The sequence below is a fragment of the Streptomyces sp. NPDC028331 genome (genome assembly GCF_055565775.1).
This window is the reverse complement of record NZ_JBVHTR010000007.1, coordinates 301,172-399,411: the sequence shown is the minus strand read 5'-3', so window position 1 is coordinate 399,411 and position 98,240 is coordinate 301,172. Positions and strand designations below refer to the sequence as shown.

General features: G+C 68.6%; 81 protein-coding genes and 15 pseudogenes (1 of these 96 cut by a window edge). 53 read left to right on the top strand and 43 right to left on the bottom strand.

Annotated elements, in window-relative coordinates:
* Positions 1–620 (top strand): IS5 family transposase (locus ACZ4SW_RS13805; protein WP_468241989.1); only part of this gene is annotated, 620 nt, incomplete at its 5' end.
* A gap of 57 nt (positions 621–677) precedes the next feature.
* On the opposite strand, the gene ACZ4SW_RS13800 is transcribed toward ACZ4SW_RS13805, so the two are convergent.
* Entirely contained in the window at positions 678–1,373 is a 696-nt protein-coding gene (locus ACZ4SW_RS13800) for a type 1 glutamine amidotransferase domain-containing protein (protein WP_468241987.1), read from the bottom strand.
* A gap of 550 nt (positions 1,374–1,923) precedes the next feature.
* Between ACZ4SW_RS13800 and ACZ4SW_RS13795 the strand changes: the two genes are divergently transcribed.
* The 3 genes from ACZ4SW_RS13795 (at position 1,924) to ACZ4SW_RS13785 (ending at position 6,634) form a co-directional block, all read left to right on the top strand.
* Complete coding sequence (locus ACZ4SW_RS13795; RefSeq protein ID WP_468241985.1) at positions 1,924–2,973, top strand: LLM class flavin-dependent oxidoreductase; 1,050 nt, start codon at positions 1,924–1,926, stop codon at positions 2,971–2,973.
* 459 nt (positions 2,974–3,432) lie between these two features.
* Positions 3,433–5,817: a SpoIIE family protein phosphatase gene (locus ACZ4SW_RS13790; RefSeq protein WP_468241983.1), complete on the top strand. Its 2,385-nt coding sequence runs from the start codon at positions 3,433–3,435 to the stop codon at positions 5,815–5,817.
* A gap of 208 nt (positions 5,818–6,025) precedes the next feature.
* On the top strand, positions 6,026–6,634 hold the full coding sequence (locus ACZ4SW_RS13785; protein ID WP_468241981.1) for a TetR/AcrR family transcriptional regulator: 609 nt from the start codon (positions 6,026–6,028) through the stop codon (positions 6,632–6,634).
* A gap of 136 nt (positions 6,635–6,770) precedes the next feature.
* Here the strand turns inward: ACZ4SW_RS13785 and ACZ4SW_RS13780 are convergent, their stop codons facing one another.
* The 3 genes and pseudogenes from ACZ4SW_RS13780 to ACZ4SW_RS13770 all read right to left on the bottom strand — a co-directional run bounded on the left by ACZ4SW_RS13780 (position 6,771) and on the right by ACZ4SW_RS13770 (position 8,660).
* Positions 6,771–7,391 carry a CGNR zinc finger domain-containing protein gene (locus tag ACZ4SW_RS13780; protein WP_468241979.1) on the bottom strand — a complete coding sequence of 207 codons (621 nt, stop codon included), beginning with the start codon at positions 7,389–7,391 and terminating at the stop codon, positions 6,771–6,773.
* 188 nt (positions 7,392–7,579) lie between these two features.
* Positions 7,580–7,752, bottom strand: a pseudogene (locus ACZ4SW_RS13775) (peptide-methionine (S)-S-oxide reductase); the annotation flags it as partial.
* A 422-nt stretch (positions 7,753–8,174) separates the two neighbouring features.
* Positions 8,175–8,660 carry a MarR family winged helix-turn-helix transcriptional regulator gene (locus ACZ4SW_RS13770; protein WP_468241977.1) on the bottom strand — a complete coding sequence of 162 codons (486 nt, stop codon included), beginning with the start codon at positions 8,658–8,660 and terminating at the stop codon, positions 8,175–8,177.
* A 500-nt stretch (positions 8,661–9,160) separates the two neighbouring features.
* Here ACZ4SW_RS13770 and ACZ4SW_RS13765 point away from each other — a divergent pair, with 500 nt between their 5' ends.
* Both ACZ4SW_RS13765 and ACZ4SW_RS13760 read left to right on the top strand, forming a co-directional pair.
* On the top strand, positions 9,161–9,805 hold the full coding sequence (locus tag ACZ4SW_RS13765) for a DsbA family oxidoreductase (RefSeq protein ID WP_445416372.1): 645 nt from the start codon (positions 9,161–9,163) through the stop codon (positions 9,803–9,805).
* Positions 9,806–10,245: 440 nt separating this feature from the next.
* The gene (locus ACZ4SW_RS13760; protein WP_468241975.1) at positions 10,246–10,689 is read left to right on the top strand and encodes a VOC family protein; all 444 of its coding nucleotides are present in this window, start codon (positions 10,246–10,248) and stop codon (positions 10,687–10,689) included.
* A gap of 737 nt (positions 10,690–11,426) precedes the next feature.
* Here the strand turns inward: ACZ4SW_RS13760 and ACZ4SW_RS13755 are convergent.
* Entirely contained in the window at positions 11,427–11,825 is a 399-nt protein-coding gene (locus ACZ4SW_RS13755) for a 6-pyruvoyl trahydropterin synthase family protein (RefSeq protein ID WP_468241972.1), read from the bottom strand.
* 277 nt (positions 11,826–12,102) lie between these two features.
* The gene (locus ACZ4SW_RS13750; RefSeq protein ID WP_445416369.1) at positions 12,103–12,663 is read right to left on the bottom strand and encodes an NADPH-dependent FMN reductase; all 561 of its coding nucleotides are present in this window, start codon (positions 12,661–12,663) and stop codon (positions 12,103–12,105) included.
* Between the two features lie 577 nt (positions 12,664–13,240).
* Between ACZ4SW_RS13750 and ACZ4SW_RS13745 the strand changes: the two genes are divergently transcribed.
* From ACZ4SW_RS13745 to ACZ4SW_RS13735, 3 genes and pseudogenes are all read left to right on the top strand, one after another.
* Positions 13,241–14,302, top strand: coding sequence for an alpha/beta fold hydrolase (locus ACZ4SW_RS13745; protein ID WP_468241969.1), 1,062 nt, complete (start codon positions 13,241–13,243; stop codon positions 14,300–14,302).
* A gap of 374 nt (positions 14,303–14,676) precedes the next feature.
* Positions 14,677–15,612, top strand: a pseudogene (locus tag ACZ4SW_RS13740) (IS481 family transposase); the annotation flags it as partial.
* Between the two features lie 284 nt (positions 15,613–15,896).
* Positions 15,897–16,139: a hypothetical protein gene (locus ACZ4SW_RS13735; protein WP_468241967.1), complete on the top strand. Its 243-nt coding sequence runs from the start codon at positions 15,897–15,899 to the stop codon at positions 16,137–16,139.
* Positions 16,140–16,707: 568 nt separating this feature from the next.
* Here ACZ4SW_RS13735 and ACZ4SW_RS13730 read toward each other — a convergent pair.
* The 4 genes from ACZ4SW_RS13730 to ACZ4SW_RS13715 all read right to left on the bottom strand — a co-directional run bounded on the left by ACZ4SW_RS13730 (position 16,708) and on the right by ACZ4SW_RS13715 (position 19,087).
* Complete coding sequence (locus ACZ4SW_RS13730) at positions 16,708–17,079, bottom strand: YybH family protein (protein ID WP_468241964.1); 372 nt, start codon at positions 17,077–17,079, stop codon at positions 16,708–16,710.
* Between the two features lie 34 nt (positions 17,080–17,113).
* On the bottom strand, positions 17,114–17,407 hold the full coding sequence (locus ACZ4SW_RS13725; protein ID WP_468241962.1) for a muconolactone Delta-isomerase family protein: 294 nt from the start codon (positions 17,405–17,407) through the stop codon (positions 17,114–17,116).
* A 239-nt stretch (positions 17,408–17,646) separates the two neighbouring features.
* Positions 17,647–18,258: an NAD(P)H:quinone oxidoreductase gene (gene wrbA, locus ACZ4SW_RS13720; protein WP_468241960.1), complete on the bottom strand. Its 612-nt coding sequence runs from the start codon at positions 18,256–18,258 to the stop codon at positions 17,647–17,649.
* A gap of 256 nt (positions 18,259–18,514) precedes the next feature.
* The gene (locus ACZ4SW_RS13715) at positions 18,515–19,087 is read right to left on the bottom strand and encodes a TetR/AcrR family transcriptional regulator (protein ID WP_468241957.1); all 573 of its coding nucleotides are present in this window, start codon (positions 19,085–19,087) and stop codon (positions 18,515–18,517) included.
* A 324-nt stretch (positions 19,088–19,411) separates the two neighbouring features.
* Here ACZ4SW_RS13715 and ACZ4SW_RS13710 point away from each other — a divergent pair, with 324 nt between their 5' ends.
* The 4 genes from ACZ4SW_RS13710 (at position 19,412) to ACZ4SW_RS13695 (ending at position 23,861) form a co-directional block, all read left to right on the top strand.
* The gene (locus ACZ4SW_RS13710; protein WP_468241955.1) at positions 19,412–20,428 is read left to right on the top strand and encodes an alcohol dehydrogenase; all 1,017 of its coding nucleotides are present in this window, start codon (positions 19,412–19,414) and stop codon (positions 20,426–20,428) included.
* Positions 20,429–20,604: 176 nt separating this feature from the next.
* Positions 20,605–21,615 carry an SLAC1 family transporter gene (locus tag ACZ4SW_RS13705; protein ID WP_468241953.1) on the top strand — a complete coding sequence of 337 codons (1,011 nt, stop codon included), beginning with the start codon at positions 20,605–20,607 and terminating at the stop codon, positions 21,613–21,615.
* 571 nt (positions 21,616–22,186) lie between these two features.
* Positions 22,187–23,035: an alpha/beta fold hydrolase gene (locus ACZ4SW_RS13700; protein WP_468241950.1), complete on the top strand. Its 849-nt coding sequence runs from the start codon at positions 22,187–22,189 to the stop codon at positions 23,033–23,035.
* 109 nt (positions 23,036–23,144) lie between these two features.
* A complete protein-coding gene (locus tag ACZ4SW_RS13695; protein WP_468241948.1) occupies positions 23,145–23,861 on the top strand; it encodes an alpha/beta fold hydrolase in 717 nt (238 codons plus the stop codon).
* Between the two features lie 87 nt (positions 23,862–23,948).
* On the opposite strand, the gene trxB is transcribed toward ACZ4SW_RS13695, so the two are convergent.
* From trxB to ACZ4SW_RS13675, 4 genes are all read right to left on the bottom strand, one after another.
* Positions 23,949–24,944: a thioredoxin-disulfide reductase gene (gene trxB / locus ACZ4SW_RS13690; protein ID WP_468242028.1), complete on the bottom strand. Its 996-nt coding sequence runs from the start codon at positions 24,942–24,944 to the stop codon at positions 23,949–23,951.
* Between the two features lie 1,068 nt (positions 24,945–26,012).
* Positions 26,013–26,588, bottom strand: a complete 576-nt coding sequence (locus ACZ4SW_RS13685) for an ester cyclase (protein ID WP_468241946.1) — start codon at positions 26,586–26,588, stop codon at positions 26,013–26,015.
* 128 nt (positions 26,589–26,716) lie between these two features.
* Complete coding sequence (locus ACZ4SW_RS13680; protein WP_468241943.1) at positions 26,717–26,911, bottom strand: hypothetical protein; 195 nt, start codon at positions 26,909–26,911, stop codon at positions 26,717–26,719.
* 683 nt (positions 26,912–27,594) lie between these two features.
* Positions 27,595–28,302, bottom strand: coding sequence for an SDR family NAD(P)-dependent oxidoreductase (locus ACZ4SW_RS13675; protein WP_468241941.1), 708 nt, complete (start codon positions 28,300–28,302; stop codon positions 27,595–27,597).
* Positions 28,303–28,398: 96 nt separating this feature from the next.
* On the opposite strand from ACZ4SW_RS13675, the pseudogene ACZ4SW_RS13670 reads away from it, so the two are divergent.
* From ACZ4SW_RS13670 to ACZ4SW_RS13650, 5 genes and pseudogenes are all read left to right on the top strand, one after another.
* A pseudogene (locus ACZ4SW_RS13670) lies at positions 28,399–29,085 on the top strand (ABC transporter ATP-binding protein); the annotation flags it as partial.
* 252 nt (positions 29,086–29,337) lie between these two features.
* Entirely contained in the window at positions 29,338–29,697 is a 360-nt protein-coding gene (locus tag ACZ4SW_RS13665; protein ID WP_313884354.1) for a SpoIIE family protein phosphatase, read from the top strand.
* A gap of 162 nt (positions 29,698–29,859) precedes the next feature.
* Entirely contained in the window at positions 29,860–32,127 is a 2,268-nt protein-coding gene (locus tag ACZ4SW_RS13660; RefSeq protein WP_079173191.1) for an APC family permease, read from the top strand.
* Positions 32,128–32,380: 253 nt separating this feature from the next.
* Positions 32,381–33,628 carry a magnesium transporter MgtE N-terminal domain-containing protein gene (locus tag ACZ4SW_RS13655; protein WP_468241939.1) on the top strand — a complete coding sequence of 416 codons (1,248 nt, stop codon included), beginning with the start codon at positions 32,381–32,383 and terminating at the stop codon, positions 33,626–33,628.
* 55 nt (positions 33,629–33,683) lie between these two features.
* Positions 33,684–34,991 (top strand): NRAMP family divalent metal transporter, encoded by a 1,308-nt coding sequence (locus tag ACZ4SW_RS13650; protein ID WP_468241937.1) that lies wholly within the window; start codon positions 33,684–33,686, stop codon positions 34,989–34,991.
* Positions 34,992–35,188: 197 nt separating this feature from the next.
* On the opposite strand, the pseudogene groEL reads toward ACZ4SW_RS13650, so the two are convergent.
* Together groEL and ACZ4SW_RS13640 are read right to left on the bottom strand one after the other, a co-directional pair.
* Positions 35,189–35,460 (bottom strand): annotated as a pseudogene (groEL, locus tag ACZ4SW_RS13645) (chaperonin GroEL); the annotation flags it as partial.
* Positions 35,461–36,336: 876 nt separating this feature from the next.
* The gene (locus tag ACZ4SW_RS13640) at positions 36,337–37,755 is read right to left on the bottom strand and encodes a sugar porter family MFS transporter (protein ID WP_453134656.1); all 1,419 of its coding nucleotides are present in this window, start codon (positions 37,753–37,755) and stop codon (positions 36,337–36,339) included.
* A gap of 310 nt (positions 37,756–38,065) precedes the next feature.
* On the opposite strand from ACZ4SW_RS13640, the pseudogene ACZ4SW_RS13635 reads away from it, so the two are divergent.
* Positions 38,066–38,179, top strand: a pseudogene (locus tag ACZ4SW_RS13635) (IS982 family transposase); the annotation flags it as partial.
* A 99-nt stretch (positions 38,180–38,278) separates the two neighbouring features.
* Here ACZ4SW_RS13635 and ACZ4SW_RS13630 read toward each other — a convergent pair.
* Positions 38,279–38,356 (bottom strand): annotated as a pseudogene (locus tag ACZ4SW_RS13630) (hypothetical protein); the annotation flags it as partial.
* 365 nt (positions 38,357–38,721) lie between these two features.
* Positions 38,722–40,503 (bottom strand): PucR family transcriptional regulator, encoded by a 1,782-nt coding sequence (locus ACZ4SW_RS13625; protein WP_468241935.1) that lies wholly within the window; start codon positions 40,501–40,503, stop codon positions 38,722–38,724.
* Between the two features lie 220 nt (positions 40,504–40,723).
* Here ACZ4SW_RS13625 and ACZ4SW_RS13620 point away from each other — a divergent pair.
* The 4 genes and pseudogenes from ACZ4SW_RS13620 to ACZ4SW_RS13605 form a co-directional block, all read left to right on the top strand.
* Positions 40,724–40,997, top strand: a pseudogene (locus tag ACZ4SW_RS13620) (thioredoxin family protein); the annotation flags it as partial.
* A 142-nt stretch (positions 40,998–41,139) separates the two neighbouring features.
* A pseudogene (locus ACZ4SW_RS13615) lies at positions 41,140–41,241 on the top strand (Hsp20 family protein); the annotation flags it as partial.
* Positions 41,242–41,489: 248 nt separating this feature from the next.
* Positions 41,490–41,918, top strand: a complete 429-nt coding sequence (locus tag ACZ4SW_RS13610; RefSeq protein ID WP_263233541.1) for a DUF2267 domain-containing protein — start codon at positions 41,490–41,492, stop codon at positions 41,916–41,918.
* Positions 41,919–42,273: 355 nt separating this feature from the next.
* Positions 42,274–42,672 carry a cyclic nucleotide-binding domain-containing protein gene (locus ACZ4SW_RS13605; protein ID WP_263233542.1) on the top strand — a complete coding sequence of 133 codons (399 nt, stop codon included), beginning with the start codon at positions 42,274–42,276 and terminating at the stop codon, positions 42,670–42,672.
* 1,290 nt (positions 42,673–43,962) lie between these two features.
* On the opposite strand, the gene ACZ4SW_RS13600 is transcribed toward ACZ4SW_RS13605, so the two are convergent.
* On the bottom strand, positions 43,963–44,115 hold the full coding sequence (locus tag ACZ4SW_RS13600; protein WP_355330965.1) for a DUF2267 domain-containing protein: 153 nt from the start codon (positions 44,113–44,115) through the stop codon (positions 43,963–43,965).
* Between the two features lie 174 nt (positions 44,116–44,289).
* Complete coding sequence (locus tag ACZ4SW_RS13595) at positions 44,290–44,769, bottom strand: hypothetical protein (RefSeq protein WP_263235075.1); 480 nt, start codon at positions 44,767–44,769, stop codon at positions 44,290–44,292.
* On the opposite strand from ACZ4SW_RS13595, the gene ACZ4SW_RS13590 reads away from it, so the two are divergent.
* On the top strand, positions 44,665–44,916 hold the full coding sequence (locus tag ACZ4SW_RS13590) for a DUF2795 domain-containing protein (protein ID WP_263234989.1): 252 nt from the start codon (positions 44,665–44,667) through the stop codon (positions 44,914–44,916). The genes ACZ4SW_RS13595 and ACZ4SW_RS13590 overlap by 105 nt on opposite strands.
* 155 nt (positions 44,917–45,071) lie before the next feature.
* On the opposite strand, the gene ACZ4SW_RS13585 is transcribed toward ACZ4SW_RS13590, so the two are convergent.
* Both ACZ4SW_RS13585 and ACZ4SW_RS13580 read right to left on the bottom strand, forming a co-directional pair.
* Positions 45,072–45,770: an HAD family hydrolase gene (locus ACZ4SW_RS13585; RefSeq protein ID WP_263233545.1), complete on the bottom strand. Its 699-nt coding sequence runs from the start codon at positions 45,768–45,770 to the stop codon at positions 45,072–45,074.
* 17 nt (positions 45,771–45,787) lie between these two features.
* Entirely contained in the window at positions 45,788–46,042 is a 255-nt protein-coding gene (locus tag ACZ4SW_RS13580) for a hypothetical protein (RefSeq protein ID WP_263233546.1), read from the bottom strand.
* A 397-nt stretch (positions 46,043–46,439) separates the two neighbouring features.
* Between ACZ4SW_RS13580 and ACZ4SW_RS13575 the strand changes: the two genes are divergently transcribed.
* Complete coding sequence (locus ACZ4SW_RS13575; protein WP_263233547.1) at positions 46,440–47,048, top strand: hypothetical protein; 609 nt, start codon at positions 46,440–46,442, stop codon at positions 47,046–47,048.
* An 85-nt stretch (positions 47,049–47,133) separates the two neighbouring features.
* Positions 47,134–47,496: a hypothetical protein gene (locus tag ACZ4SW_RS13570; protein ID WP_263233548.1), complete on the top strand. Its 363-nt coding sequence runs from the start codon at positions 47,134–47,136 to the stop codon at positions 47,494–47,496.
* A gap of 57 nt (positions 47,497–47,553) precedes the next feature.
* On the opposite strand, the gene ACZ4SW_RS13565 is transcribed toward ACZ4SW_RS13570, so the two are convergent.
* Entirely contained in the window at positions 47,554–47,718 is a 165-nt protein-coding gene (locus ACZ4SW_RS13565; protein ID WP_176986079.1) for a hypothetical protein, read from the bottom strand.
* Positions 47,719–48,114: 396 nt separating this feature from the next.
* Here ACZ4SW_RS13565 and ACZ4SW_RS13560 point away from each other — a divergent pair.
* Positions 48,115–48,952, top strand: a pseudogene (locus ACZ4SW_RS13560) (IS5 family transposase).
* Positions 48,953–49,026: 74 nt separating this feature from the next.
* On the opposite strand, the gene ACZ4SW_RS13555 reads toward ACZ4SW_RS13560, so the two are convergent.
* On the bottom strand, positions 49,027–49,275 hold the full coding sequence (locus ACZ4SW_RS13555; protein ID WP_468241931.1) for a hypothetical protein: 249 nt from the start codon (positions 49,273–49,275) through the stop codon (positions 49,027–49,029).
* A gap of 675 nt (positions 49,276–49,950) precedes the next feature.
* On the opposite strand from ACZ4SW_RS13555, the gene ACZ4SW_RS13550 reads away from it, so the two are divergent.
* The 12 genes from ACZ4SW_RS13550 to ACZ4SW_RS13495 all read left to right on the top strand — a co-directional run bounded on the left by ACZ4SW_RS13550 (position 49,951) and on the right by ACZ4SW_RS13495 (position 62,947).
* Positions 49,951–50,478: a YflT domain-containing protein gene (locus ACZ4SW_RS13550; RefSeq protein ID WP_468241929.1), complete on the top strand. Its 528-nt coding sequence runs from the start codon at positions 49,951–49,953 to the stop codon at positions 50,476–50,478.
* An 81-nt stretch (positions 50,479–50,559) separates the two neighbouring features.
* Positions 50,560–52,464 (top strand): molecular chaperone DnaK, encoded by a 1,905-nt coding sequence (gene dnaK / locus ACZ4SW_RS13545; protein ID WP_468241927.1) that lies wholly within the window; start codon positions 50,560–50,562, stop codon positions 52,462–52,464.
* 8 nt (positions 52,465–52,472) lie between these two features.
* Complete coding sequence (locus ACZ4SW_RS13540; RefSeq protein ID WP_263233553.1) at positions 52,473–53,084, top strand: nucleotide exchange factor GrpE; 612 nt, start codon at positions 52,473–52,475, stop codon at positions 53,082–53,084.
* A 6-nt stretch (positions 53,085–53,090) separates the two neighbouring features.
* The gene (locus tag ACZ4SW_RS13535) at positions 53,091–54,044 is read left to right on the top strand and encodes a J domain-containing protein (protein WP_263233554.1); all 954 of its coding nucleotides are present in this window, start codon (positions 53,091–53,093) and stop codon (positions 54,042–54,044) included.
* Entirely contained in the window at positions 54,041–54,448 is a 408-nt protein-coding gene (locus tag ACZ4SW_RS13530; RefSeq protein WP_351548999.1) for a chaperone modulator CbpM, read from the top strand. The genes ACZ4SW_RS13535 and ACZ4SW_RS13530 overlap by 4 nt, the downstream gene beginning before the upstream one ends.
* Positions 54,439–57,078 carry an ATP-dependent chaperone ClpB gene (gene clpB, locus ACZ4SW_RS13525; RefSeq protein WP_468241924.1) on the top strand — a complete coding sequence of 880 codons (2,640 nt, stop codon included), beginning with the start codon at positions 54,439–54,441 and terminating at the stop codon, positions 57,076–57,078. The genes ACZ4SW_RS13530 and clpB overlap by 10 nt, the downstream gene beginning before the upstream one ends.
* Positions 57,075–57,533 (top strand): thioredoxin, encoded by a 459-nt coding sequence (gene trxA, locus ACZ4SW_RS13520; protein WP_263233557.1) that lies wholly within the window; start codon positions 57,075–57,077, stop codon positions 57,531–57,533. Before clpB ends, trxA begins: the two co-directional genes overlap by 4 nt.
* A gap of 6 nt (positions 57,534–57,539) precedes the next feature.
* Positions 57,540–57,800, top strand: a complete 261-nt coding sequence (locus tag ACZ4SW_RS13515) for a UBP-type zinc finger domain-containing protein (RefSeq protein WP_263233558.1) — start codon at positions 57,540–57,542, stop codon at positions 57,798–57,800.
* Positions 57,800–59,581, top strand: coding sequence for an FAD-dependent oxidoreductase (locus ACZ4SW_RS13510; RefSeq protein WP_263233559.1), 1,782 nt, complete (start codon positions 57,800–57,802; stop codon positions 59,579–59,581). The genes ACZ4SW_RS13515 and ACZ4SW_RS13510 overlap by 1 nt, the downstream gene beginning before the upstream one ends.
* Before the next feature lie 47 nt (positions 59,582–59,628).
* Positions 59,629–60,126 (top strand): Hsp20/alpha crystallin family protein, encoded by a 498-nt coding sequence (locus ACZ4SW_RS13505; RefSeq protein ID WP_263233560.1) that lies wholly within the window; start codon positions 59,629–59,631, stop codon positions 60,124–60,126.
* Between the two features lie 475 nt (positions 60,127–60,601).
* Positions 60,602–62,533 (top strand): MFS transporter, encoded by a 1,932-nt coding sequence (locus tag ACZ4SW_RS13500; protein ID WP_263233561.1) that lies wholly within the window; start codon positions 60,602–60,604, stop codon positions 62,531–62,533.
* Positions 62,534–62,554: 21 nt separating this feature from the next.
* A complete protein-coding gene (locus tag ACZ4SW_RS13495; RefSeq protein WP_263233562.1) occupies positions 62,555–62,947 on the top strand; it encodes a DUF2267 domain-containing protein in 393 nt (130 codons plus the stop codon).
* A 331-nt stretch (positions 62,948–63,278) separates the two neighbouring features.
* On the opposite strand, the gene ACZ4SW_RS13490 is transcribed toward ACZ4SW_RS13495, so the two are convergent.
* From ACZ4SW_RS13490 to ACZ4SW_RS13475, 4 genes and pseudogenes are all read right to left on the bottom strand, one after another.
* The gene (locus ACZ4SW_RS13490; RefSeq protein WP_263233563.1) at positions 63,279–64,472 is read right to left on the bottom strand and encodes a PP2C family protein-serine/threonine phosphatase; all 1,194 of its coding nucleotides are present in this window, start codon (positions 64,470–64,472) and stop codon (positions 63,279–63,281) included.
* Positions 64,473–64,547: 75 nt separating this feature from the next.
* Positions 64,548–64,709, bottom strand: a pseudogene (locus ACZ4SW_RS13485) (ISNCY family transposase); the annotation flags it as partial.
* 87 nt (positions 64,710–64,796) lie between these two features.
* Complete coding sequence (locus tag ACZ4SW_RS13480) at positions 64,797–65,246, bottom strand: DUF1931 family protein (protein ID WP_263233564.1); 450 nt, start codon at positions 65,244–65,246, stop codon at positions 64,797–64,799.
* Positions 65,247–65,486: 240 nt separating this feature from the next.
* On the bottom strand, positions 65,487–65,723 hold the full coding sequence (locus ACZ4SW_RS13475) for a hypothetical protein (protein ID WP_468241919.1): 237 nt from the start codon (positions 65,721–65,723) through the stop codon (positions 65,487–65,489).
* Positions 65,724–65,970: 247 nt separating this feature from the next.
* Here ACZ4SW_RS13475 and ACZ4SW_RS13470 point away from each other — a divergent pair, with 247 nt between their 5' ends.
* A complete protein-coding gene (locus ACZ4SW_RS13470; RefSeq protein ID WP_468241916.1) occupies positions 65,971–68,145 on the top strand; it encodes an FUSC family protein in 2,175 nt (724 codons plus the stop codon).
* Here the strand turns inward: ACZ4SW_RS13470 and ACZ4SW_RS13465 are convergent.
* Positions 68,119–68,655, bottom strand: a complete 537-nt coding sequence (locus ACZ4SW_RS13465; RefSeq protein ID WP_468241914.1) for a phosphate-starvation-inducible PsiE family protein — start codon at positions 68,653–68,655, stop codon at positions 68,119–68,121. The genes ACZ4SW_RS13470 and ACZ4SW_RS13465 overlap by 27 nt on opposite strands.
* 471 nt (positions 68,656–69,126) lie before the next feature.
* Between ACZ4SW_RS13465 and ACZ4SW_RS13460 the strand changes: the two genes are divergently transcribed.
* Positions 69,127–70,320, top strand: coding sequence for an acetate/propionate family kinase (locus ACZ4SW_RS13460; protein WP_468241912.1), 1,194 nt, complete (start codon positions 69,127–69,129; stop codon positions 70,318–70,320).
* A gap of 514 nt (positions 70,321–70,834) precedes the next feature.
* Positions 70,835–71,017: a universal stress protein gene (locus ACZ4SW_RS13455; RefSeq protein WP_071381389.1), complete on the top strand. Its 183-nt coding sequence runs from the start codon at positions 70,835–70,837 to the stop codon at positions 71,015–71,017.
* Between the two features lie 560 nt (positions 71,018–71,577).
* On the opposite strand, the gene ACZ4SW_RS13450 is transcribed toward ACZ4SW_RS13455, so the two are convergent.
* Complete coding sequence (locus ACZ4SW_RS13450) at positions 71,578–72,129, bottom strand: hypothetical protein (RefSeq protein ID WP_263233569.1); 552 nt, start codon at positions 72,127–72,129, stop codon at positions 71,578–71,580.
* Positions 72,130–72,753: 624 nt separating this feature from the next.
* On the opposite strand from ACZ4SW_RS13450, the gene ACZ4SW_RS13445 reads away from it, so the two are divergent.
* From ACZ4SW_RS13445 to ACZ4SW_RS13435, 3 genes are all read left to right on the top strand, one after another.
* Entirely contained in the window at positions 72,754–73,017 is a 264-nt protein-coding gene (locus ACZ4SW_RS13445) for a helix-turn-helix transcriptional regulator (RefSeq protein ID WP_071381387.1), read from the top strand.
* Positions 73,018–73,176: 159 nt separating this feature from the next.
* Positions 73,177–74,058, top strand: coding sequence for a DUF6083 domain-containing protein (locus tag ACZ4SW_RS13440; RefSeq protein WP_079173190.1), 882 nt, complete (start codon positions 73,177–73,179; stop codon positions 74,056–74,058).
* 503 nt (positions 74,059–74,561) lie between these two features.
* Positions 74,562–76,019 carry a UvrD-helicase domain-containing protein gene (locus ACZ4SW_RS13435; RefSeq protein ID WP_468241908.1) on the top strand — a complete coding sequence of 486 codons (1,458 nt, stop codon included), beginning with the start codon at positions 74,562–74,564 and terminating at the stop codon, positions 76,017–76,019.
* 222 nt (positions 76,020–76,241) lie between these two features.
* Here ACZ4SW_RS13435 and ACZ4SW_RS13430 read toward each other — a convergent pair.
* From ACZ4SW_RS13430 to ACZ4SW_RS13410, 5 genes and pseudogenes are all read right to left on the bottom strand, one after another.
* Positions 76,242–76,908: pseudogene (locus ACZ4SW_RS13430) on the bottom strand (alpha/beta hydrolase); the annotation flags it as partial.
* Between the two features lie 321 nt (positions 76,909–77,229).
* A complete protein-coding gene (locus ACZ4SW_RS13425; protein ID WP_468241906.1) occupies positions 77,230–80,508 on the bottom strand; it encodes a TniQ family protein in 3,279 nt (1,092 codons plus the stop codon).
* Positions 80,505–81,626, bottom strand: coding sequence for an ATP-binding protein (locus ACZ4SW_RS13420; RefSeq protein ID WP_468241903.1), 1,122 nt, complete (start codon positions 81,624–81,626; stop codon positions 80,505–80,507). The genes ACZ4SW_RS13425 and ACZ4SW_RS13420 overlap by 4 nt, the downstream gene beginning before the upstream one ends.
* The gene (locus ACZ4SW_RS13415; protein WP_468241901.1) at positions 81,623–83,791 is read right to left on the bottom strand and encodes an integrase; all 2,169 of its coding nucleotides are present in this window, start codon (positions 83,789–83,791) and stop codon (positions 81,623–81,625) included. The genes ACZ4SW_RS13420 and ACZ4SW_RS13415 overlap by 4 nt, the downstream gene beginning before the upstream one ends.
* An 8-nt stretch (positions 83,792–83,799) precedes the next feature.
* Positions 83,800–84,588: a TnsA-like heteromeric transposase endonuclease subunit gene (locus ACZ4SW_RS13410; RefSeq protein WP_468241899.1), complete on the bottom strand. Its 789-nt coding sequence runs from the start codon at positions 84,586–84,588 to the stop codon at positions 83,800–83,802.
* Positions 84,589–84,792: 204 nt separating this feature from the next.
* Between ACZ4SW_RS13410 and ACZ4SW_RS13405 the strand changes: the two genes are divergently transcribed.
* From ACZ4SW_RS13405 to ACZ4SW_RS13385, 5 genes and pseudogenes are all read left to right on the top strand, one after another.
* Positions 84,793–84,963 (top strand): ATP-binding cassette domain-containing protein, encoded by a 171-nt coding sequence (locus ACZ4SW_RS13405; RefSeq protein ID WP_468241896.1) that lies wholly within the window; start codon positions 84,793–84,795, stop codon positions 84,961–84,963.
* Positions 84,964–84,981: 18 nt separating this feature from the next.
* Positions 84,982–85,527 carry a hypothetical protein gene (locus ACZ4SW_RS13400; protein ID WP_468241894.1) on the top strand — a complete coding sequence of 182 codons (546 nt, stop codon included), beginning with the start codon at positions 84,982–84,984 and terminating at the stop codon, positions 85,525–85,527.
* A pseudogene (locus ACZ4SW_RS13395) lies at positions 85,524–85,946 on the top strand (methyltransferase, FxLD system); the annotation flags it as partial. The gene ACZ4SW_RS13400 and the pseudogene ACZ4SW_RS13395, both read left to right, overlap by 4 nt.
* 284 nt (positions 85,947–86,230) lie before the next feature.
* Complete coding sequence (locus ACZ4SW_RS13390; protein ID WP_468241892.1) at positions 86,231–86,539, top strand: class I SAM-dependent methyltransferase; 309 nt, start codon at positions 86,231–86,233, stop codon at positions 86,537–86,539.
* A gap of 549 nt (positions 86,540–87,088) precedes the next feature.
* A protein-coding gene (locus ACZ4SW_RS13385) for an IS5 family transposase (protein WP_468242022.1) occupies positions 87,089–87,903 on the top strand; the annotation gives its coding sequence in 2 pieces (ribosomal slippage) (positions 87,089–87,431 and positions 87,431–87,903; 816 coding nt in all).
* 131 nt (positions 87,904–88,034) lie between these two features.
* On the opposite strand, the pseudogene ACZ4SW_RS13380 reads toward ACZ4SW_RS13385, so the two are convergent.
* Together ACZ4SW_RS13380 and ACZ4SW_RS13375 are read right to left on the bottom strand one after the other, a co-directional pair.
* Positions 88,035–88,292 (bottom strand): annotated as a pseudogene (locus ACZ4SW_RS13380) (TetR/AcrR family transcriptional regulator); the annotation flags it as partial.
* 81 nt (positions 88,293–88,373) lie between these two features.
* Positions 88,374–88,442: pseudogene (locus ACZ4SW_RS13375) on the bottom strand (SDR family oxidoreductase); the annotation flags it as partial.
* Positions 88,443–88,449: 7 nt separating this feature from the next.
* Between ACZ4SW_RS13375 and ACZ4SW_RS13370 the strand changes: the two are divergent.
* Positions 88,450–88,604 (top strand): annotated as a pseudogene (locus ACZ4SW_RS13370) (MFS transporter); the annotation flags it as partial.
* 108 nt (positions 88,605–88,712) lie between these two features.
* On the opposite strand, the gene ACZ4SW_RS13365 reads toward ACZ4SW_RS13370, so the two are convergent.
* Positions 88,713–89,408 (bottom strand): type 1 glutamine amidotransferase domain-containing protein, encoded by a 696-nt coding sequence (locus tag ACZ4SW_RS13365; RefSeq protein ID WP_468241889.1) that lies wholly within the window; start codon positions 89,406–89,408, stop codon positions 88,713–88,715.
* 325 nt (positions 89,409–89,733) lie between these two features.
* On the opposite strand from ACZ4SW_RS13365, the gene ACZ4SW_RS13360 reads away from it, so the two are divergent.
* Positions 89,734–90,036, top strand: coding sequence for a muconolactone Delta-isomerase family protein (locus ACZ4SW_RS13360; RefSeq protein ID WP_468241887.1), 303 nt, complete (start codon positions 89,734–89,736; stop codon positions 90,034–90,036).
* A gap of 375 nt (positions 90,037–90,411) precedes the next feature.
* Here the strand turns inward: ACZ4SW_RS13360 and ACZ4SW_RS13355 are convergent, their stop codons facing one another.
* The gene (locus ACZ4SW_RS13355) at positions 90,412–91,278 is read right to left on the bottom strand and encodes an endo alpha-1,4 polygalactosaminidase (protein ID WP_468241885.1); all 867 of its coding nucleotides are present in this window, start codon (positions 91,276–91,278) and stop codon (positions 90,412–90,414) included.
* A gap of 467 nt (positions 91,279–91,745) precedes the next feature.
* On the opposite strand from ACZ4SW_RS13355, the gene ACZ4SW_RS13350 reads away from it, so the two are divergent.
* A complete protein-coding gene (locus ACZ4SW_RS13350; RefSeq protein WP_468242019.1) occupies positions 91,746–92,492 on the top strand; it encodes an IclR family transcriptional regulator in 747 nt (248 codons plus the stop codon).
* Between the two features lie 176 nt (positions 92,493–92,668).
* Here ACZ4SW_RS13350 and ACZ4SW_RS13345 read toward each other — a convergent pair whose 3' ends face one another.
* From ACZ4SW_RS13345 to ACZ4SW_RS13330, 4 genes are all read right to left on the bottom strand, one after another.
* Positions 92,669–93,529, bottom strand: a complete 861-nt coding sequence (locus ACZ4SW_RS13345) for a bifunctional methylenetetrahydrofolate dehydrogenase/methenyltetrahydrofolate cyclohydrolase (protein ID WP_468241882.1) — start codon at positions 93,527–93,529, stop codon at positions 92,669–92,671.
* A 36-nt stretch (positions 93,530–93,565) separates the two neighbouring features.
* The gene (locus tag ACZ4SW_RS13340) at positions 93,566–96,004 is read right to left on the bottom strand and encodes a GcvT family protein (RefSeq protein ID WP_468241880.1); all 2,439 of its coding nucleotides are present in this window, start codon (positions 96,002–96,004) and stop codon (positions 93,566–93,568) included.
* A 215-nt stretch (positions 96,005–96,219) separates the two neighbouring features.
* On the bottom strand, positions 96,220–97,188 hold the full coding sequence (locus ACZ4SW_RS13335; RefSeq protein WP_468241878.1) for an ABC transporter substrate-binding protein: 969 nt from the start codon (positions 97,186–97,188) through the stop codon (positions 96,220–96,222).
* Positions 97,189–97,202: 14 nt separating this feature from the next.
* Positions 97,203–98,240, bottom strand: the 3' portion of a protein-coding gene (locus tag ACZ4SW_RS13330; RefSeq protein ID WP_468242017.1) for an ABC transporter permease. The gene runs 963 nt beyond the window's last position; the window shows 1,038 of its 2,001 coding nt (coding positions 964–2,001); the start codon falls outside the window, past its right edge; it ends in the stop codon at positions 97,203–97,205.

Below are 98,240 nucleotides of genomic sequence, written 5' to 3'. Positions count from 1 at the left end.
CCGTCTACGGCTACTTCGCCCACTGGGAAGCCGACGGCATCTTCGAGCAACTCACCGGCCTGTTACGCGGCAAAGTCCGCCAGTCCGAAGGCCGCGCCAGCGAGCCCAGCGCCTGCCTGATCGACAGCCAGAGCATCAAAACCTCTGCCACCGTCCCCCTGACCAGCCAAGGTGTCGACCCGGCCAAGAAAATCATCGGCCGCAAGCGGCACATCATCACCGACACCCTCGGCCTGCTCCTGGCCGTCACCGTCACCGCCGCCAGCATCCACGACTCCGCCGCCGGCACCCAGCTCCTCGCCCACGTCGCCGCACGCCACCCCACCATCACCAAAGCCTGGGCCGACAACGGCTACAAGACCAAAGCCGTCGAACACGCAGCCCACCTCGGCATCGACCTCGAAATCGTCCGACGCGACCCCACCACCCGCGGCTTCCACGTCCAACCCCGCCGCTGGGTCATCGAACGCACCCTCGGCTGGCTCATGCACCACCGCCGCCTGGCCCGCGACTACGAAACCCACCCACACCGATCAGCCGCCATGATCCAGCTCGCCGCCATCAACCTCATGACCCGCCGCCTCACCCACGAAGCCACCACCAACTGGCGTGACAGCTAAGCCAAATGAAACAGACAACCGAGAACCAAACGCTCACTTACAGACGCCCCTGGACGGTCATTTCAGGAGTTCAAGCAATCGGTCGGCGAGGATCGCGGCCGAGTGGGGGTTCTGCCCGGTGATGAGGTTGCGGTCCTCCACCATGTACGGCTGCCAGATGGGGCCGCGGCTGAAGTCGACACCGATCTTGTCCTTCAGCTCCGTCTCCAGCAGCCACGGTGCCCTGGAGGCAAGTCCCACGGCCTCTTCCTCCTCGTCGGTGAAGCACGTGACCCGGAAGCCCTTGAAGGGAGATTCACCGTGGATCCTGGTGGCCAGCATCGCGGCTGGGGCGTGGCACACGATGGCGAGGGGCTTGCCCGAGGCCAGCTGTGCCGTCAGCAGCCGGCCGATGTCGGCGTCGAACGCCAAGTCGGACATCGGACCGTGCCCACCAGGGAGGTACACCGCGTTGTAGTCCTCGAGGCGGACATCCGACAGCTTGAGCGGCCGCCGCATCACCTCGGCGGAACGAATGATTTCTTCCGACTCGAGGGCGCCTTCCTCACCACCCGCCATCGAAGGCCGAAGACTCATCATGTCGACGTTTGGGATCGCACCACCGGGTGTCGCGACCGCGACGTCATGCCCGGCGTCCGTGATCTTCTTGTACGGCATGGCGAACTCTTCGGCCCAGTAACCCGTCGCATACCTGGTGCCGTCCTTGAGCACCCAGTACGTCGCTCCGCTCACTATGAAGAGGACTGTAGCCATGGCACCTGACCTCCTAGCCCCCTGAGCTGCCCGAACATGGTGGAGGTGGATGGAACGGCTCGGACACATACTCGGCCAGGCATGCGCGAGCTTCTCCCCCATTGGACGCCCGGCACCACAGCCCGGCAAGTCAGCAACGGCATGCGGCCACCCTGATCCGGATCGACTGCTCAATTCCCCCTGATCCTGCGGTGGTTGTGTGATCGGCGAGGCGGGTGACGGCGTCGCGGCACGAACGAGCAATGACGGCGACGCAGCGATCACTGCCAGGACGCGGACGCGACGTGACGACGTTCGCCTTGGCATCCTCCATGAAACCGGCGCCCCGTGATCCGTTTCCTACGCGTCGACGCCCGCCTTTCACTGACAGAAGACCACACCGCACCGCTGGGTTCCGCTCCCGCGAACCTGCGGTCACTCGGCGCGACCGCGGGCCGGGCAGAGTCCACCACGCCAACAGTAGTTGACATGTCAACTAAAGTCTGCAGATACTTGACCAGTCAAGCATACTTTCCGCGGCCGTCAGTCCGCGCTCCATGAGGAGGAGACCATGAAGGCCGGTGCCTTCGAAATCGGGCTCGACTCGTTCGGCGAGGTCGCTACGGACGACCGTCGTGTCCTCAGCGACGCCGAGACCGTACGGCTGCTGGTCGAGGAGGCCAAACTGGCCGAAGCCTCGGGAATCGACGTGTTCAGCATCGGCGAGCATTACCGGGCAGGACACGTCGACAGCGCCACCCCTGTGCTGCTCTCGGCCATCGCATCGGTCACCGAGCGGATCCGCCTCGGCACGTCGGTAACCGTCCTGAGCACCAACGATCCCGTGCGCCTGTACCACGACTTCTCCACCCTGGACGCCGTGTCGAACGGCCGGGCCCAGGTCGTACTGGGGCGTGCCTCCTCCACGGAGTCCTTCTCGCTTTTCGGATACGACCTTGCCGACTATGAGCGGCTCTTCGAGGAGAAGCTCGACCTCTTCTTGCGTCTGCAGCAAGACGAGGCGGTGACATGGTCCGGCACAGTCCGGACACCGCTCAGCGACCAGAAGCTCCGTCCCATGATGCGGGACGGTGGCATCCCCACGTGGATCGGTGTGGGGGGCAACCCCGACTCCGTCGTCCGAGCCGCCCGTCACGGCCTGCCCTTGATGCTGGCCGTCATCGGCGGACGTCCCCAGCGCTTCGCCGGTCACATCGATCTCTACCACCGGGCGCTCGAGCAGTTCGGCCACCAGCCGAAACCGGTCGGCCAGCACTCCCTCGGCCTTGTCGCCGACACGGACGAGGAGGCAGCCGAGACCTGGTGGCAGTACTGGGAACCGGTGATGAACCAACTAGCCGAGGAACGTGGCTTCCCCAAGCCCACCCCCAGGCGTTACGCGGAGGAGATCCATAGCGGGGCGCTGTTCATCGGATCCCCGGAAACCGTGGCCAGAAAGATCGCCAGGACGGCCCATGAGCTGAGCTTGAGCCGCTTCGACCTCAAGTACGACATCATGCACCTGCCTCGCCGGGCCCGCGCCCGCACGATCGAATTGCTGGGCCGCGAAGTCGCCCCCCGTGTGCGGGAACTACTCGAAAAGGAACCCGCCGCTTTCTGAACTCGCGCTGGGTCTCGACGCCTTCGGTGGCGTCCCCGAGTCCCCGGAGTCACCACCACGTCATTCGGCGCCTCCGCGAGTCCGACTCCACGTCCGGCGCTCGTCGGCGTCGCCGTTTGTCATCACATCCGGCTGCCCTCCGGCACCGAGGTCCTGAGCTGCGACGATCCCGTCCGGGCGTTCCAGCGCTTCGCCACGCGGTCGACGCCCTCCGGCGATCTGGCCGAGGTCATCCTCGGGCATGGCTCCTGCACCGGAGCGTCTCCCTCGTTGGTTACGACCTGAACGACCGCGGCACATGACCATCTGGGTGCAGGCCGGCAGGTTACCGCACGCAGTCGTGCGCACCGCCCGGCCACAAACGTCCGCTGGTGCTCATAGGCGGCTCCCCCGACCGCTGCGCCCCACGTCGTCCTCCCTCGCCGCGCCCATGCTCGGTTCGGCACCGCCGTCCGTCCGGTGGGTAAGCACGGCTCCGACCAGCAGGAATGGCGCGACACCGGACAAACGAAAAATAATGAATATCGCCCGAATGCGCCAGGTATGGAAGGTGCTCCCCGACACCCACGTCTTCGCGCTGGAGGGAGTCGTCTCGTGGCCGACACCGAACCAGTGACAGGCCGACAGCACGTCGACGGCCCTGTGATCAACGGTGCGGATCTCGCGAAGGTGCTCCACAGCGCCGTCCGGGAAGCCATGCACCGGCTGCACGCCGCCACGGCGGCGGTCTATCTGCTCGACGAGCACCACGGCGAACTCCGACTGGCCCTGGCCGGCGGAAGTCCGCCGTCGCTGTTCACCTTCGCCGGAAAGATGAGGCTGGACGCGCCCCGTGCCACGGCCCGCGCCGTACAGTCGGGCACCACGGCCGTTCTCATCGATCCGAATCCCTCCGGCCCGGACCAGGAACACGCCCAGCCCTATCCGTACGCGGCGCTGTCCGCTCCGGTAACCGCCGCGGACCAGCGCTTCGGGGCCCTGACCGTGCTACGCGCGGAGGACTGCGGCGCCTTCTCGGCCGCCGAGCGCGGACAGCTCGAGGAGGTCGGCAACGATCTCGCACGGGATCTCGCCGCGCTCGTCAAGAACGGTGTCACGGTGGCCGCAGGTCCGATGCCCATGCTGATCCCTCCGGAAGCCGACATCGACACCAGCGCGTGCACACCTGGCTGGGGAGTGCAGGGCGTGCCGGGCTCCGGTGGGACAAGCATGATGTACCCCCTGCGGCGTCTGGCCGACCTGCTCAACCGAGCCACGGCCATGGAGGACATCGTCACGGCGGCCGAGTACTGCGTCATGACGCCGCTACGCGCACAGGCATTGGTTCTGGCCTCGGTGGCCGAGGGCCGCTTGTGGGTGCTGGGACACTGCGGGGCCTCCTCGGACCTCGTCCGTGGCCTCCATGGCCTCCGGATGAACGACCGCACACCGGCCACCGAGGCGTTTCGAGGACGTCCGCTGTTCGTGTCCGAAGGCCTGTCGCTGCTCGGCGACGGCCGCGAGGGCCAACCGCACACGGAGGTCTACATCCCGCTGACGGGCGACGACCAGCTCATCGATGTGCCTGTCGCACGTCAACGGCACGTCGTCGGCGTGTGCTGTCTGACCTTCGACGCTCCTCGCGGTTTCCCGCCCGAGGAAAGAGCCCTGCTCGGCATGATGGCGGGACTGCTCGGGTCAGCGGTGGACCGCGTCGAGCTGAGCGCGCGGCAGCGTGCCGTCGCCGAATGCCTCCAGAGGACTCTTCTGCCGCCCGTGCTGCCCGATCTGCCGCGCCTTCTCACCACAGCCCGCTACCTGCCGGCCACGTCCACGTCCACGTCCACGGTCGGAGGGGACTGGTACGACGTGATCACGCTGGCGGACGACCGCGCGGTACTGATCGTCGGTGACGTCGAAGGTCACGCCATGGAGAGCGCCGCCCTGATGGGGCAAGTACGCACCGCGACGGCCTCGTACGCCACCGAGGGGCACCGCCCCGCCGCGGTGATCGAGCGGACCGGCCGACTCCTCCAGAGACTGCGCACCGACCTGACGGTGACCTGCTGCGTCGTGTCACTGGACACCGTGGACGGCACTGCGGAGGTGGCCCTGGCCGGCCATCCTCCGCCCCTGGTACGCGGGCCCGACGGAAAGATCGGCGTCCTGGAGGCCCCGGCCAACGTCCCCCTGGGCGTGTGCCCGGCAGGCGCCTATCAGGGAAGGGAGCACACCCTGGAGTCCGGTGCGCTGCTGATGCTGTACACCAACGGTCTCGTCGGCTGGGACACGGCCGACGCCGAGGCCCTCGGCCGGGCGCTGCTGGGCTCGCAAGACCAGGGATCGCCCGTCGATCTCGAGCGGTTGGCGGACGCGGTCATCTCCGAAGTGTCCGCCCCGTGGCAGCGGCGCGACGACGCCGTCCTGCTTCTCGCCCTGCACGAAGGGACGAGGGGCCAGGAAGAACCCCGGGTGGGAAGTCTGCACATTCAGCGTCACGACCTGCGCGGGGTCAGGGAGGCACGCACGTTCGTCCACGACCGCCTGGCTTCGTGGGGGCTGGACACCATGTCGGAGGCGATGGAGCTGATCGTCTCCGAAACCGTGACCAATGCGCTCGTGCATGCCGGCAGCGATGTCGACGTGCGTCTGCGGGCGTTCACGGATCACATCCGCCTCGAGGTACGCGATTCGGACACCCATCCCCCGGTTCCCTCACCCCTGTCACTGGCCGAGGAGACCAACGCGGAAGCGGAACACGGCCGCGGTCTGCTCATCGTCGAGGCTCTGGCCGAGATGTGGAACAGCTCCCCCAACGGGCTGGGCAAGACGGTGTCGCTGAACTTGCCCATCACCCCCGACTGAATCGAGCGCCGGGGCACCGGCCAGACACCCTTCCACCTGTCATCCCTGCCGACACAGTGTGGCCTCAGCGACATTCGCGAGGGAAGGGCGCACCGGGAGAGCGGAACCCGAATGTCGTGGTCATGCCCGTTCCCGAACGTCGGCCGGAGAGCGAGAAGGAGCAGGCTGACACCTACCCGTCATAGTCGGTCGGTCGTATACTGTGAGCATGGGCCGGACAAGTGACGCGAAGGAAAAGATCCTCACCGCTGCACACTCGCTGATCGAGCAGCGCGGCTACTCCGCTCTGGGCGTGGCCGAGATCTGCAAGACGGCGGGGGTGCCGAAGGGCAGTTTCTACTATTTCTTCGAGTCCAAGGAAGCCCTTGCTCTTGCGGTGATCGAGGAGCACTGGGCGGCGGAGCACCGTGCGTGGACCCGGATCCTGGACAGCGATGCCGAGCCCCTCGAGCGGCTGCGGCAGCTTTTCGAAGCCACGCAGGCCGCCCAGCAGGCCGGCCAGGAGAGCTGCGGAGTGATCTCGGGCTGCCTGTTCGGCAACCTCTCCCTGGAGATGAGCAACCAGACGGAAGCCATACGCGAACGGCTCCAGCAGATCTTCGAAACCCAGGCACAGATGGTCGACAGCGTCATCATCGAGGCCCGCGAGCGCGGCGAGGTCTCCGTGCAGGACACACGCACAGCCGCCCAGTCGATCGTCGCCCAGCTCGAGGGCCAGGTACTGTTCGCCAAGCTCTACAACACCACCTCACCACTGGCCACCCTGTGGACCAACTGCCTGGCCCTGCTCGGCGCCCACGCACCCGCCCGGACCTGACCCCCCTCCCGCAGGCCTCGCGAACGAGCACCAACTTCACCACAGGCCCATCCGCGGGCAGAGACGGCAACCTGTAATGCCACGCCCCGCGGACAAACCGCCGGCTCACCGCCGAGAGGCCGGCCGGTCGCCCGCTCTACCTGCCCGGCCGCACCGGCGACGCCGTCCGCGCCTCGTTCCGCTTGCGCGCTCGATAAGCGGCCGCCTTGATCCTGTTGCCGCAGGGATCCATGGCACACCACTCACGGCGACCGCCGTGCGACCGGTCGAGATACACCTGCGTGCACTCGTCCCTGCTGCATTCCTTCAGCAGCGTGGCCTCCGGCCCGCCGAGCAGCTCCACGGCCTGCCGGGCGACCGACGACAACGCCTGCCGCGGCGAGCCCTCGACCTGGCGGCTCCCCCGTCGGACGAGCCGTGGAACAGCGGACGGCATCCGGGCGGTGTCGTTGACCAGCGCCAACGCATCGGCGTCATAGCGCTCTCCCTGCAGCGTGGCCACGATCAGCAGATAGATCGCCTCACGAAGAGCAATTGCCTGCCGCAGATCGGACGGCTCGCACCGCGTGTCCTCGTCGACGACGCCCGACTCACGGAACCAGGCCTCGAGACTCTCTGTCGAGGTGAGCATCTCGGTGGGCACCGCGTTCCGTCGCGCACGCAGCGTGCCCACGAAATCCAGTACCGGAGCCCCGCACTTGAAGGTATGCACCATGTCACCATTCTGACGGGTGACGAACACCACGGCAAGCAGCATCACTCACATCCCAAGGCGCCGCGCCGCGGCTCGGACTCCCGGCCGGCGGCGGGACGCGAGCCTGCGGCGCCGACCACCCAAGGAGGCACCGGATGCCGATCCCCGGCCTTGCGGCGGGATGCGCGATCCCTGTCCGCGCGGTGCGGTCGTCCTCGACAGCGACGGCCTGCGCATCGTCAGCGACCTGGCATCTCGATCGACTCGGCATGCCTTCCGCGGTCACGGTATGTGGGCGCGGCATGTCATCGTCGCCGCTGTAACCGACGCGGGTCGACACGACACCAGGAAGCGAACGGATCAGCTCCTGCATGCCCCGGAAGCAGCCGCCTGCCAGCAGCGCCTTTTCGTGGACGGCGGTCATGGAGCATCACCCTTGCGGTTCGACGAGTCAGGTCTCCCTCGTCATGCGGACAGCTTCGTCACCTATCAAGGGGGGACTTTGCGTCCGTCCTCTCGGATCTGACCCGCCGGCCCAGCCGCCAGTGAGGTCGCGACTGCGCTGTACCGCGGGCGACGGCGACCATTTCATCTCGACGCCCAGCGCATTCAGCGCGCTGGCGCTTCAGGTGTGTGCCGGCCGCCACCGCGAACAGCCCGGGACCGCCGGACGTCCCGACCGATCCAGGACGCGGCGGGAGCCGTTGTCGGCCGAACCGGACGACCATCGGCGAGGCAACGTACGGAGCGCCGATCGACTCGACTCAAGCACGGACAAGACCCTGGCCATCCGCTACGAGAACGCGGCCTCCAGTTCCGGACTTGCATCACATCGCCTGCCAGTGGTTACGACTCCCCTGACGTTGCGGACATGACCTGGCCGGGGGCTATGCGCTCAAGCACCTGGGTGGCCGCGGGGATGTCGCATTCTTCGAGACGGGAGAAGATGTGACGCCGCACACTCGCAAGGTTCGTGGGCCAGGCCTGCTCGAGCTGTTCCCAGCCGGAACCGGTGAGGACCGCGAGCCAGGCCCGCCCGTCCTCAGGACACCGCTTACGCAACACGAGGGACTGCTTCTCGAGGCGGTTGACCACTCTGGTCATGCCGCTCAGCGAGAGCCCGCAGGCGTGGGCCAGTTCACTCATCCGCAGCTGGTTGCCGGGCGCTTCCGACAGGTGGACCAGGACCGTGTACTCGCCGCTGGTGATCGACTGCTCCTTGAGCATGTCGGCGTCGACGATGCGGGGCACTTGCGCGATCACCCTGCCGAGAGCGCGCAGGAAAGCCTCCTCCTCGCGGCTGAGAGGTTTGATCGTCGTCGGCTTCGGCATGGGCACAGTCTAGTTGCGGGAAGGCAGTCGCCTGCGAGGGGTCAGCCGGGTGCACACGACTCCGAGGGCCCCGCGCCGCCGCAGGGCGCGCCCGGACACCGGAACCCACGGAGATCGGCGCGTTGACACACTCCTTGGTCACCCACCTGGAGAGATAGACGACCGGTCGAGCTCCACGTGACGGTCACCACCTGGGCACACCTGGTCGAACCAGAAGTCGACGGGTGCGGTGGCAGCCGAACCGATGGTCTGCGACATGGAATGGACTTCCTCGTCAATCGCACTGCGTTGTCATCTTCCGCCTGACATCTCGCACACCAGGCGATTCCCCGTCGCCCAGTCAGTGGACGTCCGAGACGTTCGGCGTTTATCGTTGTCGACCGGTCGTCTATTAGGTTCGACCACATCATCGGCGCCGCCATCCGCACCGCGGCGGGCGGACGCCCCCGTCGCCGCACCGAGGGTTCCGCCCGGGGCGGCTCACACAGGAGACACCGCTATTGAAGGTCGAGATCTGGGCCGACATCGCCTGCCCGTGGTGCTATGTCGGACGAGCGCGCTTCAACCGAGGGCTCGCCGCCTTCGCACAACGCGATCAGGTGGAGGTGGTCCACCGGTCCTACGAACTCAACCCGCAGGCCCAGAACGGCGACGTGCCGATCATCGACGCAGTCGCGGCCCAGTACGGGCGGACCCGCGAGCAGCAGGTCGCCAGGGAGGAACAGGCCGCGTCCATGGCAGCGTCCGTGGGACTGGACTTCCGCATCGGAGGGCGCGTGTTCGGCAACACCTTCGACGTCCACCGCTTGATCCACTTCGCCCGGACCCGCGGCGTCCAGGACCGACTGCTGGACCTCGTCTTCCGGGTGAACTTCGCGGAGGAGCGTTCGATCTACGACCGGCAGACCCTGCTGGATGTGGCCATCGAAGCCGGGCTGGGCGCACAGGAGGCACTGCGGGTGCTCGACGATCCGGAGGCCCACGCCGCTCAGGTGCGGGCCGATGAGCATCTCGCCTCTGAAATCGGAGCGAGCGGCGTCCCCTTCTTCGTACTGAACCGGCGCTATGGGATCAGCGGCGTTCAGTCCGTGGAGACGTTCACTCGAGCACTCGAACAGGCCTGGACCGAGCAGACGGCGGCCTGACACCACCCACAGGCATGCCCTCCTGCGGCGCGAGCATGCCTGTGCCGCTGTACGCAGGCCGACTCCGCGCCCCTCAACCGCCGCCCAGGCACGCCGGCTGACCGGGCCCACGCCTGCCGACCAGGACTCGATCGGCCTGCGCGGCGCAGAGCATCGATGATGCGCGGGCGACGTCCGGGGAGGGAGCCACCCTCACTCCCGTCCCGTCGATCACCTCTCCGACGACTTTGCGGGCTGGGCACGCTCCTCCCGAAGACGTCCAGCACATGCACGCGTTCACGCAAACGAAGCGAGCCGCTTCCCCTCCGCGTCCGGTACGAACGAGCGAGTACATCACCAGTTTGACAGGTGACGTAACGGGCTGACACCATCTCGTCACCATTCAGATCGGTGACGCACTGGGATGTGCGACGCCTCCGCCCATGGGAGTGAAAGCGCAGATGGACCTCAAACTCGAAGTCGTGGTGCTGCCCGTCTCAGACGTCGACCGGGCCAAAGCCTTCTACGAAGCCGCGGGTTTCCGCCTCGACGTGGACTACGTGGCCGACGACACCTATCGGGTCGTGCACCTGACACCCCCTGGCTCCCAGTGCTCCATCCTCTTCGGCACCGGGGTCACGACAGCCGCGCCCGGCGCCGTACAGGGCCTGCACCTCGTCGTCGCGGACATCGAGGCCGCTCACGCAGACCTCGTCGCCCGCGGCATCGACATGGGCGAGATCTTTCACGACGCTGACGGCGTGTTCCATCGCGGCACCGAGGAAGGCCGGGTCAGCGGCACCCACCCCGAGCGCGCCAGTTACGGCTCCTTCGCCGCCTTCAACGACCCCGACGGCAATGGCTGGGTCCTCCAGGAAGTCACCACACGCCTCCCCGGCCGCTGAGAGGCGAGCAACATGAAGAGCCGACTGAGGGCAGCAGGCCCGGCAAAGCCGCTTTCCGGGGAGCGGCAAACCGACGGAGTACACGAGCGGTAACGGCCCACACTTCACGCCCCTGCGACGCGATCCCTCGCAGGGGCCCGACCGGCCGGCGAGCAGTATGGCCGATGGGGCGGCACCGCGAGGCTGAGCACGTGATCGTGAAGGGGGAACCGCTCGGCGAGCAGCGCCCCTCCGACGGTGACACCGCCCAGCACAGCGCGTGGCCGGTGCACCAGCAGCGGCATCGCCGTGCCGCGCATCGCCGGACCCTCCCAGGACCAACCGTGAGGCCGCCGACGCCAACCGGGTTGCCCGGCCGTCTCATGGTTGGAGGGTGGCGTGGTGGCCGTCGAACCGGCCACTGTGCGGCAGAGGCTCGGCGGGCAAGTGCCCCCCAGCTGGTCCGTGGCGAGGGACTGCTGACCCGTGCGGAGCCATTCGCCGACGAGCTGCGCGCGTCTGGCGTCGACATGCGGATGAAGGCGTCGGCCGCCTCGACCAGCACCCGCGTACGGCGCGGACGCCAAGCTGAACATCACCCTCACCGACGGCGAAAATTCAGGGCATTCGCTCGTGCCCTGGAAGGGCGCGGAGTGTGCGGAGCCGTCCGCCGCGTCGCGGAATGGCGGCAGCATGCCGTGTGAGGCTCCGGCAGACCGCGATTCAGGCGGGCATGGCCACACCGCGGGCTGTGGCCGTCACAGCGCACGCTCGTAACTCGCCCAGGCCACATGCGATTCGTGCAGCGTGACGGCGACACCGGCCAGGGACCTGGCGTCCTCGCCCAGGGCGCCCTCGTGGATCCGTTCGGCGAGCCGGTCTGCGATGACCTTCGCCAGGAATTCCGTCGAGGTGTTCATTCCGTCGAAGTCCGGCTCGTCGTCGAGGTTGCGGTAGTTCAGCTCGCTGACCAGAGCGCCCAACTCCTGGGCGGCCAGACCGATGTCGACGACGATGTTGTCGTCGTCCAGGTGCTCACGCCGGAAGGTGGCGTCCACCACGAACGTGGCTCCGTGCAGCCGTTGCGCGGGACCGAACACCTCCCCCCGGAAGCTGTGGGCGATCATGATGTGATCACGAACGGTGACACTGAACAAGGCGACCCTCCAGGTTCGGCACATATGCATCCCCGCCGGGCGGCGCGAGGGCACTCGACACACGGATACGCAGTCCTCACCGTTTCAGCCGGCCGTGCTTTGCGCCGAGTCCGACTCGGCAAAGGACCGGAGAATCCGGGGCGACATCTCGGCGCCCCCTGACCCCAGGTGCGCCGTGTGTGGTCGTTCCGCATGTGCGGAACGACCACAGACGGCATCGCCCCCTGCCGCCTTTCACGCTCAGGCGAGAACACCCGGGGCTGAGCGGGTGAGGGTTTCAGCTGGCGCGCAGCGGCGCAAGAGCCTTCGACCAGGCCACGACCTGGTCCAGCGTGGTGATGAGCGTCTCGCGCTGGACGTCCGCCGGCTTGAAGACGCTGAAGTTCTCGAAGTCGGTGAAGAGCGAGAGTGCCACCTGAGCACGGACGTCGGCCATCTGCAGCTCGCCGGCGATGCCGCGCAGGTGCTCCACGGCACGGCTGCCACCGACCGAACCGTAGGCGACGAAGCCGACGGCCTTGTTGTTCCACTCGGCGTAGAGGAAGTCCAGCGCGTTCTTCAGCGCCCCCGGCACGGAGCGGTTGTACTCGGGTGTGACGATGATGTAGCCGTCGAAGGAAGCGATCTTCTCGGCCCAGGCCTGGGTGTGCGGCTGGGTGTAGTTGCCCAGGGTGGCCGGGTAGGCCTCGTCCAGGACGGGGAGCTTGTAGTCCAGCAAGTCGACGATCTCGAACTCGGCGTCCGTGCGCTGGGCGGCGACCTCGTGCACCCAGCGGGCGACCGCCTCACCGTTGCGCCCCGGCCTGGTGCTTCCGACGATGATACCGATCTTGGTCATGATGGCGCCTTTCATGAATCAACTGCAGCGCGAACAGAGCTCGGCCCAGTAGGAAATACTTGCTGCGACAAGTAGATACCTGAATGGTTGACGAGTCAAGCAGTTCAGGGCCAGACCGCACCTCCGGTTCACGACATCGGATCGCATGGCACACCTACGCGCCCGGCGTCCGCGCAGCATCGCGCCCCACGGTCGGCAGCAGCCCGGACGGCCAGGCCACCCCACACACGGACCAGCGGGCCGACACGGCGTCCAGCCTTATCGGAGCTTCAACGCCCGCGCGAACACGGCAGCCGAGGCCCGAGTGGCAGCCCTCACGGGAAGCGGCACACTTCGGCCGCACACATCACCGGTCAGACAGCGCGGAGGGCGAAGCCGCAGCTCACGCCGAACGCAGATGAGCGAACGCAGATCTCGAGGTGCCATCCCGCCCAACCTGAGCGATAATTCATCACCTGTTTGACAGGTGACGCGCGGCGTGGAACAGTCGTGCCGCAGCCGCACCACGGCGGCCGGAACGGCCTCGTGGCCCGGCCTTCTATGACACCCACCCCGCCCTCCACAACGGATGGTTCTCATGATCAACAGGCGTACGTTCAACAAGGCCGCCGGCCTGGGCACCGGCGCGTTCGCGCTCGCCGGTATCCAGGGGGTCCCGAACGCCTCCGCCGCCCCGCACCCGGCCGGCGGCACGCCCGCGCCGACCATTCCCACGGTGACACCTGGCACGCACACATCCTTCGCCAAGCTGAAGCACGTCAAAGCGGGCCTGCTGGACGTCGGTTACGCGGAGGCGGGCCCTGCTCACGGCCCGGTCGTCATCTGCCTGCACGGCTGGCCCTACGACATCCACAGCTACGTCGACGTCGCCCCCCTCCTCGCCGACCAGGGCTACCGCGTCATCGTGCCCTATCTGCGCGGCCACGGAACGACTCGCTTCCTGTCCTCCCGAACGTTCCGCAACGCCCAGCAGTCGGCGATCGCCCTCGACATCATCGCCCTGATGGACGCTCTCAAGATCGAGAAGGCACTCCTCGCCGGATTCGACTGGGGTTCGCGCACCGCCGACATCATCGCGGCGCTGTGGCCCGAACGTGTCAAGGCTCTGGTGTCGGTGAGCGGTTACATCATCACCAACGTCGAGGCGCAGAAGAAGCCACAGCCTGCCGCGTCGGAGCACACCTGGTGGTACCAGTGGTACTTCGCCACCGAGCGAGGCCGCCTCGCCATGGAGGACGAAAAGGACCGGCACGACCTGTGCCGTTTCGTCTGGGACACCGTGTCACCGACGTGGCACTTCGACGACGCCACGTTCGAGCGCACGGCCACCGCCTTCGACAACCCCGACTACGCGGCTATCGTGATCCACAACTACCGCTGGCGGATCGGCATCGCCGACGGCGAGCGCCGCTACGACCGTTACGAGAAGCAACTCGCCACCCGCCCCCTCATCGAGGTGCCCACCATCACCCTCGACGCCGAGCGCGACCCGTTCACCCCGCCCGGCAACGGGATCTCCTACCGCGACCGTTTCACCGGCAAGTACGAGCACCGGACGCTGTCCGGCATCGGCCACAACCTGCCGCAGGAGGCGCCCACCGCCTTCGCCCAGGCCGTCGTCGACGTCGACCACTTCTGAGTCGACCACTCCTGAAGCGCCCCTGGCGGATCGCGGGGCAATCGGCTGCCACCGTCATCAACCCTGGGATACGGTACGCGCGTTGACCGAACAGAATGCCGTGTCGGCAAAGCCCCCTCAATCGCCTCCCGGGCAGACAGGGAGCGGCGTTGCAATCACACTCCCCGGCGTACGGCGGCCGGTCCACTCGGGGCTGCGCCGCCCCACGCGTGCGCGGGGCGGTTCCCGCTCAATACCGAACGGCCCGGCGCGGCAGCGCGCCAGGTGTGCTGTCCCGGGACGTTGGTGACACGCGTGCTGGGTGCTTGAACAGGTGAGGGCCTTCTGGGTTCGGTGTGGATTGCGACATCTACGCCCGACCGCAGGTGGCCCTCGTGTCCCACCGTAATGCCCCGCTGACGCCGGCCGGCAGGCTGCGTCCGGCCCGGTGTGTCGTGGACGACGGCTGGCGGCTGCGGCGGGTCCCGGAACGCTTTCAGGTCAGTCACACCACCGCCGCCCGACGGGCCGGCCGTTACCGGCAGTGGGCGCCGAGGGCATGCACGACCGCTCCAGCCGCCCACACCGCCAGCCACGGCGCACGTCACCAGCCACCGAAGCGCAGGTGGTAGGCCTGCGCCGCGAGCACCGGACCGGACCGGTCCGCCTGGCGGCCCGGTGCGGCCGCTCACCGTATCCTGGGCCGCCACCAGCTGCCCGTTCTGGCCGCCTGCGACCGCGCCACCGGCGAACCCGTACGCCGCTACGAACGCTCCCGGCCCGGCGAACTGGTGCACATCGACGTCAAGAAACTCGGCCGTATCCCCGACGGCGGCGGGCACCGCACCCAGGGCCGTGCCGAAGGACGCCGCAACCGGGCCGGGACCGGCTACGCCTACCTGCACACCGCCCTGGACGACCACTCCCGCCTGGCCTACGCCGAGGACCTGCCCGACGAGACCGGGCCGACCTGCGCCGGCTTCCTCACCCGTGCCACCGCCTGGTTCGCCGCCCAGGGCATCACGGTCGAACGGGTCCTGACCGTCAACGCCTGGGCCTATTCCAAGAACACCTGGCGGCAGACCTGCCACCAACTGGGCATCAGCCCCAGCCGGACGAGGCCCTGGCGGCCCCAGACGAACGGCAAGGTCGAACGCCTCCACCGCACCCTGCTCGAGAAATGGGCCTACCACCGGCCCTACACCTCAGAAACCGAGCGGCAGGCAGCGTTTCCCGACTGGCTGGATTAGTACAACCACCACCGACCCCACACCGGCATCGGCGGCCAACCACCAGCAAGCCGCGTCACCAACCTGTCCGGACAACACAGCTGGGCGGCGTCACCGCTGCGCTCGTACGTCTTGCATCGACTGCCGGCCGACCCCGGCCGCGCTGTGGAACGGAAGGCCCCCACTTCGAGCTCCAGATCGACGTCAAGTGTGTCGAGTGGACCCGCAGCGGGGACGTACGGGCGCTCTGCGAAGGGGGCCGGGCCGCCAGGAGCGGGGCCGCTGCCTGGGACACCATAGGGCGGCACCGGCCACGAAGTCCGCTTCTGACACCTGCGTTCGCTGCCTGACACCGTGGGTGCAGGGGAAGTCATCGACGATGGGAAGTGATCGACAAGTTCATCGGCTTCCGTATGGTGCATCTGGGCGTCACCCGCACACCCCTCGCGGAGGCCTTCCGGCTCACGGACAACAGACCACGAAAGGACATCGCCCGGCAGACCGGTGAGACGCCCATCGCGAGCTACGACCACTCAGGAACATTCAGTGTGCAGAACGTGCTGATCGTCGGTGTACCGGCTGATGAGCCCGACAGGCGCATGGAGTTCCTCGATCATGGCATGGGCTGACGCGGACGGTCCGACGATGTCGGCTTCTCAGGCGGCCGTGGCGAACGCCTTTGGACCGCGTTCGGCTGCGGTGAGGCCTTCGCCGCAGCCCGCGGCGAGGCGATCCATGTCCCAAGCACTGGCGAACTTCTCACCGGCGCCCCACAGGAAGGGTCAGCCGGGGTGGGTGGTCGACGCCTACGTCAGGCCATGAGGCCGTCTGGCCGGGCCGGCGACACGGTGTACCGGCGTATGCATGTCTTCGCCCCGGCGGCACTCGTCTCGCCAGTGTCCGGGCCGTCTGACGGGCTACCGCGCCTTGGACGAGGTCAGGAGGCCGGAGGGTTCTCGCGGCCTGAACACACTTCGCCACGGTCCGCTGGGCACCAACGCCCCGGCGCGTCGGCCGCGGTCGTCCGCACCGTGTGGACGACCGCGGCCAGCGTGGGCGCCCGTCGTCCTCGCCCTCTCGACGCAACCTCCGCCCAGCTACAAACTCACGCTCGGCTCCCGGCGACTTGTCGACAGGTTCACCCGAGGAGGGCCACTGCGCTGACCCGCGAGTCGAACGAGGCCTTCAAACGAACCGTCAGCCGAGTTTGGACACCTGGTAATGGGAGAGGTACCACTGGTCCTCGATGCGCCTGAGCACCACGCTGAGAGTGACCTGGAGGGTGGGCCTGTCGGTGAACGAGAAGTCGACACCCAGGTAACCGAGCAGGACGCCCTCCGCCAGCCCGCGTGTCTCCAGCACGCGGTAGTCGGCTCTCAGCCCCACCGGCTGGGAATCGTAGTAGTCAGCGACGCCCGGACGGCCGACGCTGTAGGGGTGGAGTCCCTGGAAGATGGCGTCCTCGGTGAAGAGCGAGGCGATCTGCTGCGGTTCGTGCGCGTCGACCGCGGACTTCCACCGGTCCATCACGCCACGCACGATGGCTTCCTGTGCTGCTGTGCCGTTCATGGTTGCCTCCTGGCTACGGCCTGAAAGTCGTGGGTCAGCTGGTGGTGCCCGGGTCGTTTGGATGCGGCTGCAGCGCGGTGATCTCGGCGGTCATCCAAGGCCACAGGGGCAGCGTGCCGAGCACCTTCTCGCGCAGGTCGGCCTCGTCGTCGGCGCGCCACAGGCCGATGCTGCGCAGCTCACCGACGGGACGCCACAGCCGGCCGAGGTGACCGGTGGCCGCCAGTTCCCTGGCGCGGACGGCTTCGGCGGCACGGCGCCGCGTGACCTCCTCCGGATCCGTCCCCTCAGGAACGGTCGTGGTGAGCACGACCAGGAACTCCTTCATCGTCTTTCGTCCTTTCTGGTTCTGACCCGGCATCGGCAGGCGCAGCCTCTCGGGCGTGAGGATGCCTCTGCATCCCCTGACGGGCTGGTACCGCAGCGTTGGAGATGCGGTCGGTCTGTCACCGCCGGACGGCGGGGGGACGCGCCCGCTCGTCCGGCATGTCGTGGTGGGGCCCGTACGGCCCCGAACCTGCCGGCGGCCTTGGTCGGCCGCCTGCCGGTCCACGTCCGGTGGTGCGATCAGGCGGCGGCCTTCAGCTTGCCGGCGACCTTGACGACGCGCTCGGCCTGGATGCGTGCGGCGGTGCGGGTGACCTCGTCGACGGGGTTGGTGCCCTGGCCGTCGGCGTGGGAGGTGCCGTAGGGGTTGCCGTCGGTGAACTTCGCGGGGTCGGTGAAGCCCGGCGAGACGATGATGCCGCCGAAGTGGTGGACGGAGTTGTAGAGGGCCAGGAGGGTGGACTCGTGGCCGGCGTGGGCGGTGGCGGTGGAGACGAAGCCGCTGTAGACCTTGTCGGTCAGCTTGCCCTCGGCCCAGAGGCCGCCGAGCGTGTCGATGAACTGCTTGAGCTGCGAGGAGACGTTGCCGAAGCGGGTGGGGGTGCCGAAGATGACGGCGTCGGCCCACTCGATGTCCTGCGCGGTGGCCTCGGGGATAGCGGCGGTGGCCGCGTGGTTGGCCGCCCAGGCGGGGTTGGACTCGATGGCGGCCCGGGGGGCGAGCTCGGCGACCTTGAGCAGACGGACTTCGGCACCCGCCTTGACACCGGCGTCATGGAGTTCGTTGGCTATCTCCGCGATCGTGCCGGTGGACGAGTAGTAGACGATGGCGAGCTTGACAGGGGTAGTCATCGCGATGCTCCGCTTCAGTGGGATGTGATCGATAAGGCGGGGCCGATCGACCTTCGCATTAGCCGACCGGTCGCCTAAAAACTAGACGACCGGTCTACTTGAGTCAAGCGCCTGGCTTTTCCCTCTCGACTTCGCCCGGCTCCCCCAGCGGCCGGGGCCAGAGATCAGCAGATGTCGCGCGCGAGGCCGCTGTGACCGGCCGCGGTCGACTACGGACGGCGAGCGGGCCGAGCGACGCAGTGTGGAGCGAGCGGTCCTATCGCAGGACGACGTCGAAGACGGTACGGAAGAACGCCTCAACCGGCGCCTCAGACTTGTGCGCCCGGGCCGTGATCAGGGTCCCCTCCCAGGCGCTCAGGATGAACAGCGCGGTGGCCGTCGTGTCGAGAGCGCTGTCGACATCACCGGCCTCCTGGGCCTCGACGAGCACCCGCTGGATGTGCGCGGCCCAGCGGTCGAAACCGCGCTGGACGGCCGAGCGTATCTCCTCGTTGTGATCCGCCACTTCCGCGCCGAGGTTGCCGACGAGGCACCCGCGAACGAACCCGTTGTCGAGCGTGTCCCTGCCGAGGTACTCGAAGTGCGTCCGCAGCCTCTCCAGCGGGGGGCGCCCGGGCTCTTCGAGCATGTCGAAACGCAGAGTGCCGGCATACCGGGCCAGCGCCTCCAGAGCACTCTCCTCCTTGCTGGAGAAGTGGTTGTAGAAGGAGCCTTTGGGGACGCCGGCGGCTTGGGTAATGTCGTTGATGCCGGTGGCGTTGAAGCCCTGCGCGTGGAACTGCCGCAGGGCCGCCTGTGCGATCTCCTCGCGTTTGGACGCACGCCCCATCCTGAATCACCTCCCATTCAATATGGCCGGTCGCCTTGCGCGGCGTCAACCAAGACGCGTCGGCCCTCCGGAAGAGCGCTGCTGACGAGCGACGCCCCGGCACACGGGCCCAGCGGTGTGAGGGGCATACGGCGGCGCCGGTCCGGCCCGTCGGCCAAGTCGGCTTGACTCCAGCTAAGTCGACCGGTCATATTCAAACCGTCACGCCGTCGTCCACGTCCGAGTCCATGGGGATGGACGGCGCGCGGCCGCAGCGGCCTCGAGGGCCGGCCCCTGCCCCCCTGGCGGGGCATTGCTTCGCCACACCCACCCAGGAGCTAGAGCATGTCTACCTATCGGGCCTTTGAGGCCACTGGAGTCCACAACCTTCGGTTGGTCGAACGTGAGCTGGCCGACCCGGCGCCGGGGCACGTCCGGATACGGGTACAGGCATGTGGTATCTGCCACACCGACGTGCTGGCCGTAGAGGGCCTGCGACCCGACCCGTCGCGGCCCGTCGTACCGGGCCACGAGATCGTCGGCGTCATCGACGCCCTCGGGGCCGGCGTCACCGCCTGGCAGCCAGGTGACCGCGTCGGCGTCGGCTTCCTGAACGGGCACTGCTGGGAGTGCGAGCCCTGCCGCCGGGGTGACTTCGTCAACTGCCTGAACCAGGCGCAGACCGGAACGACGACCGACGGCGGCTACGCGGAGGTGGCCTATGCCCGGGCGAGCGGACTGGTGCGGGTTCCCGAGGGCATCGAGGCCCTGGACGCCGCTCCGCTCCTGTGCGCCGGCCTGACCACGTTCGCCGCGTTGCAGCAGGGCCACGCCCGGGCGGGGACCCTGGTGGCGGTGCAGGGCATCGGCGGCCTCGGACACCTGGCCCTGCAGTACGCGCGCAGCCTGGGCTACAGGGTCGCGGCCGTGGCACGGGGCGAGGAGAAGGAGGCCCTCGCTCGTCAGATGGGCGCGCACGAGTACATCGACAGCACCAGCACCGACCCGGGGGCCGCACTGCGCGATCTGGGGGGCGCCTCGATCATCGTCGCCACCGCCTCCAGCGGCGCCTCGATGAATCCGCTGGTGCGCGGTCTGGCCCCGAACGGCAAGCTGATCGTGGTCGGTGCCGCACCCGACCCGCTGACCGTCTCGACTCCCGACCTGATCTTCGGCACCCGCTCCATCGCCGGCAGTCTGACCGGTTCCTCCATCGAGAACGAGGACAACCTCGCCTTCAGCCTCGCCCACGGCATTCGTCCCAGCCTGGAGGTACTGCCCTTCGAACAGGCAGTGGAGGGGTACGAGCGGATGCTGTCGGGCAAGGCCCGTTTCCGCGTCGTGCTCGACACGGCGGCCTGAGCTACCGACCGCCAAGGCAAGGCCTCACGGTGCCGTGCGGGCGGGCTCCGACGGCTCCCGCCTGCGCGGCCGAGCCGCCACGATCGTCAGCCGGCACCTCCGTTCCCGCCCGTCCGAGCGGACGGGCCTCCTCAAGGCTCTTGATGACCAACACCACGGCAAAGGACTCCCACTCCGTGTCCGCACCACCGGTCGAACTTCCGACCGGCTCCGACGGACACGCGCTCCGAGCGGACCGGATCGGTCTGCTGTCCATCTCCCTCGGCACCGCGGGTCTGGGTGGCGCCTGGCAGGCATCGGCGACCGTCCATCCGGCGGCCCTGCCGGTCAGCGACGCCCTCTACGCGATCAGCGCCCTGGTGTGGCTGGTACTGCTGATCCAGTACCTGCGCCAGGGAGGGGCCAGGTGGCACAACCTCCGCCATGACATCCGCCATCCGGCTCAGGGTTTCGCGATCTCCTACGTCCCCATCATCGGCATGCTCGTCGCCGGTCACTTCTCCCGGTTCGGGACCGACGAGGCCCGGTGGGCGTACGCGGTGTTCACCGCCTTCGCCGTTCTGGTCGCCGCACGACTGCTGGCCCACTGGCTCACCGGTTCACTCAGCGCCACACTCCTGCACCCGGGATATCTGCTGCCGGTCTCCTCCGCCCCGTTCATCGCGAGCGCCACCGCGTCGACGCTCAAGCTGCCCGGCATCGCCGACGCGTCGTTCGCGATCGGGCTGCTCTACTGGCTGACGTTCGGCACCGTCATCCTGGGCAGCCTCATCACCACCGGGCCCCTCCCCCAGCCGGCGCGTCCCGTCCTGACGGTCCTGACCATTCCACCGGCGACCGGCGGCATCGCATGGACCGCGGCCCACAAGGGCCTCTTCGGCCCGGTCGGTTACGGCTTCGCGGGCACCCTGCTCTTCACCGTCCTCCTCGTCGGCTTCCTTCTTCCCGAGCTGCGTCAACCGTCCTTCCATCCCGGACTGTGGGTCTACAGCTTCCCTGTAGCCGCGAGCACGAATTTCACCATCCGGCTGATCGCCGCAACCCGGAGCCCGGCCTACCCGGTTCTCACCTGGGCGCTGCTGGCCCCGGCCACCGGCGCACTCGTCCTGCTGTCGGCCGCGACCCTGCGGCACACAGCCGGGGCCGCCCGCGGCTCGACCGGCCTGGATCCTGCCCGGAGAGCATGATCGCGACGGAACACGGTGACTTCACGTCAATTCACCTGCCCCCACCGCTGTTGGGGCATTCCTACCGCACCCACGAACAGTCGTGAGTGGCGGCAGCGACACCATGCGCGAGGGCCGTCGGAGAACGAAGCCCGGCCCCTGCAGACACCGAGCGCAACCAGTCTGCGCGACGCAGGCCTGACGAAACGGCAGCCGGGCAAGCAAGGGGCACCCGCGGACTGAGTGAACCTCCTACAGGGCTGTTTCCGTGCCGGGGATGGCAGCGCTGCCACCCTCCGGCCAGGCCGGAGCGCGTGCGGGACGCCGTCCCGGCTGAGCCGCCCTCCCGGCAGGCGAGACGCACCACATCCCTCTTGCCTCGGCGGCCCCCCTACCTGCCGAACCCCGACTGCGCGCCCTTCGCGGGTTATGTCCCCGGCTGCCCCGGAAAGGCCGCCCACCCAAAGGAAGCTTGCATGCGATTAAGTTGTGCACAATCAAATAGGGCACTATGTTTCTGACATCGCCTCAGACGGCAACCGCACCGGCGGAAGCCGCCAACCTCGTATGTCAAGCGCCAAGGAGAAACAGCATGAACCCCAAGACCGTCTTCCGCTCACCCCGCACCGGCGTCGCCGTCCTCGGCGCCGTCGTGGCAGTCTCCGCCCTGACCCTGGCCTTCACCGCCCCAGCCAACGCGGCCAAGGCCGAACACCACACGCGGCCGACCAAACCCACCGTCGTCCTGGTGCACGGCGCCTTCGCGGACGCCTCCAGCTGGAACGGCGTCGTGAAGCGACTCGAGCACGACGGCTATCCCGTCATTGCCCCCGCCGATCCCCTGCGCGGGCTGGCCGACGACTCCGGCTACATCCACAGCGTCCTGGCGAGCGTCCGCGGACCCGTCATCCTCGTCGGCCACTCCTACGGAGGCGCCGTAATCAGCCAGGCCGCCACCGGCGACCCGAACGTCAAGGCCCTCGTGTACATCGCCGCCTTCGCCCCCGACAAGGGCGAGAGCACGCTGGAACTCTCCGACAAGTTCCCCGGCTCCACTCTCGCGTCGACCCTCAACTCCGTGCCTTACCCCGGCTCCGACGGAACCCCCGGCACCGACCTGTACATCAAGGCCGACAAGTTCCACGACCAGTTCGCAGCCGACGTACCCAGGTCCGTCACCGACCTCATGGCCGCCACCCAGCGCCCCGTCGCCGCCTCCGCCCTCGTGGAGAAGGCCACCACCACCGCCTGGAAGGCCATTCCCTCCTGGGACCTGATCACCACCGAGGACAAGAACATCCCCCCGGCCGCCCAGCGCTTCATGGCCCACCGGGCGCACGCCCGCACCACCGAGATCAGCGCCTCCCACGCCGTCTCCGTCTCCCACCCGACCGCTGTCACCCGCATCATCGAGCAGGCCGCTGACGCCACCGTCCGCTGAAGCCCGTCTCACACGCCAACTCCATACCGAGCCCCGAAGGGACGGGGCGGGTACCACAGAAGAAGGCGCCATCCATCGCGCCACCGATGAAGAAGGAGACGACCCCACCATGAGCAGCACCTCCGAGAACACGCCCACTGTCGTGCTGGTGCACGGGGCCTTCGCGGACGCTTCCAGCTGGAACGGCGTCATCGAGCGGCTGCGGCAGGAGGGCCACCCGGTGGTGGCGCCGGCCAACCCGCTGCGAGGGCTGGCCCACGACGCCGGCTATCTCAGCGACTTCCTCGACAGCCTCGACGGGCCCCTCGTGCTGGCGGGCCACTCCTACGGAGGCGCCGTGATCAGCCAGGCCGCCGAGGGCAACCCTCACGTCAAAGCGCTCGTCTACGTCGCCGCGTTCATCCCAGAGTCCGGCGAGAGCGCGCTGGAGCTGTCCGGCAGGTTCCCCGGCAGCACCCTCGGACCCAACCTCGACTCGGTCAGCACCGGAACCGAGACAGACCTGTACATCAAGGCCGACGCGTTCCACCAGCAGTTCGCTGCCGACGTGCCCGCGCCCGTCACCGACCTCATGGCCGCCACCCAGCGCCCGATCACCGCCTCCGCCCTGGAGGAGAAGGCCACCGCCGCCGCCTGGAAGACCGTTCCCTCGTGGAGTCTGATCGCCACGGAGGACTTCAACATCCCGCCGGCCGCGCAGCGTTTCATGTCCGAACGCGCCCGGGCGCACACCACGGAGGTCAGCGCCTCCCACGCCGTCTCCGTCTCCCAGCCCACCGCGGTCGCGCACATCATCGAGCGGGCCTCCCGGGCCATCGCCGGCTGACCCGGCACCACCACCGCCCTGACATCGGTCGTCGCCAGGCCGTCACGGAGACGACGACCGATGCCGCGTTCCGCGGCCGCTGAGACCTCAGTGCACCAGCTCCGCCACGGCAGTGGCCTCCAGGCGCGCCTCTTCACAACTGGCGCAGCCGGTCAGCGCCGACAGATACCTCTCCGCGTCCAGGGCAGCGGAACATCCGCTGCCTGCCGCCGTCACGGCCTGCCGGTACTCGTGATCGACCACGTCACCGCACGCGAAGACGCCGTCCAGGTTGGTGCGTGTGGAACGGCCCTCCACAGCTACGTAGCCAGCGTGATCGAGGGCGATCTGCCCCTCGAACAAGCCGACTTGCGGATCATGCCCGATGGCGATGAAGACGCCGGTCACGGGCAGGAGCCTGACCTCCCCGCTGTCCACCGCACGCAGCAGGACACCAGTGGCCCTGTCCTGCCCGAGGATGTCCACCACCTCACTGTTCCAGACGAAGTCGATCCTCTCGTCGCGTCGCGCGCGCTCCTGCATGATCTTCGACGCTCGAAGCCTGTCACGCCTGTGGACGACGGTCACCCGGCGGGCGAACCTGGTGAGGAAGGTCGCCTCTTCCAAGGCGGAGTCGCCCCCGCCGACGACCACGATCTCCTGGTCCCGGAAGAAGAACCCGTCACACGTGGCACACCAGCTCACGCCGCGGCCCGACAGCCGCTGCTCGTTCTCCAGGCCCAGCCGCCGATACCGGGATCCTGTCGCAAGGATCACCGCCCTGGCCCGGTGGGTCGCTCCGCTCGCGTCCACCACCTCCTTCACCTCGCCCGTAAGCCGCGTTTCCACCACGTCGTCGGGCACGAAATCGGTACCGAAGCGCTCTGCCTGTGACCTCATCCTGTCCATGAGGTCGGGGCCGTGCACCGCTTCGGGAAAGCCTGGGTAGTTCTCCACGTCGGTCGTGTTCATCAAAGCGCCGCCGACCGAAACGGCGCTCTCGAAGACCAGGGGGCGCAGTTCGGCACGCGCCGCGTAGACCGCGGCGGTGCAACCGGCCGGACCGGCACCGACGATGATGACGTCACGGACGTCATCAGACATGTCGATCACCACCTCGTAAAAAAGCCAAGGCTGGGAATCACGCAGGGGCAGCCACGTTCCATACTGAGCCCGGCCGGCTGCCGCTGCACCTTGCCCCACACCCCGCCCGGTGCGGATCACGATCGACCGACGAAGGGACGCCTCATGACGGGGACGCCGCGGAGACGAGAGACCCTGCGGCGGCGCTCGTCCCTGCCGGGATGGCGCCGGGCACACCGTCGGCGGATGTCGAGCTACGGGCGCAGGGCCGGTACGGACCCGGGCTTCGCGACGTCCACCTCCGCGTCTTCAGCCGTACCAAGGTCCTCTGGGCCTCTCGGCAACACGGCGTCCACCTCATCGGCGGTCGTTTGGTGCGGCGTTGGGCGGCCGGGGAGTCCCGGACGAGATGCGCCGGGGCCATCGAGCACGGATGCCGCCTCGCGGCGGAACTCCTTGTCGTAGGGCGACCACGCGGAGCCGGTCGGCGGCCAGGCCCAGCTCGGGCCCAGAGACGGGCAGTTGCTTTGGAGCGCACCACAGGCTGTCCCCGTGATCTACGCGGGAACTCCCGTGAGCGGACGAGGCAGTTGCCACCGAGGGGAAGCTCCCTGGTTACAGCAGGTGTCAACCGAGGCGCTGCGTGCGGATGATGGCGAGGGCTTGCCCGAGCCGACCGGCAGGTCACCGACGTGCTCGACGAATCCGGCGGTGGCCGCAGTCGTATGCGCGGCTGCCCGGCCCCACACACACCGGACAGCGACCCGTGAAGGTCGACCCAGGTGCCCCGGCCAAGGGCACACCCGATGCCCTGCCAGGCCTTCCAGATCTACGGGGTGCGGACCTCCTCGCCGTACGGCAGGTGGAGCGGTGCAGTCGGTTCGCGCAGCGATGGCCATGTTCCGTCGCCGTCCGCGGCGTCACGTTCGGAGCCGTCCGCCGCTGGGAGCACCGGTTCGGTTTGCTCGACGCTTCGGACAAAGCAGTTCCCGAGGAGTCCGCACACCCTTGACGTCCACTCCCCCGGAAGAACGCCAGCCTGGGCGGGCCGGGCCTCTCCCCGGCCCTCGATCCGGACCCCCTGCCCGCCTACGGCAGCATCCGGGCGGCCTCGGCAGCCCGCTGCGTGACCTCGGAGGCGGCCCGTGCGGCCCGCCCGGTGATCCGCCAGCTCAGCATGCTCACCGCGGCGACAGGACCGGGAGGGAAGAAGCCCAGCTGACCGAGCATCGTGATGTCGTCGCGCACCGCTCGATGCCGGATGACCTTTCCGTCGTGCAGGTCGAGCACGTGAATCTGCTCGAAGTCGATCTCCCGCCCGGTGGGCGGCACGACCTGGTCGACATCTTCCCCCCTGAACAGGACGAAGGCACCGGTGTGACGGCCCTTCATGTGCAGCCGCACCCATACCTGGGAGTCGTCGGCGAGGACCTCGTCGATGGGCAACCGAAGATCGGTGAACGCGTAGCGCATCCAGGCGCTCGAAGCGAGCACGCCGGCCGGCCCCGCGATTCTGCAGGCGGGAGGCGAGACAGCGGCTTCGCGGTTGTGGAACTGCTCGTGCACCACCTCGGCTGCCAGGGCGGAATCCCCCGTCTCCAGGGTCTGAAAGAGCGCGTGACCAAGGGCCGCCGCGGGAATTCCCATGGTGATCTTGCCTTCCATTGCAGGGGACCGGGGACTCCAGTCAGGCACTCCGGTGAGTCCAGGACCTCTGGGAAAACTACTTGACCCGTCAATAACATGAGACGGGGTTCGTGGCGGCGGGGCGCCTGCCACCCCCGGGCCGCGCACTAGAGCCCCAGATCCAGGGCCAGGCAGGAGAAGTACTGCCACGCTCCCTCCGGGTCGCAGAAAGCAGCGAGCCCGCCATTCGGTGAAGCCTGCCGCTCCTCAGTCATGTCCTCGAGGCGGATGCGCTCGGGCAGCTTGCCGAAACGCGCGCGCCTCGCCTCGGCGGCAACGTCCGCCACGCTGTCGTCACTCATGGTCTTCTCCGCTCTGTCGGGCCACCAGGGCCACGGGTTGCCGGGCGCACACCTCCGTGCGCAGCACGGCCACAGTGCACCCATGGTCGTCACCTGTCAAGGTGGTGACTAGGGCAGGGCAACCGTGACGTCGGCCACCACTCCACGCTGGTGCCGTAATGCCGGATCCCCGCAGCGCGTGCAAGCCGTCACCGGGCAGGCTGCAACACACAGAGACAGTCGGCCGCCGCTCACGTCGGCCCCCTCTCAAGCCGCCTCGAGCCGGCTCCAGCGGAAAGTTCGACCGCTCCGACCCGGCTCCGGGGGCCTGAAGCGACCGCGACCCATGAGCCGCTCCGGGGCCGGGCGCTCTCTCCGGCTCCTCTGGCACGGCGGCGCGAGGGGCGACCGACCCACCCAAGACCCAAGAGCCGTAGGCCGTCCGGCACGCCGCCTCGTTGTACACCTGCGCCGGTCGGGTCGGTAGAACGCCCGCCCGGCTCCGCACATGCCCGTCCGGGGACACGCAGCGACACATCCGAGCCCCGGCCGGACGGATAGGGGTGCGCGGACCTTCGACATCCCGATGTCACAAACACGGCAGTTTTCTGGCGCCCGACCCTGCCTCCAGGGTGCGCCGGCCTCGCGCCCGCGGGACCGCGGCTCGCCTCGTCCCGCGGTGCCTGACGCGGCGGTCAGGCGCTTCAGTGGCCCGCGCTCATGCCGCCATCGACATGAAGGATCTCACCGGTGACGAACGGGGCGTTCTCGAGGTAGATCACCGCATCCGCAATGTCGCTCGGCTCGCCCAGTCGGCCGATCGGATGCAGGCCGGCGAGAGACTCATGGGTGTCCTCCGGGTGCATGGGAGTCCTGATCGTGCCGGGCGAGACGGCGTTGACCCGGATACCACGAGTGGCGTACTCGATGGCGAGGGACTTGGTGGCGGACTGCAGACCGCCCTTGGTCAGCGACGCCATCACGGACGGGACCCGGGCGTCGGCGTTGTCGACGAGACTGGTGGTGATGTTGACGACATGCCCGCCGCCCTGGGTGAGCATCTGCTCGATGGCCAGCTGAGTGATCCGGAAGAAGCCGTTGAGGTTCACGCCGACAACAGCCGCGTAGTCATCGAGGGTGTACTCGGTGAAAGGCTTGGCGACGAAGATGCCCGCGTTGTTGATCAGGGTGTCGACACGGCCGAACCGCTCTACGGTGGCGGCGATGACACGCTCGGCGGTGGCAGGGTCGGCGATGTCGCCCTGCACCGTGAGGAGGTCGGCCTCGCCGGAGGGGGCGATGCCGCGCGAAGTGGCGACGACGGCATAGCCGGCCTTGCGGTACGCGTCGACGATAGCGGCGCCCAGGCCCTGCGAGGCGCCGGTGACAACTGCAACCTTCTGAGGATTCACGATGATCTCCGTAGCGAGAGAGGTGGACTCCAGCGCCCATCACGCTACTAACCGACCGATTGATAGTCAACCGGTCTACTATTCGGTTACTGTAGTGCCTGCGTGGCCGCGCTGAACGGGACCATCTCCCTGATCTCCACGGCCGGCGTGCTCACCATCCTCCACCCGGTCCTCCTGCCGATGCTGATCCTGATCGCGGCGCCGCGCGGATGGGGCGCGATGCGGGTGGCGCAGGAACGGTACGTGTCGGTCATGAGCTGGGTCGAGCACGTGCGGGCCAGCCGCCTCATCGGCAACCTGCTCACCGAGCGCACCGCTGCGCAGGAGGTGCGCATCCATGCCGTCGGGCCGTTCCTGCTCAGCCGCTACGAGCGGATGGCCGAGAGCGCCGAGGCCGAGCAGGAGCGGCTGGCCACCGGCAAAGCCGTCACCGAGTGGGTGGCCGCCGCGCTGTCCGGCCTGGCCATGGCGGCGACGTACGCGGCCATGTTCTGGCTGATCATGAGCGGGCACATGAGTCTGGCCGTGGCCGGGACCGCCGTCATCGCCGTCCGGTCCGGCTCGGCGAGCCTGGGCGCGCTGGTCATGAACGTCAACCAACTGCACGAGGAGTCCCTCTACGTCCGCGACCACGCCCGGCTCCTAGACGAGGCGGCACGGCGCACCATCCCCAGCGGGGGCGACCCCGTCCCGGCACGGGTGAGGCAGGTCGTTCTGTAGAAAGTGAGCTACCGCTACCCAGACCGGGAAGCCCCCGCCCTGGACCAGGTCTCCCTCACGCTGTAGGGGCCGCGTGGCGATGAACACGGTCTCAGCGTTGACCAGTGGTGCACGTCACCGGTCCAAGCCCGTGAACACTGCCCCTCTGCGGACCCCGTGAACAATTCCTACATGGGCTGTCCGTGCACCGGCGTGGAGGAACCGCTCGGAGCAGGACACCTGCGGTGTGCGGCAGGCCATCGCCTTCGAACCGCTGGTGGTCTGCGTGATGCCTGACGAGCCATTTCGGCGGAGCGCATCCTGCTCCCCACGGTGATGGGGACAGCGGATCCGGCGCCGCGGTGCGTGGGTGCCTCAATCAGGCCCGCCCAGCACGATCTTCCACACACGGGTCGCCGCCTGGAGGTTCAGCCGGTCCCAGCCGCTGCCCGCTCCACCCTTCTGCTCTACACCGACGGGCTGATCGAACGCCGCGGCGAATCCCTGGACGCAGGTTTGACCCGACTGCGCCAGCACGCTGCTGCCCTCGCCCGCGAACACCTGCCCGCCTTCTGTGATGAACTCCTCGCCGGACCCCTCACCGAGCGCTGCCCTGACGACGTCGCCCTCCTCACCCTGCGCCTTCACCCACTCGGCCTCGCGGCGCTCCGGTCGCCCGCAGCGACCATCCTGTGATTCATCGGCTGAGCACTGGACTCCATGACGCTGCCACGAAAGCCTTCAAGACGATCTCCACCAAGGACTTCACCGCTGCAACCTCGGCCTCGGCACGCCGCATAGCAATCGACCACACCGACACGAGGTGGTTACTGTCCAGGTATCGGGTACATGATCCGCATGGAAGCCGGGCGTGGTCGCTCGTCGGATACGGACAACGGCAGCGGGAATGACAGCGCGGACACCTCCGCGGCGGGCGCGCCGAGCCCGGATGCCCTGCTGCCGAAGCTCAGTGACCGAGACCTGAAGATCCTGCGCTACGTCGGACGCGAGTGGGGGCAGGTCCTGGAGGGTCCCGAAGCGTGGCGGTCCGCGCTGCCGGTGGATCCCAACCTCGGCGGCTACCCGGACGCCGTGCGCCCGAAGCGTTTCGGTCGCTTCGTACCCCTCACCGGCCTGCCCGGAGTCGAGGCAGAAGAGGAAGCTGAGGCCCCACCGTCGCCGCTTGGACGCGTCGGCCACCACGTCCGGCGGGTACTGCTGGGCCCTCCGCTCGCGGGCACCGCGATCGCCGCCGAGCGGATGCGCAAACTGGTGGCGCTGCCGGTCCTGTCGGCGGACGCCCTCTCCTCGGTCGCCTACGGCCCCGAGGCAATGCTGGCAGTGCTGGTACTCGGCGGCGCCGCCGGACTGCGCTACTCCCTACCGATCGCCGCGGTCATCGCCTTCATGATGCTCGCCGTCGGCGTTTCCTACCGCCAGACGATCCGCGCTTATCCACACGGCGGCGGCTCGTACATCGTGGCCAGCGACAATCTCGGACGGGTGCCAGGTGTGATCGCCGCCGCCGGCCTGATGATCGACTACATCATGACCGTCGCCGTCTCGATCGCCTCGGGGATCGAGGCGATCACCTCAGCCCTGCCCGCACTCGCCCCGAGCGCGGTGATGATCGGTGTGGCGGTGATCGTCGTCCTGCTGGTGGGGAACCTGCGCGGAGTACGCCAGGCGGGTGCCGCCTTCGCGGCACCCACGTACGCGTTCATCATCGCGGTCTTCACGCTTGTGGCCGTGGGGCTGGCCGACGCGGCCGCCCACGGATTCCAGCCCATGCCGACGCCCCGGCTTCCGGTCACGGAAGGAGTCACCCTGCTGCTGGTCCTGCGGGCCTTCACCTCCGGATCCACGGCCATGACCGGTATCGAGGCGATCTCCAACGCCGTACCAGCATTCCGCCCGACGGAGTGGCGCAATGCCCGTACGACGCTGACCTGGATGGTCACCGTGCTGATCATCCTGTTCGGCGGCACGGTCGCACTGGTCCACCTCGACGGGGTGGTGCCGCACGGCAACGAGACTGTCCTCTCCCAACTCGCTCGCCGTACCTTCGGCCCCGGAGTCATGTACGGCTATGTACAGGCGGCGACGGCCGCCATCCTGCTGCTGGCCGCCAACACCGCCTTCAACGACTTTCCCCGCGTGCTGTTCCTGCTGGCACGCAGCGGCCACGCACCGCGCCTGTTCCTGCGCGTCGGCGACCGGCTCGCCTTCAGCAACGGAATCCTGGCCCTGGCGCTGGCCGCGATCGCAATCTTCGTCGGGTTCGCCGGCAACACGCAGTCCCTGATCCCGCTGTACGCCGTCGGGGTGTTCCTGGCGTTCACCCTGTCGCAGGCCGGCATGGTGGTGCACTGGCTGCGCCACCGCGATCAGGCCCACTGGCGCAAGAGCCTCATCTTCAACGCCACCGGCGGCCTGCTGTCCGCCATCGTCTTCGTCACCGCAGGCATCACCAAGTTCACCGAGGGCGCATGGGTCGCCGTCCTCGTGATCGGACTCCTCGTCCTGCTTGCCCTGCGCATCCGCCGCCACTACGACCTCTGCACCCAGGCCCTCGCCCTGCGCCCCCACGTCATCGAACTGCCCCGACAGTCGGCACCGGGTTCCGGACCGCAAGTGCGGCCGACTGCCATGCCCCCTATGACAGCGGACACCGAGACGGAGGAACTAGAGGAAGCCGAGAGTGAGGAATACCCGGAGGAGGTCAGCCACCTGGTCATCGTGCCCATCGCCCGGCTCGACCTCGCCGGCATGCGCGCACTGGCATACGCGGCCTCCCTCGGACAACCTCTCCTGGCCCTGCATCTCAGCCCGACCGAGACCGAGGCGGAACGCTTCCGCAGCTACTGGGCGACCTGGGGCGACCACCTCCCGCTCGAGGTCGTCGTCTCACCCCACCGCGCGATCGTCGCCCCGCTGGTCCACTACATCGAGACCCTGCACCACCAGCGACCCGATCTCACGCTGACCGTGATCCTCCCCGAGATCGTCGTGCGTCACTGGTGGCAACGCGTCCTCCACAACCAGACCGCCCCCCGACTGCGGCGGGCTCTGCGACCACTGCCGAAGATCGTCATCACGACCATCCCGTTCCACCTGCCCAGATAGGCGAGCCGCCAGAAGGACTGGAAACCGCCGTAATGGCAGCCTGGCTACAGGGAGCAGGCGGGCTGTCCCCCAGCCCGCACGACTCCGCGCCGCGCGGACGAAGCCAACAGCCACAGGCGTGTTGGTGCCTGCCTGATCCGAAGCGTGCGTGAGGGTATTCAACATGCCGGAAATGGAACCGCAGTCGGCCAGGCCGAAGCGTCGCGAGGACGGGGCCCTTGGCAAAAGGGCTGTGCGGGAGGCCCTCGTCTCGTTGACGGGCTTGCTGCGCGTGGTGGTCGTCAACCCCGCCGGTCAGGAGATCGGCCATTTGCTGGATGTGATCTGCCGGTGGAGCGGCGAACCGTACCCGGCGGTGTCCGGGCTGGTGGTCAAGGTCGGCCACCGGGCCGCCTATGTGCCGGTCACGGCGGTCGCGGACCTGGCCGCCGACGGCGTGCGGCTGAACTCGGCCCGGCTGGACCTGCGGGACTTCAAGGTGCGCGACGGCGAGGTACGCCTCGCCCACGATGTACTGGACCACCAGCTGGTGGACGTCGACGGGGTACGCGTGATCCGCGCCTCGGACCTGTACCTGGCCCGCGTGGACGGAACCTGGCACCTGGTGGGCGCAGAGGTCGGGCTCAAGGTCCTGCTGCGCCGCATCGGACCGCGTCGCCTGCACCGGCGGCCAGCACCGGAGAAAGTGCTGGACTGGGCAGCTATCCAGGCGCTGGGCGGCCCGGAGCGCGAGGGCACCGCAGCGAGACAGGTGCGGCTGCGCGCCCCGAACTCTGCCCTGAAGACCTTGCGTCCGGCGGAGCTGGCCGACCTGCTGGAGGACCTGGGCCGCGGTCCGCGCAGCGAACTGCTTCAGATGGTCGAGCCCGGCAAGGCCGCGGACGCGCTGGAGGAGATGCACGCCGCCGACCTCAAGGCGCTGTTGCGCGAGGCCCCCACCGCACAGGCCGCCCGGCTGCTGGAGGAGATGGAGCCCGACGAGGCCAGTGAGGCGCTGCGCGACGTGCCCGAACAGGAGCGGGAGCGGCTGCTGGGCGCGATGCACCCCCAGCAGGCTGACCGGCTGCGCAGGCTGCTGGGCTACGCCGAGGGCACGGCCGGTGCGCTGATGACGTCCCTGCTGATCACCGCCACCGCCGACCGGTCGGTGGCGGACGTGGTGGCCGAGCTGCGCGGGCAGGCCGAGCACGCCGCCGACCTGGACGCCGTGTGCGTCCTCGACGGTGACGGCGCGCTGATGGACGACGTGCCGGTGGTGCGGCTGCTGCTCGCCAAACCCGGCACCCAGCTGGCTGACCTCGTCCAAGAGCCGGCCCCGGTGACCGTCGCCCCGGGAGCGCCGCTGAGCGAGGTGGTCGAGCGGCTGACCGACACTCGCCGCCATTCCGTCGTGGTCGTCGACGACCAGCACCGTCCCGTCGGCCGGATCCTCGCCGACGACCTGGTGGACGCCCTCGTACCCGAACGCGGCCGCTTCCGCGTCTTCCGCCTCGTCCCCTGATGCGAAGCCGCGCGCCTCGTTGTTGCCCACATATCCGAGAGGAAAGGCCACGGTCATGGAGCGGAACTCCACCACGGCACCCGCCGTCCCCGACGTGCCCGCCACGGCTGCGCCGGACCGGCCCGCGCCGCGCTGGAGGCGCCGCCTGGTCACCGCCCTGGCCGTCGCCGGTCCCGGCCTGATCGCCGCCAACGCGGGCAATGACGCGGGCGGGATCGCCACCTATGCCTCGGCCGGAGCACAGTACGGCTACCGCACCCTGTTCTTCATGCTCCTGGTCACCGTCGCGCTGGTGGTCGTGCAGGAGATGTGCGCCCGGCTCGGCGCCTACACCGGTGTCGGGCTCGGCGGGCTGATCCGCGAGCAGTTCTCCGTCCGTGTCACCGCCTTCGCCCTGCTATGCCTGATCATCGCCAACCTGGGCCTGGTGGTCTCCGAGTTCGCCGGCATCGGCGCCGCCCTCGAACTTCTCGGCGCCTCCCGCTATATGGCGGTACCGCTCGCTGCGGCGGGAGTGTGGGCGCTGGTGGTCCTCGGCTCCTACCGGTACGCGGAGAAGATCTTCCTGGTGCTGTCGCTGGCGTTCTTCACCTACCCTCTCGCCGCCGTCCTGGCCCACCCGGACTGGGGGCAGGCCGGAGCCCAGCTGGCCTGGCCGCACTTCGTCGCCGGCAAGGACTTCCTGCTGCTCGGGGTCGCGCTGATCGGCACCACGATCACCCCGTACATGCAGTTCTACGTCGCCGCTGCCGTGGCCGACCGTGGTATCGGCCCCGCCGAATACCCGCGGGAGAAGACCGACACCGTCGCCGGATCGATCTTCGCCAACGCCATCAGCATGTTCATCATCATCGCCACGGCCGCCGCGATCACCACTCGGGCACCGCTGGACTCCGCGGCGCAGGCCGCCTCGGCGCTGAAGCCGGTGGCGGGCCGCTTCGCCGCACAGCTCTTCGGCCTCGGGCTCCTCGGCGCCTCGGCACTGGCCGCCGCCGTGGTCCCGCTGTCCACGTCCTACGCCGTCGCGGAGGCAGTCGGTGTGGAAAGCTCCGTCTCCCGCCGTTTTCGCGAAGCCCCTTTGTTTCTCGGGCTGTTCTCGGCACAGATTCTCATCGGCGCCGCCATCGCTTTGATCCCCGGCAACCTGGTCCAGCTTCTGGTGCGGGCCCAGGTCGTCAACGGTCTGATCACCCCCATCCTGCTCACCTATGTCCTCACCCTGGCCAACCGCCACAGCGTCCTGGGCGCAGCCGCCAACGGCCCCCTCTTCCGCGCCGTGGCCTCCGTGTGCGTGTCCGTCATCGCCCTGCTGTCGGCCGTCGTTCTGCTCCAGACCCTGCTGGGCTGGCTCGGCATGGGCTGATCAAGGTGCGCCCCACCCGCACGGTCCACGCTCTGGCCGCAAAGCTCGATCCTTCGAGTAGTTCTGCAGGAATCGGGAGATAGATCTCGCGCTGATCACCGACACTCGGGCGACATCGGTCGACCGACGCGAAAAGCGGGTGCCGACAGCACTTCAGCCATCGACACCCCCTGATCTGCCGCCGCACGCAGCGACGGTCACAGATCGACGCCGGCTCCTGCGGTCGCTGCCTCCTTCTCCTCCCGCTTCTCGGCGATCAAGGCCTCTGAGGTGAGGAACAGGCCGGCGATGGACGCCGCGTTGTGCAGGGCGGAGCGAGTGAGGGGTCGATGATCCCAGTGGCGAGCATGTCGACCCACCCCCCGGTCGCGGCGTCCAGGCCGTGGTCGACGGGCAGGGTGCGGACCTTCTCCACCACGACTCCACCCTCCAGGCCGGCGTTGCGGGCGATCTGCTTGAGCGGGACGGTCACCGCGCGGCGCGCCTCCTCCTCATAGGCGATGATCTTGGCAGTCACTGTTGCGAATCCTCCGCATCGATGCCTGGGTCGACAATGGCGGAGCAGGGTGACGCCCGCGGCATTTCGCCCGTGCGACCACGCGCTCCGCTCAGGGCCGCGCGAGCACGTCACCCGACCCAGCCAATTGGCACTCCCAGCAGGAGAGTGCCAATTCTTCGTGGAGCGCTGCCGCCCGCCCGGAGCAAGCGGGGGGCAGTGACCAGTCCGGCGGCCTGCGGGTGCGCCGAACAGGTGCCGCCGGGACGTCAGCTGGGGCGAAGGAAGACTGGCGGGCACACAAAGATCAAACACTTGGTGTGAGCTGCGACATTGCCATCGAACGCGACGAGTCGTCACCCTGAGGCGCATAACGGACGTCAAGGAAAGCAGCTCCTCATGGCCGATCATGTGCACGTGCGACTCAGTCAGGGGCTGAGCGTGTCCGAAGCCGGGGAACTGATAGAGCACTCCCATTGCCGCTGCGGAGCCACCTTCACCAAAGTGTTCACCGCCAACGACGGGGAGCCGGAACAGCCACCCAGCTCCTGACTCGTAGCCCCGGCGGACGCACCCCGCCAGCGCCCCACCGTTCCCAGCCGGCTCCGCCGACGAGCACCAGGGCCGCTTGGATCGACCTTGTCAACAAGTTGCTCTTGGGCTATGCGGATAAGCAGTTCTTGAGCGTCAGGGCCTCCCACAGTGGCGGCCGTTGTCAAGGAGTGAAGGGAGAAGTGGAAGTGCTTGCGCATACCGGCGCGCTGGGCGATCCCGATCGGCTCACGCATCAGCTCGCGCATGCGACCGCACCTGCCGGACGCGCGTCCCCGGATGGTCCTGCTCAAGCAGTCAGACGCGAGCGAAGTCGCGCGGGCGGAACCGCCCGCTCTTCAGGTGCCTCTCGATGTCTTCGAGGCTGTGCCCGGTGAGCTCGGGCATCCGCCACCACACGAACAGCCACGCCGCGACGTTGAACATCCCGTAGATCCAGAACACCTGGCCCACACCGAAGATACTGATCATCGTCAGCAGTGTGAGCGTGATCAGCAGGTTCGTGCCCCACAGAGTGGCCGATTGCACGCTTGCGGCCGCCGCACGCACCGCCAGGGGGTAGATCTCGGAACCGGTCAGCCAGCCCATCAGCTGGAGCCCGCCAGCGTTGAAGAACATGAAGGTCAGCAGGCAAGCGACGATTGGTGGCACGTAGGCGCGGCCGGAGTGGCCGGTGACGAAGAAGGCGCCGAGCGCGAACAGGCTGAGCGCCGTGCCGGGCACCATCACCAGAGTCAGCCGGCGGCGACCGACCTTGTCGACGATGATCAGGCCGACCACCATCATGACGAGGTAGACCGTGCCCAGCGCCACGCTGACCCAGAGCGCGGTCGTCTTGGAGAAGCCGTTGTCGGTCAGGATGGTCGGAGCATAGTAGATGATCATTTCGATGCCGGACAGCTGGGTGAACAGGGCAATGCCGCAGCCGACTACCAAGGCCGGCCGTACCCATGGCTGCCGCAGCCCGCTCCAACCGCGGTTGCCTCTGCTGGTCCGCTGCTGGCGTCCCTCCAGAGCGACGATCTCTTCGAGCTCGGACGAGACGTCGTAGCCGTCGGGCCGCAACCTGTAGAGCACCTTCTGCGCCTCCTCCACACGACCGAGGCCGAACTTGAGCACCAACCACCGCGGGCTCTCGGGCAGGCGCAACTGCAGGAGAAGCATCACCAGTGCCGGTGCGGCGGCTGCGCCGATCGCCTCCCGCCAGGAGATCGCCTCGCTAGCACCCACGAGCGTCGCGATGACGATGCCGACACCGATGGCGAGTTGGAAGCAGAGCACCAGACGTCCACGGATCGACTTGGGGGCCAGCTCGGCAACGTACACGGGTACGGTCTGAGTGGCGCCGCCGACGGCGAAGCCGAGCAGCACCCGGGACAGGGCCAGAGCGACCGCAGTGGGTGCGAGTGAGCTGGCCAGGCTGCCGAGGACGAACACCACGCAGATCATCAGGATCGTGCGGTGTCGACCGACACGTTCGGACAGCAGGCTGCAGGCGAGGGAGCCGACCACGGCACCCAGGAGGATCGCGGCCGCGATCACCTCCTTCATGGTGTTTCCGATGTGGAACTCCTTGGCGATCTGGAGCAGCCCGCCGGAGATGACGCCTGTGTCGTAGCCGTACAGCATCCCGCTGATCGCGGATACCACTGCCGCCATCAGCATGCGCCCGTTCAGGGCACCGATCGGTGGCGCCTTGTCTTCAGCTCGGGTCACGGTTCCTCCAGGACGGTGAGTGGTCCTGGCCCGCGTGGCTCACTCGTTGGGCAGGACGGGTGGCACCGCACCCGTCCGTGGTGTCAGCGGCCGACTCGGTGTCATCGCCATGCTCTGCTCAACGGCGCCCGTCGGCCGCGCGACACGACCGAACCGGCGTGACTGTCCGGGGCACACCGCCGAATCGGCGGAGCCCTTGACGCGCTACGGCCATGATGAGGCCCGCGCGTGCGGCGCCGCGCTATTGGGCTTCGCTGGTCGGTTGCGGCTTGTAACAGCCGGTAGGGAGCACGGTTGCCGTCGCTCAGCATTGTGGATCGTCAACTCCAGGCCGGTCGAGTGCGGCCGCTCCCGCGAGACCGTCAAGCATTTCGACCTGGCCGGACGGGCCGAGAACGGTTACTGCGCGGGCCGCGGCCGCTGGGCGGCTGCCACTCGACCAGCACGATGGTCGCGTCGTCGCTGAGTTCGTTGTGCTGGTGGTGACGTACTCGGTGAAGCGCTCCAGGCCGAACTCCTCGCCGCCTTCGTCGCGTGATTCCACGACACCGCCGGTGTAGAGCAGTATCCGGTGGCCGGGTTCGAGGGCGGTCTGACGCACGGCCCGGCTCCGTCGGCCAGGTCGGCCGGCGTACCCAGCGGGGGTTCGGTGGGTCGCACCAGGGCGTTGTGGAGCGGGCGCTGACGGCGGATCAGCAAAGGGGCGGAAATGGCAGCAGTTACCGGTAGTCCGTTAAATCCGGCGGTGGCGTGGGTTGACGGCAGTTCGGCTTGGTCGTAGGCCGGTGGTAGGAGTCAACTGCCGTGCTGGGGACTGTAGATGACCGCTCGCCGTCCGTGTCCGTCTGCGCCGGGGCCGTTGGAGGAGTACGCGGCCCGGTTCGACGACCTCTTCTTCAGTCTGGCCGCATCCTGCTCCCCACGGTGATGGGGACAGCGGAGCCGGCGCCGCGGTGCGTGGGCGCCTCAGCCGGGCCCACCCAGCACGATCTTCCACACTCGGGTCGCCACCTGGAGATTCAGCCGGTCCTCGACGTTCGCGAGGTCGTGGCCGCTGATGTCGCGGATGCGCTGGAGCCGATAGCGCAGCGTGCTGCGGTGGATTGCGAGGGAGTCGGCGGTCTCGTCGTAATTGCCGCCGCAGTCGAAGTACCGGGACAGGGTCTCCACCATGGCCGCGTGGTGCCGGGAGTCGTAGTCGATGAGCTGCCCGAGCCACTCGTGGACGAACGTCTCCAGTTCCCGGTAATCGCTGCCAGGTCCCAGGATGCGGTAGAGGCCAAGCTCGTCGAAGAACGTCGTGCCGTAGTGCTCGCGGGAGTGGCGGCGCACTTCCAGGGCGCGCTGCGCCTCCTGGTAGCGGTGGGGGATGTCGTCCAGGCAGTCGCAACGGGCGCTCACCCCGATCGTCCCAGACCGTGTCCCGGTCTCCCGGGCGAGCGCCTCGTACAGCGCGCGGGCGTGCGGCCTGTTGTCGGCGACCAGGACCACGTGGTCGGAACGTCGGGTCAACAGCGAGCGCATGCCCACGGCAGAGGCCGCCCGGCCCACGGTCTGCGCAAAGGAGTCGTCCGCAGTCCGGTCCGACCACTGCACCACGACGACGTAGTGGCTGCGGCGCAGGTCGTGTCCGACTGCCTCGGACCGGGCGTAGGCGCTCGCTTCGTCAGTCCCCGCCAGGAGGTCGTCGACCAACTCGCGGTGCAGCCTCAGCTCCACTTCGGCCAGATTGCGCAGGTGCGCCAGTTCCAGAGCGAGCGACGTGGCGGCGTGTTCCAGGGCGAGCACGGTGTGCTCGTCGGCCTCGTCCCGGGCATCGACCAGGGCCAGCACGCCCAGGATCTCGCCGTGCGGGCGGACCAGGGTGATCAGACGGTCCTTTATCCGCACCGGCCCGACCTCTCGGGCGACGGCGTGCAGCATTTCGTCCTGGCGCACGGGGTCCGGTTCCGGATAGGGGTCGGGTCGGCTAGGGCCGGTCCAGGACCTCAGCCGACCGAAGCGGTCCTCGATCAGCGCGGGGAGTCCAGTGAGCCCGTGCAGTGCGCGGGTGATGGCTTCCTCGCCGCCGCCCGAGGCAGCGACGTCGGCCATGAGCGCGTGAACGGCCCGCTGGTACCTAAGCTCAACCGCGACGGAGATCAGCTGCCGCTGAAGGGAGGCGCGTTCCCCCCTTAGCCGGTGCAGTTCCAGCACGTCCTCGCGTTGGCGGCGGTGTGCGAAGGCTACTGACAGTGCAGCGGCGGTGTGCCGGACGAGCGTGACGAGCAGGGAGTACTCGGCCTCGGTAGGCCGGGAGCGGGACGTCACCACGAGGTAGCCGTGGAGCCTCTCAAGTCCGCGGAGCCCCAGGGCCCGGCCCCAGGGCCAGCCGGGTACGGTCACAGGGCCGTCTTGCCCGGCCAGCTCCCGCACCCTGCAGTCCACGGCCGGGGCATGGATCTCCCCGTTCCTCGGGCTGGGGACCAGATCGTCGTCCACCTTGAGGTATCCGGCCTCGGCGCTGTACGGCCCCGCGGCGGCTACGTAGTCCATGGCCAAGCGCAGGATCTCGCCTTCGTCCGGGGTGTCGAACAGGGCGCGGGAGAGCGCAACCAGTTCGCGCAGGTCATGGGCGGCTGGGGTGCGAGAGGGCACCCGGAACCCCCTGGGCGCGGCCGTGGGGCGCTGCCCGGCGCTGCCCCGCGGAGGGCTGCCCTCCCGGTCGGAGCGCCGGCGGTACAGGTTGTGCGCCCGACTGCCGACCATGGGATCACTCCGTTCTCTCCAATCCTACAGGGAGGCGAGCGGTGTTTCGCGTACCCGCTCACGGGCCGGCTTACCCGAGATATGTGGATCTTTTCTTTCGTACTCGTGGGGCGACCGGACCTGTGCATTCCTGACTCGCCAGGCGCAGGCGTTGAGCCACCCGGTTCGTCACCCTGGGGAGTGCTCGAGAATCTCCGTGTGCACCGGTAGGAACCTGGCGTGGGCCACCTGGTGCGGCCCCTGCCGCATGGTCAGCCCCGCGCCCTCGGACAGGTCGCCCGCGACCTCGCCGGACGGATCAAGCCCGTCAAGGTCGACATCAACAATATCCATGGGGCCGTCGGCGGCTTCGAGGTGCAGGCGGTGGCGACCCTCCTCGTCGTTTGGACCAGGGCAAGACGCTCGCCGGCAAGGTCGGCGCGGTACCTGCGCACGTCCTGCGTTCGTGGGTCGAGCAAGCGATGGCGGGCCAGCGAACCGCTGCAGGAGGGTGAACACGATGGACCGCCGCGGAAGACGAACTGCTCACTCAGATGAGCGGATCGCTCGAGTCCACGGTGGGCGGCGCCGCGTCCGCAGCCGCGTGGACCCCCACTCGCGGACGTCACAGAGACCGACGACGCCTTCGAGGTCGAGATCCAACTCCCTGGTGTCAAGAGCAAGGACATCGACATCGAGGCCAACGGACAGGACCTGGTGGTCACCGGAGAGATCAAGGAAAAGGAGCGCAAGGGCGTCCCGCACCGTGGCACCCGCCGGACCGGTGCCTTCGAGCACCGGCTGAGACTGCCCGGAGGGAGGACGCCGAGAACGTCACAGTGGCCGGTGTGCTCACGGTCACCGTCCCCAAGCCGGAGGTCACCAAGCCCCGTCACATCCGGATCACCGAGATCAACGAGAGCGGCGGTCATTGAGCCGAGGAGCCCGGCGGTGCGGGACAACGGTCCAGAACCGTCGGGCGCTTCGGGCACGAAAGGAGCCATGCGATGACCGAAACGGGTTTCTCCTCTTTCGACACCATGGTGGACAAAGCCAACCGGCTCCTCAGGGAAATCGAGGAGGCCAACGGCTGGCCCAAGGAACGCCGAAAGCAGTCGTACGCCGCACTGCGCGCCGTCCTGCACGGGCTACGGGACCGGCTCTCCGTCGACGGGGCCGCGCACTTCGGGGCGCAGCTCCCGACCCTGATCCGCGGCGTCTACTACGACGGATGGAAGCCGTCCGAGACACCAGTGAAGCTGAGCGGCGAGGAATTCCTCCAGCGCGTCCGGGACGACTTTCCCTACTCGGTCGGCGGCGGCATCGAACGAGTCGTTCGCACCGTGCTGGAGGCTCTGGAACGCCACGTCAGCGAAGGCGAGTGGGACCACCTCAAATCCGGTCTTCCGAACTCGCTGGCCTCCGTATTGCCGTAGCCGGTCGACGGCACCCGAACCGCCGACCAGGAAAGAGGGTGTGCCACGGGGCACAAGAAAGTTCGCGGCTCCGGACAAGGTCAAGACAGAGCTGAATTCGGTGACCCGAACACCAGCCCGCCTGCGAGCTCAAGGTCGACATCGACCGGCGCCGGCGTTCGCGCACCAGTTTCGGGCGATGGTCGTGCCGACCCTGGTCCTGTTCGACATGGGAATGGAGGAAACCATCGTGGGGCGTGGCTGAGCAGCCACCGCACGCCAGGCGGCACGCGGGAAACGCAGGTCACCCTGTCGTGCAGTCCTTCCAGCCAGGAGAGGACTGACGCTGGTGCTACGTCCACGAGGCCCTGGTCTGATGAGCACGGCCGAGCACAGGCATGGTGCGATCCGCGAGACACTGGACCGGTGCGGGGCGTTCCCGCGTCTGACACCGGAGCAGCTCCAGGACCTGACCGGGCACGGTGAGCGCCGCAGGACCACCGAGGGCGAGGTGCTGCACCGCGAGCGCGAGCCGTTCCAGGAGTTCCTAGCGATCCTCAGCGGGACCGTGACACTGCACGGACTCGGCAAGTTCCCGGGTGAATTCGGGCTGCTGGGCAAGGCGGCGTTCGATACCGCCGTGGTGCGCGAGGTGGGCAAGATCGTGGCCGTACCGGTGGAGTGGCAGCGCGCTCTGGCGGCCGCGTCCTGTCCTCGGCGACGTGATCCTCCGCGCTCACCTGGGCCGCAGGTATCTGCTCATCGGTCTCGGTGACGGCTTCCGGACCCTGTGCTCGTGTTAATCACCGGACACGCTGCGGCTACGTAAGTACGCCGCTCGCAACCGGCTGCCCCATCGCTGGGTGGATCTGGAGGAGGCAAAGAGGCGGAGGCGCTGCCGCGTCGATTGGCCATCCGTCCCGAGGAGACTCCTGTAGGCGCGCAGCCCGATGAGCGGGAGAGTTCGGCGTTTCTCGGATTGCGCAGCACCCGCTCGCCCTTCCAGATGCCCCTCGCCGAAGGCCGGGCGGTGGGACGTAATGGTGGTAGGTGCGGGCCCCACGGGACTTGCCGCCGCCGTGTGCGGTGCCTGCGCCAGCCTGACCACGGTGACCGTCGCCCCCGTGGCAACCGGAGGCCAGGCCGGCATCTCGTCCCGCATCGAGAACTACCTTGGCTTCCCCTCGGGCGTCTCCGGGGGCGAGCTCACCGAACGCGCGGTACTCAAGGCCCACAAGTTCGGTGCCCACCTCATGGTGCCGCCCAGGTCAGCGGGCTCACCCCGCAGGACGACGAGTACGAGGTCACCTTCACAGACGGGTTCCGGATCCGGGCGGGCCCGTGGTGCTCGGCTCGGGCGTGTGGTGCGCGCTCGCTCGCGGTGCCCGGCATCGACCGTCTGGAGGGCATCAGCGTCTAGCGGCGACGGTCCACGATGCCAGTCTCTGCCGGGCGGATCCGGTCGCCGTGGTCGGCGGCGGGAACTCCGCCGGGCAGGCGGCGCTGTTCCTGCGAACCACGCGTCCAGGGTCCACATCCTCGTCCGGGGCAATGACCTCGGTGCGGACACGGAAGTCCGGGCCTAATAAGCTGAGTTATTTGGCTTGTTCGGTAGTCTTCGGGTGTGGGGATCGGTGAGCCGCTGGTGCCGGATGAACTCCCCGGTCGGCGATGGCACTGGCCGTGATTCCATGGAATCCGCCTCATAACACCTGACAGGCATGGCCAAAAGCCAGCCACGGACCAGAGGCCAGCCACGTCCGCCGGGCCCTCGAATGCAGTACCGGGCAGCGCACATGCCGCGCAACCGCTTCTTCCAGCCTCCCACCAGCCAGGTGGATGTCAAACAAGCGCTGCGAGCGATTCTCATGGCGTGCGCGCAGCCGTATTCGGGCGCGGGGATGTCCGACGCTAGATGTTCTGGAACTCGTTCGGCAGTTGCAACATCACGTCCTGGAACTCCGTGCCGGGGCGGGGACGGCCTCTCCCAGAGTCATGAAAAGCGCCGCAACGCCCCTGCGCGCCACGGCCTCATCGGCGCCCGCACGCTCACTCACTCACTCACTCACCGGACGAACTCGGCAACGCCGAATTTCTGGGCGACATCCTCCGGTGGGACCAGGGGCGGGGCGATCTCGGCGGGCAGGACGCCGGCCAAGTGCCTGGCCTCGCCGCCGGTGATCCGCTCGGCCAGCGTCAGCATCGTGGCCCCGCTCAGCTCCTTAGCCTGCCCCTAGGGCACGTGGGCCCGCCCAGCTGACGAGCCGGACAAATTCGTCGCTGTCCTTGGCGCCTCCAATCCTGCAACCCATCACAGGTACCGCGCATGAACTGCCCCAAACGGCGATCGAAATGCCGACGCGGACCTCGCGGCCGGTGCCGAAAGCGCGGGTCACTGCCCGCCTTCTTCACCTTCCTCGGTAAAGGGGCGCACCGCGTCTAGCAGGACCCTCAACGCACCGGTGAGCATCCCGACCTCGGCCACGCGCTGGGCGTACGGGTCCTGCGGGTGCTGCCGCTCGGCCTGCTCGGTGGCGTTCGCCAGGATCTGCTCGGCGGCCTGAGCCGCGGTGCGCAGGGCGGCACGTTCGATATTGCCGGGCATTGTGATCTCCCCTGGATTCGGGCGTCGGGCACAGGATTTTCCGGAATGCTTCAACATCGCCAGCAGCCGGTTTTGCCGGGAATGCCACAGATAGGGCACGAGTACGAAGTACCTCGGGGCAAAAACTGAGGAGGAGATATGTCTTCCACAAGCGTACGGGACGTGCTGGACGCGCTGCAGGACGTCGACTTCCCTGCCGGCAAAGAGGAACTGGTCAAGGCCGCCGAGAATGCCGGAGCGCCCGAGGAAGTGGTCAAGGCGCTTCACGCCGTTCCCCCGGACGAGTACGGCAACCGGGATAATGGCCAGGTCGGTGCGCGTCGACCCGGCATCCGACCTGGACCTGAGCGCGACGCAGCGCGCGGAGCAGGCCCGGCACAGCGGCCGCCCCGGCCAATCGCAGCACCTGCGTGACGTCCCCCAAGCCGTCGGTCCAGGACGAACTCGACCAGTCCTGATCCGCCCCGCACGGCATGCAGACACCGGAACGCCCCATGGACAGCGAATCGAACACATTCGCCGCCGCCTGACTTCGGGTGCCGGACCGCCCAGGGACGGGTACGTCGCGCTCAGGCGCCGTGCGCGTCCCGGACGCCGAGTTCGTCGATGTGCCCCAGCAGGTCGAGGGGGTCGGCGTACACCCGGAACGCCTGGGCCCGCTCCAGTTCGTCCTGCCCGTATCCTCCGGACAGCAACCCCACTCCGAGTGCCTCCGCCCGCCGCGCAGCCAGCAGATCCCACACGCTGTCTCCGACGACGACACAGTCGCGGGCGGGAATTCCGAGTCGCGCCGCGCCCTCCAGGAACAGATCGGGGTCAGGTTTGGCGCGGCTGACTTCCTCGCGGGTGACCGTCGGCACGTCAGGCGGCACGGCGAGTCTGGCGAGCATGGGTGCGGCGTCGTCCCGGCGGGCGCTGGTGGCGATCGTCCAGGGGACGCCGCAGTCCGTCAGCGTCCGGAGAAGCTCAGCGGCCCCGGGCAGCGGCCGGATGGCGTTCGTCCAGCCTTCGAAGTGGCGGTGATGGGCGTTCTGCAGTTCATCGGCCTCCTTCGGCGTCAGCCGTACGCCGGTCTCGCGCATCATGGCCTGGACGAGCAGGCCACCGCTCATCCCGATCCTCCGGTGGATCCGCCAGATCGCAAGGCCGATGCCCATCTCGCTCAACGCCTGCTGCCAGGCGATGACGTGCTGGTAGACGCTGTCGACGAGTGTCCCGTCCAGGTCGAAGACGAACGCCGCGGGCCTTGTGGCCGTACCGTCGGACATCTTCCACATCCCTCCCGTCAGCGGCCGGCGCGGGCCGGCCGGGTATAGGCACCGGAGGACAGCCGCTGCGCCCGGGACTCCTCGACCGTGTCCTTCAGAGCGGTGCGGAAGCGGCCAAGGCCCCAGGCGCGCCCCCTGACGGCCTGTTCAAGCGCCTGTCGGCCGAGCGGCCCGTACCGTTCGAGTGCCGGCGCCACCTCGTCGATCTCCTCCTTGTGCGACCGGTCGGCCATGACGGCCGTGCGGCTGGTCGGACCACCGGGGCCGGCCACCCCCGGGGCGTACGGCGGACCGCCGGGACCTGGCCGGTACCGGCGGGCACCGCCCGCTCGTGCTCAGTCCGAGGGAGCCGCCGTTGCCGAAGGCCACCCGCCAGCCGACGTCCGCGGGAAACCAGGCGGTGTTCAGCAGGACGAAGCGCCGAGGCTCCGTACGGCGGCCCCGACCCAGTAGCTGCCGTTGATGGTCAGGCTGACCCGTCCGTCGGTTGCGGGCCGGGATGAACTCACCGGGGCCGGCATCGGCGTGAGTACTCGGCCGTCGACGAATGCCATGCTGCGCGCTGGCTATGCGATCGGCATCGGTGCACGGTGACCAAATCGCGCGGTCGGAATCGACCCAGCGGGCTGAGTCACCGCGGACGAGCGGGCGGTTCTCGGAAGGTCGGCAATGCACGGCGCATGGGTCAGGAATCCGGCCTCTCGCGAGACGGCACCGGAGCAGTTGGGTGCGGTGTTCGAACTGTCGACGCGCGCCACTTTGATGTTCGAGTCCGCCGGGGAGGACGATGTCGTCGCCCTCGGCGGCGAGGCGGCGCTCGCCCATCAGGTGGCGCGGCTGCTGCCCTTCCACTGGACCTGGCCCAACCGGGTCGCAGAGGAGATGTCGCAGATCATGGACCACGTCGGTGACCAGCGCGAGCTGATAGCCTGGCTGGACCGGCACCCCGGCCTGCCACGGCTGGTGGCCCGCCTGTACGTCTTCATGGGCCTCCTCGACAAGTACAGCGCGGTGCCCGCGGTCGTGACCGCGATGCGTGAGTACCGGGAGCGGACACCGTATCCGCCGGGCCTGGAGCCCTACTTGGTGCCCGCCACCGATGACGACACGCTCGCGAGCATTGCTTTTCCAGGTCGAGGAACTGCTCCTTCCAGGTCGAGGAACTGCTCGGCGAGGAGCGGACTCGGGAGGCCGTCGAACTGGCCCTGGCCACTGCGGCATGGCTGCAGCAGATCGCGCCCCGCGCGCGGGAACTCACTCCTGACGTCGGCGACTTGAACGAGCTGATGGGGCAGGCTCGACAGGATATCCGGGCGGCAGCAGCCGACATCTGAACACGACTGTCGATAGGGCGGTAAACGGCATGACGGTGAAACTGAACGCGAGGGCGTTCAACCACGCAAAGAAACTGACCGAAGAGGGCCGGATCGTCCTGGACGACCGGGACGAGTGGAGCGAGCACCAGCCTTCGGCAGCGGACGAAAATGGCTACCTCGAGGAGCACGGATTCAACGAATACGCCAGGTGGTACCTGGGCATCGACGACGAGATGGGAGAGGAGACCAAGGGCCGGTACAAGTTCCCCTACGGCGATTTCGAGCGCGTCCACCGCTGCGGTGTGCTCTCTGCCGAGGTACGCGCCGGACAGCAGAAATACGCGGACATCGAGAACGCCGCCGCGCACCTGCACGGACTGCTGGACGGCAGGCGGGCCGGGAACCGGTGACAGCGCCGGAAAAAGTGCACCCACACCCGGCCCCCGGCGACGGGGCGTCCAGTGCCGCTAGGCGTCGTCGCCCCGCTCGCCCTCCGCCTGGGATGGCTCGCTCCGGGGGACGTCGGGGTGCTGTTCCGTTGCGGTACGCTCGCCCGTCTCGTCCCGCTCGCCCTCGGCCTGCGAGGGCGTGCGCGAGTACCAGGCGTCGTAATCAGGGGCTCCGGATTTCATGACGGGCCTCCTTCGTCGCTCACGTCCATCCTCCTCTCTCAGGCCGTGGAGGAACCGTCTGCGGCCTCAGCGTGCGAACGGCAATCCAGCATCGTCCAGAGAGGCGATCCGCGGCCGGACAGCGCCCGCACCATCGGCCGTTTGCCAGGTCGTCGGCACCGACGCTGTCCAGCGCTGGTTCCTCACACAGGGAGAATGCGAATGCATCAACATGGCTTCGGATGGCGAGTGGGTGCGAGGCTGCTGAGGCCGTAGTGTCCGATGCGTGCTGTGCGACCGGTGAGGCCACGTCCCCCGTCCGTTTCGTTCGACTCGCTCCTGTCTGATCCCTACGCGCCCCCGGTTGAGGCCGTTTGCGCCCTGGGGGCAAGTGATGCCCGACGGTACTACCGCAACATGAAGCGACATCGCCCGTATCCGAGCGACCTGTCCGATGCCCGCTGGGAGTTGATCGGACCCACGCTCACCGCCTGGCGGGCCGAGCGAAGAGGCAAGGATCTGGACATCGGCCGCCTGCCCGAGCACGACCTGCGCCGCATCATGGACGCCATCCTCTACGTCGACCGCACCGGGATCCCCTGGCGCTACCTGCCGCACGACTTCCCGCCGTGGGAGACGGTCTACGGCTACTTCGCCGCCTGGCAGGAGGAAGGCGTCTTCGGCCAGCTCAACGGCCTTCTGCGGCGCCTCGTGCGCGAGGCCGAGGGCCAGGTCGCCGAGCCGAGCGCATGCGTGCTGGACGCGCAGAGCATCAAGACCTCTGCCAACGTGCACGCAGCCGACCAGGCGATCGACGCCGGCAAGAAAATCGCAGGCCGCAAGCGCCACCACGGTGTCGACGCCTCGGAATGCTCCTGGCAGTCCGGGTGACCGCCGCCAGCGTCTCCGACAACGCCGGCGGCATCCACCTGCACTCACAGATCGCCGCGACAAGCCCTCGCGCGACCAAGGCGTGGGCCGACCCCGGCTATCACACCAAGGCCATCGACCACGGCGCCCGCCCTGCATCGATGTCGAAGTCGTCCAGCGCGACCCCGGAGTCAAAGGCTTCAAGGTGATTCCCCGGTGCTGGGTGGTCGAGCGGACCTTCGGGCGGCTCATGCACCAGCGCCGCCTCACCCGCGACTACGAAACCCACCCCCACCGCTCCGAAGCCATGATCCACGTCGCAATGACCGACCTCATAAGCCGACGCCTCACCCACGAGACCACCCCGAACTGGCGCGACACCTGATCGGCCTCGGCACCCTCCCGGTCCCCGCCTACCCCCGCAGGACCTCGACGCGTTCTTCCAGGAGGTCAACGCAGTCACGGAGATCTGGCGAACTGCTGCTGGCGCAGGTGCTGCCGCGGCCGCCCGCTCGTGACACCGGCCGCTACGCCGGATCCCCGACCGCCATGCCGCTGGCCGTGCAGCACGCCCCGGACGCCGGTGGGCAGTACGAAGCTGTCGTACCAGTCGCCGCCGACCTCGGCTGCTTCACTGCAGGCGGGGGTTGTAGCGAACGGCGAGCTGTAGGTGGTCCGGTTGCGGGAGCCGGGGCAGCAGATGAGCAAGCGGTGCACGGTGGAGGTGGGCCCGCTGGGCCCACCTCCACCCCGCGGGCCGGTCAGCCGGGACGGTCGCCTCCGTACGGCCGCCGGTCCGCAGCGTCGCGCTGCCGCGTCGAATGTCGCCATGCCCAGGGACAGGATCGCCGCGGTGCGCCGTACCAGCCTGGAGAGGAGGAAGGAGTCCTGCGTCCCGGGTGGGAACCAGGACGACACCGCCAGGCGCAGATGGCCCCGGGAGAATATCCGGCGCGGTACGGCCCGAGGGCAGCGACCTGCACAGGGCAAGACCGAGGTCTCGCGCTCGTCCGCGCCGTCGAAGGTGTGTGGCACAGTGCCATCAGCCCGTGAGGTGCGCCCCGAGCGGGGCGGCCGTTCGGGTGGGGCCGTTCCGCTGCTCGTCCGCGGGCACGGTGGTGTCCCGGGTGCCGCCCGCCTCTTGAGCGTCGAAGCGGGGGGAAAGTCCCTTGCGTCGGAACATCCGTGAGCCCCGCTACCTCAGGCCGGGCCGAACCGTGAGGTATCCCGCCGCGAATCCGAATCGTCGTCCCGCCTCCTGTCCTCGCAGACCGACCGCCGGTGCCGCTTTTCGACCCGCTGGGCGCAGGCGGGGTGACCCGGCGAACAGCCACTCTGGGCGTGTCGGGACCGCTCGGCGGTCCGCTGGCGGAAGGAGTGGCGATGACCGAGCAGGCCCACAGGGCCGTTGCCTCGTACGCGACGTACCAGGAAGCCGAACGTGCCGTCGATCACCTCGCCGACCAGGGCTTTCCCGTTCAGAAGGTGGCGATCATCGGTCGGGACATGCGCCTGGTCGAACAGGTGATCGGTCGAATGGGGTACGGCGAGGCCGCCCTCCACGGCGCAGCCACCGGAGCGCTGCCCGGCGTACTCGTCGGCTGGATCTTCGGGCTGCTGAACTGGCTGAATCCGGTCGTCTCCGGTCTGCTCCTCGCCCTGTACGGGCTGATCTTCGGAGCGGTCGTCGGTGCGCTGCTCGGCGTGCTGTTGCACGCGGCTCAGGGCGGCCGCCGGGACTTCGCCTCGGTCCGCTCGATGGAGCCCAGCCGGTACGACGTCGTGGTGGACGAGGACGTCGCCGATGAGGCCGTCCGGCTGGTCGCCGGGCTGGGCAGCGGGGCCGGCGCGAACACGGAGAGCGTCTCCTCCAGGGGCGGCCGCCCGCGGAGCGACCCCGCCCCCAGCTGAACGAGTTTCGAAGCCGGGTGGACAGGGCCCGGAGGATGAACGGTCGCCGACGGAGGTCGACCGCCGCGGAAGGAGTTCCTCATGGCCAAGGCAGTGGGCATCGACCTGGGCACCACCAACTCGGTGATCGCCGTGTGGGAGGGCGGCGAGCCGTCCGTCGTGCCCAACAGCGAGGGCAACCGCACGACACCGTCCGTAGTGGCCTTCACCGACACCGGGGAACGTCTGGTGGGCCAGCTGGCCCGGCGCCAGGCGATCCTCAACCCCAAGGGCACCATCTACTCGGCCAAGCGGTTCATCGGCCGGCATTTCGACGAGATCTCCGACGAGGCCAGGGCGGTGGCGTACGACGTCGTCGAGGGCGACGGCGGGGCGGCCCGTTTCAAGGTGCGCGACAAGCAGTACGCGCCTGAGGAGATCAGCGCCCAGGTGCTGCGGAAACTCGCCGACGACGCTTCCAAGCAGCTGGGGGAGCGGGTCACCGAGGCGGTCATCACGGTGCCCGCCTACTTCAATGACGCTCAGCGCACCGCCACCAAGGACGCCGGACGGATCGCGGGACTGGAGGTGCTGCGGATCATCAACGAGCCGACGGCGGCTGCCCTCGCGTACGGCATGGACAAGAAGCAGCACGAGACCGTCCTCGTCTTCGACCTGGGCGGCGGCACCTTCGACGTGAGCATCCTCGACGTGGGCGATGGCGTTGTGGAGGTGCGCTCCACCGCCGGGGACAGCCACCTGGGCGGCGACGACTTCGACCGGCGTCTGGTGGATTACCTCGCGGACGACTTCCAGAAGGAGAACGGCATCGACCTGCGCAAGGACCCGCAGGCGCTGCAACGTCTGTTCGAGGCGGCGGAGAAGGCCAAGACCGAGCTCAGTTCGGTGACGCAGACGCAGGTGAGCCTGCCGTTCATCACCGCCGACGCGTCGGGCCCCAAGCATCTCACCGACTCGATCATGCGGTCCACGTTCGAGCAGATCACCAGCGACCTGGTGGAGCGGTGCCTGGGACCGGTCGAGCAGGCCATGGCCGACGCCAAGGTCGGCGAGAGCGACATCGACGAGGTCATCCTCGTCGGCGGTTCCACACGTATCCCGGCGGTTCAGGCCCTCGTGCGTCGGCTGACCGGCGGCAAGGAACCCAACATGAGCGTCAATCCCGATGAGGTCGTGGCCCTGGGCGCCGCGATCCAGGCCGGGGTGCTCAAGGGCGAGGTCAAGGACGTTCTGCTGCTCGACGTCACACCCCTGTCGCTGGGTGTGGAGACACGCGGTGGCGTGATGACGAAGATCATCGAGCGGAACACCACCATCCCCGTCCGTCGTACCGAAACCTTCTCCACCGCCGAGGACAACCAGCCCGCCGTCGACATCGTCGTCCTCCAGGGCGAGCGCGAACGGGCCGCTGACAACCGGGTGCTCGGCCGGTTCCAGCTCACCGACATCCGCCCGGCGCCGCGGGGCGAACCGCAGATCGAGGTCACCTTCGACATCGACGCCAACGGCATCCTCAACGTCAAGGCACGTGACCGGGACACCGGCAAGGAACAGGGCATCACCATCAGCGAGAGCTCCAACCTGGACCGCAGTGAGGTCGAACGCATGGTCCAGGAGGCCGAGCGCAACCGAGGCCAGGACCAGGCACTCCGCGAGGCCGTCGACGCCCGTAACGAGCTCGACGCCGTGGCCTACCAGGTCGAGAAGCGACTCGCTGAACTGGGCGACGCAGCGCCCGCGCACGAGAAGGCACGCGCTGAGATGCTCGTGTCCGACGCCCGGGCGGCGGTTAAGGAAGAGGCGGGTGTGGAGCGCGTGCGGCCCCTGACCTCCGAACTCCAGCAGGTGCTCGCCGGGCTGGCGGCCCATCAGGGCGCCGCTACCACAGGCGGTCCCGGCCAGGACACCACCGGGGGCGGCGCGACCGGTGGCCCGGGCGGCGGCGGTGACGACGACGTCATCGATGCCGAGTTCGACAAGGACTGAGGCGCGCCATGTCCAGCCGTCCGCAGGAACCCGACCGGGCCGCGTCGGAGCCGGTCGAACCAGTCCCGGAAGGCGCCGTACGCCCTCCTCGTGGGGATTTGCCGCAACCGGGTCCGCCGCTCCGGCCGGAAGCGGCGAACGACGAACCGGGACCCGACGCCGCCGGCCCCGCGCCTGCCGAGGACGAGTACACGACAGCGATCCAGGAACTGGAGGACCGCTGGCGGCGCGCGCTCGCCGACCTCGACAACCTTCGCAAGCGCCACGCCAGGGAACTGGAGCGGGAGCGGACGGTCGAGCGTTCCCGCACGGCGGCCGCCTTCCTGCCCGTCCTGGACAACCTCGAGCTCGCTCTGACCCATGCCGGCGCCGATCCGGGTGCGATCGTGGAGGGCGTCCGGGCGGTCCGCGACCAGGCGGTGAACGTCCTCGAACTGCTCGGCTACCCGCGGCACGCGGAGACCGGCGTCGCCTTCGACCCGGCCCGGCACGAGGTGGTCGGCGTCGTCCAGGACCCCGACGCCTCACCGGGAACCGTCGTCGAGGTGTTGCGCCCCGGCTACGGGGACGGCGAACGGCAGCTCAGGCCCGCCGCCGTGACGGTCGCGAAGCGGGAGTGACCGGTCATGGCACGGGACTTCTACGAGGTGCTGGGCGTGTCGCGGACCGCGAGCCAGGACGAGATCCAGCAGGCCTATCGCAAGCTCGCCCGCAAGTACCACCCCGACGTCAACAAGGACCCCGGGGCGGAGGAGCGTTTCAAGGACCTCAACGAGGCATACAGCGTCCTGTCGGACCCGAAGACCCGGGCCCGTTACGACCGCTTCGGCGAGGACTTCCGCAAGATCCCCGAGGACTTCGATGAACGGGTCGCGGCCGGAGCGGGCGGCGGCTTCCGCGCTCGGAGGACCGCGGGCGCGGGCGGCCCCCGTGTCCGGTACACCACCGGCTTCGGCGGCGACTTCGGGGCGGAGGGTATCGACATCGAGGACCTGCTCGGCTCCATGTTCGGAGCCGGCGCCGCCCGAGGCGGCGTGCCCGGAGCGGACCAGGAGGCCGAACTGCCGCTCACCGTCGAGGAGGCGTACCGAGGCGGCCGTCGCACCGTCACGCTCACCGGTCCCACGGGGCAGCCGCGGCGGTACGAGGTCGACGTGCCGCCGGGTGTCATCGACGGGCAGCGCATCCGGCTGGCGGGTGAGGGCGGCCGGGGCAGTGGTGACGCCCCCGCGGGCGACCTGTACCTGCGGGTGCGTATCCAGCCCCACCCCCGGTTCCGGCTGGACGGCCGCGACGTGCACGTACAGGTCCCGGTCGCCCCCTGGGAGGCGGCCCTGGGCGCGACCGTGCCGGTGCCCACCCCCAGCGGCGGCACGGCCAAGGTGACGGTGCCCGCGGGCTCGTCCAGCGGCCGGCGGCTGCGGCTGCGCGGCGAAGGCATGCCGAACCCGCGAGGTGCGAACGGCGACCTGTACGCCGAACTCCGTGTCATGGTGCCGCCCGCCCTCGGCGACCGGGAGCGCGAACTGTTCGAGGAGCTCGCCGCCACCTCCTCGTTCGACCCCAGGAGGACGCAATGAACGACCGACCCGCGGGAGCGGGAGGCATCGGCCGGGCCGGCGTGGGTGACCGTCCGGTACGGGCGGGCGCCGACGTCACCGCCTCGGCGGCTGTCCGGTACGCGCTCGTGCCTGTCCCCAGGCTCTCGCTGAACGCCGTGGCCCGTCGCTCGGGCCTCCACCCCGATCTGATCCGCCGGTTCGTCGCCCTCGGCCTGGTCGACGCCGAGCGCGACGCCGCGGGGCACTTGGTGTTCGACCCCACGGCCCCGGCGGTCCTCGCCCGCATCCAGCGGCTGCGCTCCGGACTCTGCCTCAACTACGCATCCATCGGCCTGGTGCTGGACCTGCTCGACCGCATCAGCCTGCTCGAAGCCGCCCTGCGCCGCGCCGGCACGAGGAGTGAAACACCCCCATGGACATGAACCGTCTCACCCAGAAGTCCCAGGAAGCCCTCCAGGCGGCCCAGACCGCGGCCGTCCGCATGGGGCAGACCGAGGTCGACGGGGAACACCTGCTGCTCGCGCTTCTCGATCAGGAGAACGGTCTGATCCCGCGGTTGCTGCAACAGGCCGGCACCGAGCCGAAGGAGCTGCGCGCTGCCGTGCGCGAGGAACTCTCCCGCCGCCCGAAGGTCACCGGCCCCGGCGCGGCACCCGGCCAGGTCTTCGTCACTCAGCGCCTCGCCCGCCTGCTCGATGCCGCCGAACGGGAGGCCAAACGCCTCAAGGACGAGTACGTGTCCGTGGAGCACCTCCTGCTCGCCCTGGCCGAGGAGGGCTCGGCGACCGCCGCCGGACGCCTGCTCAAACAGGCCGGCATCACCAGGGACTCGTTCCTGAGCGCGCTCACCCAGGTCCGCGGCAACCAGCGCGTCACCTCCGCCAACCCCGAAGTGGCCTACGAGGCTCTCGAGAAGTACGGCCGCGACCTCGTCCTCGAGGCTCGGTCCGGGCGGCTGGACCCGGTCATCGGCCGGGACGCCGAGATCCGCCGCGTCACCCAGATCCTCAGCCGCAAGACCAAGAACAACCCCGTCCTCATCGGCGACCCCGGCGTCGGCAAGACCGCCATCGTCGAGGGCCTCGCCCAGCGCATCGTCCGCGGCGACGTGCCCGAAGGACTCCGCGACAAGACGGTGTTCGCCCTCGACATGGGCTCCCTGGTCGCCGGCGCCAAGTACCGCGGCGAGTTCGAGGAACGCCTCAAGGCCGTGCTGTCCGAGGTGAAGGCCGCCCAAGGGCGCATCCTGCTCTTCGTCGACGAACTGCACACCGTCGTAGGCGCGGGCGCCGCCGAAGGGGCCATGGACGCGGGCAACATGCTCAAGCCGATGCTCGCCCGCGGCGAACTCCACATGATCGGCGCCACCACCCTCGACGAGTACCGCAAGCACATCGAGAAGGACGCCGCCCTCGAACGCCGCTTCCAGCAGGTCCTGGTCGACGAGCCGAGCGTGGAGGACACCATCTCCATCCTGCGCGGACTGCGCGAACGCCTCGAGGTCTTCCACGGCGTGAAGATCCAGGACACCGCACTGGTCTCCGCGGCCACCCTCAGTCACCGCTACATCACCGACCGGTTCCTGCCCGACAAGGCCATCGACCTCGTCGACGAGGCGTGCGCCCGGCTGCGTACCGAGATCGACTCGATGCCCGCCGAACTCGACGAGATCACCCGCCGCGTCACCCGCCTGGAGATCGAGGAAGCGGCCCTGTCCAAGGAGACCGACCCCGCCAGCAAAGCCCGACTGGAGGAACTGCGCAAGGAACTGGCCGACCTGCGCGGCGAGGCCGACGCCAAACGTGCTCAGTGGGAGGCCGAACGGCAGGCCATCCGCCGCGTGCAGGAGCTGCGCCAGGAACTGGAGCAGGTCCGCCACGAAGCCGAGGAGGCCGAACGCGCCTACGACCTCAACCGCGCCGCCGAACTCCGCTACGGCCGCCTCCAGGACCTGGAGCGCCGGCTGAAGGCCGAGGAGGAGCAACTGGCCACCAAACAAGGGCAGAACCGGCTGCTGCGCGAGGTCGTCACCGAGGAGGAGATCGCCGAGATCGTCGCCGCCTGGACCGGCATCCCCGTCGCCCGTCTCCAGGAGGGCGAACGCGAGAAGCTGCTGCGCCTCGACGAGATCCTGCGCGAGCGGGTCATCGGCCAGGACGAGGCCGTCAAGCTCGTCGCCGACGCCATCATCCGCGCCCGCTCCGGCATCCGCGACCCACGCCGCCCCATCGGCTCGTTCATCTTCCTCGGCCCCACCGGCGTCGGGAAGACCGAACTGGCCAAGACCCTCGCCCGGGCCCTGTTCGACTCCGAGGAGAATATGGTCCGCCTCGACATGAGCGAGTACCAGGAGCGTCACACCGTCAGCCGGCTCATGGGCGCACCGCCCGGATACGTCGGCTACGAGGAAGGCGGCCAGCTCACCGAGGCCGTACGCCGCAAGCCGTACTCGGTTGTGCTGTTCGACGAGATCGAGAAGGCGCACACCGATGTCTTCAACACCCTGCTGCAGATCCTCGATGACGGCCGCATCACCGACGCTCAGGGCCGCACGGTCGACTTCCGCAACACTGTGATCATCATGACGTCCAACATCGGCTCCGAGCACCTCCTCGACGGCGCCACCGCCGAGGGTGAGATCAAGCCCGACGCCCGCGCCCTGGTGATGGGCGAGCTGCGCGGGCACTTCCGCCCGGAGTTCCTCAACCGCGTCGACGACATCGTGCTGTTCAAGCCGCTCGGTGAGCGGCAGATCGAGCGCATCGTGGAGCTGCAGTTCGACGAACTGCGCCGCCGCCTCGCCGAACGTCGCATCACCGTCGAACTCACCGATGCTGCCCGGGAAGTGATCGCCCACCAGGGCTACGACCCGGTGTACGGGGCCCGGCCACTGCGCCGCTATATCTCCCACGAGGTCGAGACGCTGGTCGGGCGGTCCCTGCTGCGCGGCGACGTCCAGGACGGCGCGACGGTCCGCGTCGACGCCGAACACGGAGAGCTGGTGGTCACCTACGCCCAGCCCGACGACGTGAAGGGAGCGCGGGCGGCATGAGCACGATGCAGGCGACAACCGTCAGTTGTCCGAACTGCGGGCGCACCAACCGGGTGCCCGCAGCCGCGGAGGGCCGACCCAAGTGCGGCCACTGCAAGCAGCCCCTACGGTGGATGGTGGACGCGGGCGACGACGACTTCACCGAGGTCGCCGAGCGGGCCGACGTCCCCGTCGTGGTCGACCTGTGGGCCACCTGGTGCGGCCCCTGCCGCATGGTGAGCCCCGCGCTGGAGAAGGTAGCCGACGATCTCGCGGGAACGATCAAGCTGGTCAAGGTCGACATCGACAAGAACCCGCGCCTGGCGCGGCGGTTCGAGGTCCAGGCGGTACCGACGCTGCTGGTCCTCGACAAAGGACAGACCATCGCCCGGCAGTCGGGTGCCGCACCTGCCCCTGCCCTACGGCGGTGGGTGGAGCAGTCGATCGCGGGCCGCGAACCGTCCGGGAAAGGGTGATCGGCCATGACCGTACGGACCGACCCCCACCTCGCCCTGGTACGCCCCGTCACCCCGCGTGCCCCGGGGTGCGAGGAGTGCCTGGCCACGCATTCCCCCTGGGTCCACCTCAGGCTCTGCCTGACCTGCGGCCACGTCGGCTGCTGCGATTCCTCGCCGAACCGGCACGCCCGCCGTCACGCCGCCGCCGACGGCCATCCGATCGTGGCGTCGCTGGAGCCCGGCGAGGACTGGCGGTGGTGCTTCGTCCATGAGGCGTTCGTGTGATGCCCGGCGACGAGACGCGGCCCGGCGCAGCGCCTGTGCCGGACGAGGCGGAGGAGAGCGTCCCCTTCGAGACGCCCGACATCTTCGGCGCCTATCCCCGCCTGTCGGACGACCAGATGGCCCGCCTGGCGCAGCACGGCCGGCGGCACGCCGTCGACGCCGGTGACGTGCTGATCCGGGAGGGGCAGCGGTGCGAGACGTTCTACGTCGTCCTCAGTGGTTCGGTCGCCATCGTCGAGGGCTACGGCACGCCCGATGAACACCTGCTACGCGTGCACGGCCCCGGCCGCTTCATCGGCGAACTCGGCCTCCTGAACGGACAGGTGGCCTTCTACGCCGCCGTGGTCAGGGACCCCGGCGAGATCCTCGCCCTGTCCGTGGACCAGCTGCGTGACCTGGTGACCCGGGACTCCACCCTTGGTGATGTGGTGTTGCGCGCCTGCCTGGGCCGCCGTGCTCTGCTCGTCGGGCAGGGCGCCGGTTTCCGCATCATCGGCTCGCGCTATTCACCCGACACTCGGCGGCTGCGCGAGTTCGCCGCCCGCAACCGGCTGCCGCACCGTTGGATCGATCTGGAGACGGACGAGGAGGCCGAGGCGCTGCTGCGCCGCTTCGCGGTCGGTCCGGAGCAGACGCCGCTGGTGATCTGGCGGGACACGACCTTGCTGCGCAATCCGAGCAACGCCGAACTGGCCCGGTTCATCGGCCTGCCGCCCCTGCCGTCGGGCAACGGCCACGGCGATCTCCTGATCGTCGGCTCCGGTCCGGCCGGTCTCGCCGCCGCGGTGAACGCCGCCTCGGAGGGCCTCGGCACGACCGTGGTCGAGGCGATGGCCACCGGTGGCCAGGCCGGGACGTCCTCCCGCATCGACAACTGCTTCGGCTTCCCCTCCGGCATCTCCGGCGCCGAACTCACCGAGCGCGCTGTGCTCCAGGCGGGCAAGTTCGGCGCCCGGATCAGCGTCCCAGCGGAGGCGGCCCGGCTCGAACCGCGGGGCGGCCACTACGCCGTCAGCTTCGCCGACGGCAGCGAGATCACCGCCCGTACCGTCGTCCTGGCAACCGGCGCCCGCTACCGCCGCCTACATGTGCCCGGCATCGAACCGTTGGAGGGCGCGAGCGTCCACTACTCTGCGACCCTCTACGAGGCCCAGCAGTGCCGTACCGAGCCGGTGGCGGTGGTCGGCGGCGGCAACTCCGCAGGCCAGGCTGTGCTCTTCTTGGCCGGGTACGCACCGCAGGTGTATCTGCTCGTCCGTGGGCCGAGCCTCGAGGCGCACATGTCCCGCTACCTGATCGATCAGATCGAGCGCCACCCGCGGGTGCGCGTGCTGCTGCGCACCGAGGTGACCGAGGCACTCGGCGACAAGGCGCTGGAGGCGGTCACCGTGGTCGACCACCGTGCGGGCGAGCACCGCCACCTCGCGGTGCGGGCCCTGTTCGTCTTCACCGGCGCAGACCCTCACACCGAGTGGCTGTCCGGCGCGCTCGCCCTCGACGCGCGCGGCTACGTGCTCACCGGCGCGGAGGCGCAGGCGTGCTCCGTTCCCGGACTGTGGCAGAGTCAGGGCCGCGACTGCCTGACGTTGGAGACCAGCCTGCCTGGCGTCTTCGCCGCCGGCGACGTCCGCAGCGGCTCGGTGAAGCGTGTGGCCTCCGCGGTCGGAGAAGGCGCGATGAGTATCCACTTCGTGCACCGCTACCTGGGCCACACGGCCGCGCCCGGTGGCACCGACAGCTCCCCGCACACACGTCCGAAGGAGTCCGCTTGGCTTGGATGACACCCAGCGGGCGAGGAGATCACGAGAAGGAGAAGGAGGCGATGGTAATGACCACGCCCGTCCGGCGCCCCCGGGGTGGCGCAATGCAGGCCAGGCCCATGGGCTGGGCACGCAATCCGCTCACGGAGTTCGACCAACTGCTCAGTGAGATGAGCGGACTGATCGAATCTACGGTGGGAGGCGTGGCGCCCGCAGTCGCGTGGACACCCCTGGCGGATGTCACGGAGTCCGACGACGCCTTCCACGTCGAGATCGAACTCCCCGGCGTCAAGAGCAAGGACATCAACGTCGAAGCCAACGGCCAGGAGCTGGTGGTCACCGGAGAAATCAAGGAGAAGGAACGCAAAGGCGTCCTGCGCCGGAGCACCCGCCGCACCGGAGCCTTCGAGTACCGGCTGCGGCTGCCCGGAGAGGTCGACACCGAAAAGATCAATGCGCAGATGTCGGACGGGGTGCTCGCCATCACCGTCCCCAAGGCCGAGGTCGCAAAGCCCCGGCACATCGAGATCAGCGAGACGAGTGAAAGCACCGAGAGCAGCGGCTGAGACGCGAACGCCGCGGTTCCAGGCACCCACCTGGCACCGCGGCTGGGCCGACGAGGCTCGACCCCCGGGGCGGATCATGAACGACGTCCCGTACTCACAACCCCTCACGGCGGCGGAGCCGCGGCACGCGGCTCCCCACCGGCTTCCTTTCGGCGCCGCAGACGCCAGGCGCGCAGGACCCGAAGGGGGAGCAGACCCAGCGGTGCTCGCCGACCCATGTCCGCCTGGTCCTCGCGGTCGAATGCCCGCGCGTAACGCTCGGCGTCCTGGGCCGTCGGATACCGCTTACTCCCCTCTGATCCGCACCTACGGGCACAGTGCCAGAGCATCATGTCGCCCTCGTGGAGAAAGCGAAAACGGTGTCCCAGAAGGTGACAACGCAGCACAGAAGACCACCCTATTCGGACCGATCCATTCCGGCCTGTTCTGTTCGTCTGCAGGCAACAGCCCATGGCCCTGAACGAGAAGGCATGGCATGACCAGGACCGCCGAGTTCGGTGTCATCACGACCAAGGTCCCCGCCCGGCTTGACCGGCTGCCGTGGTCCCGATTTCATCGGCGGATCGTCATCGGTCTGGGAGCCGTCTGGATTCTGGACGGGCTCGAAGTGACGATCGTCGGGGCGGTTGCCGCCCGCATGACCGAGCCGGGCAGCGGCATCAACGTGACCAGCGCCGACATAGGCACTGCCGCAGCCGTCTACGTGGCGGGTGCATGTGCGGGCGCTCTCCTGTTCGGGAGGCTCACCGACCGCTACGGGCGCAAGAAGCTGTTCATGATCACGCTCGGAATCTACATACTCGCCACCGTCGCGACCGCGTTCGCCCACGACGCCTGGTACCTCTACCTCGCCCGCTTCATCACCGGTATGGGCATCGGCGGAGAGTATGCCGCGATCAACTCGGCTATCGACGAGCTGATTCCGGCCCGCAACCGCGGGCAGGTGGATCTGGCCATCAACGGCAGCTACTGGGTCGGTGCGGCGCTCGGCAGCCTGGTCGCCGTGCTGCTTCTCAACGAGAGTCTGCTGGCAGCCGACCTTGGCTGGCGGCTGGCCTTCGGCCTCGGCGGCGTTCTGGGCCTGGGCATCATGCTGGTACGCCGCCAGGTGCCGGAGAGTCCGCGCTGGCTGTTCATCCACGGGCATGAAGACGAGGCCGAACGCATCGTCGACCGGATCGAGGCCGAGGTGCACCAGGAGACCGGCCGTGAGCTGCCGGAACCGGGCGAGGCGGTCACCGTACGGCAGCGCGACGTCATCCCGTTCACGGAGATCGCCGGCGTGGCTCTGCGGCGGTATCCACGTCGCGCCGTTCTCGGTCTGGCGCTCTTCGTCGGACAGGCGTTCCTGTACAACGCGATCGTCTTCGACCTGGGCACGATCCTGAACGGCTTCTTCGACATCGGCTCCGGCTCGATCCCTTACTTCCTTGTCCTCTTCGCGATCGCCAACTTCCTCGGACCACTCCTTCTCGGCAGACTGTTCGACACCGTTGGCAGAAAGCCGATGATCGCGGGCACCTACTTCGGCTCGGCGGTCGTGGCAGCCGTCCTCGCCGTCCTGCTGATCAACGGCTCCCTGACGAGTTGGTCGTTCTTCCTGCTGGTCTCGCTGACCTTCTTCGTGGCGTCCGCGGGAGCGAGCTCGGCCTACCTGACGGTGAGCGAGGTCTTCCCCATGGAGACCCGAGCGCTGTCCATCTCGCTGTTCTTCGCGATCGGCACGGCCGTGGGCGGAATCACCGGCCCGCTGCTGTTCGGCCACTTGATTCACACTGGCGATGCCAACGTGGTGGCCATCGGCTTCCTCGTCGGAGCGGCAGCCATGGCGCTGGGCGGGGTGGCCGAGGTCTTCTTCGGTGTGCGGGCCGAACAACAGTCCCTGGAGAACATCGCCCGCCCACTCACCGCTGAGGAGGCCGAGGCAGACTGGCGCAACGAGCCCGCACCGCAGGACGCACGAGACCGCCTCCGGCCCGAGCACGTCCGGCAGGCCGCGCACGAGTGGGAACAGCGGATCGCCGACCGCACCGCCCGCCGCCGGGAGCGGGAGCGCACCGGAGCCCGCCGCTACCGCCCGGGCACCGGACCGGGCAGCAGGATGTACTCGCCGGGGATGGCCGGCACCGCGGGCACGGCAAGCCGTACGTCCGCCATGGCCGAACAACGCCTCGACGACGAGATCGAACAGATCACCCACGCACTCGAAGAAACCGGCCCGACAAGCCGCGACCGACTCGAACAGGCTGTGGGCGGTCGTTCCTGGGGCCCCGGACGCTTCCGCCGTGCCCTGCGTGAGTCCGAGCGGGAGTCCAGGGCCAGGAGTCTTGCCAACGGCAGCTACGCGCCGACGCATGGACGCGGCCGGCCCGACAGCACACCGGACGACCCCTATGACCAGCGGTGACCGGGGCAGAAGGAGGCAGCGATGAAATACGACGGATTCCTCGCCCAAGTACGCGAGCGAGGCGGATACAAGGATCAGGACGAAGCCGCGGACGTCACCAAGGCCGTACTGGAAGTGCTGGCCCAACGGATCAGCCCGGGAGAGGTCAAGGACCTCGCATCCCAGCTGCCCGGCCCGCTGGGACAGGTTCTGGACGATGCCACGCCGCAGCGGGCGCAGAGCTTCGGGATCGAAGAGTTCTACCGCCGGGTCGCCGAGCGCACCCATGCCCGGCCGCGTACGGCGCAGTGGGACGCCAGCGCGGTCCTGACCACGGTTGCCGACGCTGTCACCGGCGGAGAACTGAATCAGATCATCAGCCAACTCCCGTCCAGTTACGCGGTCCTGTTCGGCAAGGCCGACCTTGCGGACTGAGCCCGTGAGGCGCCCAGAACGAAGGGCCAACGAATAATGGTTGAGACAGGTTTCTCCTCGTTCGACGCCAGGGTGGACAAGGCGAATCGACTCCTCCAGGACGTCGAGGAGGCCTTTCAATGGCCCACAGAACGGCGTAAGCAGTCGTACGCGGCACCTCGGGCCGTGCTGCACAGGCTCCGGAGCGCGGCCCAGCGCGCCGAGCAGGCCTGCGGCGCCCCGGCCGTCCCAGCACTACGTCGCGGGCGGTTGCCGAGTGTCGGCATCCACTGACGTCAGCGTCTGCGTCCTCGGAGTACCGGCGCCCAGTTGCGCCCTGCGGCTCTTGCCGTTACGGATCAGGGGGCTGCCACTCGAACATCAAGATCGTGGCGTCGTCGCTGAGTTTGTTGTGCCGATGCTCGAGGATGGCGTGGATGAGCAGGCGCAGCGCTTCCGGGGCGCTCTGCCCCGCTGCGGTCGATCGGATGATGTAGTCGGTGAAGCGCTCCAGGCCGAACTCTTCGCCTGCCTCGTCGCGTGACTCTACGACGCCGTCTGAGTAGAGCAGTATTCGGTCACCGGGTTCGAGGCTGACGTCGTTCACCTGTCGGGCGGTCCCGGCGAGACTGGCGGGCAGACCCAAAGGAGGCTCAGGTGGCCGCTCCAAGGCGTTGTGGAGCAGGCGGTGGCGACGGATGAGCAACGGAGGCGGATGGCCGCAGTTGCACCAGCGCAGCACACCGGTGGGCATGTGCAACTGGGTGAAGACACCCGTGCAGAACTGCTCCGGAAGCCACTTCGCCAGCGCCTCGTCCACGGTGCCCACGAGTTCGTCCAGGTCTGCCCCGCTGCGCCGGGCGTTACGGCAACCTGCCATGGCGACAGAGGTGGCAAGTCCGGACGCCAGATCGTGCCCCATACCGTCAAGGATCGTGGCGTGCAAAACGTCCTCGGTGAACGCATGGTCGAAAGCATCGCCGCCCAGTTCGTACGCAGGCTCCAGAACCGCCGTCGAAACGACCCGCCCGGTGCCGATCGACCGGGGAGGGAGAAAAGCCCTCACCATCTCCGTGGGCAGATGCATCGGCCTGGTACGCATGCGCTGCGCGATGGTGTCGCTGTAGGTGCGCTTGGATGTGATGATCAGTGCGAGGAGCAGCGCCGCCGTTCGACAGCGCCGCAGCTTGAGCCCGTCCAGGCTGCTCATGTTCAGCTCCACGACGCCCAGCCGCTCCGCTCCGTCGGCCAGGGGCAGCCATACGTTCAGCCCGCCGGAGGGGACTTCTTCCACGCGGAGAGAGTCGGTGCGGTAGGCCCATCCGGCCAGCGAAGTGTCGAGCTCCAGTTCCGGCTCGCTTTCGACAATCGGCACCAGCAGTCTTTGCTGGATGTCGACCAGATAGATAACGGCCCTGCCCATACCCATGGCCTCGGCATACCGGTTCAGGACCGCGGGCAGTTCCGCAGGTGATGCCAGCTGGGCTGCTCTGACCAGTTCCTCCAGCAGTCGCTCACCGGACCCGACGGACATGTTCCTGTCCATGCCTTCGATGATCCCCGCGAGATCGAGCCGCCACAATCTGAGCTCTCCGACATCCGAGTTGTGGGCCGATCAGCCTGGGTGCTGGAGCTTGCCCTTGCGTATCGGCCGGGCATCGGGATCGGCTGACGCATCAGCCGGTCGGGGGATCGTGCGGATGCCCGCAAGCCGCACAGCGATCTGCTCCAGCAGCCAGCGGGCGCCCGCCGCGGTCTCGGCCGACTCACCGACCATGCCCGCTTTCGGTAGCGCCCTGGACGTGGACGAGGGCCTGCGGCGAGCCAGCAGGTCGTTGCGGCAGCCGAGGAAGCCTGGTCCGGTCGCGACTCACAGCAGGAGGTCGAAGACAGCGCGGGCCTCGTCCCAGTGCTGGGTCTGGGGGTTTTTCAGGTCGGGGTGGAGGATCTTGAAGCTCTGAGCCAGGGCCAGGCTGAGTCCGCCGATGATGTCCGGATAGGCCGCCTCGGTCTCCTCGTCGGGCGTGCGGTCCAGAGCGGGGTGGGTGGCGAGCTGTTCCAGGATCGGTTTGAGTTCTACTTCCTGGTTGATCTTCTGGAAGTGGTGAATGCTCTCCTGCAGGCCTTTCGTGATCGGTAGGTCACAGGTCCGGATGATGTCGCGCCCGTTGGCCTTGGCAGTGGCCTGGGCGACGGTCAGCAGATCGTAGAGCTTGGCGTCGACGAAGTCGCTGTAGCGCTTGAGATCGTTCTTGTCGACGTCCAGCTCCGCGGCCGCCCGGAAGAACCTTTCGAACCTGGCGATGGACATCACGGTCATGACGGCAACCTCCGGCTGCGGGCGCCGGGGTGGCTCCCGGCCCCTGGGCTTGCCATTCAGCCTGGCCGACGGGGCGCGCGAACGCATGCGCATGTCGGGCCCAATTTGCCTCCCTGTATTGGCCTGCCAGGCCCAGGCGTCCGACTGCCCGGGTGGTCGGACGGGCGTGCGGATCGACAGCAGGGCGAACACTGTGTCGCGGAGCGGCCCCACGTTAAGGGTGACCCCAGATGTCGCTGCTCATGAGGCCGAACGCCGCGGTGGCGGTGCCTCGCTGGTGTACTGGAGCCACCCGGGTGGCAGGGCGTTGCCGGACTCCGGGATCAGCGCTCCGATCACGCCGAGGGCCGTTCCCCTCAGCCGGTGGCCGGCGCGCATCAGGCTGAGCATGGGCAGCGACAGCAGCGCGATGTGCTCCTGCGGGCCGATCATGGCGATGACGGGGCGGGCGCAGTCCAGGTAGGGCGGGTCCGTCACCCTTCTTCAGTCGCTTCGCGGTTTCCGTCGGCCATCCCGGATCGGCCACGTGGACGACGTCGAGTCGCGGCCGCTGGGGCTGACAGCTGGCGCTGGGGGGTGTGGTCATCGATCGCCCTGTACGCGAGGGTGCCGGTTTGTGAGTGTAGGTCGGCCCGGGATCGCGCGTCCGCCGAGCGCGGCGCCGCCAGGAGGCGGCGGCGCGGCCGACGCGACCCGGCAGGGCGTTCCGGCTAGGCTCACATCCGTGACGTGGCTGCGGGCCTTCGGGGAGGTCGTGCGATCCGGGCTCACGATCGAGGAGACGCGGCTGGAGCCCCTGCTCGCGCTGCGCACGGCCGCTGGGGTGGCGATCGTCATCGGGCCGGCGCTGTGGCTGGTCTCCCCTGCGTATGCCGCGTCCGCCGCCCTCGGTGCCTACTCCGCGGGTGGGGCCACCTTCCAGCGCAGCTGGCGTCCGCGCAAGGTGGTCGCGCTCGGCGCGGGCGCGGGTTTGGCGCTCAGCACCTTCGTGGGCTACCTGGCGGCGGGGCGACTCGTGACGTTCCTCCCGCTGCTGGCCGTATGGGCCTTTGCCGCGGGAATGGCGTGGGCCGTCGGATCGACCGCTGGGATCGTCGCAGCGACGACGGTCGGCAGCATGCTGGTGACCATCACCCTGCCCACGAGCGTCGGGCGAGCCCTGGAGCACGCCGGGGTCATCGCGCTCGGGGGCGTGACGCAGGCCGTGCTGATCCTGCTGTTCCCGATCCGCCGTTGGGGGGCGCATCGTGACGCGCTCGCCGACGCCCTGGCCGCCGTGGCGGACTACGCCCGCCGGTTGCGGCACGACCCGACCGCCCCGTTCGACCCGGAGCCGTTGATGACGGCCCGGGACGCGGCCGCCGTGACGCCGTCACAGGCCCGCACCCGTCCCCCCGTCCTGCACGGGCCCCGGGGACTCGCCGAGCGCATTCGGCCGGTCGTCGCCGCGCTCGCCGACCCGGACGTGGGCGCCCCGGCGGAGGGACCCGGGCGGGACCGCGCGCGGGAGTTGCTCGACGCGGCCGCCGACGTTCTGGATGCGGCCGCCCGTTCGATCCGCCGCGGCACTCCCGCCGAGGTGCGGCCCGGGAGCATGGACGTCCTGCGCGTCGACGAGGAGCACGAGGCGCTGGAGGGCCCCGCGCGGCAGGCCGCCGAGCGGCTCGTGGAACTGCTCGGCGAGGCGTTGGAGATCGCCGGGAGCGGCGGCGCGCGCGGGAGGACGCCCACGCCGCCCGGCCCCGCGGGCGCCCAGTTCCTGGTGCGCCCGACAATGCTCCGGCTGGTCCCGGTCGTCGTCCGGGCGGTCCGCCGTGAGCTCCGCCGGGACTCGCCCGTGTTCCGGCACGCCGTCCGCCTGGCGGCGGTGGCCACGCTCGGCTATCTGATCGCCGCCCGGCTCCCACTGGGCCACGGCTACTGGGCGCCCATCGCCTCGGTGATGGTGATGCGGCCGGACTTCCACCGGACGTACGCGCGTGCGGTGGCCCGTCTCGCCGGGACCCTGACGGGGGTCGCGCTCGCCACCGTGATGGTGCGGGCCCTGGGTCCGGACGCCCATGTGTTCGGCGCGCTGGCAGTGGTCTCGGCGGGCCTGTCGTACATGCTGAACCGTACCGGCTACGCCTACTCCCAGTGCTTCACCGCCGCGTACGTCGTCTTCCTGCTCGGCATGGGCGGCCAGGCATGGGAGCAGACAGTCCCGGAGCGGGTGGTGCTCACCCTGCTCGGCGGGGCCCTGGCAATGCTGGCGTACGTGGTGTTCCCCGCATGGGAGACGCCCCGGCTGTCGGGCCGGCTTGCGGACTGGCTCGCCGCCAACGGCCGCTATGCGGCCGCGGTGCTCCGCAACTACGCCGAACCGACCCGGGAGCATCATGCCGACATGCGCAGGGCACTGCTGGAGAGCAGGGAGGCACGGGCCGCCTGGCAGGAGGCATACGACCGGGCAAGGCAGGAACCAGTCCGCCCCCGGGGGCTGACGTCGCGCGAGGCGCAGGAGGCGCAGGAGGCGCTCAAGGGGTTCGGCCGCGCGGCGATGCTCATGGAGAGCCACGTCCCGCGGGCCGACAGCCGTGTCGTCCCCGAGGCGGAGCGGTTCGCCGAGGCCCTGGAGGCGGACACCGCGCAGGCGGCAGCCGACGTGCGCGAGCACAGGAATCCGGACTGGGGGCGCATGGAGGAGGCGCTCCACGCGTGGGAGGGCGCCGCCGGGGACCGGAGCCCGGTCGTGCGGCGCGAGGCGGAACTGCAGAAGCAAGCCTTGGAGGACCTCGCGACGGCCGTGAGCCGCACACCCTTGGAACGGGACGTCGGCTCTGCTCGCGAGGAGCAGCGAGTGCGGGCGGCCGCGGCGGCGGAGGGCGGCGGATCAGGAGCCGCGCACCGGAGTGGGTGACGAAGTCGGCGGCGGGGAGCGCCGCGCCTCCTGGAGCGGGAAGTAGTCTCCCGGCCGCGTCGAGCGCCGCCACACGTACACCGCTGTCGCCATCACGAGGATCAGCCCCGCCAGGATGAGCAGTTCGATCCCCTCGACGTTCCACCGGAAGGACTTCTCCGCCTCAGCCGTCACGATGAGCACCCTGCGGATGCCGGCAATCAGGCCGACGACGAGGAAAGGCTCCGCGTCGAGGGTCCGGTTCCTGATGGTGAGGCGGACGGTGTGGAGCAGCTCGGCCACGATGAACAGCACCAGGCTGCTGTCCAGGGCGGAGAGAACGACCGTTTCCTCGTGGTACGGCCCCTGGATCGACCTGATGACGTCGTGGACGACCCCGACGGTCAGGATCCCCGCGAGCAGTACGAGGAGCGCCGCGACGACGAGGTGGATGCCGTCCTCGATGAGCTGCAGGAGGCCCTGCACCCGGCCGCCCTCGAGCTTCGGGAGAATGGGTCGCACATTCAGCATGCTAGGGGTGCCCCGTCCCGCAGGCGCGGCGTGCTGCCGAACGGGTGGACGAGCGGATCCCTCCCCGTGGTGGCAGCCTGGGGGAAGCGGCGAGGCGCGACATCACCGAGGCCTACCAGGCGGCAGGACAAGGGTTGTGAGGCAGCCCGACGCGGACACGAACGGCAGGAACCTGCGGCCCGTCCTGGCGCCGACCCGGGGTCTGCCCTCCGATGCGGCCCGGGACCTTGCCTCCGGCCTGCGGGAGGAACCGCGCCACCGCACCGCCAGGGGCATCCGCTGGCAGACGGACACCGACGGCGCCCCTGGCGGCGAACGAGCAGGTCGACGTTATCCGACGTGGCCGAAACGTCGGCACCCGCCTGGAGGACGGCGACTGGGCCACCAGCGTCTTCTTCACCGAACTGCCGAGCCGGGCGGAGTACAACCCGGTCCGCACCGAGGCCGACCCTGAGCACAGGGGCGCACGTCGTGGCGGGCGCACCGTGCCGGGGGACACGAGTGCACTGGAGGTGTGTGATGAGTGCTGACCGCTCCCACGAGAGCCGTGATGGTCACGTACTGGTCCTCGATGCTGGCTCTTCGAGCCTTCACATCGCTCTGTTCGCGGCGGACGGTCAACGGGTGGCGGATCGAGACGCCTCGGAGCCCCCGGGGCCTGCTGCGGCGGCGGAACTGCGGAACTTCCTCAGCGAGGTGCCCACTCCTACGGCGGTTGGTCACCGCATCGTCCACAGCGGCCCGCACCTGACTGGACATACGCTGATCGACGCACGCGTACGGGCTCTGCTGGCGGACGTCGCCGATCTCGCGCCGTTGCACGTGACCCCTGCCTTGCATGTGGTCGATGCCGCACGAGAGCTCCTGCCCGACGTTCCTCATATCGCCTGCTTCGACACCGTCTTTCACAAGGATTTGCCGGCACAGGCGAGCACGTACGCCGTGCCGGAGCGATGGCGAGCCGAATACGAGCTGCGCCGGTACGGCTTCCACGGGCTTTCCTACTCGTGGGCACTGCAGAGGACGGCGCAGGCCCTGGGCCGACCCGTCGACAACCTCCAGGTCGTGCTCGTACACATGGGCGGCGGCTGCTCGGCCTGCGCCGTGCGGAACGGACGCAGCGTGGACACCACCATGGGCCTCACTCCGCTGGAAGGCCTGGTGATGAGTCGGCGCAGCGGCAGCCTCGACCCCGGCGCGCTGCTGTGGCTACAGCGGCGGCACGGTCTGAGCACGGACGAATTGGACGACACACTCCACCGGCATTCCGGTCTGCTCGGCCTCTCCGGTACCTCGGGAGACACCCGGGACCTGGTGCGCGCCCGCGCGGAGGGTGATGCCGCGGCCGCGTTGGCGCTGGCGACGTTCACACTCAGCTGCCGCAGGGGCATCGCCTCGATGGCCGCCTCGCTGGACCGGCTGGACGCCCTGGTCTTCACCGGGGAGATCGGCGAAGACCAACCCGAGGTACGCGAGGAGATCTGCTCGGCCCTGACTGTTCTCGGTGTACGAGGCGGGCTGCTCGTCCCCGAACTGGAAGATTTGATGCGGGAAGGCCACCGACGCATCGATCAGGCGGTGAGAGGTGTCCCGGTCCTCGTGGTCGCAACCGGCGAGACGCAGCAGATCGCCGCCGAGACCCGACGGGTGCTCGGCGGCATGTGACTGGCCAAGGCAACTGCCGGCACATCCACACTTACCTGGCCCGCGCCAAGAACCGGCCTCCTGTACCTGGAAAGCACGGAGGAGTGGCGGCGTCTGGTCCTGTACGCCGCCCCCCTGTCAGGGGCACGGGGCTCGAGGGCCACTGGCCCCCATCAGAGCCCCGTACCTCCCCTTCGACGCCAATGAGGACATCCTGAGCCGCATGTTCACCGACTGGCTCGCCGCCCTCAGTATCCCGGTGCTGGTCTCACACGAGGCTTCCACTCGGACCCCTACGTCGACATCGTTCGGGCGCGCACCGCCCGCGATCGGCGCCCCGGAGAAACACCGGAGACTTCGACTGCTCCGGCGACGACATCCAACGCGACTGGGCGCACCAACTGCTGGGCTGACGTCAAGCGGCGGCCCGGGAGGGCCGGAAGGGATCAGGCCGCCGCTCGACGATCCGGACCCGTGCCCCGTTGTTCATGGGCCTCCAGCGCCAGGGCGAGGCCGAGAAGTACCCACCGCCGTCGTGAAGGAAGAGCTCCACGAGGGGTGGCTGGCGCACGTCCTCGTCCGGGCCGCGGCCGGTGCGGGGCCGCTCGTCGTGGGCAGCCGCAGGCGCTGTGCCGTGGTCGGCCCGCACACGGGGCCGGTCGGGCACGCTCTGATCCACCACGTGCACTGCCCGGTCGCGCTTGTGCCGTACGACTGAGTGCTGTTCGACATGTTCGTCGTCGACCGTGGGAACAGGAGACGCCCGAGCCACAGAGGCCGCGTGTCAGCAGGTCAGCGTTCCCTCGTTCGCGCAGACAACGGTCCACCGGTGGGTGCGCGTTGTGCAGCCACGACCGCGGGCCCATACCGCCCCCATGACGCCTGTTCGGACCGCAGCGACTGCTACTCCAGCGGTAGGTCGATGCCGTCGAGCGTGAGGTGGCCGTGTTTCCTTTGCTCTCCGGGTTAACCCAGGCGCCACATCGACCGCCTGTCTGCTGATACCGACGCATCCGGCAGCAGTTCCCAGTGCAGATCTCCTGAGCTGGAGGCAACGTGCCATGCGATGAGCATGTGGCCAACCGATCCAGCGCAGCGATGAGCTCCGCGGGAACGAGTCCGCAAGCGCGCGATCCGCTCCAACTCGGGCACATCCTGGACCAGCGGAGGCAGCTGTGTGTGGCCCGTGAGCCTTCTCCGGCGTCCTCAGTCCGGGATGGCCAAACCGCCTGATGGTGTGCAGCTGAGCCGGGCGCCGACCTGCCCCTTCGATGCGAGTCAGGCGCGATTGGAAACCAGCTCCCAACGCAAGTCTCCCGCTTCCCCAGTCCCCGTCCAAGAGACGAGGACCTCCTCGGCCACCAAGTGCTTGAGAATCACGGGCAGTGCTGTAATACGGCAGCCGCATTCGCGCGCCATCTGCTCCGCTGATACCGCTCCTTGGTTCTCTCCGGCTACGGTGTGCGCTGCCAGTGCGAGAGCGGCCAGCCGTGGAAGCGGCGCGGAATCTGTTTGGATGCTGGAGGCGGAGCGCACTGCCCAGTCGGCGGCCTGAAGCCGGTCGGGGCGAGCCGGGTGCTGTGTGAGCAGGGCTGCGTCGAGCATCTGAGCCGTGATCACGCCGCCGTCGGACATGAATGGCCGCAGCCATCCCGCTTCGCTCAGCTCGCGCCACGCTTCTGAGGCAGATCCCAGGCGGAGGCTTCGCAGCAGCCCTAGGGGCAAGCGGACGCGCGCCACGTTGTTCATGCGCAGCGCGCACTGCAAGGCGATCAACCGGGCGTCGGCCCCCGTGGCGGCCGGCAGGGCGACGGCAAGGTAGTTGAGCATCTCCTGTACCCGGGTTCGGCTGTCGGGTCCTTTGGGGTGGCGTCTTCGGCGCGTGTTCGCCCGTCCTCGCGACGAGACCGCAGCGGCCAGGATCGTTTCGGGCACGACGGCGGCCTGTGACGTGGCGGCCGCACACGCAGTGCATGCATCGGTGAGGCGCCACGCCCGTCCGCCGTGGTCACGGGCCAGGAGAAGGCGGATCGGGCCGTGGCAGCCACGGTGACGGGGATGCCAGCCGCAGCCCCGTTCGTGGCACTGGCACGTCCGCAGATGCGCAGGAAGCAGGTCTCGGCGCGCGTGTGACGCCAGATGCGCCAGGACCTCTGATCGAGCAGCTGGGCCGGTGAGCCGCTGCCCACCCTGCGCACATTGCTGACAGACGAGTACCGGCCCGCCGGGCTGGGGGAGGAGCTCAACCGTCCATGTACGCCGGACATCTGACTGTGGGAAGCAGAGCCTCATGGCGCGCGAGTTCCTCCTGCCGTTTCCGCGCCGGCCTCTGGCGGGCTGGGGTCGGCCGCACACGGTAGTGCAGACCTCTGCCCCTCGGAACGAACCTGAAAGGCGGAAATAGGGCAGAGGTATGCACTGACAGGGCAGGCGTCTGCACCGTCGGATGGTCGGGTGACGATCTTTCCGCCCGACCCGGACTTCGAGGCCCTGCGCCTGGAACTCGCCCGGCTGCGTGCGGCGCGGGGATGGAGTTACGACGAGCTCGCCTCTCGAAGCGGCCTGGCCAGAAGGACTCTGATCGAGATCGAGCAGGGGCGCACTATCGGCACTCTCAAGACGTGGCACGCTCTGGCCCACGCATTGAGCACTCCCCTCGACGAACTCTTCGGCACTCTCTGCCAGGGGCACGAGCCACCTCGTCAGGCGGGCGGCTGACTGGTCGGCCCGGCCGGCCGGGCAACCACCCGATTGGGTAGGCGGACACGAATGTCTGAGCGATGATCCGAACAGGTGTTGCCATGGATTCGGCCGTTCGACGGACGTCACCAGCCAGGGCAGTGCTTCGACAGCGTGTTGGCTGGCACCTTCTCGCGCATGCACCCCTCATCCGCATCCCGGCACTGGGACGGCAGCCCCGCATCCTCCCAACAGCGACGGTCCCTGCGCGTCCACCCCGACAGCCCAACCCGCCTTCTGCGCTGCGCACAGCGTGCTCGTTGCCGTGAGTGCGGAAACCCGGTCGAGTGGTACCACCGGGGCCGTGACCGGCCCGTGCCACTGCACCCGCAAGAACTGCCCGCAGCCGAGATGCCCGCCGCATACCGCTGGCACGTCAGCTCAGGCCTCGCCCATCCCGCCGGGGACGGCAGCACCTGGTGTCGGCTGACCCACGCCGTCGTCTGCCCCGCTCGCGACGCCCCGTGTGACATCACCCCCGCTCTGACCTGGCTACGCCGGTCGCTGGCTGTGAACACGCGCCGCCTGACTGACGCCGGTGTTTTCGTCCCGCCCACGGACGTCGACCGCCGCTCGCGGTCCAACGGCACGTGCCGACCCGCCAGGCCCGTCGTCCAGATCCTGTATGTCCGCTACCTCGCCGCCCGCCCCCTGGACGAGATCCAGTGCGTCGCGCAGACGCGGCATCGCACCCGATGCTCCACGAAAATGCTCGCCCCGGACAGCCTTCAAGGCATCTGGATCCTGGCCCCCGCAACGGCCGCCAAAGGTCAGCTGGCCCTTCCCACTGAGGTAATGGCTCTCTACGACCTTTCCTCGCTGCTGTACGCGGAACAGCTGCGCTGGCGTACACAGCGATGCCCTCACCATGCCGCCGTCCCGACGTCGGCGGATCTCGCACTGACCGATTGGGAGCCGTTCGACCCGGCGGTCCATCACCCCTACGTGCACCCACGTCTCCCGACTCACGTGCGTCAACCGCGCCGCGGAAACGGTGAGTCGGAGGCGGCCTGGCGATGAAGCACCCGTACGCAGTGGAGATCCTCCTGACGAGATCCGTCATTCTCGCAGAGCTTCGCCGAGCCTGCCGCGCCTTTCCCCTGGCGGCGAACGCCGAACCCACACGGCTCACGACGGTTCGGTGCGCCAAGTCGCCCGGGCGGGCCGTCCGGTCGCTTCCTCATAACCGCGACCGCCTGCTACCCATTGACACGCTGACGACCCACTACCTCGACCCAAGCGGCCAGGTCCTGCTCTATGTCGCCCTCTCCTGGGATGTGTGCTCAACGGTTCGTCGAACCGCGGCAAACTGCGGTCGCAAGCCCGCAGACCTCCTCGGCCGCACCATTGTGGCGGCCTTGGAACAGGACAGAAACCATCGAGCTCGCCAACTCGCAGCACAGATAGAGGGCCTTCCTGCCCATCACGGCCTTGAGGGCGTACTGGCCTGTGCAGCGCGCGCCTTGCTCCGCAGTCGTCCTCCTAGCTTTCGCACCCCATAGCCCACCTCCGCGGAGTTCCCGTTGCACACCCCCACCGACGAACAGGCCCATGCCGTCGACGCCTTCCGTAGCGGCGATCACCTGGTGCTGCAGGCAGGTGCCGGCACAGGCAAGACCAGCACACTCGGCATGCTCGCCACGAGCACAAAGCGCCGAGGCCGCTACCTTGCCTTCAACAAGGACATCGCACGCGATGCCAGTAGCCGTTTTCCGAACTCTGTGCAGTGCAAGACGGCCCACGCCACGGCCTTCGCTGCCCTCGGGCACCGCTTCGTCCTCCGCCTCAACAGCCCGCGACAGCCCGCATGGAGGATCGGAAAGTCGCTCGGCGTCAACTCCTCCGTCCGTATCGGTGATCACGAGATCAGCCACCGGACGCTGTCTCAGGCTGTACTGCGTACCGTGACCCGGTTCTGCCACTCGGCAGACCGGGCGCTGGCGCCTCACCACGTGCCGGTTCTGCGCCGCCTTGAAGCACCGGAAGACCATACGCAACTCTCCGATGCTGTTCTGCCGTTCGCTGCGCGGGCCTGGCACGACCTGCAGAATCCCGAGCGCGGCGTAGTCCGCTTCGAACACGACCACTACCTGAAGATGTGGGCGCTGACCGACCCCAAGATCGAGGCCGACTTCCTCTTCCTCGACGAGGCGCAGGACACCAACCCGGTTCTGGAGCAGGTCTTCACCGCACAACGTGCTCACGCTCAGTTGGTCATGGTCGGGGACTCGGCTCAGGCCATCTACGGCTGGCGCGGCGCCCGCGACGTGATGACCGGCTTCGACGCCAACCATCTCACCTTGACCCGTTCCTTCCGCTTCGGCCCGGCGCTGGCGGAGGAGGCAAACCGATGGCTGTCGTTCGCGAACGCCTCCATCCGGCTGACGGGCACCGAAGAGATCTCGACTGAGGTCGGCGTGGTCACCAGCCCCGATGCCGTGCTGTGCCGGACCAACATCGGCGCCGTGACCGAGGTGATGCGTCTGCTCGCCGCCGGCCAACGAGTCGCTCTGACCCGTGGTGGACAGACACTGACGGCACTGGCTCTTGCCGCGCAGGACCTCAAGGAAGGCCGCTGCACATCCCACCCGGAACTGGCACTCTTCTCCTCCTGGGGCGAGTTGCAGGACTACGCGACCTACGATCTCGCTGGCCGTGACCTTCAGCCTTTCGTGGAAGTCGTGGATGCCCACGGCCCGCAGGCCATCATTGCCGCGGTCGACGCCCTGACCGACGAGACTACGGCCGACGTCACGATCTCCACCGCCCACAAGGCGAAGGGTCGAGAGTGGTTGCAGGTGAGGATCGCCGATGACTTTCCTCAACCTGCGGAAACGGATCAGAACGACGACTGTGGTCGGCCGCCCCCGCCATCCGTGAGCGAGAAGGACGCCCAACTTGCCTACGTCGCCGTGACGCGCGCGCGTCGTCGACTCGATCTCGGAGGCCTCTCGTGGATCCAGAGCCACCCGGGCGCCTGAAAGTCCTCGCGCAGATCAACGTCGTGCGCAATGACAAGGCCCCGTATCTCGGAGAGTACGTGGACGGAGGAAACGGTGATGTGAATGCGGGCCGCGCCGAGCTTTTCCTTCAGGTCGTCGACCGAGTGGCCGGTCTCAAGGGCGACCAGCTGCGTGTGCAACCGCAGGAGCAACGCGCGCTAGCCCGGCCCGACAGTCCGGAGCCGATCCGGCAGCCGACGAGAAGGAAAGACCTCGTTCGACGGCAGCGTCGACGTACTCGGGTTCGTCGTACATCTCGTAGTGGCCGGCGCCGTCGATCACCACGAGGTCGACGGGGTTGGGAGCCAGCTTCCACAGCTGCATGCCGGTGTCGTAGGAGCCGGTGTTGCCGATGCGTCCGGCTAGGACGACCTAGTGGCTGGGGCATGAGTCGATCGGCCAAGTGGAACGCGTCGTAGCCCAGCAGTAGGGAGTCGCTGCGCAAGAGGCGCCGGTTCGTGGAGTGTCCGTTACCGCCGCGCTCGGTGCGGTAGTAGGTGATGGTCTGAGTGGTGTCGATGTCGGTCAGGCCCGCTGTCGTGGCGTCCTCAAGGGTGTCGGGCAGCCAGTTCACGCGGGTCGTCTCGCTGGAGCGGGCCTCTTCGGTACGTGTGTCCGCGAGGGCGTTGATTGCTGCGGCCGGACCGTCGGGCTGGAAGCTGCGGAACGAAGCGCCGATGTTGACGGGGACGACCGTGCCGACCGCTTTGATGCGGTGGTCCGTGCGGGCGGTGTGCACGGCGTAGCCCCCACCGGCGCAGATGCCGAGGACGCCGATGCGGTGCGGGTCGATGCCGGGGGTCGTGGTGAGCACGTCGATGGCGTAGGAGATGTCCTCACCTCGGTGGTAGGGGTCTTCGAGGTCGCGGCAGAGGCTGTCGAGGACCCGCGAAGCGGTTCATCCTCGGCGTGCGGTGGCACCCCGAACTCTCCAACACTCAGGCGCTTTTCGACGCGTTCGTAATCTCCTGTGCCGTGTGAGGGCATGGCTGTATCGGACGCCAAAGTCGCACCGCACAGTGCAAGCCAGATCAGATGGGCATGCCCTGGCCCAGACCTCAGCTTGCACAGGTGGAAGCTCGCACCCCGCACGACATCAACGAACTCTGCCCCGTGAGACACAGACATCGGGTCTGCGTTTGGCCCTGTAGTCGGTTGTCGGCAGCCTGCGGAAACTGATCGGCGGGATTCACGATGCATCGTGGATACCTGGCGTGAAATCTTGCGGAGACGCGGTGTCATAGCGATCGAGTACGGGCATGACCTGATGCAGAAGTGCTCGGCCCTCGGCCGTGAGTCGTAGCGGGCGCTCTGACAACACTAGGCGAACTCCCGCGTTCTTCTCTGTGACAGTGATCATGCGCAGCAGCTCGGGCACTCTTGCATCTGCGGCTTGGGCGGCGCTCTCGATCGTGTGGTGGTCGAGCAGCGAGCTGACGACCCTGACGCGTGAGACCGAGTTCCACCCGGCGAATGCCCGGTACACCGCGGGTTGGATGGCGAGTCCCTTGGTGGTGGTGGCGAAGTCGCGGGGGACGCCTGCGTACGTTCTGAGCGGGATTCCTTTGCGTCGGGCGATGTTGAGGACGGTAGTGGACACCATGCCGACTTCGCTGGCGATGTCGACGAAGGTGCGGTGTCGCACGACGTATTGTTCGTAGAGCCAGTCTCGGTCGAGGTCGCAGGCATAGTTGGGCCTGTGGCCCTGCTTGCGGATCTCGATACCGGCGTCTAGGAGCGCTTCCTTCACGACGTGCACGCTTGCGCCGGTGGCCTTGCGTACCCGCGCGAGGGACAGGCCCTGGTGAACGTAGAGGTTCTCAAGGACGGCTGGTTCGGGGGCTGGTGTGCGCGGAGGTCTTCTCCGGGCTGCCGAGTTGGCGACGCCGTCGGCATGCAGGGATGCATAGCGATTGAGTACGGGCCGGACCTGGCGCAGAAGTTGGGCTCCTGGGGCGGTGAGTGTGAGCGGAGTGAGTGTGTCCACAAGGCGGATGCTGGTTGTCTTTTCCACGACCGTCACTTGCCGTCTCAGCGCGCATTCGTTCAGGCCAGCCGCGTGTGCGGCGGAGGCCATCGAGTCGTGGTCGAGGAGCACGCTGACGTGCTTGACGCGCGCCACGGTGTTGGCTCCGCAAAACGCCCGGTAGACATCAGCGGAGAGATCCAGCCCTTTGGTGGTCGCAGCGAAGTCTCGCGGGACTGATGCCCGGCCTTTGGAGGCGATGCCTGCGCGTCTGGCGATACGACGGACGGTGATCGCCGCCGCGCCGATTTCCTCCGCGATGTCAGCGAAGCTGCGGTGTTTCACGGCGTACTGTTCAAGGAGCCAATCGGGATCGATGTGGTGGTTGTGGTTGGGACGTTCCCCTCGCCCCCGTAATGCCAGTCCGGCTCTTGTGAGTGCCTGCTTCAGCACCTCCTCGCTGGCTCCGGTGATCTTGCTGACTCTTCGCAGAGGAAGGCCCTGTCGGAGGTAGAGGTCGCGAAGGGTGGCTTCGTCGGGGGCGTTGGTTCGCGGGCCTCTGGGTCGTCGGACCTTCTTTTGGACGGTGGGGATGGCGCCGGCGAGTTCGGCATAGAGACGGGCATGCTCAATGCCGATCCCTAGGGATTCGGCAACCTCGTTGAGTTTGTGATGGCGTGCGGTGGTGCGGCGGAATACGTCTGGGGCGATGTCACTTGGCTCGGTGCCGGGCCAGTTGACACCGGTCACCCAATCGGACGGGGGTTCCCACGTGACGGGTTCATCGATGCCGAGTTGGTTCAGATGGGCTGCGGCTTGGGCGAGCAGGAAAGCACGTACGGCGGGGTCGGCGCGGAAGCGCAGATCGCTCACGCGGGGGTGGGCGTCGGTGAGGGTGCCAGTCACGATTGCCTTGAGGTAGCTGTCCAGAACGTCGAGGCGCTGCGTGCCGGGGGTTCGCCAGCCGTGCTGGGCGGTGAGCTGTCTGAATGCGGCGCGGTCGAGGCTCAGTTCGGATGTGTCGGCCAATCTCCTGCGTCGCGCGTAGTCGATGGGTGATCCGTGACGGTCGAGGGCGTCGGCCAGTTGCGTCAACGCGGCGAGCATGGGGCTCATGTGGGGGCGGTCGAGGCGGTTGACCATGCTCTTGACGAAGTTTGGACTCACGGGTTGGCCGAGGAGTGCGAGGGCGTCGCGGTAGGTGCGGCTGGTGGAGCGGACGACCAGCAGGAGCGCGGTGAGCCCGGCACGGTATTCAGCGGTTTTCATTCCGCGGGGACCGCCGATCTGGTGAGGCATGAGGCGCATGCTCCAGGACGGCCACAGTGTGGCCGGAACGTTCGCGGCCCTGCGTTCGATCAGTTCGGCAGGTGTGGAAGGGGGCTGGGGATTGGGGGAGGCGGTGGCGAAGCGTAGTCGGTCGATGGGCCGCAGGCGGGTGTCGATGACTGCCAGAGCACGGGTCAGGATGGGCGGTGAGCAAACAGAGCGCCAGGAGTTGAACTTCAGCAGCACCTCCATAGAGCCGTCTTTGCGCAGGTGGGAGTTAGCGATCCAGTGCATTACCTCGTCGCTGTGGGGGTGGTCGCGCTGCAGGATGGTCATGGCGAGGGCGGTGCCGATCGCCACATCGGTGGCGGACTCGTTGCTCAGCCCGGTGAGCAGGGCGGGAGCGCGTCCGCCTGCCTCCCCCAGGAGCTGCCGCACCAGCGAGGGGACGGGGGCGGTGTTGTCGTGGAGTGCTGCCAGGCCGCGCCAGGCCAGGAAGAAGAGTTCCTCCAGGCCCACTTGAGTTCCTTCGGTTTCACGCGGTACGTCAGTGTGATGGCGAATGATGGCGTCGACGAAGTGCTGGGCTTGGATGATCTGACCGTCGGCAGGGACCTGTTGGGCCACGGCGGTGGTGAGGTCGGCGTAGCAGGGCAGGCGTGCGCCTTTGCTGCCGCGGCCGAGGGCGCGGGCCATGGTGCAGCGTGCCGGGTTCGTCACGCCCGCGGGGTGACGGCCGGCGGGGTGCGGGCGTTGTCCGCACCCTTCGCAGGTCTCCACCAGGAGTTGAGCGTGCGGGGTGCAGGCGAACGTCCAGGGGTCGCGCCAGGCCAGCTGCCAGCGGCCGCCGCTCTCTGCCAGGCAGGTGGGGCAGTACCGGCTGCCCTTGTGCCGCCGCCAGCGCGGTGGGGAGCCGAGCCCGCGCGTGGTGTGCCGGAGAGTCACGGTGATCTGATCGAAAGGTTCCAGCGTCATCGCACACAACGTCTCGGGCGACACTCCGGTACGCCGCGCAAGGACAGCCGCCTCCTCGGGTAGGAGCTTGACCAGCATGCGCTCGAGGTGGGTGCCGGGCAGCCCAATGAAGGTCAAGAACTCTCGGGAGGTGACGATGAGCTCACGGGCGTAGGCTTCGATCCAGCTGTCGAGGGCCTCGCCCGGGAGCGGATCCACTACATAGGGGAGCCGCTCGGTCGAGAACGTGGGCGCCATGGCCGCGGTGTTGAGGGTCATGGCCGCCGTCCTGGCCTCTTCTTTGTGCGGCGGGGTTTGGTGGTGAGGGTGCCCGCTTCGAGGGCCGCTTGGAGTTCCAGGCGTCCTCGCTCGGCCGCCACATCGTTCTTGACGGTGTCCATCAGTTCCACGGTCAGGCGTTCCTCGCCACTGTCGACGGCGCGGCGGCAGCCGCGGGCGATGAGCGTCATGAGTGAGGCGAAATGGCCGGTGGAGCGCGCATACAGGTAATCGGAGAGGTCCTCGGCCAGCATGCCGCGGTAAGCGTCGCCGAGGACGAGAAGGCGTTCGATGGTGAGCATCAGTGTGCGCCACTGCGCCCGCCCTACCTCGGTGTCAACGGTGAAGGGCGGCAGCGTCAACGTCGTCATGCGGCGGGCCGCTTGCGCAAGATCGATGTCCTCGTCGTCCAGGCCGTCGGTGAGGACCCCGCGCGCTTCCACACCAACGCCGACGTAGATAAACGTGACGGGGAAGACGGTGGACAGATGTTTGAAGTGGTTGGCCACCGCTCGGTGGTTGGTGCGGCGCAGGTCGAGGAAGTGGATGTCGTCGACGACGATGACGGTCGTGCACATGGCGCGGGCCGCGCGTGAGGCTCGGGCGGCGAGCTGGTCGGCGTTACCGGACTCGGGCAGTTCGTAGAACCGGCAGATCGCCTCGTTCAAGCCGCGGATCGTGACGCTCCCGGTCAGGGTGATGTTCACGACCGGGACGCGGCGGTGCCCGCTGGGGGTAGTGGCGCCGTGCAGCAGAATTTGATCACGGTGGTACTGCTTCACGTAGTCCAGGACCGCGGTCGTCTTCCCCAGCCCAGGAAACGCATCGAGCACCGCGGACGGCTTTACTCTGTCGCCGTCCTGCCGGTTCGAGTCCACGATCTCCGCGAGCCCGTCGTGCAGTTCCCGCAGCTGTGCGGTTTTGATCGGCCCGAGGTTGGCATGCCACACAGCGCGCTGTTCCTTGTAGACGAGGAGATCGCGGCGCGTCAGATCCTTGATCTCCACCCTGCTGAGCTGCCGTGGACGCTCGCGGGCGGGCCGCTCGCACATCTCCACGAAGCCCGTCAATTGAACGGGTGAATAGTTGCGTTCTCCCTCTTCGAAGGCGGCGGTCATGACACCTCCCACGCGTCCGCGTAGTACTCATCGTCGCTTACCGTGTCCGCGTGCTCGGGCAGGAGAGCATCGAGGTCCTCGTCCTCGTCGTCGTCCCCGCCCTCCCCCACCTCAGACCCATCCACCACAGGCGTCTCGGCCAAGTCATGGTCGATGCCCGCGGGCTTGGTGGGGGCGAGAGCCGTGAGCTGTCGCACCGACGGCAACTGCGCCACCGTCACCTCGTGATCGTCCTCGCCCGCGCCTGGCCCCACCGTGTCGGGGCCCATGATGGATAGCCGCTCATCCGACAGCCGCAGCGCCATACGTCGCTCTTCCTGGCTTCCGGTCAGGCCCGCGCCCCATCGCTGAAGCAGCTCGATCAGCGTGCGCTTGGCGTCGGGAAACCGCTGAGTCCTGGCTGCCAGTCGGCGCGCGTGCTGGAACGCCTCCCGGCTGAGTGGACCATCGAGCGCGTCCGCGTGCTCCCACCGCAGGTCATGCCACTGCCTGCTCTCGGGGTCCTGAAAGTAGATGCGGGTGATGTCCCCGGGATCCACGGCGATCGGCCACTGCCCGGCGTGGATCCCGCCGTACGGGCTCGTCGTGTGACGCCGCCCCTTCAGCGCGGGGCCGTTGTAGCGCAGGGTGCCGATCTCCACCCCGTAGTGCTGGATCGTGGTCCATTTCACCTCGAGGAAGTCGTAGGCGAGGTCGGGCCGCCCCAGGATCCGCAGATGCCCGGCCCGTTGGATGCCGTGCTCGTACATGTCGAGCGGGCTCATCTCAAGGCCCGGCGCCTCCGGAACGCACAGGCCGGTGTGGACGCGCCGGTGGTAGACCAGGTCGATCCACTCGCGGATGATCGCTTCCAGTTCCGGCAGGAAGAAGAACGCCTTCTCCTCCACGTCCTTGCCGCGGCTGTGCACATCTGCGCCCTTGTAGCCGGGCAGCGCCGCGAGAACCCCTTCGCGTAGGGTCCGAAACCAGCGCTCCAGCGGCGCCTTGTCCGTCGGCGTGTACGGCCGGGCCGGCTGCAGTGACATGCCCAAGCGGTCGCACACAGCCTGCACATGCTGCGAGAGGTAGATCTTGCCGTGGTCGAACACCAGCGTCTCCGCCGCCACCGACGGCAACAACCACTCACCCTCCACGTCCACCAGTCGCGCTGCGTCCACAACCACCGTGCTGGGCACCCCGTGATGCGGCAGCACCGCCCGCTCTCCATCCGTTCGCGGACGCACCGTCTCATAGAGGACGGCTGCGACATCAGCAGCCTTCGTCGACACCGGCGTCAGTCTGAGCCCGGTGATGCAGCGCGTGTAGAGGTCCATCGCGACGGTCAGCTCGCACTGCACCCACCGGCACGTGACCGGTTCCATCGCGTATACGTCCAGCCGCGTCGTATCCACGAGGACATACTCACCCGGACGTGTCGCCCGCAGCCTGCCGTAGACCCCCGGCGGGCGGTTCGCGATCGAGCGGCGCCCCTTCGCACTCCCCGAGAACGCATTGCGTCCCCGGCCCAGCTCCTTGAGCAGGGCGTACGCCGTCGTCTTCTTCGGCAGCTTCACCGCGCCTCGCCCGAACTCGGCAGCCAGGCGCTCCTCGATGGTCGCGATGACCAGGTGCCGCGGCGGAGTGCTCTCCTCAACGTACTCGTCGAGCACCTTGCGGCACATGTCGATCCAGCGCGGATCGGTCTCCCCCAGTGGGCTGCGGCCACGATCGGCGGGCAGTAGTCCGGCCACTCCTTCGGGGCCTTTGATCTTCATCAGCCAGCGCCGCACCGTCATGACACTCACACCGAGTTCGGTCGCCTTAGCCTCGTAGCGGTCCATCTTCGGCATGTCGGGCGCATACTGCGGGCGCGGTTCACCGTCGAGCGCCAACTCCGCTGAGCCGTACCGGTATCCGGTCTCCACCTCCAGCAAATGCTCGTAGCGCTCCCGCAGCGCGTCCTGCTCTTCCTTGCTCAGCGCCGAGAACTCTGCACCCAGCCCCAGCAGAGGCTCGGCAGCGGCCTCTGGCATCCGGGTGGTCGGGTGCGACAGCAGCCAGCCCAGATCCACTTGCCGTAATCCGCCGGACCGGTTCTGCAGAAGAATGCGGCTCCCGGATATCTCCACCACGGTCAACTGCTCACCGTCGTGCAGCAGGACCAGCCCGCACCGCAGCGTCGCCACGCCCCCTCTCACGACACCCTCCGGAGCACCGAACGCCCGCCGAGCGGACGCGTCAGATCCGTCGTCCAATAGCCCCGCCACAACAGCGACAGCAACGCCGGACGCACGTCCTCACGCTCGCCGTAGGCGCTCAACCTGTGTTCCGCTACAGCGAGTTCGTCCCCGTCCCTTACCAGCTCACGTGCCCGATCGACAAGAGCGCTGTCCACCACCCACGGCCGCCGGAAGCCGGCAAGAAACCGAACATTCCTCAACATGACGGGCTCACAGCCCGACCAGATCTCATACAGCCACCCCTGCGCGGCAAACAGCTCACCCGGCCACGCCAACGCCTCCCGAACCTTCGGATCCCTCGCACGATCGGCCGGCTTCACATTCACCACGCGCACCAGACCGCTGCGCAGCGTGAGCAGGAAGTCCGGAACATGCCGCCGCACCCGCCCCTTCACCTTGCTCCGCACCCAGCACGGCTGTGCCCGGATACCGATCACATCCGGGTCGAAGTCCGCCAACAGGAGACGGGCAAGCTCCAGCTGACTCTCGAAGATCACCTGAGTGCCCGCTGTCGACGACCAGTAGCTCCCGGGCAGATGCGCCTGCCCACGCCTCGACCGCATCGCCCGCCACGGAACAGAACCCTCGAAATGCCGCTGCCCCAGGCGCCCGAACGGCACCTGGCGCACCTCATCGGCGCCGTACCGGATCCACACCGCCGCTTCTGCGGCACCACGCTCACGTATAGCGACCATCGCGCACCTTCGCGCCCAGCCCGTGCTGATCACGAGCAACTGGCCCACACGATCAAGGATTCGGATCCCGAACGCCCGCACCGATCACCGAACTTCACCCTCACCGGTAGAAAGTCGCGATCCCGTGCATGCGCCCCGCCGCGGCGGGCATGATTGCAAAATGCTCAGCGGCGCACTCCTAAGCACTGTTCAAGCAGTGTTCAGGAAACACCCGCATTGTTCACTCAGGCGCGGAACCTACACACGCCGCCCATGGGCTCGGTCACCGCTGTGGTCGGCGAGAACGGCTCCGGCAAGAGCACTCTGATGAAGGTGTTGTCGGGTCTGTTGCTGCCGCAGAGCGGGGCGGTGTTGTGGGGTGAGGCCGACATCGCCTCCCTGGACCGCTCCGAGGTGTTCGACCGCGTCTCCCTGCTCACCTAGGACTTCCAACGCTGGCCCGTGACAGCGGCGTTGAACATCCGGATCGGCCGGCCCGCCCGGGCGGCCGACCCCGAGCACCTGCAGCCTTCCGTGGACTACGCGGGTGCCGGACCGGTCATCGCAAAGCTTCCCGACGGGCTGCGCACCCTGCTGGCCCGGATGTTCCGCGGCGCGAGCGAACTGTCGGGCGGCGAGTGGCAGAAGATCGGCCTCGCCCGGACCCACTGGCGCAGCGCCACCTCGGATGCCGACGGCGTGCTCATCGTGGACGAGCCCACCTCCGCCCTCGACCCGGAAGCGGAGATCGCCGCCTTCGACCGCATCCGCCGGCTCGCCGCCCCGAACCGAGCCGTCGTCCTTGTCACCCACCGCATGTCCGGCGTACGCCATGCCGACCGCATCTACGTCCTGCACCACGGACGGCTCGTCGAGCACGGCAGCCACGACGAACTCATGGCCGCCCAAGGCCGCTACGCCTCGATGTTCGACGCGCAAGCCGCCCAGTACGCCCCCGCGGGCACCATCCCCCGCCCCAGCTCCCCCACCGTCGCAGATCCCGCATGACCCGCTCGAAAGGCCCCAGGGTGACGACTCCCCCGACCGCCGCGCAGGAACACGATCCCAGTGCACTGCGGCACCGGCTCGTCGATCGGCTCCTCGCGGCCGGCCACGTCCGCACCGCCGCTGTGGAGACCGCCCTGCGCAGGGTTCCCCGCCATGTTTTCGCGCCGGAAGTGCCCGTGCAGACCGCGTACGCCGATGACATCATCCCCACACGCCACATGGCCGACGGCCGCATCAGCAGCTCCGTCAGCGCACCGTGGCTTCAGGCCGTCATGCTGGAATCGGCCCGCCTCCGGCTTGGCCACCATGTCCTGGAGGTCGGCTCAGGTGGTTACAACGCCGCCTTGATCGCCGAACTGGTCGGCCGGACCGGCCAGGTCACCACCGTCGACATCGACCCTGACGTCACCGGCCGCGCCATCCGCTTCCTCCACGCCACCGGATACGACCGTGTCCGTGTCCTGACCGCGGACGCCGAGCATCTACCCCCCGAGGCCATCCCCGAGGGCGGCTTCGATGCCGCACGGTCCAACCCAAGGACGCCACCGGACCGACAAGCGCCCACACCGAGGGCCTGCACGTATTCCACAAGAAGCACACGCGGATCGAGATCGACTGGCCCGTCGTCCCCTGCGAAGCAGCGCCTGCAGCCCATGCCCAGGACCAAGATCCCTGCTGTATTGCCCGCTCGCACAGCAGCCCAGTGGCGACCGCACCGGCCACCGCCGCCTACTGGGAGCCGCTCTGGGCCGGCGGACGCCGGTATCGTGAGGGCAGCAGCACCGAGGCCGCGCTGCTGGCCGACCATCTCGGACCGGGCCGCGGACGCCCGGCTCTCGACATCGGCACCGGCGAGGGTTCCCTCGCCCGCCACCTTCACCAGCTCGGTTACCGCACCACTGGCATCGACTTCGCACCCAGCGCCATCGCCGCAGCCCGCAGCACTCAGCAGGGCGACGGGCCAGCCTGGTACCTGATGGACTTCGTCTCCGATGACCTCAGCTGGCGTTAACGGTCTGAACTGGTCCCGCTTTTCCGGCCCGACCTGGCCCCACCGGCGGGGCCGTGCGGCGATTGTTCCGGCTTGAAGTGGCCCCGGCTTCCGGTCTGCTCCGGCCCCACCTTCGCCGGGACGGCTGGGCTGGGCGGCTTGCTGTAGGAGAGAATGCTGGGCATGACGACTTGAAGAGCACCAGCCGGGCGGCAGCACTGGCGAAAGGTCGGGACCTGGGACACGGTCTCCGACGGGGACCGTCGGATCTGTGCCGTCTGCGGAACGCCCGTCCGCTCGTACCACTACCGCTTCTATCCGCCCGAGTCGTCTATGTTCGAGCGGTGCATCGGGCTCGCCTGGTGTTCCAGTTGCCGGATCTACTCCGGCAATATGGTGCACGTCCCGCGAAAGCGGGTCCTGGTCGACGCCCTCGCTTCGCTTCCTGGCGAACAACGGGAGAGGCTTGCACGTTCGGAAACACGGCTGATTGAGTTCCTGGACCGCCAGGCCCGAGGCAACAGGGATTAACACCGTGTCCTACATGGTCAGTTGGTCGTTGGCCGGGTCATGGGGAGTGGGCGGTGGGGATGGATCGTGCCGGAGGGGTTGTGGGAGATCGCCAGGCCTTTGCTGCCGCCGGCGCGAGTACGTCCGCAGGGCGGCGGGGTGGCCAACATCGATGACGAGGCGGTGTTCGCGGCGATCGTCTACGTGCTGGTTAGCGGTTGTGCCTGGCGGGCTCTACCGCCGTGTTTCGGAGCGTCGAAGTCGACGGTGCACCGTCGGTTCCTGATCTGGTCGCGGGCGGGCGTCTGGGGACGGCTGCACCAGAGGGTGCTCGAGATGCTCGCCGGTCAGGGCCTGGTCGACCTGTCCCGGGCGGTACTGGACTCCGCCCACGTCCGGGCTAAAAAGGGGGCGAACTTGCAGGTCCGTCGCCCGTGGACCGGGGCAAGCCGGGTTCCAAGATGCACGTCCTGTCCGACGCGAACGGACTGCCCCTACGCGTCGGCCTCTCCGCAGCGAACACACATGACAGCCTCGGGCTGAAACCGATGGTCGCCCATTTCCACATAGGACACGAATCCCACAGCGACCATTCCAAACCCCAGCGACTGCATGCCGACAAAGCCTACGATGTTCCTGACCTGCGGCAATGGCTGCACAGCCAGCACATCGGCGTCCGCATCGCCCGCAAGGGAATCGACTCAAGCGAACGGTTGGGCCGCCGACGGTGGGTCATCGAGCGCACCCTGTCCTGGCTGACCGGCTACCGCCGCCTGTCACCCCGCTACGAGCGGCATCCCCGCAACTACCTGGCCTTTCTCGGACTCGCCGCCGCCCTCTGCTGCTACAAACGCCTCGGCAAACTGACCATGTAGGACACGGTGTTAGACCCGATCAAGGACGCGACGCCCTTGGTGGTCGCGGCAGGCCGCCTCGCCGCCAGGACGGATGCATGCAGGCGCCCTCGGTGAGCCGAGGCTCGTCAGGAGCTGACGGCCGCCGTGAGCAGCCGGCGCAGCCTGGACAGCGGTTCACCGCCCCCCTGCAGGATCCGGGCCCAGTCAGTGCGCTGGACCTCCCAGTGCTCGTCGAGGACAGCCAGGGCGAGGGCCTCCTTGGACTCGAAGAAGTAGTAGAAGCTGCCCTTCGGCACCCCGGCGGCCTTGCAGATCTCGGCCACGCCCAGCGCCGAGTAGCCACGCAGCCCGATGAGCGACTGCGCGGCGGCAAGGATCTTCTCCCGCGCATCACTGGTGCGTCCCATGAGGCAAGTGTACGACCGGTCATCTATACCGCTGTGCCGCGCTGCCCGGGCGCCTCGCGCGGCGCCCGGGCACCTGGCGGATCAGTGGCCTGCGCTCTGGCCGCCGTCGACGTGGAGGACCTCCCCGGTGACGAAGGGCGCGTTCTCGAGGCAGACGGGCCTGGCGGCCATTCCGTCCTCCGCGGTGTGGGCCGGCTGGGACGCCGATGGTCTCGCCCCGACCTGTTGCCGGCCGCGCTCGGTGTGCAGGCCGTGGGTATCGCCTTGCCCGCGCTGGTCGGCGGAGTGGCGGCCGTTTACACCACGGCCCTCGCCGGACGGGGCATCACCGGGCCTCCTGGACGGCATCGCCTGGGAGTTGTGGGCCACCGAGCCGAGGCACTGAGCAGGCCGCACCCGCCATCGAGCGGTCACGCGCGCTCACTTGAGGAGCTCAAGCAGCCGATCTGCCAGAACCGCGGCCGAATGAGGGTTCTGGCCGGTGATGAGGTTTCGGTCCTCCACCATGTACGGCTCCCAGATCGGACCGCGGCTGAAGTCGACGCCGGCCTTTTCCTTCAACTCGGTCTCCAGCAGCCAAGGTGCCCTGGAGGCGAGACCGACACCCTCCTCCTCCTCATCGGTGAAACACGTGACCCTGTACCCCTCGAAGGGCGACTCGCCGTGGATCCTGGTGGCGAGGATCGCAGCGGGGGCGTGGCACACGATCGCGAGTGGCTTGCCCGACGCGAGTTGCGCCGTCAGCAGCCGACCGGCGTCGGCGTCGAAGGCCAAGTCCGCCATCGGACCGTGGCCGCCGGGCAGGTACACCGCGTCGTAGTCCTCGAGACGGACGTCCGATAGCTTCAGGGGCCGCCGCATCACCTCCGCGGAACGGATGATGGACTCCAGTTCGAGGGCCCCGTCCTCACCGCCCGCCATCGACGGACGCAGGCTCATCATGTCGACGTTCGGTGTCACGCCACCGGGGGTCGCCACCACGACCTCATGACCGGCTTCTGTGATCTTCTTGTAGGGCATGGCGAACTCTTCGGCCCAATAGCCGGTCGCGTGTCTGGTGCCGTCCTTGAGTACCCAGTACGTCGCCCCGCTCACTATGAAGAGTATTTTCGCCATTACGCTCCGCCTCCTCGCCCCGCCCGGCTCGTCAATGGAATTCGACTATTTCCCAGCCTAGGCTCATCCTTGACCAGACGCATGCGAGCAGATTTTCCACACCCCATTGCCGGCACCGCAGGGCGAATTACGAGCAGCGCGTCGCCGAGGACCACCAGGCCGGAGGACGTCAACTCCGAATTATTCGCCCGGTATTCCGATATCTGACATGCCAACCGCGCATATGACCTCCGAGCCCAGCGGGTGTCGACGAGCAGAGGAACAACCCCGTCGACGGGTTCGGACCATCTCGAGACGCCCCTACAAGACCGAGAGAGGAAGGATCATGAAGGAGTTCCTGGTCGAGCTGACCACAACCGTGCCCGAGGACACCGACCCCGACGAGGTCACCCGACGCCGCGCCGCCGAAGCAGTCCGAGCGAAGGAACTGGCCTCTGAGGGCCGCTTGGTCCGGCTGTGGCGACCGGTGGGCGAACTCCGCAGCATCGGTGTGTGGCGTGCCGACGACGAGACGGATCTACGCGAAAGGGTCCTTGGCACCCTGCCCCTGTGGCCCTGGATGACTGCGGTGGTCACCGCCCTGCAGTCACATCCCAACGACCCGGGTCCGACCGGCTGCACCTCCTGATCCAGCCGTCCGTGCCCATGCTCCCTGTGGTGGCCATGGCCGCCGCAGGGAGCAACGTGCGAACCATCGCCCGCACGATAGCGCCGTCCAGCCCTGCTCGGTTACCTGGACGTCGACTTCTCGTTCGCCGACCGGCCACCCGTCAAGGTCGATCTCAGCGTGCTCCTCAGACGTACCGAAGACCATCGACACATCGCCCGTTACCAGGTGTCGAAGCTGAACTGATCAGCCGCTGGTCTTCCTCCTGACAGCATGTCAGAGCCGGGTTCCGCCTTTCGGGGCGGGCTTTTCGAGTCCGGCTTTTCGGCTACGGGGAGCTTCCCTCGCGGCAATACTCGCAGTACCACCGCGGGTCATCCGTGCGCGCGGCTCACGTCAGTTGGTCCTGCGCACATAGCCCGGGTTGTCCGGCGTGGACACGTCCCTGTCCCGGCGCACGATGCTCAGCCGGTCGCCGTAGTCCGCGAGGGCTTTGCGCAGGCCGCTGTCCGTGTACTCGACGTCCACGACGTGGTTGTCGAAGGCCTTCGCGTACGCGTCGCACTCGTCGTACTGCCCGCACTCCTCCGTCACCGCGAAGTCGAGGCCGGTCCGCTTGCGCTGCCCGGCCAGATCGAGGGTGTTCTTCTGACCGATGGCCAGATGGCGGGCGTGCACGTGGGCCGACAGGAGGGTGATGAAGGCGGTGGCGTCCTGCGCGCTCAGCAGGTTGTCGGAGCGGGTGTAGCTGTCGTAGTTGTCCGGCTCGACCGCGTCGAAGCCCTTGGCGGCGCAGCCGTCGATCCACTGGTTGATCCGCGTCGCCACCCGGGCGCGCTTGGCCGCCGTACCGATGTCGAGCAGCGCCTCGTTCCAGTCCTGGTCGATGACCACCTCGCCGCTGTCGTCCCGCAGCAGCAGGTCGGCGGGCCAGGTCTTCTCGTCGCCGGGCTGGGCCTGGAAGGCGTTGACGTAACAGATGTTGTAGAGGCCCGGCGCGGGGGACGCCGTACGGTCGCGGCTGACGACGCGGACTCCGCGCGGCGGGGGGTAGGCGCCCCCGATCTGGTAGTCGAAGCCGGCGTGCGGCGGTGGGAGCCTGACCGCGGTGGGAACCGGCTTCGGCGAGGCGGACGAAGGGCTCTGCCCCGGGGTCGCGTCCGAAGGGCCCTCCGTGCCGGCCTTGGTGCCGCAGCCGGCGACCGCCAGCAGGGCCGCCACAGCGGCGGCCGCTCCGGCCCGGGTCACGCGCATGACGGACATGTCCGCTCCATCCATCGCCGGTACGACCCCGCCTCGGACGCTGCCGCGGTCCGGGCGACTCGGGCCGGACTCGGACCGTGTCCGTCACCGGCTGGGCGCACCTCTGACGTACCGGGGCAACGGCCCGGCACGCGCATGATCAAAGCGTCCGACGGCGGCCCGAGTCAAGGCGCCCGGTCGCGCACCCCACGGACCCCGGATCCCCCGTACGCACCGACCCTGGCCTCACGCCCGGTTCCTTCTGTGGACGTCGTTCCGCTCCGCGTCCGGGAGCCGGGTCCTGCTCAACAGGAAGCGCACTGTGGCTTTCCGCTGCCGGGCGGGCCGTGCGACCATGCGGGCGGCCGGATCCCGCCATGGCCGACTCCCTCGGCCACCCCTGGGGGTCTGCGGACCCGACTGCTTATAGTTGCGCCATGAGCAACCGCATGGCAGAGAGCGCAACGGCAGGGGCCGCGGTGAACGGCGTGCAGTCCGTCGACCGCGCCGTCAGCGTCCTGGAGATCCTCGCCCAGCGGGGCGAGGCCGGTGTCAGTGAGGTCGCCGCCGAGATCGATGTCCACAAGTCGACCGCGTTCCGGCTGCTCGGGGCGTTGGAGTCACGCGGTCTGGTGGAGCAGACGGCCGAGCGGGGCAAGTACCGGCTCGGCTTCGGGATCGTGTGCCTGGCCGGCGCGGTCACGGGCCGCCTCGACATCACCCAGCAGGGCCGCCCGGTGTGCGAACGGCTCAGCGAGGAGGTCGGCGAGACCGTCAACATCGCGGTCCTCCAGGAGCACTACGCGGTCAACCTCTACCAGGTGCGCGGCCCCGGCGCGGTCGGCACGCACAATTGGGTCGGACAGCTCACCCCGGTGCACGCCACGTCGAGCGGCAAGATCCTGCTCGCCCACCTGCCGGAGAAGGAGCGCGCCGAGGTGCTCGCGGCGTCCGGCCTGCGGAAGCTGACACCGCACACTCTGACGTCCAGGGCGAGGCTGGAGAAGAACCTCGCCGAGGCACGGGAGCGCGGGTACGCGGTGACGCTGGAGGAGCTCGAGGTCGGACTGCATGCCATGGCGGCTCCGATCCGCTCCCGCGACGGCGGGGTCATCGCCGCGCTCAGTGCCTCCGGCCCCGCGTACCGCTTCACCGAGGAGCGCATCCACGAGCTCGCACCCGCGCTGGTCAAGGCCTCGGAGGAGATCAGCCGCCGGATGGGCTACCTGGGCTGAGCCTCGCCCGCCCCGAGGGCGGGCACGACGAGGTGCCGCGTGTGCGACGCCCACGCTTCCGCGCAGCCGCCGGGCCGCCGCCCCTGGGGGAGTCGGCGCCGGGTGTGCGGGGGCTCATCGGACGTCTCCGTCTTCTGAAAGGTACGGATGCTGCGGGTACGGGGCGACGTGCGCGTTCATACGGCGGTGGCGTTCCTCTCGGCGGCCTCGACGACGTTGGCGAGCAACATCGCCCGGGTCATGGGGCCCACACCGCCGGGCATGGGCGCGATCCATCCGGCGACCTGGGCGGCGTCCGGGTGGATGTCGCCGACCAGCCCCTGGTCGGTGCGGGTGATGCCGACGTCCAGGACCGCCGCGCCGGGGCGCAGCATGTCCTTGGTGACCAGGCCGGGCGAGCCGGCGGCCGCGATGACGATGTCCGCCTCGCGTACGTGCCAGGCCAGGCCCTTGGTGCCGGTGTGGCACAGGGTCACGGTGGCGTTCTCGGTGCGGCGGGTGAGGAGGAGGCCGATCGGGCGTCCTACCGTGATGCCCCGGCCGATCACGCAGACGCGGGCTCCGGCGAGGGGCACGCCGTGGCGGCGGAGCAACTCGACGATCCCGCGCGGGGTGCACGGCAGCGGTGCCTCGACGCCCAGGGTGAGCCGGCCGAGGTTGACGGGGTGCAGGCCGTCGGCGTCCTTGCCCGGGTCCATGCGTTCCAGTACGGCATTGGCGTCCAGGTGGCGCGGGAGCGGGAGCTGGACGATGTAGCCGGTGCAGGCCGGGTCGGCGTTGAGTTCGTCGATCGTCTCCTCGACCTGCTGCTGGGAGGCGTCGGCGGGCAGCTCGCGGCGGATGGAGGCGATGCCGACCTGTGCGCAGTCGCGGTGCTTTCCGGCGACGTAGGCGTGGCTGCCGGGGTCCTCGCCGACCAGGACGGTGCCCAGGCCCGGCGGCCGGCCGGTGGTGGCCGTCAACTTGGCGACGCGCTCCGTGAGTTCGCGGCGGATGTCGGCGGCGGTCGCCTTGCCGTCGAGCAGAGTTGCGTTCACCGGCGGTGTTCCTTCCCTCGGAGCCGACGCGGGGTGTCAGCCACGGAGCCGGGACATGGTGGGGTCGAACAGGGGCTCCTCGGCGACGACCGCCTCGACGCGCTGGTCGAAGTAGCCGATCTGCACGGGCGTGCCGGGGGTGGCCGACTCGGCCGGGAGCCAGGCGTAGGCGATGCCCTTGCCGATGGTGTAGCCGTAGGCGGCGCTGGTGACGTAGCCGACCGCCCGGTCGCCGTCGTACACCGGCTCCTTGCCCAGGACGACCGCATACGGGTCGTCGATGGTGAGGCAGGTCAGCTTGCGCCGCACGTTCTCCTTGCGGCGCTCCAGTGCGGCCTTGCCGATGAAGTCGCCCTTGTCGAGCTTGACGGCGAAGCCGACGCCGGCCTCGTACGGGTCGTGCTCGTAGGTCATGTCGGTGCCGAAGGAGCGGTAGCCCTTCTCCAGGCGGAGGCTGTTGAAGGCTCCGCGGCCGGCGATGACGCCGCCGAGGGGCCTCGCCGCCTGCCAGAGGGTGTCCCACAGCTTCTGGCCCTGGTCGGCGGTGGTGTAGAGCTCCCAGCCGAGTTCACCCACGTACGACAGGCGCATGGCGGTGACGGGCACCGAGCCGATGTAGGCGCGCTTGGCACGGAAGTACTTCAGGCCGTCGTTCGAGAAGTCCTCGTCCGTCAGCGGTTGCAGGACCTTGCGGGCCAGCGGGCCCCACAGGCCGATGCAGCAGGTGCCGGGTGTGATGTCGCGGACCTGGACGGTGCCGTCGGCGGGGAGGTGGCGGGAGAACCAGTCGAGGTCGAGGTTGCCGTTGGCGCCGACCTGGAAGAGGTCGCGGGACAGGCGGGCCACGGTGATGTCGCTGCGGATGCCGCCGTCATGGTCGAGGAGCAGGGTGTAGGTGACCGAGCCGACGGACTTGGCGACCTTGCCGGTGCACAGGCGCTCCAGGAACTCGCCGGCGCCGGGGCCGCTCACCTCCAGGCGCTTCAGGGCCGTCATGTCGTACAGGGCGACGGTCTCGCGGGTGACCTGGGCCTCGGCGCCGACGATGGGCGACCAGTACCGGGCGGCCCAGTCGTTGGGGGTGGGGATGCTGCGGCCTTCGACGAGCTTCGCGTTGGCCTCGTACCACTGCGGGCGCTCCCAGCCGTTCGCCTCCAGGAAGAAGGCGCCGTGCTCCTGCTGGCGGGCGTGGAAGGGGCTGGTGCGGATCGGGCGCGGGTCCCCGGACGGCTGGAGGGGGTGGATGATGTCGTAGACCTCGACGAAGTTCTGGCAGTCGCGCGCCAGGACGTACTCCGGGGCCAGTTGGTGCGGCTCGAAGCGGTTGACGTCGCACTCGTGCAGGTCGAAGGACGAGCAGTGGCCGTCGACCAGCCACTCGGCCATCGCCCGGCCCACGCCCGCGGAGTGGGTGACCCAGACGGCCTCGGCGACCCAGAAGCCCTTGACGTCCGGGGACTCGCCGAGCAGCGGGAAGTTGTCGGTCGTGAAGGAGAACAGGCCGTTGATGCCCTCCTCGATCTTGGCGTCCTGCGTCGCGGGGAGCAGGGACTGGGTCTCGGTCCAGGCGGGGGCGAAGTCGTCCTCGGTGAACTTGAGGACCGACGGCATCTCGTCGGCCTCGTCGAAGGAGAGGATCTCGTCGGCGGTGATGGGCATCGGGCGGTGCCCGTAGTAGCCGATGCCGATGCCGTCGAAACGGTCGCGGTAGTAGAGGTCGGCGTCCTGGTGGCGCAGGATCGGGCGGACCGCCTCCTCGGTCTGGCCGGCGAGGGCCGGGACGGGGCCGGTCCAGGCGAGCTGGTGGGCGAGCGGGGTCAGCGGGAGGTTCATGCCGACCATGCGGGCGATCTTCGGGCCCCATATGCCGGCGCAGCACACCACGATGTCGGCGGGGATCTCGCCCTGGTCGGTGAGGACGCCGGTGACGCGACCGTCGGCCTGCTGGACGTCCAGAACCTCGTGGCGGGCGAGGAAGGCCACGCCGCGCCCGGTGGCCCGGCGGATCTGTGCCTCGACGGCGAGGACCGCCTTGGCGAGGCCGTCGGTCGGGACCAGCAGGCCGCCGAGGACCTTCTCGCGGTTGACCAGCGGGTGGCGCTCCACGCACTCGTCGGGGGTCAGCAGCCGGGCCTCGATGCCCCAGGCCGTGATCCAGCCGTGGCGGCGGTGCAGCTCCGCCAGACGCTCCGGGGTGGTCGCCACTTCGAGGCCGCCGACCTGCAGGAAGCAGGGCTTGCCGTCGACGTCGAGGGAGCAGAACTTCTCGACGGTGTAGCGGGCCATCTCGGTCATGGTCTTGGAGGAGTTCGTCTGGAAGACCAGGCCGGGCGCGTGTGACGAGGACCCCCCGGTCGCGGGGAGCGGGCCCTGGTCGACCACGGTCACTTCGGTCCAGCCTCGCGCGGAGATCTCGTCCGCGAGTGCCGCTCCCACGACACCCGCTCCGATGATCACCACTCGGGGTCCCGCCATCGCCGCACCTCCGGAATCCAAAACCCATCAGTTGCTTTCTGCGCAACGTGATTCAGGTTGCGCAACTCAGCGTGCCTTCCGTGAGAGGGGGTGTCAAGGGGTCCGTGACGTCGGAGAACGGCCCGGAACACGCCCCGCACACGGCAATGCCCGGCGGGCGGTGCACACGGGTGCGCACCGCCCGCCGGGCATGTTCGACCGGCGTTGGAACCCGGCTACTTGAGCCAGGCGTCCACCTTGTCCTTGTTGGCCTCGACCCACTTCTTGGCCGCCGCGTCGTCGGACAGCTTGTCCTGGGCGATGTACTTGGCGACGGTGTTCTGGTCGTCGTTCGTCCAGTTGAAGTTCTTCACCAGCTTGTAGGCGGGGCTGCCGGACTTGGCGAACTTCGCGCTGACGATCTTGTTGAGGTCGTACACGGGGTAGTCGCAGGCGATCTTCGCCGCGTCGGCGTCACAACCCGTCTTGTAGGCGGGCAGGGAGACCTTCTTCAGCGGGACCTCGGACAGGAACCACTGCGGCTCGTAGAAGTAGCCGATGACCCACTTCTTGTTCTTCTCGGCGTCCCGGAAGGACTGGATGAGCGCGGTCTCGCTGCCCGCGTACACCACCTTGAAGTCCAGCTTCAGGTTCTTCACCAGGGCCGCGTCGTTGGTGACGTACGACGGGTCGCCGTCCAGGAGCTGGCCCTTGCCGCCCGACTCGGAGGTCTTGAAGTTGGCAGCGTACTTGTTGAGGTTCTTCCAGTCGAGGATGTCGGGGTGCGCCTTGGCCAGCCACGGCGGCACGTACCAGCCGATGATGCCCTTGTTGCCGGTCTGGCCGGCGTCCACGGCCGTCTTCTGCTCGTCGATGTACTTCTTCACCAGGTCGGGGTGGCCCCAGTTCTCCAGGACGGCGTCCACCTCGCCGGTGCCGAAGCCCTGCCAGGCGATCTCTTCCTTCAGGTTCTTCTTGGTGACCTTGCAGCCCAGGTTGTGCTCGGCCACGTACGCGACGACCGCCGCGTCGGCCTCGTAGCCCACCCAGGGGTTGACCGCGAGGTTGAACGTGCCGCACTTGCCCGAACTGCCCGCGTTGTTCGAACCCGAGGAGGTGTCGCCGACCTTCGCGCCGCCGCACGCGGTGAGAGTGAGGCCGAGGACGGCCAGGCCGGCCGCGCCGGCTCGCCAGTGTCTTGCCATGGTGTCGTGCTCCTTTAAGCGCCGGCGCGGCGCGCCGCGGCCTGAGTGATCCGGTCGAACATGACTCCGAGCAGTACGATGGCGAGTCCTGCCGCCAGCCCCTTGCCGTACAGCTCTCCCTGAGAGAATCCGGCCACGACGTCGTAGCCGAGGGCGCCCGCTCCCACCAGACCGCCCACAACAACCATCGACAGCACGTAGATCAGGCCCTGGTTGGTGGCGAGTGTCAGGGCACTGCGTGACATCGGCAGCTGAACCTTGGTGATGATCTGCCAGGTGTTGCACCCGGCAGAGGTGGCCGCCTCCACGGTGGTCGCGGGCACCGCCCGGATCCCGTCCGCGATGATCTTCATGGCGACGGGCGCCCCGTAGACGACGGCGGCGACGATGGCCGTGAAACGGGAGGCGCCGAACAGCGCGAGGAACGGCACGAGGTAGACGAAGGGCGGCATGACCTGGGCCGCGTCCAAGGTCGGACGGATCAGCCGGTCCACTGTCGTGCTGCGCCCCATCCACACCCCGAAGACGACGCCGAGGATCATCACCAGCACCGTCGCGACGAGCGTCGAGGCCAGCGTGGTCATCGCGTCCGACCAGACGCCGGTGGCCACCAGCAGGCCCACACACACACCCGTGGTGATGCCCGCCTTCCAGCCGCCGAGCACCACGGCGAGCGCGATCAGCACCGCGCCGACGAGCCACCACGGGGAGTCGGTGAGCAGTGACTGGAACGGGTTGAGCAGGCCGTTGGTGATGGCGTCGCGGATGGCGTTGGTCAGACCCGAGAGGCTGTCCTGCGCCCAGTTGGTCGCGGTGTCGGCCGCGCCTGCGATGTGGGTGCCGACGGTGCCGTCGCCCGGGAAGTCGGCCGCCCACAGGTAGGTGTGCGACAGGTAGATCAGGACCGCCGTGACCGCGGCACCGGCACCCAGCAGGGGCCGCCGCCACTTCGCGAAGCGGTTGCCGGCACGGCGCGCGTGCTCCTCGCGTGCGGCGGCCGCGGTGGTGACCCGGTCCAGGACGATCGCCATGACGACGATGGCGAGACCCGC

What these genes read in the sequence shown, in the direction of transcription:
- ACZ4SW_RS13570 (WP_263233548.1), top strand. Translation starts at nt 47,134, where the DNA reads ATGACGGTGAAACTGAACGCGAGGGCGTTCAACCACGCAAAGAAACTG.
- trxB (WP_468242028.1), bottom strand. Translation starts at nt 24,944, where the DNA reads ATGTCTGATGACGTCCGTGACGTCATCATCGTCGGTGCCGGTCCGGCC.
- ACZ4SW_RS13585 (WP_263233545.1), bottom strand. Translation starts at nt 45,770, where the DNA reads ATGTCCGACGGTACGGCCACAAGGCCCGCGGCGTTCGTCTTCGACCTG.
- trxA (WP_263233557.1), top strand. Translation starts at nt 57,075, where the DNA reads ATGAGCACGATGCAGGCGACAACCGTCAGTTGTCCGAACTGCGGGCGC.
- dnaK (WP_468241927.1), top strand. Translation starts at nt 50,560, where the DNA reads ATGGCCAAGGCAGTGGGCATCGACCTGGGCACCACCAACTCGGTGATC.
- ACZ4SW_RS13800 (WP_468241987.1), bottom strand. Translation starts at nt 1,373, where the DNA reads ATGGCTACAGTCCTCTTCATAGTGAGCGGAGCGACGTACTGGGTGCTC.
- ACZ4SW_RS13465 (WP_468241914.1), bottom strand. Translation starts at nt 68,655, where the DNA reads ATGCTGAATGTGCGACCCATTCTCCCGAAGCTCGAGGGCGGCCGGGTG.
- ACZ4SW_RS13540 (WP_263233553.1), top strand. Translation starts at nt 52,473, where the DNA reads ATGTCCAGCCGTCCGCAGGAACCCGACCGGGCCGCGTCGGAGCCGGTC.
- ACZ4SW_RS13695 (WP_468241948.1), top strand. Translation starts at nt 23,145, where the DNA reads ATGAGCAGCACCTCCGAGAACACGCCCACTGTCGTGCTGGTGCACGGG.
- ACZ4SW_RS13360 (WP_468241887.1), top strand. Translation starts at nt 89,734, where the DNA reads ATGAAGGAGTTCCTGGTCGAGCTGACCACAACCGTGCCCGAGGACACC.
- ACZ4SW_RS13760 (WP_468241975.1), top strand. Translation starts at nt 10,246, where the DNA reads ATGGACCTCAAACTCGAAGTCGTGGTGCTGCCCGTCTCAGACGTCGAC.
- ACZ4SW_RS13335 (WP_468241878.1), bottom strand. Translation starts at nt 97,188, where the DNA reads ATGGCAAGACACTGGCGAGCCGGCGCGGCCGGCCTGGCCGTCCTCGGC.
- ACZ4SW_RS13700 (WP_468241950.1), top strand. Translation starts at nt 22,187, where the DNA reads ATGAACCCCAAGACCGTCTTCCGCTCACCCCGCACCGGCGTCGCCGTC.
- clpB (WP_468241924.1), top strand. Translation starts at nt 54,439, where the DNA reads ATGGACATGAACCGTCTCACCCAGAAGTCCCAGGAAGCCCTCCAGGCG.
- ACZ4SW_RS13565 (WP_176986079.1), bottom strand. Translation starts at nt 47,718, where the DNA reads ATGAAATCCGGAGCCCCTGATTACGACGCCTGGTACTCGCGCACGCCC.
- ACZ4SW_RS13730 (WP_468241964.1), bottom strand. Translation starts at nt 17,079, where the DNA reads ATGAACGGCACAGCAGCACAGGAAGCCATCGTGCGTGGCGTGATGGAC.
- ACZ4SW_RS13515 (WP_263233558.1), top strand. Translation starts at nt 57,540, where the DNA reads ATGACCGTACGGACCGACCCCCACCTCGCCCTGGTACGCCCCGTCACC.
- ACZ4SW_RS13425 (WP_468241906.1), bottom strand. Translation starts at nt 80,508, where the DNA reads ATGACCCTCAACACCGCGGCCATGGCGCCCACGTTCTCGACCGAGCGG.
- ACZ4SW_RS13420 (WP_468241903.1), bottom strand. Translation starts at nt 81,626, where the DNA reads ATGACCGCCGCCTTCGAAGAGGGAGAACGCAACTATTCACCCGTTCAA.
- ACZ4SW_RS13785 (WP_468241981.1), top strand. Translation starts at nt 6,026, where the DNA reads ATGGGCCGGACAAGTGACGCGAAGGAAAAGATCCTCACCGCTGCACAC.
- ACZ4SW_RS13510 (WP_263233559.1), top strand. Translation starts at nt 57,800, where the DNA reads ATGCCCGGCGACGAGACGCGGCCCGGCGCAGCGCCTGTGCCGGACGAG.
- ACZ4SW_RS13500 (WP_263233561.1), top strand. Translation starts at nt 60,602, where the DNA reads ATGACCAGGACCGCCGAGTTCGGTGTCATCACGACCAAGGTCCCCGCC.
- ACZ4SW_RS13405 (WP_468241896.1), top strand. Translation starts at nt 84,793, where the DNA reads ATGGGCTCGGTCACCGCTGTGGTCGGCGAGAACGGCTCCGGCAAGAGC.
- ACZ4SW_RS13365 (WP_468241889.1), bottom strand. Translation starts at nt 89,408, where the DNA reads ATGGCGAAAATACTCTTCATAGTGAGCGGGGCGACGTACTGGGTACTC.
- ACZ4SW_RS13795 (WP_468241985.1), top strand. Translation starts at nt 1,924, where the DNA reads ATGAAGGCCGGTGCCTTCGAAATCGGGCTCGACTCGTTCGGCGAGGTC.
- ACZ4SW_RS13505 (WP_263233560.1), top strand. Translation starts at nt 59,629, where the DNA reads ATGACCACGCCCGTCCGGCGCCCCCGGGGTGGCGCAATGCAGGCCAGG.
- ACZ4SW_RS13725 (WP_468241962.1), bottom strand. Translation starts at nt 17,407, where the DNA reads ATGAAGGAGTTCCTGGTCGTGCTCACCACGACCGTTCCTGAGGGGACG.
- ACZ4SW_RS13550 (WP_468241929.1), top strand. Translation starts at nt 49,951, where the DNA reads ATGACCGAGCAGGCCCACAGGGCCGTTGCCTCGTACGCGACGTACCAG.
- ACZ4SW_RS13710 (WP_468241955.1), top strand. Translation starts at nt 19,412, where the DNA reads ATGTCTACCTATCGGGCCTTTGAGGCCACTGGAGTCCACAACCTTCGG.
- ACZ4SW_RS13685 (WP_468241946.1), bottom strand. Translation starts at nt 26,588, where the DNA reads ATGGAAGGCAAGATCACCATGGGAATTCCCGCGGCGGCCCTTGGTCAC.
- ACZ4SW_RS13340 (WP_468241880.1), bottom strand. Translation starts at nt 96,004, where the DNA reads ATGGCGGGACCCCGAGTGGTGATCATCGGAGCGGGTGTCGTGGGAGCG.
- ACZ4SW_RS13575 (WP_263233547.1), top strand. Translation starts at nt 46,440, where the DNA reads ATGCACGGCGCATGGGTCAGGAATCCGGCCTCTCGCGAGACGGCACCG.
- ACZ4SW_RS13750 (WP_445416369.1), bottom strand. Translation starts at nt 12,663, where the DNA reads ATGACCAAGATCGGTATCATCGTCGGAAGCACCAGGCCGGGGCGCAAC.
- ACZ4SW_RS13660 (WP_079173191.1), top strand. Translation starts at nt 29,860, where the DNA reads ATGGAAGCCGGGCGTGGTCGCTCGTCGGATACGGACAACGGCAGCGGG.
- ACZ4SW_RS13665 (WP_313884354.1), top strand. Translation starts at nt 29,338, where the DNA reads ATGGGGACAGCGGATCCGGCGCCGCGGTGCGTGGGTGCCTCAATCAGG.
- ACZ4SW_RS13440 (WP_079173190.1), top strand. Translation starts at nt 73,177, where the DNA reads ATGCACCCCTCATCCGCATCCCGGCACTGGGACGGCAGCCCCGCATCC.
- ACZ4SW_RS13715 (WP_468241957.1), bottom strand. Translation starts at nt 19,087, where the DNA reads ATGGGGCGTGCGTCCAAACGCGAGGAGATCGCACAGGCGGCCCTGCGG.
- ACZ4SW_RS13450 (WP_263233569.1), bottom strand. Translation starts at nt 72,129, where the DNA reads ATGCTCAACTACCTTGCCGTCGCCCTGCCGGCCGCCACGGGGGCCGAC.
- ACZ4SW_RS13650 (WP_468241937.1), top strand. Translation starts at nt 33,684, where the DNA reads ATGGAGCGGAACTCCACCACGGCACCCGCCGTCCCCGACGTGCCCGCC.
- ACZ4SW_RS13625 (WP_468241935.1), bottom strand. Translation starts at nt 40,503, where the DNA reads ATGGTCGGCAGTCGGGCGCACAACCTGTACCGCCGGCGCTCCGACCGG.
- ACZ4SW_RS13780 (WP_468241979.1), bottom strand. Translation starts at nt 7,391, where the DNA reads ATGCTGCTTGCCGTGGTGTTCGTCACCCGTCAGAATGGTGACATGGTG.
- ACZ4SW_RS13495 (WP_263233562.1), top strand. Translation starts at nt 62,555, where the DNA reads ATGAAATACGACGGATTCCTCGCCCAAGTACGCGAGCGAGGCGGATAC.
- wrbA (WP_468241960.1), bottom strand. Translation starts at nt 18,258, where the DNA reads ATGACTACCCCTGTCAAGCTCGCCATCGTCTACTACTCGTCCACCGGC.
- ACZ4SW_RS13535 (WP_263233554.1), top strand. Translation starts at nt 53,091, where the DNA reads ATGGCACGGGACTTCTACGAGGTGCTGGGCGTGTCGCGGACCGCGAGC.
- ACZ4SW_RS13680 (WP_468241943.1), bottom strand. Translation starts at nt 26,911, where the DNA reads ATGAGTGACGACAGCGTGGCGGACGTTGCCGCCGAGGCGAGGCGCGCG.
- ACZ4SW_RS13530 (WP_351548999.1), top strand. Translation starts at nt 54,041, where the DNA reads ATGAACGACCGACCCGCGGGAGCGGGAGGCATCGGCCGGGCCGGCGTG.
- ACZ4SW_RS13480 (WP_263233564.1), bottom strand. Translation starts at nt 65,246, where the DNA reads ATGACCGTGATGTCCATCGCCAGGTTCGAAAGGTTCTTCCGGGCGGCC.
- ACZ4SW_RS13355 (WP_468241885.1), bottom strand. Translation starts at nt 91,278, where the DNA reads ATGTCCGTCATGCGCGTGACCCGGGCCGGAGCGGCCGCCGCTGTGGCG.
- ACZ4SW_RS13605 (WP_263233542.1), top strand. Translation starts at nt 42,274, where the DNA reads ATGAGCACGGCCGAGCACAGGCATGGTGCGATCCGCGAGACACTGGAC.
- ACZ4SW_RS13745 (WP_468241969.1), top strand. Translation starts at nt 13,241, where the DNA reads ATGATCAACAGGCGTACGTTCAACAAGGCCGCCGGCCTGGGCACCGGC.
- ACZ4SW_RS13490 (WP_263233563.1), bottom strand. Translation starts at nt 64,472, where the DNA reads ATGGACAGGAACATGTCCGTCGGGTCCGGTGAGCGACTGCTGGAGGAA.
- ACZ4SW_RS13610 (WP_263233541.1), top strand. Translation starts at nt 41,490, where the DNA reads ATGACCGAAACGGGTTTCTCCTCTTTCGACACCATGGTGGACAAAGCC.
- ACZ4SW_RS13770 (WP_468241977.1), bottom strand. Translation starts at nt 8,660, where the DNA reads ATGCCGAAGCCGACGACGATCAAACCTCTCAGCCGCGAGGAGGAGGCT.